The organism is Escherichia sp. MOD1-EC5189 (assembly GCF_002966045.1).
GTDB lineage: Bacteria > Pseudomonadota > Gammaproteobacteria > Enterobacterales > Enterobacteriaceae > Escherichia > Escherichia coli_F.
Window position 1 is genome coordinate 1 of sequence record NZ_PTRX01000013.1, and the last position, 115,343, is coordinate 115,343.

Annotated in this window: 105 protein-coding genes and 1 riboswitch (1 of these 106 running past the window's edge); of the genes, 52 read left to right on the plus strand and 53 right to left on the minus strand. The window is 49.9% G+C overall.

From position 1 onward, the window contains the following. Nucleotides 1-330 precede the first annotated feature (330 nt). The 7 genes from lysO (at nucleotide 331) to ATB02_RS12965 (ending at nucleotide 9,449) form a co-directional block, all read left to right on the plus strand. Nucleotides 331-1,230: an L-lysine exporter LysO gene (gene lysO, locus ATB02_RS12935; RefSeq protein WP_000491128.1), complete on the plus strand. Its 900-nt coding sequence runs from the start codon at nucleotides 331-333 to the stop codon at nucleotides 1,228-1,230. 143 nt (nucleotides 1,231-1,373) lie between these two features. Next, nucleotides 1,374-3,026, plus strand: coding sequence for a hydroxylamine reductase (gene hcp / locus ATB02_RS12940; RefSeq protein WP_105271697.1), 1,653 nt, complete (start codon nucleotides 1,374-1,376; stop codon nucleotides 3,024-3,026). 11 nt (nucleotides 3,027-3,037) lie between these two features. Continuing rightward, a complete protein-coding gene (gene hcr, locus ATB02_RS12945) occupies nucleotides 3,038-4,006 on the plus strand; it encodes an NADH oxidoreductase (RefSeq protein WP_105271698.1) in 969 nt (322 codons plus the stop codon). 132 nt (nucleotides 4,007-4,138) lie between these two features. Continuing rightward, complete coding sequence (gene poxB, locus ATB02_RS12950) at nucleotides 4,139-5,857, plus strand: ubiquinone-dependent pyruvate dehydrogenase (protein WP_000815345.1); 1,719 nt, start codon at nucleotides 4,139-4,141, stop codon at nucleotides 5,855-5,857. 37 nt (nucleotides 5,858-5,894) lie between these two features. Beyond that, a complete protein-coding gene (ltaE, locus tag ATB02_RS12955) occupies nucleotides 5,895-6,896 on the plus strand; it encodes a low-specificity L-threonine aldolase (RefSeq protein WP_000566406.1) in 1,002 nt (333 codons plus the stop codon). Nucleotides 6,897-6,906: 10 nt separating this feature from the next. Then, nucleotides 6,907-8,337, plus strand: coding sequence for an SDR family oxidoreductase (locus ATB02_RS12960; protein ID WP_105271699.1), 1,431 nt, complete (start codon nucleotides 6,907-6,909; stop codon nucleotides 8,335-8,337). Between the two features lie 98 nt (nucleotides 8,338-8,435). Further along, nucleotides 8,436-9,449 carry an NAD-dependent epimerase/dehydratase family protein gene (locus tag ATB02_RS12965; RefSeq protein ID WP_032183969.1) on the plus strand — a complete coding sequence of 338 codons (1,014 nt, stop codon included), beginning with the start codon at nucleotides 8,436-8,438 and terminating at the stop codon, nucleotides 9,447-9,449. Here the strand turns inward: ATB02_RS12965 and amiD are convergent. From amiD to ATB02_RS26455, 3 genes are all read right to left on the minus strand, one after another. Next, the gene (gene amiD / locus ATB02_RS12970; protein ID WP_105271700.1) at nucleotides 9,446-10,276 is read right to left on the minus strand and encodes an N-acetylmuramoyl-L-alanine amidase AmiD; all 831 of its coding nucleotides are present in this window, start codon (nucleotides 10,274-10,276) and stop codon (nucleotides 9,446-9,448) included. The genes ATB02_RS12965 and amiD overlap by 4 nt on opposite strands. Then, complete coding sequence (locus ATB02_RS12975) at nucleotides 10,273-10,596, minus strand: heavy metal-binding domain-containing protein (protein WP_105271701.1); 324 nt, start codon at nucleotides 10,594-10,596, stop codon at nucleotides 10,273-10,275. The genes amiD and ATB02_RS12975 overlap by 4 nt, the downstream gene beginning before the upstream one ends. A gap of 209 nt (nucleotides 10,597-10,805) precedes the next feature. Beyond that, nucleotides 10,806-12,575 carry a hypothetical protein gene (locus tag ATB02_RS26455; RefSeq protein WP_105271743.1) on the minus strand — a complete coding sequence of 590 codons (1,770 nt, stop codon included), beginning with the start codon at nucleotides 12,573-12,575 and terminating at the stop codon, nucleotides 10,806-10,808. Between the two features lie 653 nt (nucleotides 12,576-13,228). Here ATB02_RS26455 and ATB02_RS12995 point away from each other — a divergent pair. The 6 genes from ATB02_RS12995 (at nucleotide 13,229) to artJ (ending at nucleotide 17,852) form a co-directional block, all read left to right on the plus strand. After that, on the plus strand, nucleotides 13,229-13,744 hold the full coding sequence (locus ATB02_RS12995; protein ID WP_032183831.1) for a lipoprotein: 516 nt from the start codon (nucleotides 13,229-13,231) through the stop codon (nucleotides 13,742-13,744). Between the two features lie 217 nt (nucleotides 13,745-13,961). Continuing rightward, on the plus strand, nucleotides 13,962-14,690 hold the full coding sequence (gene artP / locus ATB02_RS13000) for an arginine ABC transporter ATP-binding protein ArtP (RefSeq protein WP_000027204.1): 729 nt from the start codon (nucleotides 13,962-13,964) through the stop codon (nucleotides 14,688-14,690). A 17-nt stretch (nucleotides 14,691-14,707) separates the two neighbouring features. Continuing rightward, a complete protein-coding gene (gene artI / locus ATB02_RS13005; RefSeq protein WP_000756580.1) occupies nucleotides 14,708-15,439 on the plus strand; it encodes an arginine ABC transporter substrate-binding protein ArtI in 732 nt (243 codons plus the stop codon). A gap of 6 nt (nucleotides 15,440-15,445) precedes the next feature. Beyond that, nucleotides 15,446-16,162 carry an arginine ABC transporter permease ArtQ gene (gene artQ, locus ATB02_RS13010; protein WP_105271703.1) on the plus strand — a complete coding sequence of 239 codons (717 nt, stop codon included), beginning with the start codon at nucleotides 15,446-15,448 and terminating at the stop codon, nucleotides 16,160-16,162. Continuing rightward, the gene (artM, locus tag ATB02_RS13015) at nucleotides 16,162-16,830 is read left to right on the plus strand and encodes an arginine ABC transporter permease ArtM (protein WP_000895400.1); all 669 of its coding nucleotides are present in this window, start codon (nucleotides 16,162-16,164) and stop codon (nucleotides 16,828-16,830) included. Before artQ ends, artM begins: the two co-directional genes overlap by 1 nt. Before the next feature lie 290 nt (nucleotides 16,831-17,120). Further along, nucleotides 17,121-17,852, plus strand: a complete 732-nt coding sequence (artJ, locus tag ATB02_RS13020; protein WP_001354873.1) for an arginine ABC transporter substrate-binding protein ArtJ — start codon at nucleotides 17,121-17,123, stop codon at nucleotides 17,850-17,852. Between the two features lie 174 nt (nucleotides 17,853-18,026). Here artJ and rlmC read toward each other — a convergent pair whose 3' ends face one another. The 10 genes from rlmC to ATB02_RS13075 form a co-directional block, all read right to left on the minus strand. Beyond that, nucleotides 18,027-19,154 carry a 23S rRNA (uracil(747)-C(5))-methyltransferase RlmC gene (gene rlmC, locus ATB02_RS13025; protein ID WP_001149690.1) on the minus strand — a complete coding sequence of 376 codons (1,128 nt, stop codon included), beginning with the start codon at nucleotides 19,152-19,154 and terminating at the stop codon, nucleotides 18,027-18,029. Nucleotides 19,155-19,194: 40 nt separating this feature from the next. Then, complete coding sequence (locus ATB02_RS13030; protein WP_000389258.1) at nucleotides 19,195-19,683, minus strand: YbjO family protein; 489 nt, start codon at nucleotides 19,681-19,683, stop codon at nucleotides 19,195-19,197. 59 nt (nucleotides 19,684-19,742) lie between these two features. Continuing rightward, complete coding sequence (gene potI, locus ATB02_RS13035; protein WP_001061668.1) at nucleotides 19,743-20,588, minus strand: putrescine ABC transporter permease PotI; 846 nt, start codon at nucleotides 20,586-20,588, stop codon at nucleotides 19,743-19,745. Further along, nucleotides 20,585-21,538, minus strand: a complete 954-nt coding sequence (gene potH, locus ATB02_RS13040; RefSeq protein WP_000105436.1) for a putrescine ABC transporter permease PotH — start codon at nucleotides 21,536-21,538, stop codon at nucleotides 20,585-20,587. Before potH ends, potI begins: the two co-directional genes overlap by 4 nt. Nucleotides 21,539-21,547: 9 nt before the next feature. Beyond that, on the minus strand, nucleotides 21,548-22,681 hold the full coding sequence (potG, locus tag ATB02_RS13045; protein ID WP_105271704.1) for a putrescine ABC transporter ATP-binding subunit PotG: 1,134 nt from the start codon (nucleotides 22,679-22,681) through the stop codon (nucleotides 21,548-21,550). A gap of 94 nt (nucleotides 22,682-22,775) precedes the next feature. Then, a complete protein-coding gene (gene potF / locus ATB02_RS13050) occupies nucleotides 22,776-23,888 on the minus strand; it encodes a spermidine/putrescine ABC transporter substrate-binding protein PotF (RefSeq protein ID WP_105271705.1) in 1,113 nt (370 codons plus the stop codon). Nucleotides 23,889-24,238: 350 nt separating this feature from the next. Next, a complete protein-coding gene (locus tag ATB02_RS13060) occupies nucleotides 24,239-24,715 on the minus strand; it encodes a YbjN domain-containing protein (protein ID WP_000203025.1) in 477 nt (158 codons plus the stop codon). An 87-nt stretch (nucleotides 24,716-24,802) separates the two neighbouring features. Further along, entirely contained in the window at nucleotides 24,803-25,705 is a 903-nt protein-coding gene (rimK, locus tag ATB02_RS13065) for a 30S ribosomal protein S6--L-glutamate ligase (RefSeq protein WP_000684326.1), read from the minus strand. 60 nt (nucleotides 25,706-25,765) lie between these two features. Next, on the minus strand, nucleotides 25,766-26,488 hold the full coding sequence (gene nfsA / locus ATB02_RS13070) for a nitroreductase NfsA (RefSeq protein ID WP_105271706.1): 723 nt from the start codon (nucleotides 26,486-26,488) through the stop codon (nucleotides 25,766-25,768). Continuing rightward, nucleotides 26,472-26,759, minus strand: coding sequence for a DUF1418 family protein (locus ATB02_RS13075; protein WP_001201580.1), 288 nt, complete (start codon nucleotides 26,757-26,759; stop codon nucleotides 26,472-26,474). Before ATB02_RS13075 ends, nfsA begins: the two co-directional genes overlap by 17 nt. 159 nt (nucleotides 26,760-26,918) lie before the next feature. On the opposite strand from ATB02_RS13075, the gene grxA reads away from it, so the two are divergent. Then, nucleotides 26,919-27,176: a glutaredoxin 1 gene (grxA, locus tag ATB02_RS13080; protein WP_001195231.1), complete on the plus strand. Its 258-nt coding sequence runs from the start codon at nucleotides 26,919-26,921 to the stop codon at nucleotides 27,174-27,176. Between the two features lie 29 nt (nucleotides 27,177-27,205). Here grxA and ATB02_RS13085 read toward each other — a convergent pair whose 3' ends face one another. After that, nucleotides 27,206-27,583, minus strand: a complete 378-nt coding sequence (locus ATB02_RS13085) for an inner membrane protein YbjM (protein WP_000681110.1) — start codon at nucleotides 27,581-27,583, stop codon at nucleotides 27,206-27,208. Between the two features lie 269 nt (nucleotides 27,584-27,852). Between ATB02_RS13085 and ATB02_RS13090 the strand changes: the two genes are divergently transcribed. Beyond that, entirely contained in the window at nucleotides 27,853-29,538 is a 1,686-nt protein-coding gene (locus ATB02_RS13090) for an aspartate:alanine antiporter (protein WP_001024876.1), read from the plus strand. Between the two features lie 174 nt (nucleotides 29,539-29,712). Here ATB02_RS13090 and rcdA read toward each other — a convergent pair whose 3' ends face one another. Further along, nucleotides 29,713-30,249, minus strand: a complete 537-nt coding sequence (gene rcdA, locus ATB02_RS13095) for a DNA-binding transcriptional regulator RcdA (RefSeq protein ID WP_001295289.1) — start codon at nucleotides 30,247-30,249, stop codon at nucleotides 29,713-29,715. Between the two features lie 83 nt (nucleotides 30,250-30,332). On the opposite strand from rcdA, the gene ATB02_RS13100 reads away from it, so the two are divergent. From ATB02_RS13100 to ybjH, 3 genes are all read left to right on the plus strand, one after another. After that, a complete protein-coding gene (locus tag ATB02_RS13100) occupies nucleotides 30,333-31,541 on the plus strand; it encodes an MFS transporter (RefSeq protein ID WP_000217860.1) in 1,209 nt (402 codons plus the stop codon). After that, entirely contained in the window at nucleotides 31,541-32,356 is an 816-nt protein-coding gene (gene ybjI, locus ATB02_RS13105; protein ID WP_001353328.1) for a 5-amino-6-(5-phospho-D-ribitylamino)uracil phosphatase, read from the plus strand. The genes ATB02_RS13100 and ybjI overlap by 1 nt, the downstream gene beginning before the upstream one ends. 85 nt (nucleotides 32,357-32,441) lie before the next feature. Beyond that, nucleotides 32,442-32,726: a protein YbjH gene (gene ybjH, locus ATB02_RS13110; protein ID WP_000605918.1), complete on the plus strand. Its 285-nt coding sequence runs from the start codon at nucleotides 32,442-32,444 to the stop codon at nucleotides 32,724-32,726. A gap of 40 nt (nucleotides 32,727-32,766) precedes the next feature. On the opposite strand, the gene mdfA is transcribed toward ybjH, so the two are convergent. Next, the gene (mdfA, locus tag ATB02_RS13115) at nucleotides 32,767-33,999 is read right to left on the minus strand and encodes a multidrug efflux MFS transporter MdfA (RefSeq protein WP_001353329.1); all 1,233 of its coding nucleotides are present in this window, start codon (nucleotides 33,997-33,999) and stop codon (nucleotides 32,767-32,769) included. Between the two features lie 285 nt (nucleotides 34,000-34,284). On the opposite strand from mdfA, the gene ybjG reads away from it, so the two are divergent. After that, on the plus strand, nucleotides 34,285-34,881 hold the full coding sequence (gene ybjG / locus ATB02_RS13120) for an undecaprenyl-diphosphate phosphatase (protein ID WP_105271707.1): 597 nt from the start codon (nucleotides 34,285-34,287) through the stop codon (nucleotides 34,879-34,881). A 57-nt stretch (nucleotides 34,882-34,938) separates the two neighbouring features. Next, nucleotides 34,939-35,697, plus strand: a complete 759-nt coding sequence (deoR, locus tag ATB02_RS13125) for a DNA-binding transcriptional repressor DeoR (protein WP_000450117.1) — start codon at nucleotides 34,939-34,941, stop codon at nucleotides 35,695-35,697. 46 nt (nucleotides 35,698-35,743) lie between these two features. Here the strand turns inward: deoR and dacC are convergent, their stop codons facing one another. After that, complete coding sequence (dacC, locus tag ATB02_RS13130; RefSeq protein WP_097714544.1) at nucleotides 35,744-36,946, minus strand: serine-type D-Ala-D-Ala carboxypeptidase; 1,203 nt, start codon at nucleotides 36,944-36,946, stop codon at nucleotides 35,744-35,746. Nucleotides 36,947-37,192: 246 nt separating this feature from the next. On the opposite strand from dacC, the gene gstB reads away from it, so the two are divergent. After that, nucleotides 37,193-37,819, plus strand: a complete 627-nt coding sequence (gene gstB, locus ATB02_RS13135) for a glutathione S-transferase GstB (RefSeq protein WP_000631897.1) — start codon at nucleotides 37,193-37,195, stop codon at nucleotides 37,817-37,819. On the opposite strand, the gene yliI is transcribed toward gstB, so the two are convergent. Next, nucleotides 37,816-38,931, minus strand: coding sequence for an aldose sugar dehydrogenase YliI (yliI, locus tag ATB02_RS13140; protein ID WP_105271708.1), 1,116 nt, complete (start codon nucleotides 38,929-38,931; stop codon nucleotides 37,816-37,818). The genes gstB and yliI overlap by 4 nt on opposite strands. A 110-nt stretch (nucleotides 38,932-39,041) precedes the next feature. Then, nucleotides 39,042-39,425 carry a biofilm formation regulator BssR gene (gene bssR / locus ATB02_RS13145; protein ID WP_000497137.1) on the minus strand — a complete coding sequence of 128 codons (384 nt, stop codon included), beginning with the start codon at nucleotides 39,423-39,425 and terminating at the stop codon, nucleotides 39,042-39,044. 212 nt (nucleotides 39,426-39,637) lie between these two features. Here bssR and rimO point away from each other — a divergent pair, with 212 nt between their 5' ends. Beyond that, nucleotides 39,638-40,963, plus strand: a complete 1,326-nt coding sequence (gene rimO, locus ATB02_RS13150; RefSeq protein WP_000049367.1) for a 30S ribosomal protein S12 methylthiotransferase RimO — start codon at nucleotides 39,638-39,640, stop codon at nucleotides 40,961-40,963. Between the two features lie 46 nt (nucleotides 40,964-41,009). Here the strand turns inward: rimO and ATB02_RS13155 are convergent, their stop codons facing one another. From ATB02_RS13155 to iaaA, 7 genes are all read right to left on the minus strand, one after another. After that, nucleotides 41,010-42,338 (minus strand): GGDEF domain-containing protein, encoded by a 1,329-nt coding sequence (locus ATB02_RS13155; RefSeq protein ID WP_105271709.1) that lies wholly within the window; start codon nucleotides 42,336-42,338, stop codon nucleotides 41,010-41,012. A gap of 7 nt (nucleotides 42,339-42,345) precedes the next feature. After that, nucleotides 42,346-44,694, minus strand: coding sequence for a sensor domain-containing phosphodiesterase (locus tag ATB02_RS13160; RefSeq protein WP_105267122.1), 2,349 nt, complete (start codon nucleotides 44,692-44,694; stop codon nucleotides 42,346-42,348). Between the two features lie 177 nt (nucleotides 44,695-44,871). After that, nucleotides 44,872-45,783 carry a glutathione ABC transporter permease GsiD gene (gene gsiD / locus ATB02_RS13165; protein WP_001218007.1) on the minus strand — a complete coding sequence of 304 codons (912 nt, stop codon included), beginning with the start codon at nucleotides 45,781-45,783 and terminating at the stop codon, nucleotides 44,872-44,874. 2 nt (nucleotides 45,784-45,785) lie between these two features. After that, the gene (gene gsiC, locus ATB02_RS13170; RefSeq protein WP_032183818.1) at nucleotides 45,786-46,706 is read right to left on the minus strand and encodes a glutathione ABC transporter permease GsiC; all 921 of its coding nucleotides are present in this window, start codon (nucleotides 46,704-46,706) and stop codon (nucleotides 45,786-45,788) included. Nucleotides 46,707-46,723: 17 nt separating this feature from the next. Further along, nucleotides 46,724-48,262, minus strand: a complete 1,539-nt coding sequence (gene gsiB, locus ATB02_RS13175; protein ID WP_105271710.1) for a glutathione ABC transporter substrate-binding protein GsiB — start codon at nucleotides 48,260-48,262, stop codon at nucleotides 46,724-46,726. Between the two features lie 19 nt (nucleotides 48,263-48,281). Continuing rightward, the gene (gene gsiA / locus ATB02_RS13180; RefSeq protein ID WP_105271711.1) at nucleotides 48,282-50,153 is read right to left on the minus strand and encodes a glutathione ABC transporter ATP-binding protein GsiA; all 1,872 of its coding nucleotides are present in this window, start codon (nucleotides 50,151-50,153) and stop codon (nucleotides 48,282-48,284) included. Beyond that, nucleotides 50,140-51,105, minus strand: coding sequence for a beta-aspartyl-peptidase (gene iaaA / locus ATB02_RS13185; RefSeq protein WP_000513758.1), 966 nt, complete (start codon nucleotides 51,103-51,105; stop codon nucleotides 50,140-50,142). Before iaaA ends, gsiA begins: the two co-directional genes overlap by 14 nt. A 203-nt stretch (nucleotides 51,106-51,308) precedes the next feature. Between iaaA and moeA the strand changes: the two genes are divergently transcribed. Continuing rightward, entirely contained in the window at nucleotides 51,309-52,544 is a 1,236-nt protein-coding gene (gene moeA, locus ATB02_RS13190) for a molybdopterin molybdotransferase MoeA (protein WP_001550883.1), read from the plus strand. Beyond that, nucleotides 52,544-53,293, plus strand: a complete 750-nt coding sequence (gene moeB, locus ATB02_RS13195; protein WP_105271712.1) for a molybdopterin-synthase adenylyltransferase MoeB — start codon at nucleotides 52,544-52,546, stop codon at nucleotides 53,291-53,293. Before moeA ends, moeB begins: the two co-directional genes overlap by 1 nt. Nucleotides 53,294-53,471: 178 nt before the next feature. Here the strand turns inward: moeB and fsa are convergent, their stop codons facing one another. After that, the gene (gene fsa / locus ATB02_RS13200; RefSeq protein WP_105271713.1) at nucleotides 53,472-54,134 is read right to left on the minus strand and encodes a fructose-6-phosphate aldolase; all 663 of its coding nucleotides are present in this window, start codon (nucleotides 54,132-54,134) and stop codon (nucleotides 53,472-53,474) included. 129 nt (nucleotides 54,135-54,263) lie between these two features. Between fsa and ATB02_RS13205 the strand changes: the two genes are divergently transcribed. The 4 genes from ATB02_RS13205 (at nucleotide 54,264) to ATB02_RS13220 (ending at nucleotide 59,987) form a co-directional block, all read left to right on the plus strand. Next, the gene (locus tag ATB02_RS13205) at nucleotides 54,264-55,163 is read left to right on the plus strand and encodes a glycyl-radical enzyme activating protein (RefSeq protein WP_105271714.1); all 900 of its coding nucleotides are present in this window, start codon (nucleotides 54,264-54,266) and stop codon (nucleotides 55,161-55,163) included. 5 nt (nucleotides 55,164-55,168) lie between these two features. Then, nucleotides 55,169-57,601 (plus strand): glycyl radical protein, encoded by a 2,433-nt coding sequence (locus tag ATB02_RS13210; RefSeq protein ID WP_103253279.1) that lies wholly within the window; start codon nucleotides 55,169-55,171, stop codon nucleotides 57,599-57,601. 144 nt (nucleotides 57,602-57,745) lie between these two features. Next, on the plus strand, nucleotides 57,746-58,561 hold the full coding sequence (gene ybiV, locus ATB02_RS13215) for a sugar-phosphatase YbiV (RefSeq protein ID WP_105271715.1): 816 nt from the start codon (nucleotides 57,746-57,748) through the stop codon (nucleotides 58,559-58,561). A gap of 151 nt (nucleotides 58,562-58,712) precedes the next feature. After that, nucleotides 58,713-59,987 (plus strand): DUF1479 domain-containing protein, encoded by a 1,275-nt coding sequence (locus ATB02_RS13220; RefSeq protein WP_105271716.1) that lies wholly within the window; start codon nucleotides 58,713-58,715, stop codon nucleotides 59,985-59,987. A gap of 234 nt (nucleotides 59,988-60,221) precedes the next feature. Here the strand turns inward: ATB02_RS13220 and ATB02_RS13225 are convergent, their stop codons facing one another. Beyond that, nucleotides 60,222-61,814 carry an ABC-F family ATPase gene (locus ATB02_RS13225; protein WP_000961458.1) on the minus strand — a complete coding sequence of 531 codons (1,593 nt, stop codon included), beginning with the start codon at nucleotides 61,812-61,814 and terminating at the stop codon, nucleotides 60,222-60,224. A 218-nt stretch (nucleotides 61,815-62,032) separates the two neighbouring features. Here ATB02_RS13225 and ldtB point away from each other — a divergent pair, with 218 nt between their 5' ends. After that, nucleotides 62,033-62,953 (plus strand): L,D-transpeptidase, encoded by a 921-nt coding sequence (ldtB, locus tag ATB02_RS13230; RefSeq protein WP_001056376.1) that lies wholly within the window; start codon nucleotides 62,033-62,035, stop codon nucleotides 62,951-62,953. 58 nt (nucleotides 62,954-63,011) lie between these two features. Here the strand turns inward: ldtB and ATB02_RS13235 are convergent, their stop codons facing one another. Both ATB02_RS13235 and mntR read right to left on the minus strand, forming a co-directional pair. After that, nucleotides 63,012-64,130, minus strand: coding sequence for an anion transporter (locus ATB02_RS13235; RefSeq protein ID WP_105271717.1), 1,119 nt, complete (start codon nucleotides 64,128-64,130; stop codon nucleotides 63,012-63,014). Next, complete coding sequence (gene mntR, locus ATB02_RS13240) at nucleotides 64,127-64,594, minus strand: manganese-binding transcriptional regulator MntR (RefSeq protein ID WP_097470657.1); 468 nt, start codon at nucleotides 64,592-64,594, stop codon at nucleotides 64,127-64,129. The genes ATB02_RS13235 and mntR overlap by 4 nt, the downstream gene beginning before the upstream one ends. 185 nt (nucleotides 64,595-64,779) lie before the next feature. On the opposite strand from mntR, the gene mntS reads away from it, so the two are divergent. Both mntS and opgE read left to right on the plus strand, forming a co-directional pair. Then, entirely contained in the window at nucleotides 64,780-64,908 is a 129-nt protein-coding gene (gene mntS, locus ATB02_RS13245; protein WP_001001761.1) for a manganase accumulation protein MntS, read from the plus strand. Nucleotides 64,909-65,179: 271 nt separating this feature from the next. Further along, nucleotides 65,180-66,763, plus strand: coding sequence for a phosphoethanolamine transferase (opgE, locus tag ATB02_RS13250; RefSeq protein ID WP_001054694.1), 1,584 nt, complete (start codon nucleotides 65,180-65,182; stop codon nucleotides 66,761-66,763). 48 nt (nucleotides 66,764-66,811) lie between these two features. Here the strand turns inward: opgE and ompX are convergent, their stop codons facing one another. Both ompX and ATB02_RS26130 read right to left on the minus strand, forming a co-directional pair. Further along, complete coding sequence (ompX, locus tag ATB02_RS13255; RefSeq protein ID WP_001295296.1) at nucleotides 66,812-67,327, minus strand: outer membrane protein OmpX; 516 nt, start codon at nucleotides 67,325-67,327, stop codon at nucleotides 66,812-66,814. Between the two features lie 52 nt (nucleotides 67,328-67,379). Then, nucleotides 67,380-67,445 carry a protein YliM gene (locus ATB02_RS26130; RefSeq protein WP_120795379.1) on the minus strand — a complete coding sequence of 22 codons (66 nt, stop codon included), beginning with the start codon at nucleotides 67,443-67,445 and terminating at the stop codon, nucleotides 67,380-67,382. A gap of 234 nt (nucleotides 67,446-67,679) precedes the next feature. Here ATB02_RS26130 and rhtA point away from each other — a divergent pair, with 234 nt between their 5' ends. The 6 genes from rhtA (at nucleotide 67,680) to ybiO (ending at nucleotide 74,378) form a co-directional block, all read left to right on the plus strand. Next, nucleotides 67,680-68,567: a threonine/homoserine exporter RhtA gene (rhtA, locus tag ATB02_RS13260; RefSeq protein ID WP_001295297.1), complete on the plus strand. Its 888-nt coding sequence runs from the start codon at nucleotides 67,680-67,682 to the stop codon at nucleotides 68,565-68,567. A 298-nt stretch (nucleotides 68,568-68,865) separates the two neighbouring features. Next, the gene (dps, locus tag ATB02_RS13270; RefSeq protein WP_000100800.1) at nucleotides 68,866-69,369 is read left to right on the plus strand and encodes a DNA starvation/stationary phase protection protein Dps; all 504 of its coding nucleotides are present in this window, start codon (nucleotides 68,866-68,868) and stop codon (nucleotides 69,367-69,369) included. A gap of 403 nt (nucleotides 69,370-69,772) precedes the next feature. Beyond that, nucleotides 69,773-70,519 (plus strand): glutamine ABC transporter substrate-binding protein GlnH, encoded by a 747-nt coding sequence (gene glnH / locus ATB02_RS13280; RefSeq protein WP_000843866.1) that lies wholly within the window; start codon nucleotides 69,773-69,775, stop codon nucleotides 70,517-70,519. Between the two features lie 138 nt (nucleotides 70,520-70,657). Further along, nucleotides 70,658-71,317: a glutamine ABC transporter permease GlnP gene (gene glnP, locus ATB02_RS13285; protein WP_001159065.1), complete on the plus strand. Its 660-nt coding sequence runs from the start codon at nucleotides 70,658-70,660 to the stop codon at nucleotides 71,315-71,317. After that, entirely contained in the window at nucleotides 71,314-72,036 is a 723-nt protein-coding gene (gene glnQ, locus ATB02_RS13290; RefSeq protein WP_000569080.1) for a glutamine ABC transporter ATP-binding protein GlnQ, read from the plus strand. Before glnP ends, glnQ begins: the two co-directional genes overlap by 4 nt. A 116-nt stretch (nucleotides 72,037-72,152) precedes the next feature. Next, nucleotides 72,153-74,378, plus strand: coding sequence for a mechanosensitive channel protein (gene ybiO, locus ATB02_RS13295; protein ID WP_105271718.1), 2,226 nt, complete (start codon nucleotides 72,153-72,155; stop codon nucleotides 74,376-74,378). On the opposite strand, the gene rlmF is transcribed toward ybiO, so the two are convergent. Next, nucleotides 74,375-75,301, minus strand: a complete 927-nt coding sequence (gene rlmF / locus ATB02_RS13300; RefSeq protein ID WP_157945208.1) for a 23S rRNA (adenine(1618)-N(6))-methyltransferase RlmF — start codon at nucleotides 75,299-75,301, stop codon at nucleotides 74,375-74,377. The genes ybiO and rlmF overlap by 4 nt on opposite strands. Nucleotides 75,302-75,576: 275 nt before the next feature. Here rlmF and mcbA point away from each other — a divergent pair, with 275 nt between their 5' ends. The 5 genes from mcbA (at nucleotide 75,577) to ybiJ (ending at nucleotide 79,968) form a co-directional block, all read left to right on the plus strand. Further along, nucleotides 75,577-75,837: a DUF1471 family periplasmic protein McbA gene (gene mcbA / locus ATB02_RS26135; protein WP_000710619.1), complete on the plus strand. Its 261-nt coding sequence runs from the start codon at nucleotides 75,577-75,579 to the stop codon at nucleotides 75,835-75,837. Nucleotides 75,838-76,101: 264 nt separating this feature from the next. Continuing rightward, nucleotides 76,102-78,384 (plus strand): catecholate siderophore receptor Fiu, encoded by a 2,283-nt coding sequence (locus ATB02_RS13310; RefSeq protein ID WP_105271720.1) that lies wholly within the window; start codon nucleotides 76,102-76,104, stop codon nucleotides 78,382-78,384. Nucleotides 78,385-78,425: 41 nt separating this feature from the next. Next, nucleotides 78,426-79,103 carry a PKHD-type hydroxylase YbiX gene (ybiX, locus tag ATB02_RS13315; RefSeq protein ID WP_105271721.1) on the plus strand — a complete coding sequence of 226 codons (678 nt, stop codon included), beginning with the start codon at nucleotides 78,426-78,428 and terminating at the stop codon, nucleotides 79,101-79,103. Nucleotides 79,104-79,176: 73 nt separating this feature from the next. After that, nucleotides 79,177-79,443, plus strand: a complete 267-nt coding sequence (gene ybiI, locus ATB02_RS13320; RefSeq protein WP_000146357.1) for a C4-type zinc finger protein YbiI — start codon at nucleotides 79,177-79,179, stop codon at nucleotides 79,441-79,443. A 264-nt stretch (nucleotides 79,444-79,707) separates the two neighbouring features. Continuing rightward, the gene (ybiJ, locus tag ATB02_RS13325; protein WP_000849301.1) at nucleotides 79,708-79,968 is read left to right on the plus strand and encodes a DUF1471 family protein YbiJ; all 261 of its coding nucleotides are present in this window, start codon (nucleotides 79,708-79,710) and stop codon (nucleotides 79,966-79,968) included. Between the two features lie 139 nt (nucleotides 79,969-80,107). Here the strand turns inward: ybiJ and hcxB are convergent, their stop codons facing one another. The 5 genes from hcxB to rhlE all read right to left on the minus strand — a co-directional run bounded on the left by hcxB (nucleotide 80,108) and on the right by rhlE (nucleotide 88,742). Next, the gene (hcxB, locus tag ATB02_RS13330; protein WP_105271722.1) at nucleotides 80,108-81,193 is read right to left on the minus strand and encodes a hydroxycarboxylate dehydrogenase HcXB; all 1,086 of its coding nucleotides are present in this window, start codon (nucleotides 81,191-81,193) and stop codon (nucleotides 80,108-80,110) included. A gap of 140 nt (nucleotides 81,194-81,333) precedes the next feature. Next, the gene (gene ybiB, locus ATB02_RS13335; protein WP_105271723.1) at nucleotides 81,334-82,296 is read right to left on the minus strand and encodes a DNA-binding protein YbiB; all 963 of its coding nucleotides are present in this window, start codon (nucleotides 82,294-82,296) and stop codon (nucleotides 81,334-81,336) included. 27 nt (nucleotides 82,297-82,323) lie between these two features. After that, nucleotides 82,324-84,474, minus strand: a complete 2,151-nt coding sequence (gene dinG, locus ATB02_RS13340; RefSeq protein WP_032183796.1) for an ATP-dependent DNA helicase DinG — start codon at nucleotides 84,472-84,474, stop codon at nucleotides 82,324-82,326. Between the two features lie 283 nt (nucleotides 84,475-84,757). Continuing rightward, the gene (locus ATB02_RS13350) at nucleotides 84,758-86,770 is read right to left on the minus strand and encodes a type III effector (protein WP_105271724.1); all 2,013 of its coding nucleotides are present in this window, start codon (nucleotides 86,768-86,770) and stop codon (nucleotides 84,758-84,760) included. A gap of 607 nt (nucleotides 86,771-87,377) precedes the next feature. Further along, nucleotides 87,378-88,742 carry an ATP-dependent RNA helicase RhlE gene (gene rhlE / locus ATB02_RS13355; protein ID WP_088541626.1) on the minus strand — a complete coding sequence of 455 codons (1,365 nt, stop codon included), beginning with the start codon at nucleotides 88,740-88,742 and terminating at the stop codon, nucleotides 87,378-87,380. 228 nt (nucleotides 88,743-88,970) lie between these two features. Between rhlE and cecR the strand changes: the two genes are divergently transcribed. From cecR to ATB02_RS13380, 5 genes are read left to right on the plus strand one after another with little or no spacing between them, the layout of a single operon-like run. Next, nucleotides 88,971-89,642, plus strand: a complete 672-nt coding sequence (cecR, locus tag ATB02_RS13360) for a DNA-binding transcriptional regulator CecR (protein WP_001296991.1) — start codon at nucleotides 88,971-88,973, stop codon at nucleotides 89,640-89,642. A gap of 2 nt (nucleotides 89,643-89,644) precedes the next feature. Then, on the plus strand, nucleotides 89,645-90,640 hold the full coding sequence (hlyD, locus tag ATB02_RS13365; RefSeq protein ID WP_001296990.1) for a secretion protein HlyD: 996 nt from the start codon (nucleotides 89,645-89,647) through the stop codon (nucleotides 90,638-90,640). Beyond that, nucleotides 90,633-92,369, plus strand: coding sequence for an ATP-binding cassette domain-containing protein (locus ATB02_RS13370; RefSeq protein WP_105271725.1), 1,737 nt, complete (start codon nucleotides 90,633-90,635; stop codon nucleotides 92,367-92,369). The genes hlyD and ATB02_RS13370 overlap by 8 nt, the downstream gene beginning before the upstream one ends. Further along, the gene (locus ATB02_RS13375; RefSeq protein WP_000070108.1) at nucleotides 92,362-93,495 is read left to right on the plus strand and encodes an ABC transporter permease; all 1,134 of its coding nucleotides are present in this window, start codon (nucleotides 92,362-92,364) and stop codon (nucleotides 93,493-93,495) included. Before ATB02_RS13370 ends, ATB02_RS13375 begins: the two co-directional genes overlap by 8 nt. 10 nt (nucleotides 93,496-93,505) lie before the next feature. Then, complete coding sequence (locus ATB02_RS13380) at nucleotides 93,506-94,612, plus strand: ABC transporter permease (protein ID WP_000469031.1); 1,107 nt, start codon at nucleotides 93,506-93,508, stop codon at nucleotides 94,610-94,612. Here ATB02_RS13380 and ATB02_RS13385 read toward each other — a convergent pair. Further along, on the minus strand, nucleotides 94,574-94,984 hold the full coding sequence (locus tag ATB02_RS13385) for a YbhQ family protein (protein ID WP_000871982.1): 411 nt from the start codon (nucleotides 94,982-94,984) through the stop codon (nucleotides 94,574-94,576). The two genes, ATB02_RS13380 and ATB02_RS13385, sit on opposite strands and share 39 nt — an antisense overlap. Before the next feature lie 132 nt (nucleotides 94,985-95,116). On the opposite strand from ATB02_RS13385, the gene ATB02_RS13390 reads away from it, so the two are divergent. From ATB02_RS13390 to ATB02_RS13400, 3 genes are read left to right on the plus strand one after another with little or no spacing between them, the layout of a single operon-like run. Then, complete coding sequence (locus ATB02_RS13390) at nucleotides 95,117-95,878, plus strand: endonuclease/exonuclease/phosphatase family protein (RefSeq protein ID WP_105271726.1); 762 nt, start codon at nucleotides 95,117-95,119, stop codon at nucleotides 95,876-95,878. After that, entirely contained in the window at nucleotides 95,875-97,116 is a 1,242-nt protein-coding gene (clsB, locus tag ATB02_RS13395) for a cardiolipin synthase ClsB (RefSeq protein WP_105271727.1), read from the plus strand. Before ATB02_RS13390 ends, clsB begins: the two co-directional genes overlap by 4 nt. Further along, on the plus strand, nucleotides 97,116-98,072 hold the full coding sequence (locus ATB02_RS13400; protein WP_105271728.1) for a lysylphosphatidylglycerol synthase domain-containing protein: 957 nt from the start codon (nucleotides 97,116-97,118) through the stop codon (nucleotides 98,070-98,072). The genes clsB and ATB02_RS13400 overlap by 1 nt, the downstream gene beginning before the upstream one ends. A 247-nt stretch (nucleotides 98,073-98,319) precedes the next feature. On the opposite strand, the gene ATB02_RS13405 is transcribed toward ATB02_RS13400, so the two are convergent. The 8 genes from ATB02_RS13405 to moaA all read right to left on the minus strand — a co-directional run bounded on the left by ATB02_RS13405 (nucleotide 98,320) and on the right by moaA (nucleotide 103,495). Next, the gene (locus tag ATB02_RS13405) at nucleotides 98,320-99,033 is read right to left on the minus strand and encodes a Bax inhibitor-1/YccA family protein (RefSeq protein ID WP_105271729.1); all 714 of its coding nucleotides are present in this window, start codon (nucleotides 99,031-99,033) and stop codon (nucleotides 98,320-98,322) included. A 68-nt stretch (nucleotides 99,034-99,101) separates the two neighbouring features. Next, nucleotides 99,102-99,842 carry a Bax inhibitor-1 family protein gene (locus ATB02_RS13410; protein ID WP_241957637.1) on the minus strand — a complete coding sequence of 247 codons (741 nt, stop codon included), beginning with the start codon at nucleotides 99,840-99,842 and terminating at the stop codon, nucleotides 99,102-99,104. A 108-nt stretch (nucleotides 99,843-99,950) separates the two neighbouring features. Continuing rightward, nucleotides 99,951-100,655, minus strand: coding sequence for a Bax inhibitor-1/YccA family protein (locus ATB02_RS13415; RefSeq protein ID WP_000373624.1), 705 nt, complete (start codon nucleotides 100,653-100,655; stop codon nucleotides 99,951-99,953). A gap of 136 nt (nucleotides 100,656-100,791) precedes the next feature. Next, nucleotides 100,792-101,244, minus strand: coding sequence for a molybdopterin synthase catalytic subunit MoaE (gene moaE / locus ATB02_RS13420; protein ID WP_000852287.1), 453 nt, complete (start codon nucleotides 101,242-101,244; stop codon nucleotides 100,792-100,794). Nucleotide 101,245: 1 nt separating this feature from the next. Beyond that, nucleotides 101,246-101,491 carry a molybdopterin synthase sulfur carrier subunit gene (gene moaD / locus ATB02_RS13425; RefSeq protein WP_000598604.1) on the minus strand — a complete coding sequence of 82 codons (246 nt, stop codon included), beginning with the start codon at nucleotides 101,489-101,491 and terminating at the stop codon, nucleotides 101,246-101,248. After that, complete coding sequence (gene moaC / locus ATB02_RS13430) at nucleotides 101,484-101,969, minus strand: cyclic pyranopterin monophosphate synthase MoaC (RefSeq protein ID WP_000080885.1); 486 nt, start codon at nucleotides 101,967-101,969, stop codon at nucleotides 101,484-101,486. Before moaC ends, moaD begins: the two co-directional genes overlap by 8 nt. Nucleotides 101,970-101,971: 2 nt before the next feature. Then, complete coding sequence (gene moaB / locus ATB02_RS13435) at nucleotides 101,972-102,484, minus strand: molybdenum cofactor biosynthesis protein B (RefSeq protein WP_000084639.1); 513 nt, start codon at nucleotides 102,482-102,484, stop codon at nucleotides 101,972-101,974. A 21-nt stretch (nucleotides 102,485-102,505) separates the two neighbouring features. Continuing rightward, nucleotides 102,506-103,495, minus strand: coding sequence for a GTP 3',8-cyclase MoaA (gene moaA, locus ATB02_RS13440; RefSeq protein ID WP_002432387.1), 990 nt, complete (start codon nucleotides 103,493-103,495; stop codon nucleotides 102,506-102,508). Then, a riboswitch (molybdenum cofactor riboswitch) is annotated at nucleotides 103,483-103,627 on the minus strand. Its footprint overlaps the gene before it by 13 nt. Before the next feature lie 265 nt (nucleotides 103,628-103,892). On the opposite strand from moaA, the gene yvcK reads away from it, so the two are divergent. After that, the gene (yvcK, locus tag ATB02_RS13445) at nucleotides 103,893-104,801 is read left to right on the plus strand and encodes a uridine diphosphate-N-acetylglucosamine-binding protein YvcK (RefSeq protein ID WP_001246025.1); all 909 of its coding nucleotides are present in this window, start codon (nucleotides 103,893-103,895) and stop codon (nucleotides 104,799-104,801) included. A gap of 175 nt (nucleotides 104,802-104,976) precedes the next feature. On the opposite strand, the gene ATB02_RS13450 is transcribed toward yvcK, so the two are convergent. Further along, nucleotides 104,977-107,274 carry a pentapeptide repeat-containing protein gene (locus ATB02_RS13450; protein WP_105268528.1) on the minus strand — a complete coding sequence of 766 codons (2,298 nt, stop codon included), beginning with the start codon at nucleotides 107,272-107,274 and terminating at the stop codon, nucleotides 104,977-104,979. A 483-nt stretch (nucleotides 107,275-107,757) separates the two neighbouring features. Between ATB02_RS13450 and ATB02_RS13455 the strand changes: the two genes are divergently transcribed. Next, a complete protein-coding gene (locus ATB02_RS13455) occupies nucleotides 107,758-109,410 on the plus strand; it encodes a hypothetical protein (protein WP_105271730.1) in 1,653 nt (550 codons plus the stop codon). Nucleotides 109,411-109,568: 158 nt separating this feature from the next. Here ATB02_RS13455 and uvrB read toward each other — a convergent pair whose 3' ends face one another. From uvrB to bioB, 5 genes are all read right to left on the minus strand, one after another. Next, entirely contained in the window at nucleotides 109,569-111,590 is a 2,022-nt protein-coding gene (uvrB, locus tag ATB02_RS13460; protein WP_105271731.1) for an excinuclease ABC subunit UvrB, read from the minus strand. Nucleotides 111,591-112,168: 578 nt separating this feature from the next. Next, a complete protein-coding gene (gene bioD / locus ATB02_RS13465; protein ID WP_000044827.1) occupies nucleotides 112,169-112,846 on the minus strand; it encodes a dethiobiotin synthase in 678 nt (225 codons plus the stop codon). After that, a complete protein-coding gene (gene bioC, locus ATB02_RS13470; RefSeq protein WP_000246780.1) occupies nucleotides 112,839-113,594 on the minus strand; it encodes a malonyl-ACP O-methyltransferase BioC in 756 nt (251 codons plus the stop codon). The genes bioD and bioC overlap by 8 nt, the downstream gene beginning before the upstream one ends. Next, on the minus strand, nucleotides 113,581-114,735 hold the full coding sequence (gene bioF / locus ATB02_RS13475; RefSeq protein ID WP_105271732.1) for an 8-amino-7-oxononanoate synthase: 1,155 nt from the start codon (nucleotides 114,733-114,735) through the stop codon (nucleotides 113,581-113,583). Before bioF ends, bioC begins: the two co-directional genes overlap by 14 nt. Then, a protein-coding gene (bioB, locus tag ATB02_RS13480; protein ID WP_000951213.1) for a biotin synthase BioB crosses the window boundary here: on the minus strand, nucleotides 114,732-115,343 show its 3' portion. 429 nt of this gene lie beyond the right edge of the window; 612 of the gene's 1,041 nt are visible here — the last part of the coding sequence; its start codon lies off the right edge, out of view; it ends in the stop codon at nucleotides 114,732-114,734. Before bioB ends, bioF begins: the two co-directional genes overlap by 4 nt.

Here is a 115,343-nt window from a genome sequence, read left to right on the forward strand (position 1 = left end):
CTAATTTTTCAGGACGTATTGCAACGATCCAGTCTGGTACTTTGATACCGTAAAATCTGGAGCGTCCATCTCATTATCCCGGTAAAACGCGCCCTCAGCCCACATCCATGTGGGCTGCCCCGGCCTTCAGGGAACGCCTCGGCGATTTTGACGCCACCAACACCGGTGCGGTTTGTAATTAAAGCGCAAGAATATCTTTAAATGAAAATGAATACCCTACCGATCCTTATGCATAACATTTCCTTTTAATTGCAACTTTACTCGTCCTTCCGCTTTCAGTAGTGTGTCATCGCGCATTTCGACTTCTTTCTTTGCAAGGACTGGTTTTTCATGTTTTCTGGGCTGTTAATCATTCTGGTTCCCCTGATTGTGGGTTACCTCATTCCGCTTCGCCAAAAAGCTGCATTAAAGGTTATTAATCAGCTATTAAGCTGGATGGTTTACCTTATTCTCTTTTTTATGGGTATCAGTCTGGCGTTTCTCGATAACCTCGCCAGTAACCTGTTGGCGATTCTGCATTATTCCGCCGTCAGTATTACCGTTATTTTACTGTGTAATATTGCCGCCCTGATGTGGCTGGAGCGAGGCCTACCGTGGCGCAACCACCATCAGCAAGAAAAACTCCCGTCACGTATTGCGATGGCGCTGGAGTCCCTCAAGCTCTGCGGTGTGGTGGTGATTGGCTTTGCTATTGGCCTTAGCGGATTAGGTTTCTTACAACACGCTACGGAAGCCAGCGAATACACGTTAATTCTGCTACTTTTCCTCGTCGGTATTCAGTTGCGCAATAATGGCATGACCTTAAAGCAGATTGTCCTTAATCGCCGGGGAATGATTGTCGCTGTGGTGGTGGTGGCCAGTTCTTTAATTGGTGGTTTAATTAACGCCTTTATTCTTGATCTTCCCATCAATACCGCGCTGGCAATGGCTTCCGGTTTCGGCTGGTATTCTCTTTCCGGTATTTTATTGACCGAATCTTTTGGTCCGGTAATCGGGAGCGCGGCGTTTTTTAATGATTTGGCCCGTGAGCTGATTGCTATTATGTTGATCCCTGGGCTGATTCGCCGTAGCCGCTCGACTGCACTGGGCTTATGCGGTGCGACGTCGATGGATTTCACCCTGCCCGTTCTTCAACGTACTGGCGGGCTGGATATGGTCCCGGCGGCGATTGTTCACGGTTTTATTCTTAGCCTGTTAGTGCCGATCCTCATCGCCTTTTTCTCCGCGTAATACCTCTCTGGCGGTAGATCCCTGCCGCCAAAATTGCGCTAAATCAATCTCCCTTAAAGTTGCATGAAAAATCCCTTTTATCCCCGTGTTAAGCGTCTTAATCTTAAACATGTATATTAAATATAACTTTAAAAGGTGTGATCATGTTTTGTGTGCAATGTGAACAAACTATCCGTACTCCGGCAGGAAACGGCTGCTCATACGCGCAGGGGATGTGTGGTAAAACGGCGGAAACCTCTGACCTTCAGGATTTACTCATTGCGGCGCTGCAAGGGCTTTCGGCCTGGGCGGTAAAAGCGCGTGAATACGGCATCATCAACCACGATGTAGACAGCTTCGCGCCGCGCGCATTTTTCTCAACCCTGACTAACGTTAACTTCGATTCTCCGCGTATTGTCGGCTACGCTCGTGAAGCAATTGCCCTGCGCGAGGCACTGAAAGCACAGTGCCTGGCTGTAGATGCCAACGCCCGCGTCGATAACCCGATGGCTGACCTGCAACTGGTGAGTGACGATCTCGGCGAGCTGCAACGTCAGGCGGCGGAATTTACTCCCAATAAAGATAAAGCTTCGATTGGCGAAAACATTCTCGGCCTGCGTCTGCTCTGCCTGTATGGCCTGAAAGGGGCGGCGGCCTATATGGAACACGCGCACGTTCTCGGTCAATACGACAACGATATTTACGCCCAGTACCATAAAATCATGGCATGGCTGGGTACCTGGCCTGCCGATATGAACGCACTTCTCGAGTGCTCCATGGAAATCGGCCAGATGAACTTCAAAGTGATGAGCATTCTGGACGCAGGCGAAACCGGTAAATACGGTCACCCGACGCCAACTCAGGTCAACGTCAAAGCAACAGCGGGTAAATGCATTCTGATTTCCGGTCACGATCTCAAAGATCTCTACAACTTGCTGGAACAGACCGAAGGCACGGGCGTTAATGTCTACACTCACGGCGAAATGCTGCCTGCCCACGGCTACCCGGAGCTGCGTAAATTCAAGCATCTGGTCGGTAACTACGGCAGCGGCTGGCAGAATCAGCAAGTAGAATTCGCTCGTTTCCCTGGCCCCATCGTGATGACCTCGAACTGTATCATCGATCCAACCGTAGGGGCTTATGACGATCGTATCTGGACCCGCAGCATCGTTGGCTGGCCGGGTGTGCGTCATCTGGACAGTGATGACTTCTCGGCAGTCATCGCCCAGGCACAACAAATGGCGGGCTTCCCGTACAGCGAAATTCCGCACCTGATCACCGTGGGCTTTGGTCGTCAGACGCTGCTTGGCGCGGCGGATACGCTGATTGATCTGGTGAGCCGTGAAAAACTGCGTCATATCTTTCTGCTTGGTGGCTGTGACGGCGCACGCGGCGAGCGCCACTACTTCACCGATTTCGCCACCAGCGTACCAGATGACTGCCTAATCCTGACTCTCGCCTGCGGTAAATATCGCTTTAACAAACTTGAGTTCGGCGATATCGAAGGTCTGCCGCGTCTGGTAGATGCTGGTCAATGTAACGATGCTTACTCAGCGATTATTCTGGCTGTCACTTTGGCAGAAAAACTGGGCTGCGGTGTCAACGATCTGCCGTTGTCGCTGGTACTCTCCTGGTTCGAACAAAAAGCGATTGTTATTCTGCTGACGCTGCTTTCTTTGGGCGTGAAAAATATCGTTACCGGCCCGACTGCACCTGGCTTCCTGACGCCAGACCTGCTGGCGGTACTGAACGAGAAATTCGGCCTGCGTTCTATCACCACTGTTGAAGAAGATATGAAGCAACTGTTGAGCGCGTAAGGAGTTTGTCGATGACGATGCCAACCAATCAATGCCCGTGGCGGATGCAGGTTCATCACATTACGCAAGAAACGCCGGATGTGTGGACGATTTCCCTGATTTGCCACGATTACTACCCATATCGCGCCGGGCAATATGCACTGGTCAGCGTGCGAAACTCAGCGGAAACGCTGCGTGCTTACACCATTTCCTCCACGCCAGGCGTGAGTGAATACATCACTCTGACCGTGCGGCGGATTGATGACGGTGTCGGTTCCCAGTGGCTGACCCGCGATGTAAAACGCGGTGACTACCTCTGGCTTTCGGACGCGATGGGGGAATTTACCTGCGACGATAAAGCAGAAGATAAATTCCTGTTGCTGGCGGCCGGCTGCGGTGTCACACCGATTATGTCGATGCGTCGCTGGCTGGCGAAAAATCGCCCGCAGGCGGATGTGCAGGTGATCTACAACGTGCGTACGCCGCAGGATGTTATTTTCGCCGATGAATGGCGTGACTATCCGGTGACACTGGTGGCGGAAAATAACGTTACCGAGGGTTTCGTTGCCGGACGTCTGACACGTGAACTGCTGACAAGCGTTCCTGATTTAGTCTCTCGTACTGTGATGACCTGTGGCCCGGCTCCGTATATGGATTGGGTAGAGCAGGAAGTGAAAGCGCTCGGCGTGACGCGTTTCTTTAAAGAGAAGTTCTTTACGCCAGTGGCGGAAGCAGCAACCAGCGGTCTGAAATTCACCAAACTGCAACCGGCGCAAGAATTTTACGCACCTGTTGGCACGACACTGCTGGAGGCGCTGGAAAGCAATAAAGTTCCGGTTGTCGCCGCCTGCCGTGCGGGTGTTTGCGGCTGCTGTAAAACGAAGGTGGTTTCCGGTGAATATACGGTGAGCAGCACGATGACGCTGACCGACGCCGAAATCGCAGAAGGTTATGTACTGGCCTGCTCCTGCCATCCGCAGGGGGATTTGGTTCTCGCGTAATCGTATTATGCCCGATGATATACCTGTCATCGGGCAGTTTAACCGTTAGTGCCTCATTTTTCTCCCATCTCTTCCCCCTCCGTCAGATGAACTAAACTTGTTACCGTTATCACATTCAGGAGATGGAGAACCATGAAACAAACGGTTGCAGCTTATATCGCCAAAACACTCGAATCAGCAGGGGTAAAACGCATTTGGGGAGTCACGGGCGACTCTCTGAACGGTCTTAGCGACAGTCTTAATCGCATGGGCACCATCGAGTGGATGTCCACCCGTCATGAAGAAGTGGCGGCCTTTGCCGCTGGCGCTGAAGCCCAACTTAGCGGGGAACTGGCGGTCTGCGCCGGATCATGCGGACCTGGCAACCTGCACTTAATCAACGGTTTGTTCGATTGTCACCGTAATCACGTTCCGGTACTGGCAATTGCCGCTCATATCCCTTCCAGCGAAATTGGCAGCGGCTATTTCCAGGAAACCCACCCGCAAGAGTTATTCCGCGAATGTAGCCATTATTGCGAGCTGGTTTCCAGCCCGGAGCAGATCCCACAAGTGTTGGCGATTGCTATGCGTAAAGCGGTGCTAAACCGTGGCGTTTCCGTTGTCGTGTTACCGGGCGACGTGGCGCTAAAACCTGCACCGGAAGGGGCAACTACCCACTGGTATCACGCCCCCTTACCCGTTGTCACACCTGAAGAAGAAGAGTTACGCAAACTGGCGCAACTGCTGCGTTACTCAAGCAATATCGCCCTGATGTGCGGTAGCGGCTGCGCGGGGGCGCATAAAGAGCTCGTCGAGTTTGCCGGAAAAATTAAAGCGCCTATTGTTCATGCCCTGCGCGGTAAAGAACATGTCGAATACGATAATCCGTATGATGTCGGAATGACGGGATTAATCGGCTTCTCGTCAGGTTTTCATACCATGATGAACGCCGACACGTTAGTGCTGCTCGGCACCCAATTCCCCTACCGTGCGTTCTACCCGACCGATGCCAAAATTATTCAGATTGATATCAACCCAGCCAGCATCGGCGCACACAGTAAGGTGGATATGGCACTGGTCGGTGATATCAAATCGACTCTGCGTGCATTGCTGCCTTTAGTGGAAGAAAAAACCGATCGCAAATTTCTGGATAAAGCGCTGGAAGATTACCGCGATGCCCGCAAAGGGCTGGACGATTTAGCCAAACCGAGTGAGAAAGCCATTCACCCGCAATATCTGGCGCAGCAAATTAGCCATTTTGCTGCCGATGACGCCATTTTCACCTGTGATGTCGGCACACCAACGGTATGGGCGGCGCGTTATCTGAAAATGAACGGCAAGCGCCGCCTGTTAGGTTCGTTTAACCACGGTTCAATGGCCAACGCCATGCCTCAGGCGCTGGGTGCTCAGGCGACAGAGCCAGAACGTCAGGTGGTCGCCATGTGCGGTGATGGTGGTTTCAGTATGTTGATGGGCGATTTTCTCTCAGTGGTACAAATGAAGCTGCCAGTGAAAATTATCGTCTTTAACAACAGCGTGCTGGGCTTTGTAGCGATGGAGATGAAAGCCGGAGGCTACCTGACTGACGGCACCGAACTGCACGACACCAACTTTGCCCGCATTGCTGAAGCGTGCGGTATTACGGGCATCCGCGTAGAAAAAGCCGCTGAAGTCGATGAAGCCTTGCAACGCGCCTTTTCCATCGACGGCCCGGTGCTGGTGGATGTGGTAGTCGCGAAAGAAGAGTTAGCCATTCCGCCGCAGATCAAACTCGAACAGGCCAAAGGATTTAGCCTGTATATGTTGCGCGCAATCATCAGCGGACGCGGTGACGAAGTGATCGAACTGGCGAAAACGAACTGGCTAAGGTAAAAAGGGTGGCATTTCCTGTCATAAATAAGGACATGCCATGATTGATTTACGCAGTGATACCGTTACCCGACCGAGCCGCGCCATGCTCGAAGCAATGATGGCCGCCCCGGTTGGGGACGACGTTTACGGAGACGACCCTACCGTTAATGCTCTGCAGGACTATGCGGCAGAGCTTTCCGGGAAAGAAGCCGCCATTTTTCTGCCTACCGGCACTCAGGCCAACCTGGTCGCTCTGCTCAGTCACTGCGAACGCGGCGAAGAGTATATTGTCGGTCAGGCCGCGCATAACTATCTGTTTGAAGCCGGTGGCGCAGCGGTGCTGGGCAGTATTCAGCCGCAACCCATCGATGCTGACGCCGACGGTACGCTACCGCTGGATAAAGTCGCCATGAAAATCAAACCCGACGATATCCATTTCGCCCGCACCAAATTACTCAGTCTGGAAAACACCCACAATGGAAAAGTGCTGCCGCGGGAATACCTGAAAGAAGCATGGGAATTTACTCGCGAGCGCAATCTGGCACTGCATGTTGACGGTGCGCGCATCTTTAATGCCGTGGTGGCTTACGGCTGCGAACTGAAAGAGATCACGCAATATTGTGATTCGTTCACCATTTGTCTGTCGAAAGGTCTTGGTACGCCAGTCGGTTCATTACTGGTCGGCAATCGTGATTACATTAAACGCGCCATCCGCTGGCGGAAAATGACTGGCGGCGGGATGCGTCAATCCGGCATTCTGGCTGCCGCAGGGATGTATGCGCTGAAAAATAACGTCGCACGCTTGCAGGAAGACCACGACAACGCAGCCTGGATGGCGGAGCAGTTGCGTGAAGCAGGCGCGGATGTGATGCGTCAGGACACCAATATGCTGTTTGTTCGCGTCGGACAAGAAAATGCTGCCGCGTTAGGCGAATACATGAAAGCGAGAAACGTACTGATTAACGCCTCGCCGATTGTCCGCCTGGTAACCCATCTTGATGTCTCGCGTGAACAACTGGCAGAAGTCGCAGCCCACTGGCGCGCTTTCCTGGCGCGTTAAGGAGAGAGACGTGCCGCAACGCATTTTAGTTCTCGGTGCCAGTGGCTATATTGGTCAGCATCTGGTGCACGCGCTCAGCCAACAAGGGCATCAGATCCTGGCGGCAGCACGTCACGTCGACAGGCTTGCAAAACTGCAACTGGCAAACGTCAGTTGCCATAAAGTCGATCTCAGCTGGCCGGATAACCTTCCGGCCCTGTTGCAGAATATCAATACCGTCTATTTTCTGGTGCACAGCATGGGCGAAGGCGGTGATTTTATCGCTCAGGAACGCCAGGTAGCTCTTAACGTCCGCGATGCGCTGCGCGAAGCACCGGTTAAACAATTAATCTTTCTCAGTTCATTGCAGGCCCCGCCTCACGAGCAGTCGGACCATCTGCGCGCCCGTCAGGCTACGGCGGATATTCTTCGTGAAGCGGGTGTCCCGGTGACCGAATTGCGCGCCGGAATTATCGTTGGTGCAGGTTCAGCAGCGTTCGAAGTCATGCGCGATATGGTCTACAACCTGCCAGTGTTAACACCGCCACGCTGGGTTCGTTCACGCACCACGCCCATCGCGCTGGAAAACTTGCTGCACTATCTGGTGGCGCTGTTAGATCATCCGGCCAGCAAACACCGCATCTTCGAAGCCGCCGGACCAGAGGTGCTCAGTTATCAGCAACAGTTTGAACATTTTATGGCGGTGAGCGGTAAGCGCCGCTGGTTAATCCCCATCCCCTTTCCCACCCGCTGGATTTCGGTGTGGTTTCTCAATGTGATTACTTCCGTACCGCCAACCACCGCCAAAGCGTTGATTCAGGGGCTGAAACATGATCTGCTGGCGGATGACACCGCGCTACGTGCACTCATCCCACAACGGCTGATCGCTTTCGATGACGCGGTACGTCGCACCCTGAAAGAAGAAGAAAAGCTGGTCAACTCCAGCGACTGGGGATACGACGCTCAGGCCTTTGCCCGCTGGCGACCGGAGTACGGTTATTTCGCCAAACAGGCGGGGTTTACCGTTAAAACGTCCGCCAGCCTTGCGGCTTTATGGCAGGTGGTGAATCAAATCGGCGGTAAAGAGCGTTATTTCTTTGGCAATATTTTGTGGCAAACCCGGGCGTTGATGGACCGCGCGATCGGTCATAAGCTGGCGAAAGGCCGCCCGGAGCGTGAATATTTGCAGACCGGAGATGCGGTGGATAGCTGGAAAGTGATTGTCGTTGAACCGGAAAAACAACTTACGCTGTTATTTGGCATGAAAGCGCCGGGGCTGGGACGACTGTGTTTTACCCTGGAAGATAAAGGTGACTATCGTACTATCGATGTTCGCGCATTCTGGCATCCGCACGGTATGCCGGGGCTGTTTTACTGGTTACTGATGATCCCCGCGCATCTGTTTATTTTTTGCGGAATGGCAAAACGAATCGCCAGACTGGCAGAACAAAGCACAGATTAATCGACAAAACCTGCGTTATTCTTTCATGTTTCCCATTGCATCAAGGGGGAAATCACGGAAGAATGCGCACGTCATTTTCTCAACAACAGTGGATTGATATGAAGGTACTGGTTACCGGCGCCACCAGCGGCTTAGGTCGAAACGCGGTAGAGTTTTTATGCCAGAAAGGCATCAGCGTGCGAGCGACCGGTCGCAACGAGGCAATGGGTAAATTGCTGGAAAAAATGGGCGCAGAGTTTGTTCCAGCGGATCTGACCGAGCTGGTCTCATCACAAGCTAAAGTGATGCTCGCAGGCATTGATACGCTGTGGCACTGCTCCAGCTTTACCTCGCCCTGGGGGACACAACAGGCTTTCGATCTGGCTAACGTTCGCGCCACTCGCCGTCTGGGTGAATGGGCTGTCGCCTGGGGAGTACGTAACTTTATTCATATCTCTTCCCCCTCCCTGTACTTCGATTATCACCACCATCGCGATATTAAAGAAGATTTTCGCCCCCACCGCTTCGCTAACGAGTTTGCCCGTAGCAAAGCAGCCAGCGAAGAAGTGATCAATATGCTTTCGCAGGCGAATCCACAAACGCGCTTTACTATTCTGCGCCCACAAAGTCTGTTCGGGCCACACGATAAAGTCTTTATTCCCCGTCTGGCGCATATGATGCACCACTACGGCAGCATTCTGTTACCACACGGCGGCAGTGCGCTGGTCGATATGACGTACTATGAAAATGCCGTGCACGCCATGTGGCTGGCAAGTCAGGAAGCCTGCGATAAGCTGCCTTCCGGGCGAGCATATAACATTACCAACGGCGAGCATCGCACTCTACGCAGCATCGTGCAGAAACTTATCGACGAGTTGAATATTGACTGTCGTATTCGTTCCGTCCCCTACCCGATGCTGGATATGATCGCCCGCAGCATGGAGCGTTTAGGCCGCAAGTCAGCAAAAGAGCCGCCGCTGACCCACTACGGCGTCTCCAAGTTGAATTTTGACTTTACGCTGGATATTACGCGTGCGCAGGAAGAGTTAGGTTATCAACCAGTCCTCACCCTGGATGAAGGTATCGAGAAAACTGCTGCCTGGCTGCGCGATCACGGGAAACTGCCCCGCTAATCCTGACCGTATTTCTCCAGCAACGCTTCGGCAATCGCCTGAGTTTCTGCATCCGCTTCGCCGTTGTATAACGTCGGGCGGAAATGCATCTGGAACGCCATAATCACGCGCCGCTGCTCGCGCGGTGTCATATCAGGTTTAACGTCATAACCGTAGCGCGCCAAAAGCTTCAGCAATGATGCGGTATCTACCGGTGTGTGCGGCGCGCGCCCGGCAAGGTAAAAGTTCACCCGTTGCGCATCCGGCCAGGCACCAATCCCCTGCTGCGCCAGTTGTTGCCAGGGGAATAACGGCCCCGGATCGTCTTTGCGCTGCGGCGCAATATCCGCATGCGCCACTACGTTTTCCGGCTTGATGTGATAACGGGCAATAATATCTTTCGCCAGCGGAATAAGCGCCTGAATCTGTGCCTGTTCAAACGGGGCAAAATATTTCACTCCGGATAATTTTTGCCAGCCACGGTTTTCCAGCTCAATGCCAATAGAGGTGTCGTTAAGGCGTGTTGCCCCGCGCCAGGCGCTAATCCCCGCATGCCAGGCCAGTTCCTGTTCCGGCACCAGTTGCCAGATGCGCGGTTTACCGTTGTATCGCGGTGGCACAGCAGGAACCAGATAATGCGAGCTGACCTGTTTATCGGTCAGTGTCGCCAGCGAGCTATCAAAATCATCTGCGGTGTAGTGGATCACCAGCACTTTAATGCGCGGATACGCCGCCTGCGCCTGGCGTCGGGTATCAAGCTGATATCCCTCTTTCTCAACAATGCCTTTTTCGCCTGCACACCCTGCCAGTAACAGAGCGGCGGCGACCAGCCAGAAGACTCTTCTCATCGACGTGTTTTCACCGCCGTTCCGCTGACGCTAACCATCAGCATACTGCCATTTTGCCCGACCGTTTCGTAGTCGATATCAATACCGACTATGACATCGGCCCTCAACGCCCGCGCCTGCTCACCAAGTTCCTCAAAGGCAATCTCCCGCGCTTTTCGCAATTCTTTTTCATAAGCCCCGGAGCGTCCGCCAACGATATCGCGGATACCGGCAAAGAAATCACGGAAAATATTGGCACCTAAAATCGCTTCGCCTGTCACCACACCGCAATATTCAACGATGGTCTGGCCTTCCAGAGTTGGGGTTGTAGAAAATTGCATGATCGATCTCCTTGTTTGCTAATCCTTCGATCTCAAAGCATTATCGGGCTGATATGCCATGTTGGGAAGAAGGTTTTGATCAGTTTAGGAAATCATCTCATTGTGTCAAAAACAAGCGCATATGCCTTTACGATTACCCGTCTCCTAACCCGATATTGGTTTCATTATGGGATAGCGCTGACCTGCTATATTATGTTGTACCTGCAACATTAATGAATGGGAAGAGTCACCTTATATTGTAAATTATTCCAAAATTTTTCCGCATCTTGAGGCTGAGGAATATACCTCTGAATTCTTGTTTGATCGATCTCCGCAAAACATGAAAGTAATTTAACCTCAAGACTTCTATCATTAATATAAGCAAAGATCATTTTTGCAAATTCGTAAATAAATGCTCGATCCTGAGCGCTTAATAGCTTAATACAATATTTATTCTTTAGAGAGTAAAGGATTTCAATGAAAGCATCCGCTGCAACCTTTACGTTATTCCCAACGGTCATATTAAATATATCCCTTACACAGATAGAGTACAGTGATAGTAAACAACCATACAAATAATCATTTATTAATTCTTTTGTCCATTTTACTGGTAACCATGGTTTTATCTTGACATCATGCATACTACACTCATGAAAAAGACATTTATAGAGATTAACTCTTATCATATCAACACTGTAAAAATGGCAATGGACAAATTTTGAAGAATGAGCATTTACATTATTAATTTTAGTCGCTCTAAACGTAAAGTTACTGAATACGTTTTTCGTTAAATTACTATTTGTTATCTTAACATCACCTAAACTGCCGTTCTCAAAACAACATCCCTTCAATATACTTTCATTTACAAGAGAATGTGATAAATACAGATGATTTAAGTTTTTCTTCATTAAACCCACAGCATCAAAATGACTATATTTAATAAAACAACCATCATTGAGTAGCGTTTTTAGATTGACTAAATTACTATCATGTTCACGTGCCATAGTTGTGATAGGGGTTGGAAGAGACATGAAAACCTCTTCATTGACCATCAAGTGAATCATGCATTGCTTGCCTTTTGTCATATCCACACTTACACTACAAATATCGTTGTAATGCGATGAATGCATTGCCGGACACAGATTAAATACAATATTTTGAAAGGCGTAAAATCGTGTTAATACTTCCGAATAAGTAATTGGATTAAACTTAAGATCGTCATTAGCAAAACCAAGCGTTATTGTATGTTCTACATTTAGGTCAGGTTCAGATGAGTCTTCAAGAGCAATATCATCACTGAAAATTTCACCTGATGTATTATCACTGTTACAAAAGGTGCTCATCAATGCAATGGTATTTATAACGGACTCTTTGTCGATATCCTCACTCATTGTATATCGCCTGCTATAATCATAGAAATGAATAAATGCGTCTTTTATAATTGTTATGTATTGTTCCTTATTAAATACAATTCGATTGTATACTTTTTCAAAGATCGCATTCGCAATCTTACAACCAAGGGTATACCTATATAACAATGGATAAGAATCAATAGTAAAATTCTTCTCCAATTCACATTTCAGTTTAATTTCGTAATGCAGAGGAAAAATAAATTCTTGTCTTTCCATTTTTCCGCTGACTTTATTTCGCACCCCAATGGTGATTCTTTCATTACCAATTTTTATTTCAACTTCATTGTTTTGTGATGTACCAAGGTATGTTTTAGTACCAGTTTCGAAAGCACTACTAAAAAAAGAATTTAAATAATTATTTGCTGAATAAATAATGTTACCGAGCGACATATCATTTTTAATAGTTTCACTATCAGCATTTATTGCTAATACTAGATTCAAGTAGATGGTGTCCCATGTAGATAACTCATCCTTATGACTGGATTTTAATATGGTAAAAAATTCCCTCAGCGAGGCCATGAGATTATCACTTTGATTCGGTTGTGTGCTTAGAAATGATGACGATTGTTCAGAGACATTATTTATCATATAAAAATCACCCAAAAAAACGATAACCCACTGTACTCCCTGTGCTTTATAAACATAAAGTCACAACACATTCTATATTCATATTAATTAATGGCGCATTGAAAAAAATTATATTATTCTTAACTCAAATCCATTAGCTAAATAAGCTTATATTCTTCACTCACAACCGTAACAAAAATAATATTATCGAAAGTTAAAGTTGGGACTATCAAATTTCGCTCATTTCAAACATACATTGTGATTTTTGCAATCATCTTAATCTTAGGGCCTATCATCATATGTTAAAATTTTGTCAATCATAGAAAAGAATCTTGGTCACCTATCATGCGTTATAAATGTGCAACTGGCTTCCTGCAGATACTCTTAACTTCTACAGCAGGATTTATACCAGCGTTTCAGAACTATCATATTTACCTTAAATGATCATTTCAGTCTTATAACACGCTCAGCCTCACAAATGGTTTACACTGTCTATTGTTTGGGTAATTTAAGTAAGTCAGCTACGATCAACCTTGAGTGGGTAGCCAGCAATGGACTCAAACCCAATCAGGTGTTCAGATTGTTTCAGAATTGTACTAAAAACAATGTATTAAATAATCTGATAGTGTTTGGTCGTAGTGTGACACAGACAGCAAGCTAATAAGGAAATGATTATGCGCTACCGTTCACTATCTCTACTTATTCCATGTGCACTGCTGCTGAGTGCCTGTACCACCGTCACGCCAGCTTATAAAGATAACGGCCCCCGCACCGGTTCCTGTGTCCAGGGTGGACCTGACAGCGTGGCTCAACAATTCTATGACTACCGCATTCAACATCGCAGCAATGACATTACCGCTCTGCGCCCCTATTTGAGTGACAAACTGGCAACCCTACTTAGCGATGCCAGCCGCGATAATAGTCATCGTGAATTGTTAAGCAGCGATCCGTTCTCCAGTCGAACCACCTTGCCAGACAGCGCCCACGTTGCCAGTGCATCGACTATCCCGAATCGTGATGCCCGTAATATTCCATTGCGTGTGGAACTCAAACAGGGGGATCAGAGCTGGCAGGATGAAGTGCTAATGATTCAGGAAGGCCAGTGTTGGGTGATTGACGATGTGCGCTACTTAGGCGGCAGCGTTCATGCCACAGCAGGTACACTCCGTCAGTCAATCGAGAATCGCTAACGCCTTGATCAACCAATAACCCCCGTAAATTGTCCGGCATTTCGTGAGGAATGCCGACATTTATGCTCGCCGCCCACCGCCCCCGTTATTTTGTGCTATGTTTAGTGAATAATGCGCTTTGCTTTTAACTTTTAAAGCAGAAATATTGCATAATTATTCTGTCAAAGGTACTATCTTCGACCTCAATAGCTATCAGACTGCCAGTATACGAGTGTCAATGAGTATTCAATTAAACGGCATTAATTGCTTTTACGGCGCGCATCAGGCGCTGTTCGATATCACGCTGGATTGCCCACAGGGCGAAACGCTGGTGTTACTTGGCCCCAGTGGCGCGGGTAAAAGCTCGCTGCTGCGTGTACTCAATCTGCTTGAGATGCCGCGCTCCGGTACGCTCAACATTGCAGGCAACCATTTCGATTTCACCAAAACGCCCTCAGACAAAGCGATTCGCGATCTGCGTCGTAACGTCGGTATGGTGTTTCAACAATACAACCTGTGGCCGCACCTCACCGTGCAGCAAAACCTGATTGAAGCGCCCTGTCGTGTACTGGGATTGAGTAAAGATCAGGCGCTGGCCCGTGCAGAAAAATTGCTGGAACGTTTGCGTCTAAAACCTTATAGCGATCGTTATCCGCTGCATCTTTCTGGTGGTCAGCAGCAGCGTGTTGCTATTGCGCGTGCGTTGATGATGGAACCGCAGGTACTGCTGTTCGATGAACCGACCGCCGCGCTGGACCCGGAAATTACGGCACAAATCGTCAGCATCATTCGTGAGCTGGCAGAAACCAATATTACCCAGGTGATCGTCACCCACGAAGTGGAAGTGGCGCGTAAAACCGCCAGCCGTGTGGTGTATATGGAAAATGGTCATATCGTAGAACAAGGCGACGCGCGCTGCTTTACCGAGCCGCAAACCGAAGCATTTAAAAACTATCTCTCTCACTAAGATTCGGGATAACAACAATGAAAAAAGTTCTGATTGCCGCGTTAATTGCAGGTTTTAGTCTTTCCGCCACAGCTGCCGAAACTATTCGTTTTGCCACCGAAGCCTCCTATCCTCCGTTTGAATCAATGGATGCAAACAACCAGATCGTTGGTTTTGACGTCGACCTGGCGCAGGCATTGTGTAAAGAGATTGATGCGACCTGCACTTTCTCTAACCAGGCGTTTGACAGCCTGATCCCAAGCCTGAAATTCCGTCGCGTAGACGCAGTGATGGCTGGCATGGATATCACCCCGGAGCGTGAAAAGCAGGTGCTGTTTACCACGCCGTACTATGACAACTCTGCCCTGTTTGTGGGTCAACAAGGTAAATACACCAGCGTTGATCAGCTGAAAGGCAAAAAAGTCGGCGTTCAGAACGGGACGACGCACCAGAAATTCATTATGGATAAACATCCGGAAATCACCACGGTTCCTTATGATAGCTACCAGAACGCGAAACTCGATCTGCAAAACGGTCGTATCGACGGCGTTTTTGGTGACACCGCAGTGGTAACCGAATGGCTGAAAGATAACCCGAAACTGGCGGCTGTCGGCGACAAAGTGACCGATAAAGATTACTTCGGTACTGGCCTCGGCATCGCGGTACGTCAGGGCAACACTGAACTGCAGCAGAAATTCAACACTGCGCTGGAAAAAGTGAAGAAAGATGGCACTTACGAAACCATCTACAACAAATGGTTCCAGAAGTAATACCTGATGAATGAATTTTTTCCTTTAGCAAGCGCCGCCGGGATGACCGTCGGCCTTGCCGTTTGTGCATTGATTGTCGGACTGGCGCTGGCGATGTTCTTTGCGGTGTGGGAGTCAGCAAAATGGCGTCCTGTCGCGTGGGTAGGTTCAGCACTGGTGACGATTCTGCGCGGTCTGCCAGAAATTCTGGTGGTGCTGTTTATCTATTTTGGCTCCTCGCAGTTACTGCTGACGCTTTCGGATGGCTTCACCATCAATCTTGGGATCGTACAGATCCCGGTGCAGATGGACATTGAGAACTTCGACGTTAGCCCGTTCCTGTGTGGGGTTATCGCCCTGTCGCTACTGTATGCCGCCTATGCCTCGCAAACCCTGCGCGGCGCACTGAAAGCGGTGCCACTTGGTCAGTGGGAATCCGGTCAGGCGCTGGGGCTGTCGAAATCGGCTATCTTTTTCCGCCTGGTGATGCCACAGATGTGGCGTCATGCGTTGCCTGGCCTCGGTAACCAGTGGCTGGTACTGCTAAAAGATACCGCATTGGTCAGTTTGATAAGTGTGAATGACTTAATGCTGCAAACCAAAAGCATCGCCACTCGTACCCAGGAGCCATTTACCTGGTACATTGTGGCGGCGGCGATTTACCTGGTGATTACCCTGCTCAGTCAGTACATTCTCAAACGCATTGACCTGCGCGCGACACGTTTTGAGCGGAGGCCTGGCTGATGCTTGAGTATTTACCCGAACTGATGAAAGGGCTGCACACCAGCCTGACGCTGACGATTGCCTCGCTGATTGTGGCGCTAATTCTGGCGTTGATTTTTACCATCATCCTGACGCTGAAAACGCCGGTACTGGTGTGGCTGGTGCGGGGCTATATCACGCTGTTTACCGGTACGCCGCTGTTGGTGCAGATCTTCCTGATTTACTACGGTCCAGGCCAGTTCCCGACGTTGCAGGAGTATCCGGCACTGTGGCATCTGTTGTCAGAACCGTGGTTGTGCGCGCTGATTGCGTTGTCGCTGAACAGTGCGGCGTATACCACGCAGCTATTTTACGGTGCAATTCGTGCAATCCCGGAAGGTCAGTGGCAGTCCTGTAGCGCCCTAGGGATGAGCAAAAAAGATACGCTGGCGATCCTGCTGCCGTATGCCTTTAAACGCTCACTCTCTTCTTATTCCAACGAAGTTGTGCTGGTATTTAAAAGTACCTCTCTGGCTTACACCATTACTCTAATGGAAGTAATGGGTTACAGCCAGTTGTTGTACGGACGCACTTACGATGTCATGGTGTTCGGTGCGGCGGGGATTATTTACCTGGTCGTCAACGGCCTGCTGACACTGATGATGCGTTTGATCGAGCGCAAAGCGCTGGCGTTCGAGCGACGGAATTGACATGGCTGCATGCTGATGCCGGATGATTTGTAGGTCTGATAAGACGCGCCAGCGTCGCATCAGACACCAGCACGGTGCCTATGCCGGATGCGGCGTGTACGCCTTATCCGGCCTACATAGTGCATAGATTAATATAATAAAGACGGGCAACCTACTAAGTTGTCCGTCTTTTTTTATTCATTACGAATTATTTAATCATATTTATTGCATATAAATTCACTTGATGGCATTGTTAATCCATGCCGCAGACACGGCCAAAAATCATAAGATTGACAGACGGGAGTTCCATCATGAAAAAGTTAGTTCTTGCCGCTTTACTTTCATCCTGTGCATTCGGCGCTTCTGCCGCAGAGAAAATCAATTTCGGCGTATCAGCGACCTATCCTCCCTTTGAATCTATAGGTGCTAATAATGAGATTGTCGGCTTTGATATCGACCTGGCAAAAGCGTTATGCAAACAGATGCAGGCAGAATGTACTTTTACCAATCACGCTTTCGACAGCCTCATCCCGTCACTGAAATTCAGAAAATATGACGCCGTTATCTCCGGTATGGATATCACGCCGGAGCGTAGCAAGCAGGTATCATTTACCACGCCCTACTACGAAAACTCAGCTGTTGTGATTGCCAAAAAAGATACCTACAAAACGTTTGCTGACCTGAAAGGCAAACGCATTGGGATGGAAAACGGTACAACGCACCAGAAATATATTCAGGATCAGCACCCGGAAGTAAAAACTGTCTCCTATGACAGTTATCAAAATGCCTTTATCGACCTGAAAAATGGTCGTATTGATGGGGTATTTGGTGACACAGCGGTGGTTAATGAATGGCTGAAAACCAATCCACAACTGGGCGTTGCTACTGAGAAAGTGACCGACCCGCAGTACTTCGGCACCGGTCTGGGCATCGCTGTACGTCCGGATAATAAAGCCCTGCTGGAAAAACTGAATAACGCACTGGCAGCGATTAAAGCAGATGGTACGTATCAGAAAATCAATGACCAGTGGTTCCCGCAGTAATCGGGACTGATGACAAAAGTAAGATTGCCTGATGCGCTACGCTTATCAGGCCTACATTTACCCTGCAATGCATTGATTTAGCACGATTTTGTAGGCCGAACAAGGCGCTCACGCCGCATCCGACATGAACAACGCGCACCTTATCAGCAATCTGAAGCCGCAGCCGCGGCTTTTTTATTGCTTCACCAACAGTGTCAGCACTTCATAGTGCGCGGTGTGCGGGAACATATCAAAAAGCTGTACCCGTTCAATACGATAACCTGACAGTTCGCGGATATCTTTGGCCATCGTTTGGGCGTTACAGCTGGAGTAGATGATAAAACGCGGAGCCATCGTTGAAAGATAATCACACAGCGGTTTACCAATGCCGCGGCGCGGCGGGTTAACCAGCACCAGCTCCGGCACCTCCCCCTGAGCGGTGGCAAACTGAGTGGAGTCCAGCGCCTGAAATTGCAAACGCGTTAAGCCCAGTTCAGCGGCTGACTGCTTCGCACAGGCAATGGCTTCTGGCGCAATTTCGATCCCGGTTAACTGCATGTCAGGCGTCGCGCAGTGTAAACCAAAGCCGCCCACGCCACAGAACAGATCCCACATATGTTTAACCGGCAACTGTCGTACCCAGTCGCGCGCAGTAGCGTACAGCTGGCTGGCGACCACCGGATTAGTCTGGAAGAAACTTTGTGGACGGATCCACAGCGGCACATCGTTAAAACGCTCAGCCAGCGCCTGTTGTTCGCTCAGATAAATCTCCGTCTCCCCTTCCATAATCGCCATATGTACCGGCTGAATGTTGACGGTAATAACTTTCAGCTGCGGCAGTTGTGCCTGTAACCACGGCAGCGCCTTACGCAGTTGTGCCAGCTTAGTGTCAGAACGCAGTACAAAGCGCAGCATCATACCGCCATCACTTTGGCTTTCAGTCAGCAGAATGTATTTCAGTTCGCCTCGCTTACGCGCCACGTTGTAGGGTGTTAACCCCGCACGGGCGATAAACGGTTTTAACGCCGCAAAAACGGGCGCAAATGAGGAGGGATAAAGCGGACAATCGCAAAGGTCTTCTGGTGTGCCGTCGCGATGCAGCATACCGAGCAGTGGTTTTTCAACGCTACCACTCACCACCATTTTGGCTTTATTACGAAACCCTTGCTCCGGGCCTGACACCGGCTCGCACCATTCCTCAACCGAAAAGTCGGCGAGCAGATTTTTAAGATCGGCGGTTTTAGCGGAGAGTTGCTCTGGAATCAGCTGCGTTATCCACTGACAGGAACGACAGCGACCCGCGTCGTAAAGTGCGCACTGCATACATTAACCTTCACATCATCAGGGGCGACGATTATACACATTATTGCAACTGGAAGAACCGCCGACTGGTTGAGGGAACGAACAGTAGCAACAGGATGAGCATATCCGGCAACTTCTGCAGCATCAGGCTATGGAAGATTTCACGTTTTGATTCACCGGGAATGCTGAACAGCTCCGGATAACCATAACCCAGCGAAGCCGCCCACAAATAACTGGCGGCCGTGATTTGTGTCAACAGATACAGCCAGCGCGCCCAGCGACGCCCTTTCACCAGTGAAAACGCACACCAGATCTCAATGAAAACCAGCACAAGGCTGCTTAAAAAGACCAGTGTTAAACTCCAGGTTTGTACGCTGCGATGAATGAACTCGCCAATACCGCGCACGCCCAGCGTATTGAAAATCATCAGCACGTCGAGGCCACGGATCATAATAATGGCGAGCGCCGCCACCTGCACCAGCGCAGGCACATTCAGGCGAGCATGAGATGAAGATGTTTTCTTAAAAAATCCCAACGTTTCGTCTTCCATGAAAACAATGCCGCGACATGCGCGGCATTATGTAGCCAGGTTGGCAAATTTTAGTGTCTTCAGCCACGTCTTGCACGCTGGATGTCGCGTATCCGCTGTTTTTCTGCGCGCGCCATCAGATACCAGGCGATAAATCCGACAATTCCGACCGCACCGAGGATCAATGTTGCCAGGGCGTTGATTTCCGGATTCACTCCCATCCGCACGCTGGAAAAGACCAGCATCGGTAACGTGGTGGCTCCCGGCCCGGAAACAAAGCTGGCGATAACCAGATCGTCGAGCGACAAAGTAAAAGCCAGTAACCAGCCAGAAATGATCGCGGGCATGATCATCGGTAGCGTAATGACGAAAAACACTTTCAGCGGTGTCGCACCGAGATCCATCGCCGCTTCTTCAATGGAACGGTCCAGCTCCCGCAGACGCGAAGAAATCACGACTGCCACATAAGCCGTACAGAAAGTGACATGCGCCAGCCAGATGGTGAGCATGCCTCGCTCCGCAGGCCAGCCGATGGCATGTGCAAGTGCGACGAATAACAACAACAGCGACAAGCCCGTGATCACATCCGGCATTACCAATGGCGCAGTGATCATAAAGGCAAAGCCATTTGATCCGCGAAACCGACCAAAGCGTACCAGTACCACTGCCGCAATCGTCCCGAGGATCGCCGCCGCCGTTGCCGCACAGGCAGCTATTGTCAGGCTTAAACCAACCGCACTCATCATCGCGTCATCGCGCAATAATTCGCCATACCAGCGCGTTGACCAGCCGGCCCACACCGTCACCAGCTTCGAGCTGTTGAATGAATAGATCACCAGCATCAGCATTGGCGCGTAGAGAAAGGTGAAGCCCAGCAGCAAAATCACAATCCGCCAGGGCGAACGAACCACCGGTAAATTATTCATCCGTGTTCTCCCACGCTTTTTTGCTGATGCTTGTGGAACCACATTATCGGCACAATTAGCAGCAGCAACATGATGATCGCTACCGCCGAGGCCACCGGCCAGTCGCGGTTATTGAAAAACTCCTGCCACAGCACGCGCCCGATCATGATGCTGTCCGGGCCACCGAGCAGTTCAGGGATCACAAACTCGCCCACAGCCGGGATAAACACCAGCATCGATCCGGCAATAATCCCGCCTTTGGTCAGCGGCACGATCACAGTAAAGAACGTTTTCAGCGGTCGTGCACCGAGATCCAGTGCCGCTTCCACCAGCGAATAATCAATACGAATCAACGCGGTATAAATCGGCAGCACCATAAACGGTACATAGGCATAAACAATGCCAATATAAACGGCCAGGTTTGTATGCAGAATGGTCAGCGGCTGGTCGATAACCCCCAGCCATAGCAGAAAGTTATTCAGCACGCCGTTATTTTTTAATATTCCCATCCAGGCATAAACGCGGATCAGAAACGAGGTCCACGACGGCAGGATCACCAGCAGCAATAAGATATTGCGGGTCGAAGGCTTACTGTGCGCCACCGCCCACGCCAGCGGATAGCCGATCAGTAAACAACAAATTGTCGAAATCGCCGCTACCTGTAACGACTGGAGATATGCATCGAAATAGAGCGGATCGTCAGTCAGTTGCAGGAAATTACCAAGATTGAGGGTGATGGAAAGTTGCCCGTCAGCCCACTCCATCAGTTCGGTATAAGGTGGAATAGCGCGCGCCATCTCCGCCAGGCTTATTTTAAATACAATCAGAAATGGCAGCAGAAACAGTAAGATCAACCAGATATACGGCAACGCAATGACCAGTTTGCGCCCATGCTTCATTTGCAGCTGCGACAACCACAGCTTAAATCCGCCCGGCGGTTTCGACTGGGCAGCAGGTTCAAGTGTACTCATCTTTGCTCCTTAAACCGTCAACACCACACAGCTGTCCACTTCCCAGCACAAGCGCACTTCATCGCCCCAGGTGGGTAATCCTTTACGATAGCGATGGGCGTTTTGTAGCTGGGCGCTGATCATCTGCCCGCTTTTCAGGCGAACGTGATACACCGAAAGATCGCCGAGATAGGCAATGTGCATCACCTCCCCCACCGCGAAGTTACAACCATTGGCGGGCGGTGCTTCGCAAAGCATGATTTTTTCCGGACGCAGCGCCACGTGTACCGGCACGTTATCGACCACCGAAGCGTCCGCATCGACTTTCAGTGGATGCACCAGTCCCGGCGAATAAAGCACCAGGCCATCTTCCTGACGCTCTTTAAGTACACCTTCAAAGACGTTAACTGAACCGATAAATTCAGCACTGTAGCGCGTGGTCGGATGCTCATAGATCTCTTCCGGCTCGCCAATCTGGACAAATTTCCCACGATTCATAATGGCGATGCGCCCCGCCATGGTCATCGCCTCTTCCTGATCGTGGGTGACCATTACGCAGGTCACACCGACGCGCTCCAGAATATCCACCACTTCAAGCTGCATCCGGTCACGCAGCTTTTTATCCAGCGCGTCCATCGGCTCATCGAGCAGTAATAGTTTCGGGCGCTTGGCAAGGCTTCTGGCCAGGGCCACACGCTGACGCTGACCACCGGAAAGCTGATGCGGTTTGCGTTTGGCGAACTCCTGCATATGCACCAGCCCAAGCATCTCATTGACCCGGCTGGCAATTTCCGCTTTCGGCAATTTGTCCTGTTTCAGGCCAAAAGCGATGTTCTGTTCCACGGTCATATGCGGAAACAGCGCGTAAGACTGAAACATCATATTGATAGGGCGCAGGTAAGGCGGTACCTGTGATAAATCGACGCCATCGAGCATAATCTGCCCGGCAGAAGGTTGTTCGAAACCTGCCAGCATACGCAGCAGCGTGGACTTGCCACAGCCGGATGCGCCCAGCAGCGCGAAGATTTCGCCTTTATAGATGGTCAGGCTGACATCATCGACCGCATGCTGACCATCGTAAGATTTAGTCAGATTACGGATTTCTAATAGCGGCGTCAGCGCCTTACGGGTTTTCGCCTGGGGGCGAGGGATAGCGTCATTCACGGCTGCTCTCCGGCATTGAATGTGTGCAAGCGCACCATAATGGTGCGAATTGCCGGCGGGTGTGGTGCGCCCGTCCGGCATCTACGACTGCGGATTATTTTCCGCTCTTCACTTTGGTCCACGCGCGGGTGCGCACACGGTCGATTTTCGGATCCTGCACTTTCAGAGTGAACAACTTCGCACGAACGTCCGCCGGAGGATAAATCCCTGGATTATCACGCACTTCCGCGCTTACCAGCGGCGTAGCTTCTTTGTTCGCGTTGGCATAGAACACATGGTCGGAAATATGCGCCACCACATCCGGGCGCAGCAGGTAATTCAGGAACTGATAAGCTTCGTCTTTATTTTTGGCATCCGCAGGCATGGCGAAGACATCAAAGAACGCCATCGCCCCTTCTTTCGGAATCGAGAACGAGACATTAACGCCATTCTTCGCTTCCTTCGCGCGGTTTGACGCCTGCCAGACATCGCCCGCCCAGCCGATAGCGACGCAAATATCGCCGTTTGCCAGGTCGTTAATGTATTGAGATGAATGGAAATAACGAATGTTCGGGCGCAGCTTTAACAGCAGATCGGTTGCCGGTCCGGTGTAATCATCTGCTTTAGTGCTGTTGGGATCTTTACCGAGATAATTCAGCACGGTAGCAAACACTTCTTCCGGTGCATCAAGGAAAGAGACGCCGCAGCTTTTCAGTTTTTCCAGATTTTCAGGTTTGAGGATCAAGTCCCAGCTATCGACGGGCGCGTTTTCACCCAGTACCGCTTTGACTTTATCGACGTTATAGCCAATCCCGGTCGTCGCCCACATATAGGGCATAGCAAATTTATTATCCGGGTCATGTTTAGCGACCAGCTTCAGCAGTTCCGGGTCGAGATTCTTCCACTCCGGCAATTTGTTTTTATCCAGTGGCTGGAAAACTCCCGCAGTCAACTGGCGCTCCAGAAAGCTGGCAGATGGAACCACCAGGTCAAAGCCGGTGCTCCCTGCCATTAATTTGCCTTCCAGTACTTCGTTAGAGTCGAAAACATCGTAGACGACTTTAATACCGGTTTCTTTTTCAAAATTGGCCACCGTATCCGGGGCGATATAATCAGACCAGTTATAGATGTGGAGTGTTTTTTGTTCAGCCGCGAGCGTGCCGACAGAGACGACCATCAGAGCACCCGCAACCAGACCCGATAGCCATTTTTTATTTAAGGCGGTCATATCTCTTTCCTTCTGAAAGTTCGTTAACAAACGAACAAAAGTTGTCACACTGAAAGATATGCAATATTCGTGCATATTTTTTATCGGCGCGGTGTAAGAAAAGAGAACTCTCTCCCGGCCAGCACTGCTCGCTATATAAAAGCATCGCAAGAATAACTTTAGCCAGGGTTTGAGACTATAGCTCGGATTAAAAAACGGTATTTAACAAATTTTTATGCGTATTTGCTCTATGTGATAAAGCCAAATCGGCACAAGAGAAGTGAAACAATCTTTAAGAAAAGGTTAAAAACAGCAGATAATTTTGCAGCACGCAGTCACTGCGGCAGCGACTGCGTGCTCGAAAGGAGTTATCAGTGGAGGAAATAGTTTTCGGTAACGTTGTTTTGCCCTTCATCGTCAGTCGGTAACAGCAGTTGATGGGCATTAGCTTCAAGAATGACCATCGAAATCTGCTCTTCGCTCTGACGCACGAACCATGCAAACTGCTCATAGGTTACGCCCTGCATAACGGATAAAGACTGGCAAACCACCAGCTTTGGCAGATTATCATCCTGCATATCAAGAAATGCTTTCACGGTCAGCGAACTGGCATTGATGGCTGATAAATCCGCCGCCAGCGGCAATACGGCTGAAGGTCGGACTTCCGCCATGGCAGAAAACAGGATCGTGTTATCGATCAGATCGATTTTGGCATCAAAGACACCGTCGAAATTCTGCATATGGGGCAGATGCAGAGCCTGACAGTTATCACATTCAAAAAAACTCATCCCCAGGTCATCGAGCCATTGACGCAACGTATCCAGACCAGGAACGACCAGCGATGTCATAATTTTGTACAACCTCTTCCGATAAAAAGACCGGCACAGCTTACGCAAAAAGCGCAGGCAAAACCATGATCAGTAATGTGATTGCGACTAACCACCCGTTTTCAGGCAATATTCTGTCGTGGCGTTGCGTTCGATCCAACGGATCATTTTACTCGCGATGTCGATACCGGTGGTTTTTTCTATTCCTTCCAGCCCCGGTGACGCATTCACCTCCATCACCAACGGCCCGCGATTAGCACGCAGAATATCCACACCAGCAACGTCCAGCGCCATCGTTCGCGCGGCTTTTATCGCGATTTCACGCTCCTGTGGTGTGATACTGGCGACGCTTGCTGCACCGCCACGATGCAAATTGGAACGAAAATCGCCCTCTTTCGCCCGCCGTTCAATCGCAGCGACCACTTCATCGCCAACAACCAGACAGCGGATATCGCACCCTTGCGCCTCTTTGATATATTCCTGCACCAGAATATGCGCGTTCAGACCGCGAAAGGCGTCAATCACGCTTTCCGCCGCCTGACGCGTCTCCGCCAGCACGACACCAATTCCCTGCGTACCTTCAACCAGCTTAACCACCAGCGGCGCACCACCGACCATGTCGATTAAATCGCTGGTATCATCCGGCGAATGCGCAATGCCCGTGACAGGCAGGTCGATGCCCTGACGCGCCAGCAGTTGCATCGAACGCAATTTGTCACGCGCCCGGGCAATGGCGACCGACTCATTGAGCGGATAGCTCCCCAGCATCTCGAACTGGCGCAGTGCCGCCGTCCCATAAAAGGTAATGGCGGTGCCAATACGCGGGATCACAGCGTCAAAATGGGGTAACTTGCGGCCTTTGTAGTGAATAGAAGACGCCGCAGGATTTATGTTCATGTAGCAAGAAAGCGGATCAAGAATTTCAACCAGGTGACCACGCTGTATAGCGGCTTCACGCAGCCGCTTACACGAATAGAGCGTTCCATCCCGGGACAATATGGCAATTTTCACCCTGCACCTCTCTGTCAGACCTGGTCAAAAGCCCGCGTATCATACATCGGCGTGGCGGTTTTAGCGCGTAGCCCAACCCTGTTTGTGCAAATAATCCAGTATAAATGGGCGGCTTTCTTTAATGATTGTTCGGCGGATATGATCGCTCCAGGTATCCCGGCGATTATTGCTGCCACGGGTGAGGTAATATTCCGCCAGCTGCTCGTCATACTGCGCCAGTGCCTCTTTATCCAGCGGTTGATAGCTGTTTTCATGCACCAAAATGGAAGCCGGTAAACGCGGCTTAAGATCCGGATTATCCGCAGGCCAGCCAAGGCACAGCCCAAACAGCGGCAGAACATGCTGCGGTAATTTCAGCAGTTCCGTCACCGCTTCAATATTATTGCGCAGGCCGCCGATATATACCCCGCCCAATCCCAGCGATTCCGCTGCGGTTAACGCATTCTGCGCCATCATTGCCGTATCAACGACACCGAGCAACAGTTGTTCCGCCAGGCCAAGTTGTGCATCCGGACAGATCTGTAAATGGCGGTTAAAGTCGGCACAGAACACCCAAAACTCCGCCGCTTTCGCTACGTGTTTTTGCCCGCCGGTCAGCGTCACCAGTTCATCACGTAACGCTTTGTCGGTAATGCGAATAATGCTACTGCACTGCAAAAAACTGGAACTGGACGTCGCACGGGCGCTGTTAATAATCGCCTCACGCTGCGCTTCGGAAATGGGTTCATCAGTGAAATGGCGAATGGAGCGATGGCCACAAATAAGTTCAATGGTTGGCGTCATTATCTTTTTCTCTTTCTGAACGTGAATATTGCGGTGGACGGTTCATCAGCTGTGGGGCAAGACGTTTTGCCACCTGAAGAATAACCACCACCGCAGCGGGAAGCATGAGCAAAACACCGAGAAAAATCATCAGAATCTGCACTTCTGGCCGAGAAAATGGCTCAGGCAGCGACAGGGAGCCGCTTACCGACAGCAGCGCCACCGCCAGCAACATCATTCCGATAAATTCCAGTATCAACACGCTTTTAGGCAATTTACCGATCGCGCGCATACGCTTCCCTCTGCAAAGTGAGCCTTCAGTCTAAAACTTTTCACTGTATTGTGTTTAACAGTTATAGCTTTTAGCAATTAATGCAACAGGTTAAACCTACTTTCAGCGAATACATTTTGGCGTGATCATTACCGGCATAAACCGATGAGGAGAGAAACAATGCAAACCGTTATTTTTGGTCGTCCGGGTTGCCCTTACTGTGTGCGCGCAAAAGATCTGGCTGAGAAGTTGAGCAATGAACGCGATGATTTTCAGTATCAGTATGTAGATATTCGTGCGGAAGGGATCACTAAAGAAGATCTACAACAAAAGGCAGGTAAACCCGTAGAAACCGTGCCGCAGATTTTTGTCGATCAGCAACATATCGGCGGCTATACCGATTTTGCTGCATGGGTGAAAGAGAATCTGGACGCCTGATCGTCTGATAAGCCCTCGCGTTGAGGGCTTCATTGATTTTTTCTGTGCTGTGATTTAAACAAACTGCTGATAAATAAGAAACACAATGCCCCCAACGCACACCAGAACACCGCACTTAATAACCATGCCAGCTCTTGCCAGAATGAGCGCGTTGGTGAAAAAAACAGCCGCATTATGAGCATCGAACAGGGTGCCGCCAGCATTGCGCCAAATAGAGGTTTCAGTACTTCTCTACGCTGTGAAAAGAAGCTGGCAACCGCTCCAGGAAGAATGAAAAACAGCAAGCCAATTTCAGGATGCCCGGCAGCCCGAAAAGCGCCTTTCATGTGCGTCGCCAGAAAAAGGCACACCACAATGAAGAGGACAAAACAGCAGATTGCCCCCGCCCAACGTTGTTTATGTTTCACTCGTTCCTCCTGACACTGCGTCTATCGAACACATTTTTCGCCAGTGTGGCGTTCAGTAAGATAAAGCCGCTTCGCATTCCATGCTAATATAGGCCAACGCAATTCATATAGCCGTTGATACCTAATGTGATTACACTAGTAAAATATATTGTTACTTTACTATCGTTTAGGTGCGCTGAATGAATCTGCGCCCTGAATTCTGGTAAAAAACATTATCGTAAATTACCATTTCTTTCAACAGCTTACTAGTAAACAAGAAGTTAGCCTCCGTGAATATAAACGTCGCCGAATTGTTAAATGGGAATTACATTCTGTTATTATTTGTGGTCCTCGCGCTTGGGCTATGTCTCGGAAAATTACGACTTGGTTCGATCCAACTGGGTAATTCCATTGGCGTTTTAGTCGTATCGCTGTTATTAGGCCAACAACATTTCAGCATTAACACCGACGCGCTTAATCTTGGCTTTATGCTGTTTATTTTCTGCGTCGGGGTCGAAGCCGGACCGAACTTTTTTTCCATTTTTTTTCGCGATGGGAAAAATTACCTAATGTTAGCACTGGTGATGGTTGGCAGTGCGCTGGTGATCGCCTTAGGGTTAGGTAAGCTGTTTGGCTGGGATATTGGCCTGACGGCCGGTATGTTAGCAGGCTCTATGACGTCAACACCGGTTTTGGTCGGTGCTGGCGATACACTGCGTCATTCCGGCATGGAAAGCAGGCAGCTCTCACTGGCACTGGATAATCTGAGCCTCGGGTATGCCTTAACCTATTTAATCGGTCTGGTGAGTTTGATTGTTGGTGCGCGTTACTTGCCGAAATTGCAGCATCAGGACTTACAGACCAGCGCCCAGCAAATCGCCCGCGAACGTGGCCTGGACACAGATGCCAACCGTAAGGTTTATTTGCCGGTGATCCGCGCCTACCGCGTCGGCCCGGAGCTGGTAGCCTGGACCGACGGCAAAAATCTGCGTGAACTGGGTATTTATCGACAAACTGGCTGTTACATTGAACGTATTCGGCGTAACGGGATTCTGGCAAATCCAGATGGTGATGCCGTGCTGCAAATGGGCGATGAAATAGCGTTGGTAGGCTATCCCGACGCCCACGCCCGACTCGATCCCAGCTTCCGTAACGGCAAAGAAGTTTTTGATCGCGACCTCCTCGACATGCGTATCGTCACTGAAGAAGTGGTCGTTAAAAACCATAACGCTGTTGGCAAACGTCTCGCACAACTGAAGTTGACCGATCACGGTTGCTTCCTTAACCGCGTCATTCGTAGCCAGATTGAGATGCCGATTGATGACAACGTCGTGCTTAACAAAGGTGACGTTTTACAAGTCAGCGGCGATGCCCGTCGCGTAAAAACCATCGCCGATCGCATCGGCTTTATCTCGATTCACAGCCAGGTCACTGACTTGCTGGCATTCTGCGCCTTCTTTGTTATTGGGCTGATGATCGGAATGATCACCTTCCAGTTCAGCACATTCAGTTTCGGCATGGGGAACGCTGCCGGGTTGTTATTCGCCGGAATTATGCTGGGCTTTATGCGCGCTAACCACCCGACCTTCGGTTACATTCCGCAGGGTGCATTAAGCATGGTGAAGGAGTTCGGCTTGATGGTGTTTATGGCAGGCGTTGGTCTGAGCGCTGGTAGCGGTATTAATAACGGCCTGGGCGCGATTGGCGGTCAGATGTTGATTGCCGGATTGATTGTCAGTCTGGTGCCAGTGGTTATCTGCTTCTTGTTCGGTGCTTATGTATTGCGAATGAACCGCGCACTGTTGTTCGGCGCAATGATGGGCGCACGCACCTGCGCACCGGCAATGGAGATCATCAGCGATACAGCCCGCAGTAACATCCCGGCGCTGGGCTATGCGGGCACCTACGCAATCGCCAACGTTCTGCTAACGCTGGCTGGGACAATCATCGTCATGGTATGGCCAGGGTTAGGATAAAACTGAAGTTGCCCTGAAAATGAAATTTTTTTGCACAACCGCAGAACTTTTCCGCAGGGCATCAGTCTTAATTAGTGCCACTGCTTTTCTTTGATGTCCCCATTTTGTGGAGCCCATCAACCCCGCCATTTTGGTTCAAGGTTGGTGGGTTTTTTGTTATCTAAAATTTATCTACTACCCTGCAACCCTCTCAACCATCCTCAAAATCTCCTCGCGCGATAGCGGCTTACGGTCGGTGACAAAATGCAGCGTCATCCCCTCAATAAACGCATCAAGCGCGCGGGCGGTTCCGGGTTCAAACCATTGTTCGAGCGTTTGCTGACTGCGCTGCATCCAGTTTTGCATTACCGTTTTTAATAGCGGTTTTCGGCTAGCCAGCGCGTAGAGCTGGTACATCAGCTCCATGTTATCCGGCGTTGCAACCTGTGAGCTGTAGATCATATCGGTGATAGCCTGGCATGCGCCCGGAGCATCACTAACATCGCTAAAAAATGCCTGATATTGCCGGGACATGATCTCAGTAAAACTGCTGAACGCCTCCAGCAACAACTCATCAATTCCTGAAAAATAGTAGGTCATCGACCCCAACGGTACCCCGGCAAGGGTAGCAATTTTGCGGTGCGTAACGGCATGTATTCCGTAAAGTTTCACCGCCTCCAGCGTGGCCTGGATGATTTTTTCTCGCCGTTGCGGATCGTTAGCGCGACGCATGTCATTTCCTCTCTCTGCAATTGTGTACAAATGTACACAACCTTGCTAATGTTGTCTTCCCTCTTCTTATTTTGACGTGATCTATGACCGTAAATTCTTCACGTAATGCATTGAAACGCCGAACCTGGGCGCTGTTTATGTTCTTCTTTTTGCCGGGCCTGTTAATGGCGTCCTGGGCAACTCGTACACCTGCTATCCGCGATATTCTTTCTGTTTCGATCGCTGAAATGGGCGGAGTCCTCTTTGGTCTGTCGATCGGTTCAATGAGCGGTATTCTCTGCTCGGCGTGGTTAGTGAAACGCTTTGGGACGCGTAATGTCATCCTGGTCACGATGTCCTGCGCATTGATCGGGATGATGATATTAAGTCTGGCACTCTGGCTGACATCGCCCCTGCTCTTTGCCGTTGGTCTCGGCGTCTTTGGGGCAAGTTTTGGTTCTGCAGAAGTGGCGATAAACGTTGAAGGTGCCGCCGTTGAGCGAGAAATGAATAAGACGGTTTTGCCGATGATGCACGGTTTTTATAGCCTGGGCACGCTGGCAGGCGCTGGTGTCGGGATGGCACTGACGGCCTTTGGCGTTCCGGCAACGGTGCACATTTTATTGGCGGCGCTGGTAGGCATCGCGCCTATTTATATCGCCATTCAGGCAATCCCTGACGGTACGGGCAAAAATGCTGCCGATGGCACCCAGCATGGTGAAAAAGGCGTACCTTTTTATCGCGATATCCAGTTGCTGCTGATTGGTGTCGTGGTTCTGGCGATGGCCTTTGCCGAAGGTTCTGCCAACGACTGGTTACCCTTATTAATGGTTGACGGTCACGGTTTTAGCCCTACTTCCGGCTCGCTGATTTATGCCGGTTTTACCCTGGGGATGACTGTTGGACGCTTTACCGGCGGTTGGTTCATCGACCGTTATAGTCGCGTTGCCGTGGTTCGGGCCAGTGCACTGATGGGAGCGTTGGGTATTGGGCTGATTATTTTTGTCGATAGCGCCTGGGTCGCTGGGGTGTCTGTTGTACTTTGGGGACTGGGTGCCTCGCTGGGCTTCCCGCTGACCATTTCTGCCGCCAGCGATACCGGCCCCGATGCACCGACCCGCGTCAGCGTGGTAGCAACGACCGGTTATCTGGCTTTCCTCGTCGGGCCGCCGCTGCTGGGCTATCTCGGCGAACATTATGGATTACGTAGTGCAATGCTGGTTGTACTGGCGCTGGTTATTCTTGCGGCTATTGTCGCGAAAGCCGTCGCCAAACCCAATACCAAAACGCAGACGGCGATGGAGAATAGTTGATGAGCATTAAATTAATTGCGGTAGACATGGATGGTACTTTCTTAAGCGATCAAAAAACCTATAACCGTGAGCGGTTTATGGCTCAGTATCAGCAGATGAAAGCACAAGGCATTCGCTTTGTGGTCGCCAGCGGGAATCAATATTATCAGTTGATCTCTTTCTTCCCTGAAATTGCTAATGAAATTGCCTTTGTGGCTGAAAACGGCGGTTGGGTTGTAAGCGAAGGCAAAGATGTTTTTAATGGCGAGCTGTCGAAGGATGCGTTTGCTACTGTGGTGGAACATTTACTGACGCGCCCAGAAGTGGAAATTATTGCCTGCGGAAAAAATAGCGCCTATACCCTCAAAAAATATGACGATGCCATGAAAACGGTGGCGGAAATGTATTATCACCGTCTGGAATACGTCGATAACTTTGATAATTTAGAAGATATCTTCTTTAAGTTTGGCCTGAATCTTTCCGATGAACTGATTCCACAAGTGCAAAAAGCATTACATGAGACCATCGGCGATATTATGGTGCCGGTCCACACCGGCAACGGCAGCATCGATCTGATTATCCCCGGCGTACATAAAGCGAATGGCCTGCGCCAACTTCAGAAATTATGGGGAATAGACGACAGCGAAGTGGTGGTCTTCGGCGATGGTGGTAACGATATTGAGATGCTGCGTCAGGCAGGCTTTAGTTTTGCGATGGAAAATGCCGGCAGCGCGGTCGTCGCAGCGGCAAAATACCGGGCAGGCTCCAATAATCATGAAGGTGTACTGGATGTGATCGATAAAGTTCTTAAACACGAAGCGCCTTTTGATCAATAAAAACGGTAGCACGCCCGGCAACACAAAGCCTGAATGAAGGCTGCATAATTCGCAGAAATTAACCCGCTGCATTATTTCAGGCGAAATGATTATGAGAAATTGTCTACTGTTGGGCGCGCTTTTAATGGGCTTTACTGGTGTGGCGATGGCGCAAAGTGTCACCGTCGATGTGCCGAGTGGATACAAAGTGGTTGTGGTCCCTGATTCAGTCAGCGTTCCACAAGCAGTCAGCGTCGCGACTGTGCCGCAAACCGTCTATGTGGCTCCTGCGCCAGCTCCGGCTTACCGCCCGCATCCGTATGTTCGCCATCTTGCCAGCGTAGGTGAAGGGATGGTTATCGAACACCAGATTGATGACCATCACCATTAATTTGAAAATGCCTGATTGCTTTGCGCAACCAGGCATTTTTTTACCCTTCGTGCGAATTACCCATCTGTTTATCTTTTAAAAAGATAACCATCAGCAGCAGCCACAAAATCCCGTTGGCAAGGTTGAAGAGATTAAACAGGCCGTTGCCCCCATTCAGCCAGGCATGTTTGCTGATTTCAATACCGACGGTAAAAATAAGCATTTGCAACATTCCCATCGCCGCAGAAACCGTACCTTTACTCATATCGCTGGCAAACAGGGTCAATCGCACCAATCCCGCATTCGCCAGGCCAATACCGAAAGCATAAATACTTAACCCGGCGGTCATCCACAAATACGCGTGCGATGAGATAACCGTTGCCGCAGCAGCGACCAACAGGCCAATCATAATCGGCCAGCCGCCCATAATAATCAACGAACGTACGGTGCGGCGCGAGGTCAGACGCGCTAGCAGCAAGTTACCCGCAATTAATGCCCCGAAAATAGGCACTTGCAGCAAGCCATATTCATAGCTACTCAACTGCTCGCCGGTAATGATGATAATCGGCGACTGGGCGATCCACGCCAGCAACGGCAGGCTAACAAAACCCAGCGCCAGTGCCCCTGCCACAAAGCGACCGTTCTTCAGCACCAGCTTATAGTCACGACCGAGTTCTTTCAGCGACAGTTTCTCGCCAATCCGCGTGGCGGTTTCAGGCATGGCTCGTTGCAGACCGAAAAAGGAGATCGCTGCCAATGAGGCAAACAAAACAAACATCCCTTCCCAGGGCAGCACATGGATCCACGCCGCGCCCACCAGCGGACCAAGTAGCGGAGCAATCAGCGCCACGTTCGCCATCAGCGCGGTGATCTTGATACAAACCGCCTCTTCGAAGGACTCCTGAATTGCGGCGTAACCCACAGCGCCAATGAAACAGAGGCTTATGCCCTGCAAGAAGCGCAACAGCGTGAATTGTTCAATGTTTTGCGCCAGTAATATCGCCAGACAAGTGATGATAAACCACACTACTCCCGCCAGCATCACCGGACGGCGACCAATACGATCTGACAGTGGTCCCAGCAGCCACTGTAAAAACATCCCGCCCGCCAGATACGCGGTCATCGAAGTAGGAACCCAATCAATGCCCGCCTGATATTGTTCCACCACGGCCAACATGCCGGGTTGAATCATATCGTTGCCGATATAGGTTGAAAATTCGTAAAGCACCAGACAGAGAGGGAAAAGTAACGCCTGACGTCCAAGCCTGGCACCGGAAGCTAATCTATTTTGCATGCAATTTCTTCGCCAATAATAATCGCGCAAAGTTTAATAAAAGCGCAGCTAACGAGAAAGCGAATTTTGTAGCTGAAACTACGGTTAAGCACATTCTTACATTATTGCGAGTATAGCTACGCTTTCTTTAAGTTTTATTTAACCTATGCTCGTTACAATCAGCCACCGTAAACAGGGCCGCTTGAGGGAAATAAGACGATGCCGCTTTACCCAGTTTAACCTGCACTTTATTCTCAACGACTTGCCTGTATTGGCTCCCTTTTAATCACTTTGCGTCGGGAAGTTATGCTGGAAAATTTGAATCTCTCTCTATTCTCTCTTATTAACGCGACGCCAGACTCGGCTCCGTGGATGATCTCGTTGGCGATTTATATTGCTAAAGATTTGATTACCGTGGTGCCGCTGCTGGCCGCAGTACTTTGGTTGTGGGGGCTTACAGCACAACGGCAACTGGTGATAAAAATCGCTATCGCGCTGGCGGTCAGCCTGTTTGTGTCCTGGACGATGGGGCATCTTTTTCCGCACGACCGACCCTTTGTCGAGAATATCGGCTATAACTTCCTGCATCATGCGGCGGATGACTCATTCCCGAGCGATCATGGTACGGTAATTTTCACCTTTGCACTGGCATTTTTATGCTGGCATCGCCTGTGGTCCGGTTCCCTTTTAATGGTACTGGCTGTTGTCATTGCCTGGTCGCGCGTTTATCTTGGCGTGCACTGGCCGCTGGATATGCTCGGTGGATTGCTGGCAGGTATGATTGGCTGCCTTAGCGCTCAGATTATCTGGCAAGCGATAGGGCATAAACTCTATCAACGTCTGCAATCGTGGTATCGCTTCTGTTTTGCATTACCGATCCGCAAAGGCTGGGTGCGTGACTGATCTCTGCTAAAAAGTGTAGTATTGAGCGGCTCGCTTCAATAACTATTCAGAGGGATTATGGAAACACGTCGCGAAGAGCGTATCGGGCAACTGCTGCAAGAATTAAAACGCAGCGATAAGTTACATCTTAAAGACGCCGCCGCCCTGCTTGGGGTTTCGGAGATGACGATTCGTCGCGATCTGAACAACCACAGTGCGCCCGTCGTTTTGCTCGGCGGCTATATTGTTCTGGAACCGCGCAGCGCCAGCCATTACCTGTTAAGCGATCAAAAATCCCGCCTGGTGGAAGAAAAACGCCGGGCGGCAAAACTGGCTGCGACGCTGGTAGAACCCGATCAGACCCTCTTTTTTGACTGTGGCACCACCACACCGTGGATTATTGAAGCGATTGATAATGAAATTCCTTTCACCGCCATTTGTTATTCGCTAAATACCTTTCTGGCACTGAAAGAGAAACCTCATTGCCGCGCGTTTCTTTGCGGTGGTGAATTTCACGCCAGCAACGCCATTTTCAAACCCATCGATTTTCAGCAAACGCTGAATAATTTTTGCCCGGATATCGCTTTTTATTCCGCGGCGGGGGTGCATGTCAGTAAGGGCGCTACCTGTTTTAATCTTGAAGAGTTGCCGGTAAAACACTGGGCCATGTCGATGGCGCAAAAGCATGTGCTGGTTGTCGACCACAGTAAATTTGGCAAGGTGCGTCCGGCACGCATGGGTGACCTGAAACGCTTTGATATTGTAGTGAGCGATTGTTGCCCGGAAGATGAGTATGTGAAGTACGCGCAGACGCAGCGTATTAAGTTGATGTATTAACAACGAATAACCGGATGACGTTTCGCGCCATCCGGTTATCAGAAGATTAAGAGAACCAGCTGCCGAACCACTGATGGAATTTCATCATCACGAAATCCCACATCCGACCAAAGAATCCGCCCTCTTCCACATTTTCCATCACGATCAGCGGACGCTGCTCAATGGATTTACCGTTAAGCTGGAAATCAATGGTGCCGACAACCTGACCTTTTTTCAGCGGTGCGGTGAGCTGTGGTTCCGTTAACGTGTAGCTCGCCTTCAGGTTTTTCAACTGCCCTCGCGGTATGGTCACTGATCCCGCTTCGCCTGCCCCGAGATTCACTTCGCTCTTATCACCAAACCAGACGCGCTGAGTCACAAAGGTGGCATCAGGTTTAATTGGCGTCACGGTTTCAAAGAAGCGGAAACCCCAGGTCAATAATTTCTCAGACTCATTAAAACGGATACGGTCAGTTTTCGCACCCAGTACTACGGAGATCAAACGCATATCGCCCTGGGTAGCCGAAGCAACCAGATTATATCCCGCGCCTGCCGTGGTTCCTGTCTTCATGCCATCAACATTCAGATTGCTGCTCCATAGCAGACGGTTACGGTTAGGCTGACGAATTTTGTTGAAGGTGAACTCTTTCTCTTTATGAATGGCGTACTCTTCTGGCACATCGTGGATCAATGCTTTACCCAGCAATGCCATATCGCGCGCGGTACTGAACTGCCCCGGCGCATCCAGACCGTGCACCGTCTGGAAGGTCGTGTTGGTCAGCCCCAGTTTTTTGGCATAACCATTCATCAAACCAATAAATGACTCCTGGCTCCCGGCAACGTAATCAGCCAGCGCAATACAGGCGTCATTACCGGACTGGATAATCACGCCTTTGTTCAAGTCTGCCACCGAAACCTGATCGCCTGGTTTGAGGAACATTACCGACGAACCACGCAGTGCCGGGTTTCCCGTCGCCCAGGCATCTTTACCGACCGTCACCATATCGGTGAGTTTAATCTTATCGGCCTTAAGCGCCTGCCCAACCACATAGCTGGTCATGATTTTAGTCAGGCTCGCGGGGTCCAGTTTCTCATCCGCATTGCCTTCTGCCAGCACTTTACCGCTGGCGTAATCCATTAAAATCCATGCACGCGCATCCACGCTCGGCGCTTCAACGGTTTGTTCCGCCGCGAATGCCGTTGGGGCAAAAAGGAATAAAAATGCAGAACCCACTGCAAGACCACGAAGGAGAGAGGAGTATTGCGTCATAAATGCCACCCGAGTATCCATTCAAAAAAAATACGTTATATCGCCGTATGATAAGTTCGGTGATTAATAACGCACACACAAACTTAAAGAAACCGTAAGTTGGTAAAGTTTTTAAAGTTTATGCAATATCCTGCCGCTTCGCTGCTTCTGCCGTCATTTTTTTGCCAGCTGTTGCTTAAAAGTTAACTTTACTTCACCATCAAAGTCCTGTTCAGCCTGTGGCTGCCTGTCGGAAAAGGGGTAAGTATGATTACGCTGTGGGGTCGGAATAATTCAACCAACGTAAAAAAAGTATTGCTGACGCTCGAAGAACTGGAACTACCTTATGAGCAAATTCTCGCGGGCCGTGAGTTTGGGGTAAACCACGATGCTGATTTTCTGGCGATGAACCCTAACGGGCTGGTGCCGTTGTTGCGTGACGACGAAAGTGATCTCATCCTTTGGGAATCAAACGCCATTGTCCGCTATCTGGCGGCACAGTATGGGCAAAACCGCCTGTGGATCGACTCACCGGCACGCCGCGCAGAAGCGGAAAAATGGATGGACTGGGCAAACCAGACGCTCAGCAATGCCCATCGCGGGATCCTGATGGGATTAGTCAGAACACCACCGGAAGAGCGCGATCAGGCCGCCATTGATGCCAGTTGTAAAGAGTGCGACGCCCTGTTTGCCCTGCTCGATGCGGAACTGGCAAAAGTAAAATGGTTCTCCGGCGACGAGTTTGGTGTGGGCGATATCGCTATCGCACCGTTCATCTACAATTTGTTTAACGTTGGCCTGACCTGGACACCGCGTCCAAATCTGCAACGCTGGTATCAGCAACTCACTGAACGCCCCGCAGTGCGCAAAGTGGTGATGATTCCCGTTAGCTAATTGCGTGGGCTAACTTTAAGTAATTCCCCACTGGACTCGTCGGTGAGAACGTATAAATAACCGTCTGGTCCAGTGCGAACATCACGAATTCGCTGCCCTCTGTCCGTTAAAATACGGCCATCTTCTGTCACTTTGTCGCCGTTGACGCTCATCACAATGACATCTTTATCTTTCAGCGCGCCAATAAATAATTTTTGCTGCCACTGGGGGAATTTATCGCTGTTATAGAAGGCCATGCCGCTCACGGCGGGCGAATCTTTCCAGTAAAAAACAGGTTGCTCGGTCCCGGCGACGATCTCCCCTTTCGCTTCCGGTATTTTAAAGCCTGAATAATTGATTCCCCAGGTTGCCAGCGGCCAGCCGTAGTTTTTGCCTTTTTGCGGGATATTAATTTCATCACCACCGCGTGGGCCATGTTCATTTAGCCACAGTGCATTACTCCACGGATTCATCGCCATTCCTTGCGGATTACGAATGCCATAAGACCAGATCTCGGCGCGCTCACCGGATCTCCTGGCAAAAGGATTATCATCCGGGATCTCGCCCTGGTCAGTAAGACGCACCAGTTTGCCCTGTAATTTGTCCAGATCCTGCGCCGTCGGGCGCTGATTGTTTTCGCCCAGAGCAATAAAAAGATAACCTTTACCGTCGAATACCAGCCGCCCGCCAAAATGGTTGCCGGTAGACAATTTTGGCATCTGGCGAAAAATGGTGCGGAAGTCGGTCACTTTTGAGAGATCATCACTTAAACGACCATACCCCACGGCAGTTCCGGCTTTGCCATCATCGCCAACTTCGGAATAGCTTAACCAGATGCGGCGCGACTGGGCAAAATCAGGTGCTAAAGCCACATCCATTAAGCCGCCCTGCCCGTGCGCCCAAACTTCCGGCACTCCGGAAAGCGGCGCAGATAATCCTTTTCCTGCTTGCCAGCGACGTAACTCACCGCCGCGCAGGGTGATTAACATGCCGTGATTATCGGGTAAAAAGGCCAGCGCCCAGGGGTGATCGAGTTTGTCTTGCAGTACTTCGACATTTACCGTTGCAGGAGCTGCCCAGAGAGCAGAAGAAAGACAGATAAGGGGCACAAGGAAAAAGGATTGTCTCTGCATAACGCCTCCGGATTGACTCTGGCTTAAAGCGTAGTCAGTGGAGGAGATAACAAATTCATTTTTACAAAAACTTAAACATGAAGGGGGAGACGCTTTCTCCCCCTTAGTTTTCAGGCCTTCTCAAGCATGGCGTGCTTCTGCAGGCTCTGGATACTCAGCGTTAAGCTCATCAGACAATTTTCAAGCTTATCGGCGTTGACGGTAATAACAGTCGGGCAATCATGGTGCCCACTCATCAAACATACTGCGGCTGTCGCTAATGCTTCTTCAGCATGATGAAGAGCACTCCACTCTTCCTGATCCAGATGAAGATTCAACCGCAGCGATTTATCGTGCAGTTCGCGATTCAGTTTAAAAAAGTTATCTCGTAGATGATTGCTTTCGCTGACGGACATGTATCCTTTTGCCTTCCTCAGTTGCACGTATGCAGCGAGGTCAACGCGTGCGTCGATCAACCGGTTCAGCAGATCGATTCGCTGTCTGTCAACGAACATACTTCGATCCTCCTCTTTCCAGCCTTGTTGCAATTAAATAGTATGGCTATTTTTTGAGCAAAATGCTGTCCAGGATCAATTCTTCACGCCGAATTAACAAAATTTACATTTCCTTCGCCTCCGCCAGCGAATGAGATTGCGATACAAATTTTATCCAGAACTCTGTAGAATCCCTGCCCTGACCTTTCCTGTAACTGAATATTTTTTAAGCTATGAGCAAAGTAACTCCCCAGCCGAAAATCGGCTTTGTTTCCCTTGGCTGTCCGAAAAACCTTGTCGATTCAGAGCGTATTCTCACCGAACTACGCACCGAAGGTTATGACGTGGTACCGAGCTATGACGATGCGGACATGGTGATCGTCAATACCTGCGGCTTTATTGACAGCGCGGTACAAGAATCACTGGAAGCCATTGGCGAAGCGTTGAATGAAAACGGCAAGGTAATTGTGACCGGTTGTCTGGGGGCGAAAGAAGATCAGATCCGCGAAGTCCACCCGAAAGTGCTGGAAATCACCGGGCCTCATAGCTATGAGCAGGTTCTGGAGCACGTTCATCACTACGTGCCAAAACCGAAACACAACCCGTTCCTGAGCCTGGTGCCAGAACAAGGTGTGAAACTGACGCCGCGTCATTATGCCTATCTGAAAATTTCTGAAGGCTGTAACCACCGCTGCACCTTCTGCATTATTCCGTCTATGCGCGGCGATCTGGTGAGCCGTCCGATTGGCGAAGTGTTAAGTGAAGCGAAACGACTGGTTGATGCGGGCGTTAAAGAGATTCTGGTGATCTCGCAGGATACTTCCGCCTATGGCGTCGATGTTAAACATCGTACTGGCTTCCACAACGGCGAGCCGGTAAAAACCAGCATGGTCAGCCTGTGTGAACAGTTATCGAAACTGGGGATCTGGACACGTCTGCACTACGTTTACCCTTATCCACACGTGGACGACGTCATCCCACTGATGGCGGAAGGCAAAATCCTGCCGTATCTGGATATCCCGTTGCAACACGCCAGCCCGCGCATTCTCAAACTGATGAAGCGTCCGGGTTCTGTAGATCGCCAACTGGCGCGCATCAAACAGTGGCGCGAAATCTGCCCGGAACTGACCCTGCGCTCAACCTTTATTGTCGGCTTCCCTGGCGAGACGGAAGAAGATTTCCAGATGCTACTCGATTTCCTGAAAGAAGCACGTCTGGATCGCGTTGGCTGCTTTAAATACAGCCCGGTTGAAGGCGCAGACGCCAATGCCCTGCCTGACCAGGTTCCGGAAGAAGTGAAAGAAGAACGCTGGAACCGTTTCATGCAGCTGCAGCAGCAGATTTCCGCCGAGCGCCTGCAAGAGAAAGTGGGCCGTGAAATTCTGGTGATTATCGACGAAGTGGACGAAGAAGGCGCGATTGGTCGCAGCATGGCAGATGCACCAGAAATCGACGGCGCGGTTTATCTCAATGGTGAAACTAACGTTAAGCCGGGTGATATCCTGCGAGTGAAAGTCGAGCACGCCGATGAGTACGATTTGTGGGGTAGCCGGGTTTAATTAATTCAGGCAGGGCAACATCATTTGCCCTGCCTGCTAATAATGATTACTGCCAGCTAATCTGCGCCCTGCCGTTTTTCTTACTCTTATACAGCCGCTCATCCGCCAGCATTTTCAAGCGTTCGACGGTAGTACATTCATTTGAATGCGCTACACCGATACTGGTGCTTAAATTAATGCTTCCCACCTGGAAATGAACGATTTCTTTTAGAATCGATAGCAACTCTTCCAGCGTGCCGCCAGTATAAATCACCGCAAATTCGTCACCTCCGAAGCGGTAGACTTTACCTTTATCTACCGGGATCTGTGATTTAAGGATTTTCACCACTTTCATCAACACTTCATCGCCCAGCAAATGACCGAAGGTGTCGTTAATGTTTTTGAATTTATCGACATCAAAAAGACACAGATAGCCGCCTTTTTCCGGGAGGGCTTTTAAATCTTCATCAAAGGATTTTCTGCCCATTGCTTTGGTCAGGTCGTCCAGAAACGCCGAGTTATACATACTGTAGAGTTTTTTGACATCGGCAGCCGAGAAGAAAAGCCCACCGTCCAGGACGCGTTCAAAATGGTTATTAATAATGGCTTCTTTCTCCACAATGCCACGATTAATCACTCTGCGTACCAGATAAAGGCAGCTAGCACCCGATATCACTGCCACCAATGCAGCAAAGAAAATAATCAACGTACATACCTGAAAATAAACGTCTTTTTTATACGAAAATACGTACAATCCGGTCGGCAAATAGGCGAAGTGCTCCATTGCTTCCGAAACGGTGAAGATGGCGTTTTTAGCGTTATATTCATCACCGGTCACCGATTTACCGTTCTTGAACAGGGAGAACATCAGGTTCTCGCTATCCATCGCCAGCGATTTTGACAGTAACGAAAAACGCTCCAGACCAAGCAAAAATATCAGACTGCGATTGTAAGTTACCGGATAGAGGTAATAGACGAAGGTTTTACCGTCAAAAGAGATAAACCCTGTATTTTTGACATGTCGATACTTAACAACCTGCATAATATCTGCACAATAATTTTTCTCGAACTCCTTTACCTGAATACATTCGTCACTGGAAATCAGATAAGGACCGACATCGTACAAATAAGAGGGTGAAACCGAGTCGGCGTAAGCTGTGCGCAAGCCAACCAACAGCTGTTCCTCCGTGGGATTTAGCGTGTTGATGAGATCAATTGCCACGCTACGCCGATATTCAGCAATATTTGCCACCGCAAAAGCAGTATCAATAACGGACTGTTTCAGGCCATACACCCGTTCCTTTACCATTTGAGTGTAGATCCCGCAGGCAACTGCTGAAATCATGATAAAAATCAGCAGACTGACTGTAAGTACGAACTTATTGATTCTGGACATACGTAAACTACTCTTTTACTAATTTTCCACTTTTATCCCAGGCGGAGAACGGCATGGGTTTCTGGTACAGATACCCCTGAGCCTGAACACATCCTAATTTGATTAATTCGCGCGCAACGTCTTCGCTCTCTACGCCTTCCGCAATCACCGGGATCCGGTTATAGCGTGCCAGATCGAAAATAATGCGCACAATTTTCCCCGCAGTACCGAAAATATCGCCGGTAAATTGCGAGTCCACTTTTATACTGTCTGGATTAATTTCATAAAAACGTTTCAGGTTTGACAAACCGGTGCCAAAGTCATCAATCGATATCCGTACCCCTTGTTTACGCAGTTGTTCAATATTGAGATAAAAATGTTCATTAATTCGCTCGATCACAGTTTCAGTGATCTCAACACAGAGGCTGTTCGCCTTCAGGCCATTTTCTTTCATGATGGTGGTAAAACGCTCATGAAAGTGTGGTTCGTTTAACTGCCAGGGCGAAACATTAATATGCAGTAAGAAACCGTCCTTCAGCGACGCACGCTGACTAAAATGTCTGAATTCACCCATCGCGGTTTTAATAATTTGATAACCCAGCTCATTGATAAACCCGATATCTTCAGCAATGGTAATGAACTTCAGCGGTGAAATGATCCCCCGCTCCGCAGACACCCAACGGCACAACGCCTCCGCGCCCAGAATGGCGCGGGTGTTAATATCAACAATCGGTTGATAGACCAGGAATAGTTCGCCAATTTCCATGGCATGGCGAATATTACGCGCAATCCAGATATTCTCTTCTATTTCGTTGAGTTTCGCGTCATCACAGAAAATAAACTCTGAGAACATATGGTCACGGATACTGGAAATCGCCAGTTTCAGTTTTTCTGCGTAACTCCAGGCGTTTTCTCCCTTCAACGGTTCACAAATGGCAGACTTATGGATGCGCAGATTGCGGTAGCCAAAGCTGCTGTCAAAATCGTTTATCATCGCTATTTTACGGGTAAATGTCTGTACATTTTCCCGGCACAGAAGTAAATAGAGATCGGCATTGAATGTCACGATATCGCAGCATTGCGCATATTTCTCGGCAATTCGCTGACACAATTTCCTGACGATTTTATTGCGTTCATCAACACCAAACACCGCTTCCACGGCTTCCAGACCACACAGTTTGATGATCCCCACAGCCAGATACTGATTATTGTTTGACTCAATAATCGCCATATTTTTAATAAAACCGCTTTCCTGATCGTAAGAGATCAGTGAGAGCAATTTATTTGACCGTTCAATTTCGGCATCTTTCATTTCCGCGATCGAATTTTTGATGCTGATAATCTCTTTCGCATCGCCTTCGCGAATTTTCAGAGCCTCGATTTGATCCGTTGAGTCGGGCAAAAATGCCAGCGTATTAACCAGCTCGGTCATTTCAGAAAATTGCCGACGGAACACACGAGTGGTCATTAAATAAACCACCAGCAATACGATAATAATGAAAGCAAACGGCAGATAAAAAAGTTTATCTGATGCGTTCAATAAATTACCGCCAGGATAATAAAAATAGATTTCGAATAATGCGTTGTTTGGCACCGCTGATGTTTTTTCGATATATTCAGTATCGACAGAATCAATAATATTATAATTGCCTTCGCTATTATAAATAATCAGTTTTTCACGAGCGAGTTGATTCTTGGCAATGATCTCATGGCCTTGTTTCAAAAATAGAACTTCATCATTAGCGCTGATTTGATCAAGATACTCGTTCAGATATCGCCAGTTTAAATCGACATGAATTTTATCCACCACTAACAAATCGTGATCTTTGCCGTTGATGCGTAGCGTAAAAGAGATACATTTTTTACCCGGACGATCAAAGCAATTGTATGCCGGATTCCAGCTGTTGTTAGAGTCATCTGAAGCCACAGACCACGGTCGTTTCGATGGGTTAAAATCGGCAAAAATAACCCGCCCTGACTCGTCGACAAGCGGTCCATTTACTTGTTCCTGATGATAAACAGCGATTTTATCATTTGCCCTCCGCGAAAAGAGATAATATTTATTATCATCAAGTACCAGTCCCACCGAGTCTAAAAATGGCATCATTTCCATTTTAAGGATCACAGCGCGTTGAATCTCCTCTGTATTTTTTAATAAATACAGTGAGTCCTTTAATGTCAGGGCCGAACGTTCAATATCTTTAAAGAAATAGCCAACGTTTTTCTGAATAAGTTCAAAGCGGCTATCGGCACGTTTTACCGCGCGTTCCGATACCAGTTGATAGTTAATGATGAAAAAAAGACCAATAAATGACAGCGCTGCCAATAAAAATAAAATTATCAACCTTATTTTTATCTTTTCGTATAAACTCAGCATGTTAATACATTTAACAAAATAACTATCTGAACGCCGTGCCGCTGCAAAAACAGTCCCTTGCTGCGGCTTTTTAACCAAATTACCCGATTCTACAAAATCAGCAGAAAGTTACAACACTTGCTTAGGGCAATAATTTCCTGTGAGGTGATTACCCTTTCAAGCAATATTCAAACGTAACTATCCTTTAATTTTCGGATCCAGCGCATCGCGTAAACCATCACCCAACAAATTGAACGCCAGTACGGTCAGAAAAATAGCCAGGGCCGGAAAAACAGCGACATGCGGCGCGATAACCATATCCGCTCGTGCCTCATTGAGCATTGCTCCCCACTCTGGTGTCGGCGGCTGCGCACCGAGGCCGAGAAATGACAGGCTGGCGGCAGAGATAATCGAGGTGCCGATGCGCATGGTGAAAAACACCACGATAGAAGAGACGGTCCCAGGCAGAATATGACGCAATAAAATGGTCATATCGCTGGCACCAATACTGCGTGCTGACTCAATAAAGGTTTGCTGTTTCAACACCAGCGTATTGCCGCGCACCAGTCGGGCAAACGCGGGGATGGAAAAAATGGCAACGGCGATAATCACGTTAGCGATGCCGCTTCCCAACACCGCAACAACAGCGATGGCCAGCAAAATACCCGGGAAGGCAAACAGCACATCGCAAATGCGCATGATCAGCCGATCCCACCAGCCTTCATAATATCCCGCCAGCAAGCCCAGCAACGTCCCGATCGCCGCACCGATAAACACGGCAAACACGCCCGCCGCCAGCGAGATTTGCGCACCAACCAGGACACGGCTGAAAATGTCGCGTCCCAGTGAATCGACGCCAAACCAGTGCTGCAAAGAAGGTCCGTTATTCAGATTGTCATAATCGAAAAAATTTTCGGCGTCATAGGGGGCGATCCAGCGTGCAAAAATGGCCACCACAATCAATAAAATGACGAATAATGCGGCGGCCATCGCCATATGCTGATGGCGAAATCGTCGCCAGAATTCATGCCACGGTGTGCGTACCTGGTCAGGTTTAACCAATGGCATGGCGTTTAACACCGCCTGACGTCGCCAGTTAAATATTCGCATCCTTACTTGTACCTGATAGCCGGGTTAATGGCGGCATAAAGCACATCCACCACTAAGTTGATAAGAATAAATTCCAGCGAGAAAAGCAGAATTTCCGCCTGAATCACCGGGTAATCGCGCATTTCTACGGAGTCGACGAGTAAGCGTCCAAGTCCGGGCCAGTTGAAGACTTTCTCCACCACAATGGAACCACCGAGTAAAAAGCCAAACTGTAAGCCCATCATGGTCACTACCGGGATCATCGCATTGCGTAACCCGTGTTTGAGGATGACCCAGGTTTCGCTCACCCCTTTCGCCCTCGCGGTACGCATATAATCTTCGCTTAAAACGTCGACAAACGATGCGCGGGTAAAGCGCGCCATCACGGCTGCCACTGCCGCGCCGAGCGTCAGGGAGGGTAAAATGTAGTGCTGCCAACTGTCTGCACCTACGGTGGGTAACCAGCCAAGTTCAACTGAGAAAACCTGAATCAACAGTATTCCTAACGCAAATGCCGGGAATGAAATCCCTGATACCGCGATAGTCATACTTAATCGATCCGGCCAACGGTTACGCCAGACAGCGGCGATAATACCAGCCCCCATGCCGAACAGCACCGCCCAGGTCATACTGGTAATAGTCAACCATAGAGTAGGCATGAAGCGGCTGGCAATCTCATCGGCAACGGGACGACGCGACACCATCGACAGGCCAAAATCCCCCTGCACAGCATTGCTGATATAGTGCCAGAACTGGTGATACATCGGCTGATCCAACCCCAGCTGCTGACGCACCAGTTCTATAACCTGCGCATCAGCTTCGGGCCCGGCAATCAATCGCGCCGGATCGCCGGGCAGCATATGGACAAATAAAAACACCAGCACCGAGACGATAAACAGCGTCGGAATCAACCCCAGTAAGCGTTTGATAACGTAATTAAGCATTCCACTCCCTGCGTTGCTTATTGCAAATCCGCGTCTTCAAAGCTGAAACCGGTGTCTGGCATGATCCAAAAACCGGTCAGGTTTTTACTGTGTGCCGACACCAGTTTTTCTACCACCAGCGGGATCCACGGCGACTCTTGCCAGATGATATCCTGCACCGCCTTATATAAACGGGTCTTTTCTGCCGGATCATTAGTTTTCAGTGCCTGAGCCAGGAAGTCATCCACCTGTTTATTGCTGTAAAACGCGGTATTAAACAGCGTCGGTGGCCAGTTCTGCGAGGCAAACAGCGGCGATAGTGCCCAGTCAGCTTCGCCGGTTGAAGCCGACCAGCCAGTGTAGAACATCCGCACGCCGCTCTCTTTTTGCCCTTTACCTTCAACTTCTGCCGCCCGCTGTCCGGCATCCATCGCAGTCACCTGGGCTTTAATCCCGACCTGCGCTAACTGCTGCTGGGTAAATTGCAGCACTTTCTGCGCGGTGCTGTGGTTATGTGACGACCACAGCGTGGTGCTGAAACCGTTGGGATATCCCGCCTCTTTCAGTAATTCGCGCGCTTTCACTGGATCGTAAGGCCACGGTTGATAACTTTGCGCGTAGGCGATACTCGGCGGTACCACACCAGTAGCTGGCGTTGCATAGCCCGCGAAGGCTACTTTCACCAGCGCCGGGCGGTTAATGGCGTAATTCAGCGCCTCACGGACCTTCGGGTTATCGAACGGCTTTTGCGTCACGTTCATACTGATATAACGCTGCATAATTGACGGACTGGCCATCAACTCGATATTTTTGTTTTTCTCCAGCAGTGCGGCCTGCTCGTAGGGAATGGGGAAAGCAAACTGCGCTTCACCGGTTTGCAGCATTGCCGCGCGGGTGTTGTTATCCGCCACCGGACGCCAGGTTATGCTGTCCAGTTTGGGCAATCCTGGCTGCCAGTAACCCGCGAATTTTTTCACTTTCACAAAATCGGTCTGATTCCAGGTATCCAGTTCATACGGCCCGGTTCCCACCGGATGAAAACCAATCTCCTTGCCATATTTTTCCAGCGCTGCCGGTGAAATCATCGCGGTCGCCGGATGGGCAAGAATATTAATAAACGCTGAAAACGGCTGTTTGAGGGTAATCTTTACCGTTGTCGGATCGATCGCTTCCGTTTTGGCAATATTCTTATACAGGTTATAGCGTTTAAGATGATTCGCCGGATCGCTGGCCCGGTCCAGATTCGCTTTTACCGCCGCTGCGTTGAAATCGGTGCCATCCTGGAATTTAATTCCTTCCCGCAGTTTCACGGTGTAAGTAAGGCCGTCATCGGAAACGGTATAACTCTCCGCCAGCACATTTTTCAGTTTCATCTCTTTATCGAGACCGAACAGCCCCTGGTAAAACGATTTCGCTACGGCCTGAGATAACGTGTCATTCGCGTCATATGGATCGAGCGTGGTGAAGTTCGATCCTACCGCCACCACCACATCTTTGGCAGCGAATGCACAAGATGCCATCAACGCTGTCGCAATGCCCAGCGCCACTAACCCACTACGGTGTACAGCTCTTGCCATTTTATTCTCCGCCTGAATGTTATCTACGCATGAATGCGTATTCTGATGTTGGTTGTGCGACGTAATGCCCCGGCCCGACGCATTGCAACGAGACGGCTGCAACCTCTTCGCCACGCAGATGAATATTGCTGGGAAGATCGTCCGACAGCAGTACACGCTGCGGTCGTTGTCGGGACGGTTCAGCGACCGGAACTGCCGCCAGTAATTTACGCGTATAAGGATGCTGCGGGTTTTCAAAGACCGCGCGCCGTGGACCAATTTCAACAATTTGTCCGAGATACATCACCGCCACACGATGACTAATCCGCTCTACCACGGCCATATCGTGGGAGATAAACAGATACGCAATGCCGAAATCACGCTGGAGATCGAGCAACAAGTTGATAATCTGCCCGCGAATAGATACATCCAGCGCCGAGACGGCTTCGTCGGCAATGATCACTTTTGGATTCAATGCCAACGCGCGAGCAATGCAGATGCGCTGGCGCTGACCGCCGGAAAACTCATGCGGGTAACGCCAGGCATGTTCAGGTAACAGGCCCACGCGCTCTAGCAACCACGCAACGCGTGCAGCCGCTTCTTTACCTGGCAATAAACCGTGTACGCGCAGCGGTTCGATAATCGAATCACCGATGGTCTGACGTGGGTCCAGCGAAGCGTAAGGGTCCTGAAAAATAAACTGAATATCGCGACGCAATGCCTGAAGTTTGCCGGGTGACAAAGTATCGATTCGCTGACCGTTAAAGATAATTTCGCCGCCCTGCGATTCGACCAGGCGCAGCAACGCCCGCCCGGTAGTGGATTTACCGCTGCCAGACTCGCCCACCAGCGATAGCGTTTCGCCAGGCCAGAGATCAAAACTGACTTTCTCAACGGCATGCACTTCCCGCGTTACGCGATTCAACAAACCACTGCGCAAAGGGAAACGGGTAACCAGATTACGCACCCGTAAAACAGGTTCGCCATCCACCACCGTCTTCTGCTCGAGGGGTGGTTCCTGTTTCACTGGATGTTCAAGCGATATGAGCGGGAAACGTCGGGGATAATCTCCCCCTTTCATCGCACCAAGCTGCGGGACAGCAGCTAACAGCGCACGGGTGTAAGGATGTTGTGGTGCATGAAAAATCTGTTTGACGCTACCCGTTTCCACCGCCTCGCCCTGATACATCACCAGTACCCGATCGGCAATCTCTGCCACCACACCCATATCGTGAGTGATAAAGATAACGCCCATCGACATCTCTTTTTGCAATACTTTGATTAATTGCAGGATCTGCGCCTGAATAGTGACATCCAGCGCGGTGGTTGGCTCATCGGCAATCAGCACCGCCGGGCGGCATGACAGTGCCATCGCAATCATCACTCGCTGGCGCATCCCGCCAGAGAGTTGATGCGGATAACGTGAAAGAATGGTTTGTGCCTCCGGAATGCGTACCTGATCCAGCATCCGCTTCGCCTCGACCATTGCTTCTTCACGACTGGCGTTTTGATGCAGACGAATTGATTCGGCAATCTGTTCACCCACAGTAAATACCGGGTTCAGCGATGTCATCGGCTCCTGAAATATCATTGCCATATCCGCACCGCGCACATGGCGCATTTGTGCAGCGCTCTGCTCGCTAAGTTCAATCACTTCGCGAGTGCGCCGCCGCAACAGCATTTGATCGCACTGCACTAAACCGCCCGCCTGTTCCAACAGGCGCATCAGTGCCAGCGCAGTCACTGACTTACCAGAGCCGGATTCGCCAACAATTGCCAGCGTCTCACCGCGTTGCAGGCTAAAAGAGAGATTGCGGACCGCAGCTATTTTCTGCTGCTCCTGCATAAAGGCAATATTCAGATTTTCAACCGCCAGCACATCACCGGCATCAAGTTCATCACTGTGTGGCAACGGTGTCCCCTTTTTCACGGTAGATACCGGTGGTTGGCGTATCGCCTGCGTAGCCCCAGGCGCGATACATTCCTTCGGTGTTAAACGGTAGCGCGACGTTACCTTCATGGTCGATAGCGATTAAGCCACCGCTACCGCCAAGCGCAGGGAGTTTTTCCATTACTACCCGCTCGCAGGCTTCCGCGAGACTTAATCCGCCGTAATCCATTAACGCGGCGATGTCATATGCCGCCAGCGCGCGGATGAAGACTTCGCCCGTGCCGGTACATGAAACCGCCACACTGGCGTTATTGGCGTAGCATCCGGCACCCACTAAGGGACTATCGCCAACTCGTCCGGGTAATTTATTGGTCATTCCGCCCGTGGACGTGGCTGCCGCCAGATTGCCGTCTAAATCCAACGCCACGGCCCCCACGGTGCCCATTTTCTGTTTTTCATCCAGTGGCGCACCGCTATGGTCGAGGACCATTGCCCCTTCCTCGCGCGCTGCCAGGAGTTGTTCATAGCGCAAAGGCGTGGAGAAAATCTCCGGCGAGACGCGCTCCATGCCATGAGCAAATGCAAAATTTTCTGCCCCTTCGCCAATCATCATCACATGCGGGCTTTGCTCCATCACCAGCCGGGCGGCAAGAACCGGATTACGCAGATGACTCACGCCCGCCACCGCACCGGCTTTCAGGGTGTTACCATCCATCACACAGGCGTCGAGTTCATGCGTTTCATCTCGCGTAAAGACTGCGCCAATTCCGGCGTTAAACAGTGGACACTCTTCCAGCAGACGCACCGCTTCCGTCACCACATCCAGCGCACTTTCGCCCGCTTCCAGCATTTTCTGCCCGGTTTCAACAATGGCAGACAGCGCCTCGATGTAGCGTAATTCCTGTTGCAGACTCATCTGCGCGCGGCTAATTGCACCTGCGCCGCCATGAATTGCAATGACTGCTTTGCCCATAGTATTCGTCCATTAAGGGTGGCTCGCCACTTTTGCTATAAATATCAGAATTTTTATGAATTACTCATTCAATTTTTGAATATAGAAAGATGGATATGGCATGTAAAGGCAGGAGCCAGCGCTACGCCCGAGGTGGCATACAGTCTGTGGCGTTTTTCTGACATAATAGGCAAATTCGATTTTGCCTCCGCAGGAGTGTTTTCATGGAATTTACCACCGGATTGATGTCGCTCGACACCGCGCTTAATGAGATGCTTTCTCGCGTTACCCCACTGACCGCCCAGGAAACGCTGCCACTGGTACAGTGTTTTGGTCGTATTCTGGCGAGCGATGTCGTTTCGCCACTGGATGTCCCGGGGTTTGATAACTCCGCTATGGACGGCTACGCGGTGCGTTTAGCCGATATTGCCTCCGGTCAACCGCTGCCCGTTGCCGGTAAATCCTTTGCCGGTCAGCCGTATCATGGTGAATGGCCTGCGGGCACCTGCATTCGTATTATGACCGGCGCACCGGTACCGGAAGGCTGTGAAGCTGTGGTCATGCAGGAACAGACCGAACAGACTGACGCTGGCGTGCGTTTTACTGCTGAAGTGCGTAGCGGGCAAAATATTCGCCGTCGCGGTGAAGATATCTCTGCGGGTGCGGTTGTTTTCCCAGCGGGAACACGCCTGACTACCGCAGAGCTGCCAGTAATTGCTTCACTGGGGATTGCCGAAGTTCCGGTGATTCGTAAAGTGCGTGTAGCGCTGTTTTCTACCGGTGATGAACTCCAGTTGCCAGGCCAGCCGCTGGGCGACGGCCAAATCTACGATACCAACCGTCTCGCCGTGCACCTGATGTTAGAACAGCTGGGTTGCGAGGTAATCAACTTAGGGATTATCCGCGACGATCCACACGCCCTGCGCGCCGCATTTATTGAAGCTGATAGCCAGGCAGATGTGGTGATCAGTTCCGGCGGTGTATCGGTTGGTGAAGCGGATTACACCAAAACCATTCTCGAAGAGCTGGGTGAAATCGCCTTCTGGAAGCTGGCGATTAAACCGGGTAAACCGTTCGCGTTCGGTAAACTCAGCAATAGCTGGTTCTGCGGCCTGCCGGGTAATCCGGTTTCAGCAACGCTGACCTTCTATCAACTGGTACAGCCGTTACTGGCAAAATTGAGCGGCAACACCGCCAGCGGCCTGCCAGCGCGTCAGCGCGTACGCACGGCTTCTCGCCTCAAGAAAACGCCTGGTCGCCTTGATTTCCAACGTGGTGTGCTGCAACGCAATGCTGACGGTGAACTGGAAGTCACCACCACCGGGCATCAGGGCTCACATATATTTAGCTCTTTTAGCCTCGGCAACTGCTTTATCGTACTGGAACGCGAGCGCGGCAATGTAGAAGCGGGCGAATGGGTGGAAGTAGAACCGTTTAACGCGTTATTCGGAGGCCTGTAATGGCGGAACTCAGCGATCAGGAGATGCTGCGCTACAACCGGCAAATCATTCTGCGCGGTTTTGATTTTGACGGTCAGGAGGCGCTAAAAGATTCTCGTGTGCTGATCGTCGGCCTCGGTGGACTCGGCTGTGCAGCTTCGCAGTATCTGGCAAGCTCCGGTGTCGGCAACCTGACGCTGCTCGACTTCGACACGGTTTCGCTCTCGAATCTGCAACGCCAGACTCTGCACAGTGATGCCACGGTCGGGCAACCGAAGGTGGAATCCGCCCGAGACGCACTGGCGCGGATCAATCCACATATCGCGATTACGCCGGTAAATGCGTTGCTTGATGACGTGGAGCTTGCTGCATTGATCGCTGAACACAATCTGGTGCTCGACTGCACGGATAACGTTGCGGTACGTAATCAATTGAACGCTGGCTGTTTTGCCGCAAAGGTGCCGCTGGTTTCCGGGGCGGCAATTCGTATGGAAGGGCAAATCACGGTCTTCACTTATCAGGACGGCGAACCTTGCTACCGCTGCCTTAGCCGTTTGTTTGGTGAGAACGCGCTAACCTGCGTGGAAGCGGGCGTAATGGCGCCGTTGATTGGGGTGATTGGTTCGTTGCAGGCAATGGAAGCGATCAAACTGCTGGCAGGTTATGGCAAGCCTGCCAGCGGCAAAATCGTCATGTACGATGCGATGACCTGTCAGTTCCGTGAAATGAAACTGATGCGTAATCCGGGGTGTGAGGTGTGCGGGCAGTAATTGCCAGCCCCAGGCCTGATAAGTCGCGACAAGCGTCGCATCAGGCATTTGCTCCAGACGCCAGATGCGGCGTGAACGCCTTATCTGGCCTACGGTTCGGGCGCAGATTTCCAGGCGCGGCAAGCATCGGTGCACTCCGCCACGTCATCAGCAATTTATGAGGATGCAGAACGTCCTGTTAAATCGACGTTCTGCCAAAAGCCCCCTGCCAGTCCTGCTCAAACTTCGCCACGGCGGCATCAACTGCCGGATAGCTAATCATCTGCTGCGCCACATCCAGTGGCAGAGTAATTGATTCACATCCTGCCAGTAAGCAGTCCAGCGCCTGACGCGGGGTTTTGAAACTTGCGGCTAACACTTTCGCCTGCGGCGCATGCATTTTCAATAACTGGTGCAAATCGGTCACAGTTTGAATACCACTACCGCCCTGAGCATCAATTCGGTTGACGTAAGGCGCAACGTACTCCGCACCTGCCAGCGCCGACAGCAGCCCTTGTGCCGCGCCATATACCGCGGTTCCCAGCGTCGGAATCCCTTCCGCTTTTAACATTTTAATGGCTGCCAGGCCCTCAGCGGTCACCGGGATTTTCACCACGATATCCGCAATGATAGAACGCAGTTTACATGCATCATTCACCATCCCTTCGGCAGTGGTAGCCATTACCTGGGCAAACAGACGCCCCTGACCGCCCATCGCTTCGTGAAGCTCCGGAAGTACCACCTCCAGCGGTTTTTTACCCGCGGCGATAATACTTGGGTTAGTGGTCACACCCGCCAGCGGAAAAATACGTGACAGCGCCTTCACCGCAACAACGTCTGAAGTATCCAGATACAGTTCCATACCATCCTCAAAATGTACTTTTTGTCTGAATGTAGACTATCACGGGAAAACTCTCTGAACAGTTGACGCACATCAATCAAACTTTCATTCGAAAGTATTTTAATGTTTGAACGAAACAGAGAGGCAACTATGATTTTCAATATTCAGCGCTACTCGACCCATGACGGCCCCGGTATCCGCACGGTCGTTTTTCTTAAAGGCTGTTCACTGGGCTGCCGCTGGTGTCAGAACCCAGAAAGCCGCGCCCGCACGCAGGATCTGCTGTATGACGCACGTCTGTGTCTGGAAGGCTGCGAGCTGTGCGCTAAGACCGCGCCGGAAGCGATTGAGCGCGCGCTGAATGGTTTGCTTATTCATCGGGAAAAGTTAACCCCGGAGCATCTGACGGCGTTAACCGACTGCTGCCCGACACAGGCGTTAACCGTGTGTGGTGAAGTGAAAAGCGTTGAGGAGATCATGGCGACCGTTCTGCGCGACAAACCGTTTTACGATCGCAGCGGCGGCGGCTTAACGCTTTCCGGTGGTGAGCCGTTTATGCAGCCGGAAATGGCGATGGGGCTACTGCAAACCAGCCAGGAAGCCGGTATTCATACTGCGGTAGAAACCTGTCTGCATGTGCCGTGGAAATACATCGCCCCTTCTCTGCCGTATATCGATCTGTTTCTTGCCGATTTAAAACACGTTGCCGACGTGCCGTTTAAACAGTGGACCGACGGTAACGCCGCCAGAGTGCTGGATAACCTGAAAAAACTCGCAGCGGCGGGGAAAAAAATCATCATCCGCGTGCCGTTGATTCAGGGCTTTAATGCCGATGAAACCTCTGTGAAAGCCATTACCGATTTTGCCGCCGACGAGCTGCACGTCGGCGAAATTCATTTCCTGCCCTACCACACGCTGGGCATTAACAAATATCACTTACTTAATCTGCCCTATGACGCCCCGGAAAAACCGCTTGATGCGCCAGAACTGCTCGACTTTGCCCTGCAGTATGCCTGCCAGAAAGGGTTAACCGCGACCTTACGAGGATAACAACCATGACCACACTGAAACTGGACACGCTCAGCGACCGCATTAAAGCGCACAAAAATGCGCTGGTGAATATTGTGAAACCGCCGGTCTGTACCGAGCGCGCGCAGCACTATACCGAGATGTATCAACAACATCTCGATAAGCCGATCCCGGTACGTCGCGCTCTGGCGCTGGCCCATCACCTGGCGAATCGCACTATTTGGATCAAGCACGATGAGTTGATCATCGGCAACCAGGCAAGCGAAGTTCGCGCCGCGCCGATCTTCCCGGAATATACCGTCTCCTGGATCGAAAAAGAGATTGATGATCTGGCGGATCGTCCGGGTGCAGGTTTTGCGGTGAGCGAAGAGAACAAACGCGTTCTGCATGAAGTGTGCCCTTGGTGGCGCGGTCAGACGGTACAGGATCGCTGCTATGGCATGTTTACCGATGAGCAAAAAGGCCTGCTGGCGACCGGTATCATTAAAGCGGAAGGTAATATGACCTCCGGCGATGCGCACCTGGCGGTCAATTTCCCACTGTTGCTGGAAAAAGGGCTTGATGGTCTGCGCGAGAAAGTGGCGGAGCGCCGCATGCGTATTAACCTGACCGTGCTGGAAGATCTGCACGGCGAGCAATTCCTGAAAGCGATTGATATCGTGTTGGTGGCGGTCAGTGAACATATTGAACGTTTCGCTGCCCTGGCGCGTGAAATGGCCGCTACCGAACCCCGCGAAAGCCGTCGCGATGAACTGCTGGCGATGGCCGAAAACTGCGACCTTATCGCCCACCAGCCGCCGCAGACTTTCTGGCAGGCGCTGCAACTGTGCTACTTCATCCAGTTGATTTTGCAGATCGAATCTAACGGTCACTCAGTATCGTTTGGTCGTATGGACCAGTATCTCTACCCGTACTATCGCCGCGACGTTGAACTGAACCAGACACTGGATCGTGAACACGCCATCGAGATGCTACATAGCTGCTGGCTGAAACTGCTGGAAGTGAACAAGATCCGCTCCGGCTCGCACTCAAAAGCCTCTGCGGGAAGTCCGCTGTATCAGAACGTCACCATTGGCGGGCAAAATCTGGTTGATGGTCAGCCGATGGACGCGGTGAATCCACTCTCTTACGCGATCCTTGAATCCTGCGGTCGCCTGCGTTCGACGCAGCCTAACCTCAGCGTGCGCTACCACGCGGGAATGAGTAACGATTTCCTCGATGCCTGCGTACAGGTGATTCGCTGCGGCTTCGGGATGCCGGCGTTCAACAACGACGAAATTGTCATCCCGGAATTTATTAAACTCGGTATTGAACCGCAGGACGCTTACGACTACGCAGCAATTGGTTGTATCGAAACCGCTGTCGGCGGTAAATGGGGCTATCGCTGCACCGGGATGAGCTTTATCAACTTCGCCCGCGTGATGCTGGCGGCGCTGGAAGGCGGTCGTGATGCCACCAGCGGCAAAGTGTTCCTGCCACAAGAAAAAGCGTTGTCAGCGGGTAACTTCAACAACTTCGATGAAGTGATGGACGCGTGGGACACGCAAATCCGTTATTACACCCGTAAATCAATCGAAATCGAATATGTCGTCGACACCATGCTGGAAGAGAACGTGCACGATATTCTCTGCTCGGCGCTGGTGGATGACTGCATTGAGCGAGCGAAAAGTATCAAGCAAGGCGGCGCGAAATATGACTGGGTATCGGGCCTGCAGGTCGGCATTGCTAACCTCGGCAACAGCCTGGCGGCAGTGAAGAAACTGGTGTTTGAACAGGGCGCGATTGGTCAGCAACAACTGGCTGCCGCACTGGCGGATGACTTCGACGGCCTGACGCACGAGCAGCTGCGTCAGCGGCTGATTAACGGCGCGCCGAAGTACGGCAACGACGATGATACTGTCGATACGCTGCTGGCTCGCGCTTATCAGACCTATATCGACGAACTGAAGCAGTACCATAATCCGCGCTACGGTCGTGGTCCGATTGGCGGCAACTATTACGCGGGTACGTCGTCTATCTCCGCTAACGTACCGTTTGGCGCGCAAACTATGGCAACGCCGGACGGGCGTAAAGCCCACACCCCGCTGGCAGAAGGCGCAAGCCCGGCTTCCGGTACTGATCATCTTGGCCCTACTGCGGTCATTGGCTCGGTGGGTAAACTGCCTACGGCAGCGATTCTCGGCGGCGTGTTGCTCAACCAGAAACTGAATCCGGCAACGCTGGAGAACGAATCTGACAAGCAGAAACTGATGATCCTGCTACGTACCTTCTTTGAGGTGCATAAAGGCTGGCATATTCAGTACAACATTGTTTCCCGCGAAACATTGCTGGAGGCGAAGAAACATCCGGATCAATACCGCGATCTGGTGGTACGCGTAGCGGGTTATTCCGCCTTCTTCACCGCACTCTCTCCAGACGCACAAGACGATATCATCGCCCGTACCGAACACATGCTGTAATCCCTCAGCCCGGCGGCGTCGTCGCCGGGCCAAATCATTCACATCATCAATTCCGCTCTCACTTTCATTCGAAATATAATTTGTGCTCTGCGTCACATTGTTATTACACTGTTACGGTTTCATTTTCGAGCCAGGAGCACACCTATGAGCGTAAAAGTTATCGTCACAGACATGGACGGTACTTTTCTTAACGACGCCAAAACGTACAACCAACCACGTTTTATGGCGCAGTATCAGGAACTTAAAAAGCGCGGCATTGAGTTCGTTGTCGCCAGCGGTAATCAGTATTACCAGCTTATTTCCTTCTTTCCTGAGCTAAAAGATGAGATCTCTTTTGTCGCGGAAAACGGCGCACTGGTTTACGAACATGGCAAGCAACTGTTCCACGGCGAACTGACCCGACATGAATCAAGAGTTGTCATTGGTGAACTGCTGAAAGACAAGCAGCTCAATTTTGTTGCCTGCGGTTTGCAAAGCGCGTATGTCAGTGAGAATGCGCCAGAAGCATTCGTCGCGCTAATGGCAAAACACTACCATCGTCTGAAACCTGTGAAAGATTACCAGGATATTGATGATGTACTGTTCAAGTTTTCGCTCAACCTGCCTGACGAACAAATCCCGTTAGTGATCGACAAACTGCATATTACGCTCGATGGCATTATGAAGCCCGTCACCAGCGGTTTTGGCTTTATCGACCTGATTATTCCCGGGCTGCATAAAGCAAACGGTATTTCGCGATTACTGAAACGCTGGGCTCTGTCGCCGCAAAATGTGGTAGCGATTGGCGACAGCGGTAACGATGCGGAGATGCTGAAAATGGCGCGTTATTCCTTTGCGATGGGCAATGCTGCGGAAAATATTAAACAAATCGCCCGTTATGCTACCGATGATAATAATCATGAAGGCGCACTGAATGTGATTCAGGCGGTGCTGGATAACACCGCTCCTTTCAATAAGTAACCTTTTCCCGGCCGGAGCAATCGTTCCGGCATCTCTCTTTTTTGCTCACTTTGTGCACTTACTCAAAATTTTCATCTTGCGTTAACTTATTTTTAACTTAAAGTATCAATCATAACTATTTTTACTTTCGAACGAAAGTTGTGAGGTTGATATGACTTTTACCTATGAGACACTGCCAACAGATGCGAAAACGGCTATCCGTAAGATGAAAGCGGAGCTGCGACAACAGATCGGCGATGTACAACAGGTCTTCGATAAACTCTCTGCAAAAATCGATGCACGTGTAGCAGAAATAGACGCCCTCAAAGGGCAAGGATTACCGGTTTGGCCGGAAGTCCCATATAGCGACGTTGCAGCAGGTACAGTGAGTGAAGCCACGCGCAATGAAATTAAACGTCGCGGCTGTGCAGTAATTAAAGGCCATTTCCCCCGCGAACGGGCACTGGCATGGGATCGCGCAATGCTTGACTATCTTGATGCCAATCATTTTGATGATGTTTATAAAGGTCCCGGCGACAGCTTCTTTGGATCGCTGGAGGCATCTCGTCCTGAAATCTACCCTATTTACTGGTCGCAGGCACAAATGCAGGCGCGACAAAGTGACAATATGGCGGCGGTGCAATCTTTCCTTAACCGCCTGTGGAAGTCTGAAAGCAACGGCAAGCAGTGGTTTGATCCCGATATTAGCGTGATCTATCCGGACAGGATCCGCCGCCGCCCACCAGGCACGACGTCTAAAGGTCTGGGTGCACACACTGATTCTGGGGCGCTGGAACGTTGGTTATTACCCGCTTATCAGCGTGTTTTTGCCCATGTTTTCAACGGTAATGTCGACGATTACGATCCGTGGGATGCTGCATACCGTACTGATGTTGAAGAGTACACGGTGGATAACACCACAAAATGTTCGGTGTTCCGCACTTTTCAAGGCTGGACGGCGCTTTCCGATATGTTACCAGGACAGGGATTATTGCATGTGGTGCCAATCCCGGAAGCGATGGCGTATGTTTTATTGCGCCCACTGCTGGATGACGTACCGGACGATGAGTTCTGTGGGGTCGCTCCTGGCAAAGTTCTGCCCATTTCAGAGAAATGGCATCCACTACTGATTAAAGCACTCACTTCCATTCCAGCTATTACAGCGGGGGATTCCGTCTGGTGGCACTGCGACGTGATCCACTCCGTCGCATCGGTAAATAATCAACAAGGCTGGGGGAATGTGATGTATATCCCTGCTGCGCCAATGTGCGAGAAAAATCGGGCTTATGCACACAAAGTCAAAATGGCGCTGGAAAAAGGCGCATCACCTGGCGACTTCCCGCGGGAAGATTATGAAGCAAACTGGGAAGGCCGCTTTACACTGGAGGATCTGAACATTCACGGTAATCGCGCGCTGGGCATGGATGTTGGAGTGGTGATGGATTAGTAGAAGTGAATTGATGTGAGGTTAAGAAAGCAGGTTCGGTGTTGCTCAGATTGCTGACAAAGTGCGCTTTGTTCATGCCGGATGCGGCGTGACCGTCTTATCCGACCTACAAAATCATGCAAATTCAATATATTGCGATACACTGTCAGGCCTGATAAGCGTAGCGCATCAGGCAATTTTGCATTTGTCATCAGTTTCAGTAGCCCTGGCCATATCAGGGCTACTGATAATAACTTACTCGATCCCTTTACTACGCAGGTAATCTTCGTAATTACCGCTAAAGTCGATCACGCGTTCCGGGGTGATTTCCAGAATTCGGGTCGCCAGGGAGCTTACAAACTCACGGTCGTGAGAAACAAAGATCAGCGTACCCTGATACAGTTCCAGCGCCATGTTCAGCGACTCAATGGATTCCATATCAAGGTGGTTGGTCGGTTCGTCCATGATCAGAATATTCGGCTTCTGCATCATTAACTTACCAAACAGCATCCGCCCTTTTTCTCCACCGGAAAGCACTTTCGCTGGCTTTTTGATGTCGTCCTGGCTGAACAGCAAACGACCGAGAATGCTGCGTACCGCCTGCTCGTCATCGCCTTCCTGCTTCCACTGACTCATCCATTCGAATACGGTCAGATCATTTTCGAACTCATATTCGTGGTCCTGGGCGTAGTAACCAATGCGCGCGTTTTCAGACCATTTTACGGTGCCGCTGTCCGGTTGCAGATCGCCCACCAGCGTTTTCAGCAGCGTTGATTTACCGACGCCGTTGGTACCCAATACCGCCAGTTTTTCACCCACTTCCAGCAGCAGGTTGAGATTTTTAAACAGGGGACCGTTATCAAACCCTTTGGTCAGACCTTCCACTTCCAGCGCGTTACGGAACAGTTTCTTATCCTGTTCAAAACGGATGAACGGGTTCTGACGGCTGGAGGCTTTCACCTCTTCAAGTTTGATTTTATCAATCTGGCGTGCGCGCGAAGTTGCCTGGCGAGATTTCGAGGCGTTGGCACTAAAGCGGCTAACGAAAGATTGCAACTCAGCAATCTGCGCTTTCTTCTTGGCGTTATCAGCCAGCAGACGTTCACGCGCCTGAGTCGCCGCCGTCATGTACTCATCGTAGTTGCCCGGATAAACGCGCAGTTCACCGTAATCCAGATCCGCCATGTGGGTACAAACCATGTTAAGGAAGTGACGGTCGTGCGAGATGATGATCATGGTGCTGTCACGCTCGTTCAGCACCTGTTCCAGCCAACGAATGGTGTCGATGTCGAGGTTGTTGGTCGGTTCGTCGAGCAGGAGAATGTCCGGATCAGCAAACAGCGCCTGCGCCAGCAGCACACGCAGCTTCCAGCCAGGAGCAACTTCACTCATCGGGCCGTAGTGCTGTTCCACTGGGATTCCCACGCCAAGCAACAGTTCACCGGCGCGAGCTTCCGCAGAGTAACCGTCCATTTCGCCGTATTTCACTTCCAGATCGGCCACTTTATAGCCGTCTTCTTCACTCATTTCCGGCAAAGCATAGATGCGGTCGCGCTCCTGCTTCACTTCCCACAACTCTTTATGCCCCATGATCACCGTATCCAGCACGGTGAACTCTTCAAAGGCAAACTGATCCTGACGCAATTTACCAATGCGCTCGTTGGGATCGAGGGAAACGTTACCCAGCGTCGGCTCTAAGTCGCCGCCAAGGATCTTCATAAAGGTGGATTTACCACTACCGTTCGCGCCAATCAGGCCGTAACGGTTGCCGCCGCCAAACTTGACGGAAATGTTTTCAAACAACGGCTTACTGCCGAACTGCATGGTGACGTTACTGGAAACTAACACAGGCGTATCCTGAAAAGAGATATGACAAACCGCGTATTATGCCATAAGTCTGAAAGAAGATCCCGTCCCCCGCTTAAGGTCTACACTCTTCCCAAAGGCAAAAAATGTGATTTCGTACACATCTGATTTCACTGTGAGCAGGAATGAACTTATAATGCGCTTCCAATACTCTAATATTCTCAACCCAATGGCCTGCCAGGCACAAAATCTCGCTTAACATGAATATGAAATTGAAAACATTATTCGCAGCGGCCTTCGCTGTTGTCGGCTTTTGCAGTACCGCCTCTGCGGTAACTTATCCTCTGCCAACCGACGGGAGTCGCCTGGTTGGTCAGAATCAGGTGATCACCATTCCTGAAGGTAACACTCAGCCGCTGGAGTATTTTGCCGCCGAGTACCAGATGGGTCTTTCCAACATGATGGAAGCTAACCCGGGTGTGGATACCTTCCTGCCGAAAGGCGGTACTGTACTGAACATTCCGCAGCAGCTGATCCTGCCGGATACCGTTCATGAAGGCATTGTCATTAACAGCGCAGAGATGCGTCTCTATTACTATCCGAAAGGCAGCAACACCGTTATCGTGCTGCCCATCGGCATTGGTCAGTTAGGCAAAGACACGCCTATCAACTGGACCACCAAAGTTGAGCGTAAGAAAGCAGGCCCGACCTGGACGCCGACCGCTAAAATGCACGCAGAGTACCGCGCTGCGGGCGAACCGCTTCCGGCTGTCGTTCCGGCAGGTCCGGATAACCCGATGGGATTGTACGCACTGTATATCGGTCGCCTGTACGCTATCCATGGCACCAACGCCAACTTCGGTATCGGTCTGCGTGTAAGTCATGGCTGTGTGCGTCTGCGTAACGAAGACATCAAATTCCTGTTCGAGAAAGTGCCGGTCGGTACTCGCGTACAGTTTATTGATGAGCCGGTAAAAGCGACCACCGAGCCAGACGGCAGCCGTTATATTGAAGTCCATAACCCGCTGTCTACCACCGAAGCCCAGTTTGAAGGTCAGGAAATTGTGCCAATTACCCTGACCAAGAGCGTGCAGACAGTAACTGGTCAGCCTGATGTGGATCAGGTCGTGCTGGATGAAGCGATCAAAAATCGTTCCGGGATGCCGGTTCGTCTGAATTAATCTTCAAAACTTAAATTAAAAGGCGGACTCATAATCCGCCTTTTTTATTTGCCAGCACCTAGCTGGCCGGGAACATAACTAACAAAACGTATCCCACCAGCGCCGCCCACAACAGCATCGGTATTGAATAGAGATGGAAACGCCACCAGATACGGCGATCGTTTGCCATCCGTAACGCAATCAAATTTGCCAGCGATCCGGGTAATAAACCAAAGCCACCCACGTTTACCGCCCATGCCAGTAATAAAGACGGTGGCACATAATTGAGCAGCAAAATCGTGCTCGGCACGTTACTGATCACCTGCGATAAACCAATCGCCGTTAACCATAATCCGGGTTCGGATAAATGACTCACGTTACTTAACACCCCCTGCAAAGCTGGCAGTTGGGTTAGTAAATGGACGTCGATAAACATCGCCATAAATACCAGCAGCAGAGTCCAGTCCACGCTGATCACCACGCGACGAGCCAGCAGCGCAAAGCCCGCCGCTACAATCACCAGTCCCCACAGCTCTTGTTTTAACTCCAGCGCCGTCAGAAAGACGATATACAGCCCCAGACAACTCCACACCAGCCGCGGTTTCCACTCAGGTGTTTGCGCCCCCGTATGATATTGCAGCGCCTTTCCAGGGAAACAACACCAGCACAGTAGGAGGAGTGTCAGCATCATTGCGCCAGCCAGCGGTGCCATTTGGGCAATAAACCCGGCAAACGAAAGACCAGAACGACCCCAGATAAGAATATTTTGCGGGTTGCCAATCGGCGTCAGTAGCGAACCCGCATTGACTGCCAGCGCCTCAAAAATAATCAGTCGATTAATCGGGATCTCACACAGTCTTTTTAGTGTGATTGTCAGCGGAACAACAATAAACAGCGCGACATCGTTGGTCAGAAATGTTGAAAGCAACGCCGCCGCCAGCACCATAAACATTGCCAGCCGACGCTCAGTAGCAAAGCGGCGCACCATTTTGCGCCCCAGCACATCAAAATAACCGCTTAACTCCACACCTTTGGTCAGCAGCATCAGGCCACTGAGGGTGATGATAGTGTGCCAGTCGATAGCAGCAAGCCAGGATTTCGGTACAAAGGGAACGAAAAAACTTAATCCGATGCCAACAAGAATTAATAACTGAAAAAAGCGATCGCCTTGTAGCGTGCGTAAAAAAGGCAGGCTCATTTGGCACCGTGTTTCTGGGTAAACAAACGAAAGGCATCCAGCGTCTCTTCACTGACATGGTGCTCCATGCCTTCCGCGTCGCGACGAGCGATTTCCGGGCTGACGCCCAACACCAACAAGAAATTTTCGACTATCTGATGTCGCTCGCGGCTTTCCTGCGCCAGTTTCTCTCCTTCTGCCGTTAAAAACACGCCACGCCAGGGGATCATTTCAATCAGCTCCATGGTTGCCAGTCGTTTGAGCATTTTAGCCACCGTCGGTTGCGAAACGCCCAGACGAGCAGCCATGTCCACCTGACGAGCTTCCCCCACTTCCCTGATCAAGTCAGAAATCAGCTCAACGTAATCATCAATAAGCTCGCGCCGGTGTGCCTCTCTGACCTGGCGGAACCCTTCAACGTGCTCTTCCACATTCACTAACTGCGTCACTTTTTTTGCTGTTGGCGTACCTGCGCGACGACTCATTGTGCTTCCTCATTATGGTGACGCATACATAGCGTTCTCATTTCGTGCGCACATTGTAAACCAGAGTTGCGAAGGTACAAAAAATTAACGTTTTAGCAATAGCTATATAATATAGCCTGTGCTATATCTGTATGTAATGCAATCATCTCTCAAGGATCGACGGGATTAGCAAGTCAGGAGGTCTTATGAATGAGTTCAAGAGGTGTATGCGCGTGTTTAGTCATTCTCCCTTTAAAGTACGGTTAATGCTGCTCTCTATGTTGTGCGATATGGTCAACAACAAACCGCAGCAAGATAAACCTTCCGATAAATAGCGGCGTCGCGGTACGCCGCTTCACTCCTGCTTTTATGCAGGCACAACGCGTTTTGCTCTGAAAAACCCCACTTTTTGTCGGATTTGCAATCCCCTTCGCAAAAGATTTGTTCGTCAGTAGTTGACCTGAACGGCAGCTCGCTCTATCTTCTTGCAGCCCTGCGTATATTGCGGCTCGCGGATGCGGACCCTTTTCCCCTCTTCACGCACTCTTGCAGGTATTGACCCTTGACGCCAGGGTAAGCACATGGCGTTTGTTACGATAGTGGCATATGAATTTAACCCTCAAAGAATCGCTTGTTACCCGTAGCCGGGTATTTAGCCCGTGGACTGCGTTCTACTTTTTACAGTCGCTATTAATTAACCTCGGCTTAGGTTACCCCTTCAGTTTGCTATACACCGCCGCATTTACGGCTATTTTGCTTTTGCTATGGCGAACATTGCCTCGCGTACAAAAAGTTCTGGTCGGTGTCAGTTCGCTGGTGGCAGCTTGTTATTTCCCTTTTGCTCAGGCCTACGGCGCGCCTAACTTCAATACCTTGCTGGCATTGCACTCCACCAATATGGAAGAGTCGACCGAAATCCTGACGATTTTTCCGTGGTATAGCTACCTGGTCGGCTTATTTATTTTTGCACTCGGCGTAATAGCAATCAGGCGGAAAAAAGAGAGCGAAAAAGCGCGCTGGAATACCTTCGACAGTCTGTGTCTGGTATTCAGTGTGGCGACATTTTTTGTTGCTCCCGTGCAAAATCTGGCCTGGGGCGGCGTATTTAAACTGAAAGATACTGGCTATCCGGTATTTCGTTTTGCTAAGGATGTCATCGTCAATAATAACGAGGTGATTGAAGAGCAAGAACGGATGGCAAAACTTTCCGGAATGAAAGATACCTGGACGGTCACTGCCGTTAAGCCGAAGTATCAGACCTATGTGGTGGTGATCGGTGAAAGTGCGCGTCGCGATGCCCTCGGTGCCTTTGGCGGTCACTGGGATAATACCCCGTTTGCCAGCAGCGTTAACGGTTTGCTTTTTGCTGACTACATTGCTGCCAGTGGCTCCACGCAGAAATCGCTTGGCTTAACACTCAATCGCGTAGTCGATGGCAAACCACAGTTTCAGGATAACTTTGTCACCCTGGCAAATCGCGCGGGCTTTCAGACGTGGTGGTTTTCCAATCAGGGCCAAATCGGCGAATACGATACCGCCATCGCCAGCATCGCCAAACGGGCAGATGAAGTGTATTTCCTGAAAGACGGTAATTTTGAAGCAGATAAAAACACTAAAGACGAAGCGTTACTGGATATGACCGCGCAGGTGCTGGCGCAAGAACACTCGCAACCGCAACTGATTGTTTTACATCTGATGGGCTCACATCCACAGGCCTGCGACCGGACACAAGGCAAATACGCAACCTTTGTGCAATCGAAAGAAACGTCATGCTATCTCTATACCATGACGCAAACGGACGATTTACTGCGTAAGCTGTACGATCAGTTACGCAATAGCGGCAGCAGCTTCTCGCTGGTTTACTTTGCGGACCACGGTCTGGCCTTTAAAGAACGCGGCAAAGATGTGCAATACCTTGCCCATGATGATAAGTATCAGCAAAATTTCCAGGTGCCTTTTATGGTCATTTCGAGCGACGATAAAGCGCATCGGGTGATTAAAGCCCGCCGTTCAGCCAATGACTTTTTAGGCTTTTTCTCGCAGTGGACGGGAATTAAAGCGAAGGAAATTAACATCAAATACCCGTTTATATCTGAGAAGAAAGCCGGGCCGATATACATCACCAACTTCCAGTTACAGAAGGTAGATTACAACCATCTCGGAACCGATATTTTCGACCCGAAACCTTAAAACAAAAAATCCGCCCCGAGAGGCGGATTTTTTATATCACCGAAGTGATTAGAAGCGGTAACCAACACCGGCAATCCAGGTGCCTACGTCAACGCTACGAATACGGCTCTGCTCGTAAGAGAAGTCCAGAGCAACGTTTTCCATCGGGTTGAACTGCAGACCAGCACCGTAGGAGAAACCGTAGTCGCTGGTGTCGTGTTTGTAGGTCGGGTATTCAGTGGTCTGGAATTTACCATAACCCACACCCACTACACCGTAGATGCTTGCCCAGTCGTTAATGCGGTAAGCCGGACCAGCAGTGATGCCGTAGTACTGGTTTTTGTTGTAGTCACCAGAGCTTGCAGTACGGCTTTTCTCGGTGTAAGTGAAAGAACCGATCACACCCAGCGGGCTGTTGTCTTCTTCATAGCGGTATTTCAGGTTGAAACCGCCCATTTTGTTCATTTGGCCCTGAGCGTCGCTCTGTGCGTAACCGCCAGTTACGGTAGAAGTCGCAGCTACGGAAGTACCTGCGGTGAAAGCCAGAACTGCGGCCAGTGCTGAAAGACATGCAATTTTTTTCATAACCACCTCAAATGTGATTCAAATAAGTCCTAAGTTTTAAATATATCAAAAATTAATGGGAAACTCTTCGCGATTTATGATGTCTAACGGGCCATTTCATGTAACAGAACGTTTCCATACACCGCTATCCATCTAAATTTAAATCACTTTTTCAGAGAACTGCGTAAGTATTACGCATGTATTCCCTGTCATTCATCCAGATTATTCCTAATCACCAGACTAATGATTCCATCAATCCTGACGCATTTTAGTCAAAACGGGGGAAATTTTTTTCAACAAATGCTCAACCAGCATTGGGTATATCCAGTACACTCCACGCTTTACTTAGGTTTAGATATTTGTGGGAGAAAGGATGCCTGGTTCATTACGTAAAATGCCGGTCTGGTTACCAATAGTCATATTGCTCGTTGCCATGGCGTCTATTCAGGGTGGAGCCTCGTTAGCTAAGTCACTTTTTCCTCTGGTGGGCGCACCGGGTGTCACTGCGCTGCGTCTGGCATTAGGAACGCTGATCCTCATCGCGTTCTTTAAGCCATGGCGACTGCGCTTTGCCAAAGAGCAGCGGTTACCGCTGTTGTTTTACGGCGTTTCGCTGGGTGGGATGAATTATCTTTTTTATCTTTCTATTCAGACAGTACCGCTGGGTATTGCGGTGGCGCTGGAGTTCACCGGACCACTGGCGGTGGCGCTGTTCTCTTCTCGTCGCCCGGTAGATTTCGTCTGGGTTGTGCTGGCGGTTCTTGGTCTGTGGTTCCTGCTACCGCTGGGGCAAGACGTTTCCCATGTCGATTTAACCGGCTGTGCGCTGGCACTGGGGGCCGGGGCTTGTTGGGCTATTTACATTTTAAGTGGGCAACGCGCAGGAGCGGAACATGGCCCTGCGACGGTGGCAATTGGTTCGTTGATTGCAGCGTTAATTTTCGTGCCAATTGGAGCGCTTCAGGCTGGTGAAGCACTCTGGCACTGGTCGGTTATTCCATTAGGTCTGGCTGTCGCTATTCTCTCTACCGCTCTGCCTTATTCGCTGGAAATGATTGCCCTCACCCGTTTGCCAACGCGGACATTTGGTACGCTGATGAGCATGGAACCGGCGCTGGCTGCCGTTTCCGGGATGATTTTCCTCGGAGAAACACTGACACCCATACAGCTGCTGGCGCTCGGCGCTATCATCGCCGCTTCAATGGGTTCTACGCTGACAGTACGCAAAGAGAGCAAAATAAAAGAATTAGACATTAATTAAATTTACATTTCTGCATGGTTATGCATAACCATGCAGAATTTCTCGCTACTTTTCCTCCACACCGTCTTTATATATCGAATTATGCAAAAGCATATTTATTCCGAAAATTCCTGGCGAGCCAATAAATAAGAATTGTTCTTATCAATATATCTAACTCATTGAATTTTTATTAGTTTTGTTTTTCACGCTTGTTACCACTATTAGTGTGATAGGAACAGCCAGAATAGCGGAACACATAGCCGGTGCTATACTTAGTCTCGTTAATTACTGGGACATAACATCAAGAGGATATGAAATTATGAGTACCGCTAAATTAGTTAAATCAAAAGCGACCAATCTGCTTTATACCCGCAACGATGTCTCTGACAGCGAGAAAAAAGCAACAGTAGAGTTGCTGAATCGCCAGGTTATCCAGTTTATTGATCTTTCTTTGATTACCAAACAAGCGCACTGGAACATGCGCGGCGCTAACTTCATTGCCGTACATGAAATGCTGGATGGCTTCCGCACCGCACTGATCGATCATCTGGATACCATGGCAGAACGTGCAGTGCAGCTGGGCGGTGTAGCTCTGGGGACCACTCAAGTTATCAACAGCAAAACCCCGCTGAAAAGCTACCCGCTGGACATCCACAACGTTCAGGATCACCTGAAAGAACTGGCTGACCGTTACGCAATCGTCGCTAATGATGTACGTAAAGCGATTGGCGAAGCGAAAGATGACGACACCGCAGATATCCTGACCGCCGCGTCTCGCGATCTGGATAAATTCCTGTGGTTTATCGAGTCTAACATCGAATAAATCCATCGCTGATGGTGGAGAACTTTAGTACCCGATAAAAGCGGCTTCCTGACAGGAGGCCGTTTTGTTTTGCAGCCCACCTCAACGCACTTATTTAGTGCATCCATCTGCTATCTCCAGCTGATTAAGTAAATTTTTTGTATCCACATCATCACACAATCGTTACATAAAGATTGTTTTTTCATCAGGTTTTACGCTAAATAATCACTGTGTTGAGTGCACAATTTTAGCGCACCAGTTTGGTGCCCCAGAATGGTGCATCTTCAGGGTATTGCCCTATAAATCGTGCATCACGTTTTTACCGCATCTCGATAAATCAATGAGTTGCAAAACTGGCACGATTTTTTCATATATGTGAATGTCACGCAGGGGATCGTCCCGTGGATAGAAAAAAGGAAATGCTATGAAGTCTGTATTAAAAGTTTCACTGGCTGCACTGACCCTGGCTTTTGCGGTTTCTTCTCATGCCGCGGATAAAAAATTAGTTGTCGCGACGGATACCGCCTTCGTTCCGTTTGAATTTAAACAGGGCGATAAATACGTGGGCTTTGACGTTGATCTGTGGGCTGCCATCGCTAAAGAGCTGAAGCTGGATTACGAACTGAAGCCGATGGATTTCAGTGGGATCATTCCGGCACTGCAAACCAAAAACGTCGATCTGGCGCTGGCGGGCATCACCATTACCGACGAGCGTAAAAAAGCGATCGATTTTTCTGACGGCTACTACAAAAGCGGCCTGTTAGTGATGGTGAAAGCTAACAATAACGATGTGAAAAGCGTGAAAGATCTCGACGGGAAAGTGGTTGCTGTGAAGAGCGGCACTGGCTCCGTTGATTACGCGAAAGCAAACATCAAAACTAAAGATCTGCGTCAGTTCCCGAACATTGATAACGCCTATATGGAACTGGGCACTAACCGCGCAGACGCCGTTCTGCACGATACGCCAAACATTCTTTACTTCATCAAAACTGCCGGTAACGGTCAGTTCAAAGCGGTAGGTGACTCTCTGGAAGCACAGCAATACGGTATCGCGTTCCCGAAAGGTAGCGATGAGCTGCGTGACAAAGTCAACGGCGCATTGAAAACCCTGCGCGAGAACGGAACTTACAACGAAATCTACAAAAAATGGTTCGGTACTGAACCGAAATAATAATGCTACGCCTGTAAAGCGCACTGGCAGTTCCCTCTCCCCTCTGGGGAGAGGATTAGGGTGAGGGGCGCAAACCCGCTCCGGGGCCGTTAATTACCCTGAATTTGATTATTTACACCACGGTAACAGGAACAACATATGCAGTTTGACTGGAGTGCCATCTGGCCTGCCATTCCGCTTCTGATTGAAGGTGCCAAAATGACCCTGTGGATTTCGGTCCTCGGTCTGGCTGGCGGCCTGGTGATCGGATTGCTGGCAGGTTTTGCACGCACCTTCGGTGGTTGGATAGCCAACCACGTCGCGCTGGTCTTTATTGAAGTGATCCGCGGCACACCTATCGTCGTCCAGGTGATGTTTATCTACTTCGCCCTGCCGATGGCGTTTAACGACTTACGCATCGACCCATTTACTGCGGCGGTGGTCACCATCATGATCAACTCCGGCGCATACATTGCGGAAATCACACGTGGTGCGGTGCTGTCTATCCACAAAGGTTTCCGTGAAGCAGGACTGGCTCTCGGCCTTTCACGTTGGGAAACCATTCGCTACGTCATTTTACCGCTGGCACTGCGTCGTATGCTGCCGCCGCTGGGTAACCAGTGGATCATCAGCATTAAAGACACCTCGCTGTTTATTGTTATCGGCGTGGCGGAACTGACCCGTCAGGGGCAAGAAATTATTGCCGGTAACTTCCGCGCCCTTGAGATCTGGAGCGCCGTGGCGGTGTTCTATCTGATTATTACCCTGGTGCTGAGCTTTATTCTGCGTCGTCTGGAAAGAAGGATGAAAATCCTGTGATTGAATTTAAAAACGTCTCCAAGCATTTTGGTCCAACCCAGGTGCTGCACAATATCGATTTGAACATTGCCCAGGGCGAAGTCGTGGTGATTATCGGGCCGTCCGGTTCCGGTAAATCGACCCTGCTGCGCTGCATCAACAAACTGGAAGAAATCACTTCCGGCGATCTGATTGTCGATGGCCTGAAGGTTAACGATCCGAAAGTTGACGAGCGCCTGATTCGCCAGGAAGCGGGTATGGTGTTCCAGCAGTTTTACCTCTTCCCGCATCTGACGGCGCTGGAAAACGTGATGTTTGGTCCGCTACGCGTGCGTGGCGCGAACAAAGAAGAGGCGGAAAAACTGGCGCGTGAGCTGCTGGCGAAAGTCGGTCTGGCAGAACGTGCACATCACTACCCTTCCGAACTTTCTGGTGGTCAACAGCAGCGTGTGGCGATCGCCCGCGCGCTGGCGGTGAAGCCGAAAATGATGCTGTTTGATGAACCGACTTCCGCTCTTGACCCGGAACTGCGCCATGAAGTGCTGAAGGTTATGCAGGATCTGGCTGAAGAAGGGATGACGATGGTGATCGTGACACACGAAATCGGTTTTGCCGAGAAAGTCGCTTCGCGCCTGATCTTTATCGACAAAGGCCGGATTGCGGAAGATGGCGATCCGCAGGTGTTGATCAAGAACCCACCGAGCCAGCGCTTGCAGGAATTTTTGCAGCACGTCTCTTAACTTCTCAGCCTCCCTTTCCCCCGAAAGGGAGGCACACCAGATTCCTCTCATTTAAAATCGCCCCTCCCCCAGCATCTATACTTATCTTTTTGCTCTGTTTTCTCACTGGAGGAGTCATGCGGTGGATCCTGTTCATCCTCTTCTGCCTGCTGGGCGCACCTGCCCACGCGGTATCCATACCCGGCGTTACAACCACAACGACAACGGACTCAACGACTGAACCGGCCCCGGAACCGGATATCGAACAAAAAAAAGCGGCCTATGGCGCACTGGCGGATGTGCTGGATAATGACACCTCGCGTAAAGAGTTGATCGACCAGTTGCGCACCGTCGCCGCTACGCCTCCTGCGGAACCCGTACCGAAGATCGTACCGCCGACGCTGGTTGAAGAGCAAACCGTGCTGCAAAAAGTCACCGAAGTCAGCCGCCATTATGGTGAAGCCCTTTCCGCCCGCTTCGGACAACTTTATCGCAATATCACCGGCTCCCCGCATAAGCCGTTTAATCCACAAACCTTCAGCAATGCGTTGACCCATTTTTCAATGTTAGCGGTATTAGTGTTTGGTTTTTACTGGCTGATTCGCCTGTGCGCGCTGCCGCTGTATCGCAAAATGGGCCAGTGGGCACGGCAAAAAAATCGTGAGCGCAGTAACTGGTTGCAGCTTCCGGCGATGATTATCGGGGCGTTTATTATCGACCTGCTGTTACTGGCACTGACATTATTTGTCGGCCAGGTCTTAAGCGACAACCTGAATGCGGGCAGTCGCACCATCGCTTTCCAACAAAGTTTGTTTCTCAACGCCTTTGCCCTGATTGAATTTTTCAAAGCCGTACTACGCCTGATTTTTTGCCCCAACGTGGCGGAGCTGCGCCCGTTCACGATTCAGGACGAAAGCGCCCGTTACTGGAGTCGTCGCCTGAGCTGGTTAAGCAGCCTGATTGGCTATGGTCTGATTGTGGCTGTGCCGATTATCTCTAATCAGGTGAATGTGCAAATCGGTGCGCTAGCGAACGTCATCATTATGCTGTGCATGACGGTCTGGGCGTTGTACCTGATCTTTCGTAATAAAAAAGAGATTACCCAGCATTTGCTCAACTTCGCGGAGCATTCGCTGGCCTTTTTCAGCCTGTTTATCCGCGCCTTTGCGCTGGTGTGGCACTGGCTGGCAAGCGCCTATTTTATCGTGCTGTTTTTCTTTTCGTTGTTCGATCCGGGCAACAGCCTGAAATTTATGATGGGTGCAACGGTGCGCAGCCTGGCGATTATTGGTATCGCCGCGTTTGTTTCCGGTATGTTTTCCCGCTGGCTGGCGAAAACCATCACTCTCTCGCCACATACTCAGCGTAATTATCCGGAACTGCAAAAACGGCTGAACGGCTGGCTTTCGGCGGCACTGAAAACGGCGCGTATTCTGACAGTCTGCGTGGCGGTAATGCTGCTGTTGAGCGCATGGGGATTGTTCGATTTCTGGAACTGGCTGCAAAACGGTGCGGGGCAGAAAACCGTAGATATCCTGATCCGTATCGCACTCATTCTTTTCTTCTCGGCGGTTGGCTGGACGGTGCTCGCCAGTTTGATCGAAAACCGGCTGGCTTCGGATATTCATGGCCGCCCGCTACCGAGCGCCCGCACGCGTACTCTGCTGACGCTGTTTCGCAACGCGCTGGCGGTGATTATCAGTACCATCACCATCATGATTGTGTTGTCAGAAATCGGCGTCAATATCGCGCCATTGCTGGCAGGTGCCGGGGCATTAGGTCTGGCTATCTCTTTTGGTTCGCAAACGCTGGTGAAAGATATCATCACCGGCGTGTTTATACAGTTTGAAAACGGCATGAACACTGGAGATTTGGTGACTATCGGGCCGCTGACCGGCACTGTGGAACGGATGTCGATTCGCTCCGTGGGCGTACGCCAGGATACCGGGGCGTATCACATCATTCCGTGGTCTTCGATTACCACCTTTGCTAACTTTGTCCGCGGCATTGGTTCGGTAGTGGCAAATTATGATGTTGATCGCCATGAAGATGCTGATAAAGCCAATCAGGCACTGAAAGATGCGGTAGCGGAATTACTGGAAAACGAAGAAATTCGCGGGCTGATTATTGGTGAACCGAATTTTGCCGGGATTGTCGGCTTAAGCAATACCGCGTTTACACTGCGTGTTTCGTTCACCACGCTGCCACTCAAACAGTGGACGGTACGCTTTGCCCTCGACAGCCAGGTGAAAAAACATTTCGACCTGGCGGGCGTTCGCGCGCCAGTGCAGACTTATCAGGTGCTGCCTGCTCCGGGCGCGACCCCGGCTGAACCGTTGCCGCCGGGGGAACCAACGCTTTAACGCTGGCGATTGACAAAACGGCGGCGCTGCTCGTCGTTCATAAAGGTCCAGGCAATAAAGCGACTCTGCTTTTGCCCCTGGGCCATCTCTTTTTTAACCACTTTCACCGCGCCCACGTCCGTCAGAGCACGATACAACGGCGGCAAGTTTTCGCCACGAGATACCAGCGAGGTAAACCACATCACCTGCTTCGCGAAGCCTTTGCTCTCTTCAATCATCTTTTTGATAAAAGCCACTTCACCGCCGTCACACCACAGCTCCTGTTGCTGACCACCAAAGTTCAGTGCATCGTCTTTGTTCAGCCCCAGGTTACGCCGTTTACGCTCACTACCCGCCCGTGCCGCAGCGGCGGAATCGTGGAATGGCGGGTTACACAAGGTCGCGTCGTATTGCTCGTTTTTGTGGATAATACCGTTAAAAATCGCCCCGCTCTCTTTCTGCCGACGCAGACGAATGGCGCGGTTAAGCCCCGGATTAGCGCTGATGATCGCCTGCGCGCTGCTTAACGCCTGGCTGCTGGTTTCACTACCGGTAAAACGCCAGCCGTATTCATGTACGCCAATCAGCGGATAAATACAGTTCGCACCAACGCCGATATCCAGAATGCTGGCCCTGGCTGGAATTGTTCCTGTTGCTTCTGCCAGTAAATCGGCAAGGTGATGAATGTAATCTGCCCGACCTGGCACTGGCGGGCAGAGAAAACCGTCCGGGATATCCCAGTTCGCTACGGCGTAAAAATGGGCCAGCAACGCCTTATTGAGCGCCTTCACCGCCAGCGGATTGGCAAAGTCTACACTTTGCTCCCCGGCAGGTGTAAGCGTGAGGAATTGCCTGAGTTCAGGATTGACCTGACAAAGCGTGGCGAGATCGTAGCGGCTGTGATGACGGTTGCGCGGATGCAACCCCGGTTTCTGGGCGGACATAGCATTCTCCTTTAAGCAGCGGCGTAAGATACCCGCATAACGCGACAGGGTAAATATCTGGCGTCGTGTATCATGCGCAAAATATGCCACTTATCTTGTTACCCCATCAATTCACCATAAAAATCAGCATCATGCATGTCATTGATTTGTCTTATTTTGTAAAAATATATCGTTCAAAAAACAAGCACATCTCTGTCAATTTTTTGCGTCATTTTCATCGTCCAGGCGACCTACACTTATCAGGCACTACCCGTTGTATTTATGAGGATGTCATTATGAAAAAGTGCCTCACACTACTGATTGCCACCGTCCTGAGCGGAATCTCTCTCACGGCTTATGCCGCGCAACCGATGAGTAACCTGGACAGCGGTCAGCTACGGCCCGCCGGTACCGTTTCGGCAACTGGCGCATCAAACCTAAGCGATCTGGAGGATAAACTGGCAGAAAAAGCGCGCGAACAAGGCGCGAAAGGTTATGTCATTAATTCCGCAGGCGGAAATGACCAGATGTTCGGTACTGCAACCATCTACAAATAACCCCACCAACGTAACTGCATTCGCCTCTGGATGCAGTTTTCGCCTGTTTTGTAATCAAAAAACATCAAATATGAACGCAATGTAAATAAATGTATTTCTTTTTCGCGCAATGGGTGATAGAAAATCGCGCCAAGTGATAATGCTTATCAAAATTATTATCACTTGCACGAACACTATCACGGGATTAACAGTGGCATCGCATCCGCAGAGAGGATTTCTCGTGACAGTGAAAATTTCAACATAAAAGAAAAAGTCACCTGCAAAATGGAAAACAATCGCAATTTCCCTGCCAGACAATTTCATTCGCTCACGTTCTTTGCCGGTCTTTGTATTGGCATCACGCCTGTGGCTCAGGCACTCGCCGCCGAAGGGCAAGCAAACGCGGATGACACGCTGGTTGTCGAAGCATCAACGCCTTCGCTTTATGCGCCACAACAATCTGCCGATCCGAAATTCTCGCGTCCGGTAGCGGATACTACCCGCACGATGACGGTGATTTCTGAACAAGTGATTAAAGATCAGGGCGCAACCAACCTTACCGACGCGCTCAAAAACGTCCCCGGCGTGGGTGCGTTTTTTGCGGGTGAGAACGGTAACTCCACCACTGGCGACGCCATTTATATGCGTGGTGCCGATACCTCTAACAGTATTTATATTGATGGCATTCGCGATATCGGCAGCGTCTCGCGCGACACCTTCAATACCGAGCAGGTCGAAGTGATTAAAGGGCCGTCCGGCACCGACTACGGGCGCAGCGCGCCGACGGGCTCGATCAATATGATCAGCAAGCAGCCGCGCAATGATTCAGGCATTGACGCTTCCGCCAGTATTGGCAGCGCCTGGTTCCGCCGCGGCACGCTGGACGTCAATCAGGTCATTGGTGATACCACCGCGGTGCGCCTGAATGTGATGGGCGAAAAAACGCACGATGCCGGACGCGACAAAGTCAAAAATGAGCGATACGGCGTCGCCCCTTCTGTCGCTTTTGGCCTCGGTACAGCGAATCGTTTGTATCTTAATTATCTGCATGTCACCCAACACAACACGCCAGACGGCGGCATTCCGACCATCGGTTTGCCGGGCTATTCTGCCCCATCTGCGGGAACGGCGGCCCTGAATCATTCCGGAAAAGTTGATACGCATAATTTTTATGGCACGGATTCCGATTACGATGATTCGACCACCGACACCGCTACCATGCGTTTTGAGCACGACATTAGCGAGAACACCACTATTCGCAACACTACGCGTTGGTCGCGCGTGAAGCAGGATTACCTGATGACGGCGATTATGGGCGGGGCATCAAATATTACCCAGCCCACCAGCAATGTGGATAGCTGGACCTGGTCCCGTATTGCGAATACTAAAGATGTGAGTAATAAAATTCTCACCAACCAGACCAACCTGACCTCGACGTTCTATACCGGCTCTATCGGTCATGATGTCAGTACCGGCGTGGAATTTACCCGTGAAACACAAACCAACTACGGCGTTAATCCGCTGACGTTACCCGCGGTGAATATTTATCATCCTGACAGCAGCATTCATCCTGGCGGCCTGACGCGCAACGGCGCAAACGCCAATGGTCAGACGGATACCTTCGCAATTTACGCCTTCGATACGCTGCAAATCACCCGTGATTTTGAGTTGAACGGCGGGATCCGTCTGGATAATTATCATACTGAATATGACAGTGCCACCGCCTGCGGCGGCAGTGGCCGAGGTGCCGTTACCTGCCCAGCTGGCGTGGCGAAAGGTTCTCCGGTCACCACTGTTGACACCGCCAAGTCTGGCAATCTGGTGAACTGGAAAGCCGGGGCGCTGTATCACCTGACGGAAAACGGCAATGTCTATATTAACTATGCCGTTTCCCAGCAGCCGCCGGGTGGCAACAACTTCGCCCTTGCGCAGTCTGGCAGCGGTAACAGTGCCAACCGCACCGATTTTAAACCGCAAAAAGCCAACACCAGCGAGATTGGCACCAAATGGCAGGTTCTGGATAAACGCCTGTTGCTTACCGCCGCGCTGTTCCGTACTGATATCGAAAATGAAGTTGAGCAAAATGACGACGGAACTTACTCGCAATACGGTAAGAAACGCGTCGAAGGCTATGAGATATCCGTGGCCGGGAATATCACTCCCGCGTGGCAGGTGATTGGCGGCTATACCCAGCAAAAAGCAACCATCAAAAACGGCAAAGATGTTGCCCAGGATGGTTCCTCATCGCTGCCCTATACGCCTGAGCACGCCTTCACGTTATGGAGCCAGTATCAGGCAACCGATGATATTTCCGTTGGTGCGGGCGCACGCTATATCGGCAGTATGCATAAAGGTTCTGACGGCGCGGTGGGAACGCCAGCGTTTACCGAAGGTTATTGGGTCGCCGACGCTAAACTGGGGTATCGGGTTAATCGCAATCTCGACTTCCAGCTAAACGTCTACAACCTGTTTGATACCGATTACGTCGCCTCAATCAACAAGAGCGGCTACCGTTATCACCCGGGCGAGCCAAGAACCTTCCTGCTCACGGCCAATATGCATTTCTGATTCAGATGTGGGGCGCAGGCCCCACTTTTTGGAGAACTTGTATGATGTACCACATTCCCGGCATGCTATCGCCAAAGGACGTCGCCCGGTTTCGCGAACAACTGGAACAAGCCGAATGGGTGGATGGACGCGTCACCACCGGCGCACAAGGCGCGCAAGTTAAGAACAATCAACAGGTCGACACCCGCAGTGCGTTATACGCCGCCCTGCAAAATGAGGTGCTGAACGCGGTTAACCAACATGCATTGTTCTTTGCCGCTGCCTTGCCGCGTACCCTTTCCACGCCGCTGTTTAATCGTTATCAGAACAATGAAACTTACGGTTTTCATGTGGATGGCGCGGTACGCAGTCACCCACAAAACGGCTGGATGCGCACTGACCTTTCTGCCACGCTGTTTTTAAGCGATCCACAAAGCTACGACGGCGGCGAACTGGTCGTTAATGACACCTTCGGACAACATCGGGTAAAACTCCCGGCAGGCGATCTGGTGTTGTACCCTTCCAGCAGCCTGCACTGCGTGACCCCCGTAACCCGTGGCGTACGGGTGGCATCATTTATGTGGATCCAGTCGATGATCCGCGATGATAAAAAGCGCGCCATGCTGTTCGATCTGGACAACAATATTCAGTCGCTGAAAAGCCGCTATGGTGAAAGTGAAGAGATCCTGTCGCTGCTCAATCTTTATCATAATCTGCTGAGGGAATGGTCGGAGATCTGACGCTTGAACTGCCCGAGTTCGTCCCTATATTAGCTACACTTAACTGTACAAGTATTGATATGGGGAGGACGATATGGCATCCGGTTGGGCTAACGATGACGCCGTCAACGAACAGATCAACAGTACAATTGAAGATGCGATTGCCCGCGCTCGGGGTGAAATTCCGCGTGGCGAAAGCCTGTATGAATGTGAAGAGTGCGGAGCCCCCATCCCGCAAGCCCGTCGGGAAGCCATTCCTGGTGTACGCTTATGCATTCATTGTCAGCAGGAGAAAGATTTACAAAAACCAGCTTATACAGGATATAATCGCAGAGGTTCGAAAGACAGCCAGTTACGTTAACTACAACTGGCGGGATGTATAGCGAGTATAATTTGTATTTTGCGTGGCATTCCGTGCCTTTAACGCTGTCGTGACTGCCACGCTGCATAAAACAAGTCCATAAGTTCAACAAATAAATGGATTATCAGTATGTTAGATATCAATCAATTTATTTGAACAAGGCGGTCAATTCTCTTCGATTTTATCTCTCGTAAAAAAACGTGATACTCATCACATCGACGAAACAACGTCACTTATACAAAAATCACCTGCGAGAGATTAATTATGAAAACTATCAATACTGTTGTTGCTGCTATGGCTCTTTCAACTTTGTCATTTGGCGTGTTCGCGGCGGAACCGGTAACGGCATCCCAGGCACAGAACATGAATAAAATCGGCGTGGTTTCTGCCGATGGCGCATCCACCCTCGATGCCCTGGAAGCGAAACTGGCTGAGAAAGCTGCGGCTGCTGGTGCCAGCGGATACAGCATCACTTCTGCCACCAACAACAATAAATTAAGCGGAACTGCGGTTATCTATAAGTAATTCGTAGGCTGGATATGGCGTTTGCGCTACGTCCAGCAAAAGTATTTCCCTGTCTGTTTGCCGACAGACGCATATGCTCTAACCCTCATTGATCCTATGTTACCCTTGTTTGCCCGTCCGTCACTGGACGGGCTTTTTTTTAGCTGGCTAACTGCTGACAGAAAGCCTGCAACGTCTCTTCCGGCATACCAATCTGCCGCGCCGCATCGCAAATGGCCTGCCAGCTTCCCGCGTCCAGTGGAATCCCCAACTCCTGCCGTTCGCAACGCGTGTTCACCTCCCACTCGCCCGGAAGCAAAATCGGTTTTTCGTCATCATGCGGCGAGGCTTTCACCCACTCGGCAAAGGCTTCGGTCTGCGCGCTACAATCCGGCGCGCCGAACAGTTCCGGGTTGATGATGATAGTGGTCATGCAGTTAAGAATGGCATCGGGACTGGTTTGTAACGTTTCCTGATGCGTCGTTTTACCGCCGGAAAGCGCCCCACCAAGAATTTCACACATCGCTGCAAGGGCGTAGCCTTTATGTTCGGCAAAGGTCAACAGCGAACCCAACGGCGACTCCTGCATTACCGCCGGATTGGTCGTCGGCATGCCGTTAACGTCAATCAGGCAACCTGGCGGCACGGGGACGCCTTTATGCCAGGCGACGCGAGTTTTCCCAAATGCGATGGCGCTGGTGGCGTAATCGAGCAACAGCGGGAAATTATCTTTACGTGGGAAAACCACACAGAACGGGTTGGTGCCAAAGCGGCTGTCGCGGCCGTGGAACGGCGCGACCATTGGAATACCCACCACGCTAACAAAGTGGATAGAGACAAACCCCGCCGCTGCACACTGCTCCGCCCAGTAACCGATACGGCCGATATGATGCGAGTTATGTAGCGCCACGGCAGCAATACCGTGCTGATGCGCTTTCTCAATCCCCAGCGCCATCGCTTCGTGTGCCGCTACCTGACCAAATGCGCGATCACCATCGAGCGTGACCGCCGCCCCCGCCTCTTTAACGATTTTGGCATGGTGGTTAATTTGCAGATGCCCCTGACTCCAGGAACGCACATAGCTTGGGATCATGCCAATACCATGTGAATCATGCCCTGCCAGGTTTGCCGCGATTAAATGATCGGCAACTAATTTCGCTTCTTGTTCCTCGCTACCCATCTGACGAAATACAGCCTGAATAAAACTGTGCAACGTCTGAGCATCAAAGCGATGACCACTTTCCATGGTTAACTCCTGTTTATGTTATGTGTTTGTTGTTTTTTTATGCTGCACGCCGGGCGCGGGAAGGTCAATAAAGATGCAGGAATTTCATATTGCGGTGGGGTAAAAGCCGGATGACGTGGCTCATCCGGCTGAGATAAAAATTAAAATGCCTGATTAACGCGCGCCAGGCCATCGCTGATAGTTGCCGCTTCCCCCGTAGCCACCAGGCAGCAAGCCATCTGGATTTTCAGCGATTCGGGAATCGGTTCGCTGCCAGCCAGGCAACGCTCAATCCACTGCGCCGTGGTTTCCGGATCTTTTGCTTGTGGCAGTAACTCGCTACCAGCAGGGTCCTGTTTTTCATACAGCACCCGCATTCCTTCGCGGTCAATGAGATTGATCTGCGGGCAGCGCTGCGGATTAGCATACACTTCACCTTCAGTACCATGCATTAGTAGCGCCCGCCCGCCGATATCGCTAAAGAACTTCGCGACGCGTCCAATGTATTCCGGATGCGAAACGCTGGAAAGACGCAGCGCCTCACCTTCGGCAAATGGTGTCGCCAGTTTCGCCAGGGTATGTGCACTGTTACGCACGCCCATCCGCCAGCGCATCGCCAGTTGTTTTTCCAGCGGCGGGCAAAACGCGCCGACTGGCATAAACACCGGTTGATGTTCGTCGAGCTTCGCCTGCGCCTGCCCGCCGTGCAACGTTGGCGTAATACCCATCAGTTCGAAAATGGTTTCTGTCAGCACGCGAGTTGGATCTTCGCTAACCCCGTGAACCACCACAGGAAAACCGAGTTTGTGCAGCAGAATCGCCAACAACGGCGTCAGGTTGGCCTGTTTACGCGCGCCGTTGTAACTGGGGATGACTATCGGCATCGGCTTGCTAACAGGCGGCGTCAGTTTGATGGTGTGATTTTGCATGGCTTCGTAAAAGCCGAGCATCTCTGCTTCCCCTTCCCCTTTGATACGCAGCGCAATCAATACGCCGCCCAACTCAAGGTCAGGGACTTCACCATTGAGCATATGGGCATACAGACCGCGCGCAGTATCCCGGTCTAAATCGCGCGCGTGGTTTTTCCCGCGCCCGATCTCTTTAATGATTTTGCGATAGTCCATTTACGACTCCTTACCTGACTCACATCATTAACGCCGCCGACGGCGTGGGGATTTCGTTTTTTCTTTCTTTTTAACTATACCTTCAGGGACTTCCGGTTGCTCTATCGGAAATACCGGTAATGCATCCAGTAGTCGCTTGCCATAATTTTTGGTCAGCAAGCGTTTGTCGTAAATCACCACTTCGCCCCAGCAACCGTGGCTTCGAATCAGTCGCCCAACCTGCTGAATCAGGTTAAACGAGGCGCTCGGCAGGCTTTGTACTTCAAACGGATAGCGGTTGAGGCTTTTCAGCCATTCACCTTCGGTGATCACCACCGGGCTGTCGATGGGCGGAAAAGCGATTTTGTGGATATGCACCTGGCTGAGCAGATCACCTTTCAAATCAAGCCCTTCGGCAAATGACTGTAAACCCACCAGCACGCTACGCTCACCGTTGGCGACGCGTTTGCGGTGCAGTTCAACTAAACGGTAACGCGGCTGATCGCCCTGCACCAGCAACATCAGGCGTAAATCCGTCACATAGTCGAGAAATCGCTGCATTGCCCGTCCGCTGGCAAACAGCACCAACATACCGAGATGTTTTTTGCTCTCCACCTGTTCACGGAAAAAGGCCGCCATTTCAGCAATGTGCTGTTCTTCGTTGTCGATGGAAGGCTCAAAGCGCATCCGGGGAATAACAATTTTGCCCTGTTCGCAGTGGTTAAAGGGCGAATCCAGCGCCACAAAGCGGTCACCCGCTTTCTCTTTCAGCCCGCTCATCTCCTGCAAACGCGAAAAACTGTTCAGCGAACGCAAGGTTGCGGAGGTAACAATAATGTGCGGAATACTACGCCACAACAGCCTTTCCAGCTGATCGCTGACACGTATTCCCACGCAGTGAAACCAAAGGTGTAACTGCCCGTCGCGCTCTTCCCGCGTCGCCCATTTAGTGACGGGTGCACCGGAAGATTGCGCCAGAGACGCCAGCCGCCAGAGTTTGCTTTGCGCCTCGAACATCCCCAACGCGCGGTTCATCTGCAAAATCAACCGATGCAGACGCACAATGTCGTGGCTGCCGGTTTTCTCACTTAAATCGTTAAGAAATAACTCCGCCAGACCACGCAGCATCTCGGTGAGTTTTGCCAGCCGCTGGCAGATCTCCAGCACTTCATCAGGCAGTTCGCCCATCGCAAAACGGTGCTCTGCCTCCTGCCCGGCAGGCATGTAGAGATTGAGAATGTTGTTTAACGAGGCGATAAGCTCATACAGCTCTTCACAATGCGCATTCAAACGTTCAGGGATTGCCAGCGGTGGGATCGTCTTCGGGCGAAACTGCTCCATACAGGTAGCAACAAGCTTCGTAAACAAGTCCAGCTGCAGCCGATACCACGGCGCGGTAATTTCGGCGCTCATCTCCAGCGCATCCCGTGCCACATCAGGCAAGTGATGACCTTCATCCAGCACCAGCAGTAAATTTTTCGGGTCAGGCAATACGGCTTCGCTTTCCATCGCCGCCATCACCAGCGCATGGTTTGCCACCACCACTTCGGCTTCCTGAATTTCCCGACGAGCGACAAAAAACGGGCATTCGCGATAGTAATAACAGTTGCGGTTGAGGCAGCTGGCTTTGTCGGTACTCAAACGACGCCAGAGATCGTCATCAATGGCGATATCCGTATGATCGCGCAGACCATCCCATTTATAAGTGTCGAGATCGCCCTTCAACTTCGCACAACGTTTTTGCTCTTCCTGATTGTTCGGCGTCAGTTCGTCGTCAAGAAACGCCAGCAGATCCTGTTGCGTGGGTTCAGTGCTGGCGAGCGCCGTCAGATTACGCGGGCAAACGTAGCGCCCACGCCCGAAAGCGGCGGTAAATTTAAGATCGGGAATGATCTTTTTCAGCAACGGTAAATCTTTGCTGTAGATCTGATCCTGCAAGGCCACGTTAGCGGTACTCACCACCAGCGTTTTTTGCTCTTCGCGAGCAATGGCTATGCCGGGGATTAAATAGGAGAGCGTTTTCCCAACGCCGGTGGGTGCTTCAATCGCCAGATGCCGCCCTTCTTCTCCGGCCAGCGTTTTGGCGACGTCCGCAATCATCTGCCGCTGCGGCGCACGGGGAATAAAGTCGGGGATCTGTTCCTGAAGCGCCTTATACCAGGCGGCAATTTGCGCTTTAAGCGCGGCGGTTAATGCCATGAGAAAACCTGAAATACTGTATAAACAGCCAATATTGTGGCATTTTTCGGTTTTCAGGGGTAATGGTTTTTCTGTTTCTGGAAAGCTGCTCGCAATAACGCCCTCTCGCAATATATTTGATTGAAAGTTCGACGGCACGGTGAGCGCCAGTCTTCAGGGCAGAAAACAGCAAGTGATACCGCATTTCGTGGTTACACTTGCCGCCGTCATCGCTTCGCAGGAACCGGTATTGCCCGCCCTGGCCTGAGCCAGGGCCATCAATGCCATTATCCTGTTGGGATCTTTACAGCCATGCGTCTGGCGTCCACTCGGATAAAACTTTAGAAAAACGATATTGTGCGTAGCGGACCATATCACGATATAACGAACTTATACGCAGCTGGTTGGCCTCTTCATTAGACAGATTATTGAAATCAAGCAATACCGCTTTGTATGTATTAAAAGTTTGACTGCTTATCATATTTTCATCTAAAGAGTGAGCTTTAGCCAATAAAGCAAATGCATAACGTTTTAAAATTTTTGACGCATCAGGAATACCGTAAAAGACATTACTGTGAGAAATATTTGCAAATACGGCAGACAGACAGAAAAATATTTTAGACTTATCACTTTCACTGGCCTCTTTGAGATCCAGCATCGTTAATAGATTAGTGTAATGTTTTTCTTTCAAAGTATGCTGTTGCCATTGGTCTGAATCGGTCATCAAAGAGGAAAATAATGATTTAAATTCTGTCGGTTGATTATCCGATTCTGGCACAAAGTCTGTTTTTCGCATTATTGCTGACATAAATACATCACGAATATAACCTTTCAATCCAAGAGCATTGAGAATCAATTGGTGTTTCTTATTTTTCTGCGCATATTCCCATCCTTTTGCAAATAAAGGAAATGCACGCGTACAAATCGTTTCTGGATCATCTCTGACAACTTCATGGGTATCCTGCAAAGATGGATAAATAGAGTAACTATTCCAGATGGTCTTTTTCTGAACATTTGGCTCGAGCATTGAGATTAACGCCTGGTGCGATAAACGCATTACTCGCCCGGAGTTATCGGATGATAACAGGATATAACATTTATTATTTTTATCTAACAATCCTTGCTGCTCATTGAAATTCAATTTTATTTCTGCAGTAACGAATTGTTTTATTTCAGGTAATACCTGATAATTGTGATAAAGGTCAAATGCTAAGTTTTTCTCTTCAACACTTCTGTTTTCAAAAAGCAAATCAACAAATTGAATAAATCTATAATTTTCAGAAACCATCAACTCTGGTCTCTTTAAAAAGAGAGCATAGAAAAAGTTTATTATTTCCGCATCGTTACTCAGATTTTTATTTCTGAAGTAGCACAGATACGTATCCAGTACGCGCATAACAAGTTCATGATCGCTATTAAGTGGGGATTTTAATAGTTTTGCTATTATAGACGATGGGAATGCTACCATGTCCCGCAGCGTGAAGAGTTCCATGCCATCAGTTAATTGCGATAGCAAATCTTTTACTGTTTTTATGTTATAAGTATTATCATTGAATGATTCGTCTGCCAGAGACTCTAGTTTTTCTATCATCCCCCCGATTACAAATATATCTTTTTCGCTCTCCACGTCATGATTAGACATATCATCGACGATATCTTTAACTTTACTATCACTTTCATATAGTTTTTCTCTCACAATATTATTAGCGTTTACTGCAGAAGTCGCATCATAATAGGATGGCGGAATAATAACAGAGAATTCGTTAGTGAATATAGAATGATATGCAAGATTATCATCATTCAATTTCTCACCAACGTTAAGCGAATTAATATCCCTCAGAATATGCGTCTCAATCTGACTGTCAAAAAGACTTTTAGAAAAACCACTACCTTCAGTCAGTTCAATTTTCATCCTGAGTATTTTATTTTTGAGGTCAGAAAATGTATTTACATAAGGAATAAAAACATCTGATGAATTAGAGTTATTTTTCTTTCCATTAATATTATCTATTCTGACGGTGATCCCTTTCTCATCACGATGAATTGCATTATTCATATTTATAGAGATCACATTTTCATGTCTGGATTGCCCGGTTTTAATCGTCATATTGATATCATTTGCGCTGATCTCCGAAATCTCACTGACGAATTTTTTAAATGCATTATAGCGCTGGTGGCCAGCATTAAATTTGCCAAATGAAACATAATATGCGAAGTGTTCAAGGAAACCATGTAATTCCAGTAAATTAACCGGGTCAGAACCCTGCACCATATTTAATAACATCGTCGCATAACCATTGCATTTTGAACAATCCATACACCGCTCCTTTGCACATGAATGATCTGCGGATCATAAGCCTGGCAAAATAGGGAATCTTACAGAAATCGCTCATTTTTAACTTTTCGTACTGCAAACTCAGGATCAACCGGGTTATGAAAGTCTGCTGCTGTACGGATCTAAACAGGCTGACAATCAATCTTTCTATCAATAAGCAGAAATGAGCGATTTTTGATAGTTTATTGGAAATGCTAAAGATATACGGTAATGAAACGACTGCACACTTTATTTTGCTTAGGGAGATAGTCGGATACACTATAGACAATGAAAATAATAAAATCAGGGACAGAATCAAGCTAATACTAAATCACATATCTCATAATAATTTTCCAGATGATGAACAAACACTTTATGCAATAGCATGTTTATTCCAGACTTTCCCAGAATTTGTTTATGAATATCAACCAATGTTATTAACAATAATTCAAATTGCAAGAAGAAATAATTTCATTGCCATTTTATATACACAAGATAGATCATAAAGCAAATTTATTAAAACAATAAAATCAGACATGTCATGCATGTCTGACCGTGTTACCTGAATAATGGGCAAAAGCCTGTGATACTCTTTTGCCCTTACATGGTATTACTGCGCAGCGGCAGGTTTACGCGGACGGCGACGGCGTTGTTGCTCACCTGCTGGTTTGGCATCGCCGAGACGACGAGATGGTTTTTCTGCAGGTTTCGCGCTTGCAGATTTTGCGCCACCTTCCCCACGGCGTGGTTGCTGTTGACCGCGACCACCACCTTGCCCACGACCGCCGCCGCCACGTTGCTGGCGACCGTTCTGGATCGGTTCGGCTTTGATTGACGGGTCCGGCTCATAGCCCGGAATCGCAATGCGTGGAATCTCTTTTTTCAGCAGTTTTTCGATATCACGCAGAAGTTTGTGTTCATCCACACACACCAGCGATAACGCTTCACCAGTTGCCGCTGCACGACCGGTACGCCCGATACGGTGGACGTAATCTTCCGGTACGTTTGGCAGTTCATAGTTGACGACGTGCGGCAACTCTTCGATATCCAGACCGCGTGCAGCGATGTCAGTTGCCACCAGAACACGAATATCGCCCGATTTAAAATCGGCCAGTGCACGAGTACGCGCACCTTGCGATTTATTACCGTGGATCGCCGCACTGCGGATACCATCTTTATTGAGCTGTTCAGCCAGATGGTTAGCACCGTGTTTGGTACGGGTAAACACCAGCACCTGCTGCCAGTTCCCTTTACCAATCATGTGCGACAGTAATTCGCGTTTACGTTTCTTATCGACAAAGTGAACGTGCTGGGTCACCTGATCAGACGCGGTATTGCGGCGTGCCACTTCGATTTCCAGCGGGTTGTGCAGCAGTTTTTCCGCCAGGTTTTTAATATCGTCTGAGAAAGTGGCGGAGAACAACAGGTTCTGGCGCTTCGCTGGAAGCTTAGTCAACACACGACGGATATCGTGGATAAAGCCCATGTCGAGCATGCGGTCAGCTTCATCGAGGACGAGAATTTCAACCTGATCCAGCTTCACTGCATTCTGATGTTCCAGGTCCAGCAAACGCCCCGGCGTTGCCACCAGCACATCAACGCCACCGCGCAGCTTCATCATCTGCGGGTTGATGCTGACGCCGCCAAATACGACCAGCGAACGAATGTTCAGGTATTTGCTGTAATCACGGACGTTTTCGCCAATCTGTGCAGCCAGTTCACGGGTTGGGGTAAGAATGAGCGCACGGACCGGACGACGCCCTTTGGCGTGCGGCTGGCGAGTAATCAAATGTTGCAACAGGGGCAGCGTAAAGCCCGCTGTTTTGCCAGTGCCGGTCTGGGCGCTAGCCATAAGGTCGCGGCCTTCCAGCACCGCAGGGATCGCCTGCTGCTGAATAGGGGTGGGTTCACGGTAACCCTGCTCGGCAACGGCGCGCAGGATATCAGGGCTTAAACCCAAAGAATCGAAAGACATAACTACTCCGAACCGCCCCGACCGTTACCGGTGTAGTTTTCAGGGAGATACTGAAAAGGAAAATGACAAAAACCACAATGTCATGAGGGAGCGGAGTGTAGCAGTTTTTGTGACGCAGCGCATAAATTATCCCTGTGACTGGCGTTGCTAAAATTCCTGGTCATACTGGACAACTCCCATATGGAGTCATAATCTTAATCAATCATTTGATTAAGAATGGACTGTGCGATGAATAATCCTGCCATGACAATCAAGGGTGAACAGGCTAAAAAACAGCTGATTGCTGCCGCACTGGCGCAGTTTGGCGAATATGGAATGAACGCCACCACCCGCGAGATAGCCGCCCAGGCCGGGCAGAATATCGCTGCCATCACCTATTACTTCGGTTCGAAAGAAGATTTATATCTCGCCTGCGCCCAATGGATTGCCGATTTCATTGGCGAGCAGTTCCGTCCGCACGCTGAAGAAGCCGAACGCTTGTTCGCACAACCACAGCCGGATCGCGCAGCTATTCGTGAACTGATCCTTCGTGCCTGCAGGAACATGATTAAGCTGCTCACCCAGGATGACACCGTCAACCTCAGCAAGTTTATCTCCCGTGAGCAACTCTCTCCTACGGCAGCCTACCACCTGGTGCATGAACAGGTGATTAGCCCGCTACACAGCCACCTTACACGCCTGATTGCCGCCTGGACCGGCTGCGACGCCAACGACACCCGCATGATCCTTCATACCCATGCGTTGATTGGTGAGATTCTGGCGTTTCGTCTTGGCAAAGAAACTATTTTGTTACGTACCGGCTGGACCGCGTTCGATGAAGAAAAGACCGAACTGATTAACCAGACGGTAACCTGTCATATCGACCTGATTTTGCAAGGATTATCGCAAAGGAGTTTGTAGTGATGAAAAAACCTGTCGTGATCGGACTGGCGGTAGTGGTACTTGCCGCCGTGGTTGCCGGAGGCTACTGGTGGTATCAAAGCCGCCAGGATAACGGCCTGACGCTGTATGGCAACGTGGATATTCGCACCGTGAATCTTAGCTTCCGTGTCGGTGGTCGCGTTGAATCGCTGGCCGTAGACGAAGGTGATGCGATTAAAGCGGGCCAGGTGCTGGGCGAACTGGATCATAAGCCGTATGAAATTGCCCTGATGCAGGCAAAAGCGGGTGTTTCGGTGGCACAGGCGCAGTATGACCTGATGCTTGCCGGGTATCGCGATGAAGAAATCGCTCAGGCCGCCGCCGCCGTAAAACAGGCGCAGGCCGCATATGACTATGCGCAGAACTTCTACAACCGCCAGCAAGGGTTGTGGAAAAGTCGCACTATTTCGGCAAACGACCTGGAAAATGCCCGCTCCTCGCGCGACCAGGCGCAGGCAACGCTGAAATCAGCACAGGATAAATTGCGTCAGTATCGCTCCGGTAATCGTGAACAGGACATCGCCCAGGCGAAAGCCAGTCTCGAACAGGCGCAGGCGCAACTGGCGCAGGCGGAGCTGAATTTACAGGACTCAACGTTAATAGCACCGTCTGATGGCACGCTGTTAACCCGCGCGGTAGAGCCTGGCACGGTGCTCAATGAAGGTGGCACAGTCTTTACCGTCTCACTGACACGTCCGGTGTGGGTGCGCGCTTATGTTGATGAACGTAATCTCGACCAGGCCCAGCCGGGGCGCAAAGTGCTGCTCTATACCGATGGTCGCCCGGACAAACCGTATCACGGGCAGATTGGTTTCGTTTCGCCTACCGCTGAATTTACCCCGAAAACTGTCGAAACGCCGGATCTGCGTACTGACCTCGTCTATCGCCTGCGTATTGTGGTGACCGACGCCGATGATGCCTTACGCCAGGGAATGCCGGTGACGGTGCAATTCGGTAACGAGGCAGGACATGAATGATGCCGTTATTACGCTGAACGGTCTGGAAAAACGCTTTCCGGGCATGGACAAGCCCGCCGTCGCGCCGCTCGACTGTACCATTCATGCTGGTTATGTAACGGGGCTGGTGGGGCCGGATGGCGCAGGTAAAACCACACTGATGCGCATGCTGGCGGGATTACTGAAACCCGATAGCGGCAGCGCCACGGTGATTGGCTTTGATCCGATCAAAAACGACGGCGCGCTGCACGCCGTTCTCGGCTATATGCCGCAGAAATTCGGCCTGTATGAAGATCTCACGGTGATGGAGAACCTCAATCTGTACGCGGATTTGCGCAGCGTCACCGGTGAAGCGCGGAAGCAGACTTTTGCTCGCCTGCTGGAGTTTACATCTCTTGGCCCGTTTACCGGACGTCTGGCGGGCAAGCTCTCCGGCGGGATGAAGCAAAAACTCGGCCTGGCCTGTACGCTGGTGGGCGAACCGAAAGTGTTGCTGCTCGATGAACCTGGCGTCGGCGTTGACCCTATCTCACGCCGCGAATTGTGGCAGATGGTGCATGAGCTGGCAGGCGAAGGGATGTTAATCCTCTGGAGTACCTCGTATCTCGACGAAGCCGAACAGTGCCGTGACGTGTTACTGATGAACGAAGGCGAGTTGCTGTATCAGGGAGAACCGACGGCCCTGACGCAAACCATGGCCGGACGTAGCTTTCTGATGACCAGCCCACACGAGGGCAACCGCAAATTGTTGCAACGCGCCTTGAAACTGCCACAGGTGAGCGACGGCATGATTCAGGGGAAATCGGTACGTCTGATCCTCAAAAAAGAGGCCACACCAGACGATATTCGCCACGCCGACGAGATGCCAGAAATCGACATCAGCCAAACCACGCCCCGCTTTGAAGATGCGTTTATTGATTTGCTGGGCGGTGCCGGAACCTCAGAATCACCGCTGGGCGCAATATTGCATACGGTGGAAGGTACACCTGGCGAGACGGTGATCGAAGCGAAAGAGCTGACCAAAAAGTTTGGCGATTTTGCCGCCACCGATCACGTCAACTTTGCCGTCAAACGCGGTGAAATCTTTGGTTTGCTCGGGCCAAACGGCGCAGGGAAATCGACCACCTTTAAGATGATGTGCGGCTTGTTGGTACCGACCTCTGGCCAGGCGCTGGTGCTGGGGATGGATCTGAAAGAGAGTTCTGGCAAAGCGCGCCAGCATCTCGGCTATATGGCGCAAAAGTTTTCGCTCTATGGCAACCTGACGGTCGAACAGAATTTACGCTTTTTTTCTGGTGTGTATGGCTTACGCGGGCGGGCGCAGAACGAAAAAATCGCCCGTATGAGCGAAGCGTTTGGCCTGAAAAGTATCGCCTCCCACGCGACCGATGAACTGCCATTAGGTTTTAAACAGCGGCTGGCGCTGGCTTGTTCGCTGATGCATGAACCGGACATTCTGTTTCTCGACGAACCGACTTCCGGCGTTGATCCCCTCACCCGCCGCGAATTTTGGCTGCATATCAACAGCATGGTAGAGAAAGGCGTCACGGTAATGGTCACCACCCACTTTATGGATGAAGCAGAATATTGTGACCGCATCGGCCTGGTGTACCGTGGGAAATTAATCGCCAGCGGCACGCCAGATGATTTGAAAGCGCAGTCGGCCAACGACGAGCAACCCGATCCCACAATGGAGCAGGCCTTTATTCAGTTGATCCACGACTGGGATAAGGAGCATAGCCATGAGTAATCCGATCCTGTCCTGGCGTCGCGTGCAGGCGCTGTGCGTCAAAGAGACGCGGCAGATCGTTCGCGATCCGAGTAGCTGGCTGATTGCAGTGGTGATCCCACTGTTGCTGCTGTTTATATTTGGCTACGGCATTAACCTCGACTCCAGCAAGCTGCGGGTTGGGATTTTGCTGGAACAGCGTAGCGAAGCGGCGCTGGATTTCACCCATACCATGACCGGTTCGCCCTACATCGACGCCACCATCAGCGATAACCGTCAGGAATTAATCGCCAAAATGCAGGCGGGAAAAATTCGTGGCCTGGTGGTGATTCCGGTGGATTTCGCCGAACAGATGGAGCGCGCCAACGCTACCGCGCCGATTCAGGTGATCACCGACGGCAGTGAGCCAAATACCGCTAACTTTGTGCAAGGTTATGTCGAAGGGATCTGGCAGATCTGGCAAATGCAGCGGGCAGAGGACAACGGGCAGACTTTTGAACCGCTTATCGACGTCCAGACTCGCTACTGGTTTAACCCGGCGGCGATTAGCCAGCACTTTATTATCCCCGGTGCGGTAACCATCATCATGACGGTTATCGGCGCGATTCTCACCTCGCTGGTGGTGGCGCGAGAATGGGAACGCGGCACCATGGAGGCGTTACTCTCTACGGAGATAACCCGCACGGAACTGTTGCTGTGTAAGCTGATCCCTTATTACTTCCTTGGGATGCTGGCGATGTTGCTGTGTATGCTGGTGTCAGTGTTTATTCTCGGCGTGCCGTATCGCGGGTCGCTGCTGATTCTGTTTTTTATCTCCAGCCTGTTTTTGCTCAGTACTCTGGGAATGGGACTGCTGATTTCCACAATTACCCGCAACCAGTTCAACGCCGCACAAGTTGCCCTGAACGCCGCTTTTCTGCCGTCGATTATGCTTTCCGGCTTTATTTTTCAGATAGACAGTATGCCCGCGGTGATCCGCGCGGTGACGTACATTATTCCCGCACGTTATTTCGTCAGCACCCTGCAAAGCCTGTTCCTCGCCGGGAATATTCCGGTGGTGCTGGTGGTGAACGTGCTGTTTTTGATCGCTTCGGCGGTGATGTTTATCGGCCTGACGTGGCTGAAAACCAAACGTCGGCTGGATTAGGGAGAAGAGCATGTTTCATCGCTTATGGACGTTAATCCGCAAAGAGTTGCAGTCGTTGCTGCGTGAACCGCAAACCCGCGCGATTCTGATTTTACCCGTGCTGATTCAGGTGATCCTGTTCCCGTTCGCCGCCACACTGGAAGTGACCAACGCCACCATCGCCATCTACGATGAAGATAACGGCGAGCATTCGGTGGAGCTGACCCAGCGTTTTGCCCGTGCCAGCGCCTTTACCCATGTGTTGCTGCTGAAAAGCCCGCAGGAGATCCGCCCAACCATCGACACGCAAAAGGCGTTATTGTTGGTACGTTTCCCGGCTGATTTCTCACGCAAATTGGATACCTTCCAGACCGCGCCATTGCAGTTGATCCTCGACGGACGCAACTCCAACAGTGCGCAAATTGCCGCCAACTACCTGCAACAGATCGTCAAAAATTATCAGCAGGAGCTGCTGGAAGGAAAACCGAAACCCAACAACAGCGAGCTGGTGGTACGCAACTGGTATAACCCGAATCTCGACTACAAATGGTTTGTGGTGCCGTCGCTGATCGCCATGATCACCACTATCGGCGTAATGATCGTCACGTCACTTTCCGTCGCCCGCGAACGTGAACAGGGTACGCTCGATCAGTTACTGGTTTCTCCCCTCACCACCTGGCAGATATTCATCGGCAAAGCCGTACCGGCATTAATTGTCGCCACCTTCCAGGCCACCATTGTGCTGGCGATTGGTATCTGGGCGTATCAAATCCCCTTCGCCGGATCGCTGGCGCTGTTCTACTTTACGATGGTGATTTACGGTTTATCGCTGGTGGGATTCGGTCTGTTGATTTCGTCACTCTGTTCAACGCAACAGCAGGCGTTTATCGGCGTGTTTGTCTTTATGATGCCCGCCATTCTCCTTTCCGGTTACGTTTCGCCAGTGGAGAACATGCCAGTGTGGCTGCAAAACCTGACGTGGATTAACCCTATCCGCCACTTTACGGACATTACCAAGCAGATTTATTTGAAGGATGCGAGTCTGGATATTGTGTGGAATAGTTTGTGGCCGCTACTGGTGATAACGGCCACGACAGGGTCAGCGGCGTACGCGATGTTTAGACGTAAGGTGATGTAACTTCTTATCTTTCGCCAGTAAAGACACTACTGCCGGGCCAGCAAGGATCGCCAGCCCTGCAATCGCCAGCAAAAAGTTGTTTTCCAGTACGCGGGACAACAGCCACAGCACAATCAGCGCTGCGCCAAAATACCAGGTTGTGGTCAGTTCTTCCAGCACATCTGCCACCTCACGCCAGCGTTGCTCGGGGTGGCGCTGAAACACCAGCATCATCACTACCGTGACACAATACAGTGCGCATAATCCTACGCCGACGTGAACCAGAGTTTTACTCATCCAGCCCACCACCAGCAGCGCCACTACCAGTAAATGCAACATAATCTGCCAGCAACTTAGACCCGTTGCGACACGAACACGTTGTTGCCACTTCATGGCTTCTCTCCTGAAGAATTTATCTCTACTTACTCAGAGTACCGAACTTTACGGAAAATTCCGTAAGACCGCACCTTTTTGTGACGCCGACTACACTATTTCAATGAGATAAGAGGCAAAGACAGGAAAATTATGCCCGATCAAACACAACAATTTTCGTTCAAGGTGCTCACCATCAATATTCACAAAGGCTTTACCGCGTTTAACCGACGCTTCATTTTGCCGGAACTTCGCGACGCCGTGCGTACCGTCAGCGCCGATATTGTTTGCCTGCAGGAAGTGATGGGCGCGCACGAAGTTCATCCGCTGCATGTGGAAAACTGGCCCGATACCTCGCACTACGAGTTTCTCGCTGACACTATGTGGAGCGATTTTGCCTACGGTCGCAATGCGGTGTACCCGGAAGGGCATCATGGAAACGCCGTACTATCGCGCTATCCCATTGAACATTATGAGAATCGTGATGTTTCGATCGATGGTGCAGAAAAGCGCGGCGTGCTCTACTGCCGTATTGTGCCGCCGATGACCGGAAAAGCGATTCATGTGATGTGCGTACATCTGGGCCTGCGTGAAGCGCACCGTCAGGCGCAGCTTGCGATGCTCGCTGAATGGGTGAATGAGCTGCCGGACGGCGAACCGGTATTAGTGGCAGGTGATTTCAACGACTGGCGGCAAAAAGCCAATCATCCCTTAAAAGTGCAGGCCGGGCTGGATGAGATTTTTACCCGCGCCCACGGACGCCCGGCGCGCACGTTTCCGGTGCAATTTCCTCTACTACGACTGGACAGGATCTATGTCAAAAATGCCAGCGCCAGCGCGCCAACCGCGTTGCCGCTGCGGACATGGCGACACCTTTCTGATCATGCCCCTTTAAGTGCGGAGATTCATTTATGAAATGTAGCTGGCGCGAAGGCAATAAGATCCAGTTGCTGGAAAACGGCGAGCAATATTATCCCGCGGTGTTTAAGGCGATTGGCGAGGCGCAAGAACGCATCATTCTTGAAACGTTTATCTGGTTTGAGGATGACGTCGGCAAACAGCTGCATGCGGCGCTACTGGCAGCAGCGCAACGCGGGGTGAAAGCGGAAGTCTTGCTGGATGGCTACGGTTCGCCGGATCTCAGCGATGAGTTTGTCAATGAACTGACGGCAGCTGGCGTGGTATTTCGCTACTACGATCCCCGCCCTCGCCTTTTTGGTATGCGCACCAATGTGTTTCGCCGGATGCATCGCAAAATTGTGGTGATCGACGCGCGTATCGCCTTTATTGGCGGGCTGAATTACTCCGCCGAGCATATGTCCAGTTATGGTCCAGAGGCTAAACAGGATTACGCGGTACGTCTGGAAGGGCCGATTGTCGAAGATATTCTCCAGTTTGAACTGGAAAACCTGCCAGGACACAGCGCAGCACGGCGCTGGTGGCGACGTCATCACAAAGCGGAAGAAAACCGCCAGCCGGGAGAATCGCAGGTATTATTGGTTTGGCGCGATAACGAAGAACATCGCGATGATATCGAACGCCACTATCTGAAAATGCTCACTCAGGCGCGTCGGGAAGTGATTATCGCCAACGCGTACTTCTTTCCTGGCTATCGATTTTTGCACGCCTTACGTAAAGCGGCACGGCGCGGGGTGCGGATCAAGCTGATCATTCAGGGCGAACCGGATATGCCCATTGTCAGAGTCGGCGCGCGTTTACTGTACAACTATCTGGTTAAAGGCGGCGTTCAGGTATTTGAGTACCGCCGCCGCCCGCTCCACGGTAAAGTGGCATTGATGGACGATCACTGGGCGACGGTAGGGTCCAGTAATCTCGATCCGCTCAGTTTGTCGCTAAATCTCGAAGCAAACGTCATCATTCACGATCGTAATTTTAACCAGACGCTACGCGATAATCTGAACGGCATCATCGCCGCCGACTGTCAACAAGTGGATGAATCCATGCTGCCGAAACGCACCTGGTGGAACCTGACCAAAAGCGTGCTGGCATTCCATTTTTTGCGCCACTTCCCGGCGCTGGTGGGCTGGCTTCCGGCGCACACGCCGCGTCTGGCGCAAGTTGATCCCCCCGCACAACCGACAATGGAAACTCAGGATCGGATAGAAACTGAAAATACGGGGGTGAAACCCTGATGAGTAAATCACGCCCGCGCTGGCGCTTAGCAAAGAAGATCCTCACCTGGCTGTTTTTTATCGCAGTGATTGTGTTGCTGGTGATCTACGCCAAAAAGGTAGACTGGGAAGAGGTCTGGAAGGTCATCCGCGACTACAATCGCGTTGCGTTGCTCAGTGCGATTGGGCTGGTGGTCGTCAGCTATCTGATATATGGCTGCTACGACCTGCTCGCCCGTTTCTACTGCGGTCACAAACTGGCGAAGCGCCAGGTGATGCTGGTGTCGTTTATCTGTTACGCCTTCAACCTGACGCTCAGTACCTGGGTCGGCGGCATAGGTATGCGCTATCGTTTGTACTCCCGGCTAGGGTTACCGGGCAGCACTATTACGCGGATTTTCTCGCTCAGTATTACCACCAACTGGCTGGGCTATATTTTGCTGGCCGGGATTATCTTTACCGCAGGCGTGGTGGAGCTGCCGGATCACTGGTATGTCGATCAAACTACGCTGCGTATTCTCGGCATTGGCTTACTGCTGATTATCGCGGTTTATTTGTGGTTTTGCGCTTTCGCGAAGCACCGCCATATGACCATCAAAGGGCAAAAGCTGGTGCTGCCTTCATGGAAATTCGCCCTCGCCCAGATGCTGATTTCCAGCGTTAACTGGATGGTAATGGGAGCGATTATCTGGCTGTTGCTGGGTCAAAACGTGAACTATTTCTTTGTACTGGGCGTATTACTGGTAAGCAGTATTGCCGGGGTAATTGTGCATATTCCGGCGGGAATTGGTGTACTGGAAGCGGTGTTTATCGCGCTACTGGCTGGGGAGCATACCTCCAAAGGCACAATTATCGCCGCCCTGCTCGCTTACCGTGTGCTGTATTACTTTATCCCGCTGCTGCTGGCGCTGATCTGTTACCTGTTGCTGGAAAGCCAGGCGAAGAAGCTACGAGCGAAAAATGAAGCGGTAATGTGAAGTTCAGTTAAATTCTTTTGGTTTGTGCAGATTGTTAGCAAAGTGCTATTTATTCATGGCGGATGCGGCGTGAACGCCTTATCCGCCCTACAAAACCGGACTAAGTTAATAGTTTACAATTCCAGTCAGTATCAGCTAAGCATAATGGATCAGCCTCATTACATTTCTTCAGGATTTTATTCATGAGGTTATATAAAAACGATTAACACGCATTTTCCAAAAAGAGAAACTTATCTATTTTTTACGGCTAATGAAAAAACCGCGTATGCCTTTGCCAGACAAGTGTTATCGCTATTGCTGCAAGTATCCCAAAGAAGCCGATAAAATAGTAATAGAGTGTTAATGCACCTGTAAAAGCGCAACGAACCGGACTCCACAACTCTTCGCTATGGCATTTCCCCGCCAGTTCCAGGAGTTTATTTCGTCCATGCGAGATAATGCCTGACCATAAGACAATCATTAAGCAACTTATTACCCAAACAGGCCGTTCACTCATTAATGCGGTATTTACACTGATCACCAGAGTCAACCCTGTCAACGTCATCATAATGATGAAACGGTGAGAACCAGGATCAACATTAAATAATAAACTGGCCAGCATACTGATTAAAAACATCGCGCCCGCAGTGCTGAACACAAGGATAATGGCAGATACAGGAACTAAACTTGCAACCACAATCGCCACCAAAGAGAGTAAAAACAGATATATAACGCCTGAGATGGCAGCATTTATCTTGTTGATATCCTTACTTAAACCATACATACAAAGTAATAATAATCCTATGGCGACATACATTTGCGGTGAATCATATTTTGTTGCCGTAATTTCGAGATGCTTAGCTCCCCAGGCCAGTCCTGCGGTTGCCGCCAAACCGACAGCGGTAATGAGCCATATGGCATTTAATATCCTGGCCTCGTACTGAAAATCATTAGTTATGTTTTTTGATGAGTACGATTTCATTATTTTTATATCCTTAAGTTGAATATCAATATCTATTGCAATTAACGCAAAAAACTCATCAATTCACGCTACCACACTAAACCATTAATAAAGTCAAGAACCGTTACAGCAAGTCTAAAAAGGACGCTTAGGATACTGAAATAGAGTGTTATTGCCCCTGCAACAATACAGCGAAGAACACCTGAAAATTCAGAGTTGTCGGCAACACGGATCAAATCTTCCAGTGTTGTTGCTTCACAGGCAGCCGTAACGCCCCAGATAACGACAGTCAAAATACTCGCTAACCATACGGAAAAACTGCTGGTAAGAATCAGGTTAACAACAAAAGCAATACTCAAACCACAGAAGATATATAAACATAACTGTCTAACTGGTGGGATAACCCTATTAATACAACAGCATATTAGCGCCATAGCGGCAAACATCCCTCCCGTAATTCCCATTACCCTCACTATGCTCGAAAAGGTAAAAAGTCTGGAGAAGAGAAAGCCATTAAGCAGGATTATTAGCAGATAGACCAGACATGCGCCTGATGCCTCGAGCCTTTTCAGGGCATCGTTTAACCAGAGACCAATTATTATCAGCGCAGATAAAGCGAAGACAAACGCGCCTGGAGATTCTAGTGAAGCAACCCAATGCAAGTGCTGAAATATCCAGGCACAGCCTGCCGTAGCCCATACTCCAGCAGCTGTTAACCACCAAATGAGGAACAGCATTTTGCTGAGCGAAGCGCTTTTTTGCTGTAATTGAGTAGCAGTGGATCGTCTGTTCAAATGCGTTATCTGCCCCTGAAATTGCGTAGTGGACATAGTCTGGCATTTGCGGCGATTCAGTTCTCATGTAAATGAGCGGAATAGTCTTTATAAAATCCGAAAAAAATCCCGACACATGGCCGGGATATTGATGGTGAAAAAGAATTAACGGCGGTTGCCGAAGATCCGCAACAACATCAGGAACAAGTTGATGAAGTCCAGATACAAGGTTAACGCGCCAAGAATGGAATATTTGCGCAGGTTCGACGTATCGCGGGTATCAATCTGCTCACCCATATTTTTCAGTTTCTGCGTGTCATACGCCGTCAATCCGACAAAGACAATCACGCCGATGTAGGTAACCGCCCACATCAACGCTTCGCTTTTCAGCCAGAAGTTAACCAGCGATGCCAGCACAATGCCGATTAACGCCATAAACAGCATATTGCCAAAGCCGCTTAGATCACGTTTGGTGGTGTAACCGTACAGGCTCATTGCGCCGAACATCCCGGCAGTAACGACGAAAGTACTGGCAATCGAGGCGGCGGTATAGACAATGAAAATACTGGAAAGCGTAAGACCCGTCAGCGCCGAATAAAGCATAAAGAGCATCGTCGTTACACCTGCGCTCAGCTTTTGAATCATCGCTGATAACACAATAACCAATGCTAATTGCGCGATGATCAGACCGATTAAAAAGACACGGTTAGTGAACAACAGCTCCATCACGGCCGCGGAATTAGCCGCATACCAGGCAACAAATGCTGTCAGCAACAAGCCAACGGTCATCCAGCCATAGACTTGCGCCATATAAGTTTGCAAGCCAGCCCGGGGTTGTACGATTGAATCAGAACGTGGGAATCTGTCCATGACGATCTCCTGAAGATATAAGGAATATCTTAAGGATACTGCAAAATGATGAGGCTGTGCATCGACGCAGCGTAAACGCATATACTGAGCGGTGAAATTGCCGGACGCAGCGGTGCCTTATCCGGCTAACAAAAAACTACCAGCGTTTTGCCGCCTGCTGATCGCTCTCCCGGGCTTCAACCCAGCGGTCGCCTTCCGGCGTGGCTTCGCGCTTCCAGAACGGTGCGCGGGTTTTGAGATAATCCATAATAAACTGCCCGGCTTCAAACGCACTGCTGCGATGCGCACTGGTGACACCGACAAAAACGATTTCATCGCCCGGCCATAATTCCCCGATGCGGTGAATCACAGTGACGCGCCCCAGCGGCCAGCGGTTACGCGCTTCATCGACAATTTCTGCCAGTGCTTTTTCAGTCATCCCCGGATAGTGTTCGAGGGTTAATGCTTTGACGCTGTCGCCAAGGTTATGGTTGCGCACCTTACCGGTAAAGGTGACTACCGCACCGTCTTCGTCACGCTCAGCCAGCCACGGATACTCTTCTCCTACGCTGAACGGCTGCGGGCCGACAACAATTTTGGTTTCTGCCATCTTAACCTCCGGTTACCGGCGGGAAGAAAGCCACTTCGTCGCCGTCAGTCAGCGGATGGTCAAAACTCACCAGCGTCTGGTTGACGGCAGCCAGCAATTTGCCATCTTCCAGCGCCAGCGCCCAGCGATCGCTCTGCGCAGCCAGATGCTGGCGTAACGCTTCAACGGTTGGGAAATCCGCAGCCACTTCGCTTGCATCTGTTCCCACCAACTCGCGCACCTGGGCGAAAAAAAGAACTTTAATCATCCGCTTCCACCTTAAAGTCACCTGACTTGCCGCCGCTCTTCGCCAGCAAACGTACCGGACCAATCACCATATCTTTTTGCACCGCTTTACACATGTCATAAATGGTCAGCGCCGCCACGGAGGCCGCGGTTAACGCTTCCATTTCAACGCCGGTTTTCCCAGTCAGGCGGCATAAGGTTTCTATACGTACCCGATTGTGCTCCGGCTCGGCCTGCAAATTGACTTCAACTTTGCTGAGCATCAGCGGGTGACACAGCGGGATCAGATCCCATGTGCGTTTTGCCGCCTGAATACCGGCGATACGCGCAGTGGCAAATACGTCGCCTTTGTGGTGGCGACCATCAATGATCATCGCCAGCGTCTCGCTGCGCATGGTGACAAAGGCTTCGGCGCGCGCTTCACGCACGGTTTCTGCTTTGGCGGAGACATCCACCATGTGCGCTTCGCCAGCGGCGTTGATATGGGTCAGTTGCGACATACTTATTTCTTCAAATGTGGATGGAAATTACACGGACGCGTACGGGCATCCAGCTGCGGTGCGATGATATTTTCCCAGGCGGTACGGCACGCTTTGGTTGAACCGGGCATGGCGAAAATTAGCGTTTTGTTAGCGACGCCCGCTACCGCACGAGATTGCAACGTTGAGGTGCCAATCTCTTCGAACGACAACATCCGGAACACTTCACCAAAACCTTCAACTTCACGGTCGAACAACGGCAGCAGTGCTTCGGGAGCCTGATCACCTTCCGTCAGGCCAGTACCCCCCGTAATCAACACCACTTGTACATCGTCGCTGGCGATCCACGCAGATACCTGAGCGCGAATAGCGTAGCGGTTTTCTTTCACAATGGCTTTATCGACAACGTGATGGCCCGCTTCTTGCGCCGAATCGCGCAGATAGTGACCGGAGGTATCGTCTTCTTCACCGCGACGATTAGAAACCGTAAGAATAGCTATACGGGTCGGGATAAATTCAGTGCTTACCTGACTCATCTGATCTCTCCTTTTGACGTTTTAGCCGCCAATGTACGATAAGTTTTGCGTAATACCGGTGTTGTTTTGATGCAGGAAATGGGTCTGTTTCTTCTCCCGCAGCGCCGCTGAAATACGCGCTTCCAGCGCCTGTTGCTGGGTATCGTCTTCCAGCAGATCGCGCAGGTTAACGCCACCTTCACCAAACAGGCAGAGATGGAGTTTACCAATGGAGGAAACGCGCAGGCGGTTGCAAGTGGCGCAGAAGTCTTTTTCATACGGCATGATAAGGCCAATCTCTCCGGCGTAATCCGGATGACAAAAGACTTGCGCGGGACCGTCGCTGCGTTGACGTAATTGGTGGATCCAGCCGCGACGCAGTAACTCGTCACGCAGAACCTGACCAGAGATGTGATGCTTACGGAAGAGCTCGCTGCCCTCGCCCGTTTCCATCAGTTCGATGAAACGCAGCTGGATAGGGCGATGCTGGATCCAGTTCAGAAAGGTGTCGAGCTGATGATGATTAACATCACGCATCAGCACGGTATTGACTTTGACCTTCTCAAAACCGGCCTCAAATGCAGCATCGATCCCTGCCATGACCTGGTTGAATTTATCCTGTCCGGTAATAGCCTGAAACTGGCGAGCGTCGAGGCTATCGACACTAACGTTGATACCAGTAAGACCAGCATCACGCCAGTTCGCCACGTCGCGTTCCAGACGGTAACCATTGGTGGTGACCGCTATCTGGCGAATAGCGTCGTTTTCTCGCACAGCGGCGATGATATCGGTAAAGTCGCGACGCAAAGACGGCTCTCCGCCCGTCAGACGGACTTTTTCGGTGCCCAGACTGGCGAAGGCGCGCGTAACCCGGCGAATTTCATCGACGGTAAGAAAGCCTTTATTGGTGACGCCGCTCGGTTTGTAGCCATCCGGCAGGCAGTAGGTGCAACGGAAGTTACACACATCGGTAATCGACAGGCGCAAGTAGTAAAACTTACGCGCAAATGCATCAGTCAGTTGTGAAGCCATGTACACCTTTCCAGATACGGGAGGCGAAGTCATTTCTTCCTTCGCCCTGGTGGCAATCTTTGTAAGCATTGTCACGGCCAAAGCACCATATCAGTTGACCCAGGTGCAGAGGCTAGAGTGTTTAGTGGTTAAGCCGATACTAGCGTGTAAATGTGATTTTTACCATCCACACTTTCGCTATGTAATCATGTATATAGCGTCATGATCGTGCTATTTCGCTACAGAATAAGGGAAAATGGCGGTTTTACTTTGATATACATCATCAGGGAGGCATAGCGTGCATCGTCCTTTAGAGGTAGAAGAAAATAGTTTGTATCCTCAATATTGGCAGGTTAATTGCTGTTTCCCCGCAATTTGCGCTACTGTAGCGCGGAAAATCTGACTCCAGGAAACTATAATGCGCAATCGTACGTTGGCTGACCTTGATCGTGTCGTTGCTCTCGGCGGAGGGCATGGACTGGGACGCGTTCTCTCATCACTTTCGTCTTTGGGTTCTCGTTTAACGGGTATCGTGACCACCACGGATAACGGTGGTTCAACGGGGCGTATTCGCCGCTCAGAAGGTGGAATTGCCTGGGGCGATATGCGCAATTGCCTTAACCAGTTGATAACGGAACCCAGCGTCGCTTCCGCAATGTTTGAATATCGTTTCGGCGGTAATGGCGAACTTTCCGGGCACAACCTTGGAAACCTGATGTTGAAGGCACTGGATCACCTTAGCGTGCGGCCTCTTGAAGCGATTAATCTGATTCGCAATCTGTTGAAAGTGGACGCACATTTGATTCCGATGTCGGAGCATCCTGTTGATTTAATGGCGATTGACGATCAGGGGCATGAAGTATACGGCGAGGTCAATATTGACCAGCTCACTGCGCCGATACAGGAGCTACTCTTAACCCCCAACGTACCTGCCACACGTGAAGCGGTGCTGGCGATTAATGAGGCGGATCTGATCATTATTGGGCCAGGGAGTTTTTATACTAGTCTTATGCCCATTCTGCTGCTCAAGGAAATGGCTCAGGCATTACGCCGAACGCCTGCCCCGATGGTGTATATCGGTAATTTGGGGCGAGAATTAAGCCTGCCTGCTGCAAATCTCAAGCTGGAAAATAAGCTGGCGATTATGGAGCAGTATGTTGGTAAAAAAGTGATTGATGCGGTAGTTGTTGGACCGAAAGCTGATGTATCCGCAGTTAACAACAGAATTGTGATTCAGGAAGTACTGGAGGCCAGCGATATTCCTTATCGTCATGACCGCCAGTTGCTGCATAACGCACTGGAAAAGGCATTACAGGCACTAGGTTAAGCGCCTGTGCCGGGGGCAGAAAAATACGACTGTGACTATGGCGTTTTAAATTATAGAAGGCCATAGTCACCTTTTTTTGGCACAACCCCATTGTTAGCAGCTCATTTATCTTTCCACTTTCTGGAATTTAGTTTTGCTTCTTGATGTTTCTTGTGCCATGACTATTCTAAAAATGTTATAATCCCCATGCTTTGGGAGCCACCGAATCTAAATATTTATCAATATGATGAGAACGAGTATAATCTGCTATATTTTTTGATAAAATGGCCGTGCAATTTAAACCAGAGCCTAATCCCAGTAGTACCGTTAACCAGTTATCCAGAGCTTCAGATTCAACAATCGAGTTTTCCAGTTCATATGCTTTTAGTAAAAGAGCAGCAGAGTAAATTCTGAGGATTTGCGGAGAATTGTATTCCGTTCCTAAACTTGAAGCTGAAGAATATCTTGCGAACACGACAGCAAAACTTATCAGAAGCATTGCTTGTTCCGTTTTATTTGCATTTTCCATTCTGCAAGCCTTCATTAAATCTTTATAATGGTTTCCCTTAATATTTAAACAAGACTTATACTTCAATAGTTCGCTAACATTCTTTTTTTGTTTTATCTTTTTATTTTTACTTAACATTTCGTAACCCGCACCTTCTATAGATTGCGCCTGCAATGAGTAATTATCTATGAGTTTCATAAGAGGCGCAAAAATTTCATTTAATTTTATTTGTTCATCAATACCATCCATTTTGGTTTGAGAACAACAACTTTGTGATGCAGTGACAAATGGTTCGTATAGATCACCAAGCTGAAGGATTTTGAGATAATTTTTTAATAAAATATTATGTTGTGACCGTTTCCATGGGTAGGAAAACACTGGGAATTCGGTCATCAATACGGTATTAAGATTAATATCTGCAAGCGAGCACACTTGTTCTGGTGCTGCATATAGATAAAAATGGTCCCAGTCCTTATTTTTAATAGTGGTATCCAACATTTTATTTAAGGCATTAGATGAAAGACGCATTGCACGATTATTTTGCTGTGCTGAAAACAATACGTACCAAGCATCATCATGATCTTGTTGTTTACGCCATTCCGAGAAGTCTGGATAATCATTTCCTTCAGTATAAGGTTTAACATCCTTATGTTGTAAATATGTTTTATAAATATTATATGCTTTTTCTGCCAATATATTATTTTTACTTTTTAGTGCCAGGTCAGTCATCATTACATATGCAGTACTAAATGATAACATTAATGTCGGTTGTTCTGTAAAGCGATCTAAATAATAATTAATCCTCTCTTCACTAAGATTAAACAAAAAAGAAGAAGAGATACAGCAATCAACTGTAATTAATGACAAAATAAAGTTATCAAATATATTTATATCATCATTTTGCAATATATCATTTAATCCCTCTGGTGGTCTGTTAGACGTATAGTATTTTGCTAAGCAATTAATTTCTGATACATCCTTTTTTAATTTTGCAAGGTCATAGATACAATTTTTTGTACTCAGTTCGTTGGCGAGGATTTTTTTTATTTCAGGCATTGAATCTTCAGAGATATCTTCAAAGATTTGATAAATTTTCTGGATATGTTCTTTTGCTTTACATATATCAACCCTGATTAAATCTTGTAATGGAGGAGTATCGTCAAAGAAAAATTTCCGCATAGATCCCGTATGCATTTTTATTATTTTCGCTTCACGCAACACTATATTTTTTAAAATACAAGTACTAAAGTCACCTCTCTCTATAGTTGCGTATTCAAAATTTACCCCCGACATATTCGTACCAGCAACATCACAGGAAAATAAAGTGGCATTCTTGAATGAACTATTTTCAAACTGTGCGCCATTCAATATGGCATACTCCATATAACATCCTGAAAAATCTGCACAACCCTTGGCTTCTGTTAGATCTGTCCTTACAAAACTAGCACCGCTCAATTTGCAATCCATGAGTGTTGCTCTCTTCATATTAGCATCATTAAAATTAACGTTAGAAAAATTTGATTCACCGAATTCAGTATCTTCAAAATTGAGCCTCGAAAAATCAAAGCGCCCATTGGGATCCTGCAAAATAATTAGTTGTCGAGTTCTGACTGGTTTATCTCCAATAAAATAAGTTGTTGTCATCACACTGTCTGAAAATTCTATCTTGCACTTAAAAAGCTCATGCATGTGCGGAGGACAAAAATTTTTCAGGGTCAAAAACTCATTACGTTCTTTATTATATTCTTTTTTTTCATCGGTAAGGTAAGGTGATAAAAACAATCCATAGCGAGAATGGATATCATTATACATTCTACTTAAAAAATCTTTTTTCGTTTCGAAACCCAAAATGAATCGCAGCACATCAAAAAGCCGCTCCCATTTACTCATATAAAAAGTATGGTCATTGTCAGCAAGAAGCAATTGCTCTGCGCGCTTTTCATCAATTTCAAAAGATGACTGTCGATGATTAACTGATAACATCATGCTGCCTCCATCAGATAAACAATTAATTGCTGCAGTCTTCCTGAATACAGTTTATTTACTATCAAAAATCGCTCATTTCAAATAGGCTTGTTCCCGATTACACAAATAAAAGCATATTATTTATTAACTTTTAAATAATTACACCTATAATTATAACAATTAATATATATGCATTATCATTATATTAAACTTAAGATAATTGAGATAAAGAGTATTGTCGTTAATATAAATTGAGTCCATTGGATAAACTTGACTCATGTTATGTCTTGCGTAGAAGGATCTAAACACACTTAACTTCGAACTTTCATTAACACATTAATTTTGTCCGACTAAATGAGCGATTTTTGATAGAAAAATATCTTTACTTGTTTAAAAAATTACTCAATTTGATAACAAACGATTGAGTAAGTAAGTACCCTCAAAAAGCAACGATTATCTTATTATGCGGCGAATTTAGTACTTTAACATTAAAAGGAAATAATTATGCACCCTAGATTTTTTACATCATGCACTCCCCGTCTTCCGGAAAGATTTCCAGAAAAATGCCCCCCAAAAGTTTTGCATTCATGGTTTGATAATGGCGCAAAAAAATTTAATGAGGAATTTGCACGCTGGAAAGAGCTCGGGCGTGAAAATGATTTCAATAATCAGTTTATAAGTTCATATATAAATAATAATATCAGCACCTACCAGAATATATCAAATGGTTTACATAATAATATTAATACAATACATGATTTATTAATTGAAAACACATCAAGAATGCCGCTTTCGGAAAGTTTAGACACATTATTAGTTATGGGACAGTTATTTGAAAGTGAATATAACAGAATATTCGCAAATATACCTTTGTTTGCAAACCTCTTTAAAGCAGCCCTAATACAATATATAACAAACAATAACACACTACTAATTGAAATATATAAAAACGCTCTAAATAAAATTCATAATAAAGAGGCCATAAGTTTCATTATTCAGAATATTTTTACTCAATCGATAGATGATCCCTGCTTTTACGAACCGTGCAATTTACATTTTTTACTTGATATCGCTAACAATTATGTCTTTTCTTTTAAAAAAGAGATGTTATTATCAGAACCACACTTACAAAACTCATTCCTGGAAATAATCAATCATTTTAATAATGATGAAGACAAAATAAGAGGTATTATTTTATTTATTTCTTATCTTGAAAATCTAGCTATTAAAATCAAGATTAACTTAAAGGATTTCCTGGAGAAGCTAAGATTTTCTAATATAAAAATTAAGATTGAACTCTATACCCATTTATTCAAAACATTACCTGAAATAAAAGGGAGCGATATTATATCACTATATTTTACTATTGAATCAGCCTATAAAGAAGATATGCCAAAACAATTAACTGAACTATTAAATTTAGTTACAAACATTCCTGACATTGAAGATAAATTTCAATTCATAACTAAATTGGGTCATGCATACTGCCTCTCCGGAATTAATCTTTCAGATTACTCAACCTTTCTTTTAAAATTATTTCAGGATACTAAAGTAAACAGATTATGTGATTATTATAAGTTAAGAGTTCCTGGTGAACCAGAGTATCAACTTAGAATACCTTTAGATGGGTTGACATTTCAAATGCTTAGTGAACTGTACAGAGTATCGCCAGAAAACGTTTTCATTTTCGATGAACTTTTTCGAGAAATGATTGATTTCAGCACATTCGAAGGACGAGTGAGTTATTACAACACCATACTTTATTTAATAAACCAGAATACCGAAAGCATCAATAAAATAAATCTATTTAGCCATTTGATTAAACGTCTTCCATTATGTAATTTCAAAACTCAAGACTTTGAAACAAGATTAATACTTGCATTGCCTGAGTTAACAATCGAGCATGTGAATAAAACCGTATTAGAATATTTAAACGAGCTTACTGATATGTACAAAAGAAAACCATATTTAATTCTCACTGACCATGATAAATATTTTAGCTTTATCAAATATGCATTTAACAATGGAAATATTAAGATATCAAATGCCTTGATTGACGTCATAGAGAAAATAAATACAGAAAATCCTACTTCCCAGAGAACAAAAAGAAATCTTTCTGTATTAACGCAACCATTCAAAACATGCCAAATTTTATGAATAACGTAAATAAGTAATGAGTTTTAGTTTAGCACATCAACGTACCAGAGTCGCTTGCAACTCTGGTACGCTTCCTTTTTCACCAGTGTAACTGCACTATGCATGTTAACTGCTTTTGAACATAACAAGCGAAACCGAGCATTTTCCCATCTCCAACATCACGAAGCCGCAATGAACAACTCACGTAGCTGATGCAACTGGTCACGAATTTGCGCCGCTTCTTCGAACTCCAGATTTTGCGCGTGTTGCATCATCAGCCCTTCCAGTTCATGGATTTTCTGCTGCAACGCCTTCGGCGACATATCCATCGGCACATTATCCGGCTCAACAATCGGTCGTGATTTTCCTCTGCCCTTCGCTTTGGTTTTGGCAATGTTCTGCCCCAGCGCCAGGATATCGACCACTTTCTTGTTTAATCCTTGTGGCGTAATGCCGTGCTCTTCGTTGTAGCGTTGCTGTTTCTCGCGGCGACGTTCGGTTTCGCCAATCGCTTTCGCCATTGATGGGGTGATCTTATCGCCGTAGAGAATCGCTTTACCGTTAACGTTACGTGCCGCACGACCAATGGTCTGGATCAACGAACGTTCAGAACGCAGGAAGCCTTCTTTGTCGGCGTCGAGGATCGCCACCAGCGAAACTTCCGGCATATCCAGACCTTCGCGCAGTAAGTTGATCCCTACCAGCACGTCGAACTCACCCAGACGCAAGTCGCGGATGATTTCCATGCGCTCGACGGTATCGATATCTGAGTGAAGATAACGCACACGCTCGCCGTGTTCTTCGAGATATTCCGTAAGATCTTCCGCCATCCGCTTAGTCAATGTTGTGACCAGTACACGCTCGTTAATTACCGCTCGCTGGCGAATCTCCGAAAGAAGATCATCAACCTGTGTTGCCACCGGTCGCACTTCGATAATCGGGTCAAGCAATCCGGTTGGACGTACGACCTGATCCACCACATCACCACCGGATTTTTCCAGCTCGTAATTACCCGGCGTCGCCGAAACATAGATGGTTTGTGGCGCTAATGCTTCGAACTCTTCAAACTTCAGCGGACGGTTATCCAGCGCTGATGGTAGGCGGAAACCGTACTCCACCAGCGTCTCTTTACGCGCCCGGTCACCGCGATACATACCGCCAATTTGTGGAATGGTGACGTGAGATTCATCGACGACCAGTAGCCCATCGGCAGGCAGGTAATCAAACAGCGTCGGCGGTGGCTCACCTGGTCCACGGCCGGAGAGGAAGCGTGAGTAGTTTTCAATCCCCGAACAGTAGCCCAGCTCGTTCATCATCTCCAGATCAAACTGGGTACGCTGGGTCAGCCGCTGCTCTTCCAGCAGTTTATTATTCTCCAACAGCACTTTGCGTCTGGCGGCCAGTTCTTCTTTGATCTCTTCCATCGCCTGTACGATGCGCTCGCGCGGCGTGACGTAGTGCGTTTTCGGGTAGATGGTAAAACGTGGAATAGTAGAAACAATCTGCCCGGTTAGCGGGTCAAATAACGACAATCGTTCAACTTCCTCATCAAACAGCTCCACGCGAAGTGCAATGTCATCCGATTCTGCCGGGAAGATATCAATCACCTCGCCACGAACGCGGAAAGTGCCACGCTGGAAGGCTTGATCATTCCGGGTGTATTGCAGCTCCGCCAGTCGACGCAGGATCGCGCGCTGATCGATAATCATACCAACCGTAAGATGGAGCATCATCTTGAGATATAAATCAGGATCGCCCAGACCATAAATCGCGGAAACCGATGCCACCACAACCACATCACGCCGCTCCAGCATCGCTTTGGTGGCGGACAAACGCATCTGCTCGATATGTTCGTTTACCGAGGCATCTTTCTCAATGAAGGTGTCGGAACTCGGTACATAGGCTTCCGGCTGATAGTAGTCGTAGTATGAGACGAAATATTCCACCGCGTTTTCCGGGAAGAACTCTTTCATTTCGCCGTACAGTTGGGCCGCCAGCGTTTTGTTGGGCGCCAGTACCATGGTTGGGCGCTGAAGGTCAGCAATGACATTGGCGATGGTGAAGGTTTTCCCGGAGCCAGTTACACCGAGTAACGTCTGGTGCGCCAGGCCATCTTCCAGCCCCTCTTCGAGACGTCGAATCGCCTCTGGCTGATCGCCAGAAGGTTTAAAAGCGGAATTCAGTTTGAACGGTTTACTCATGAGTCGCTACCTGAAGGAGTTGGGCGGGCAGGTATGTAATTTTACTCGTCGTACTTAATTATGCCAACAAATTATACTGGATAAAAAAACAGTTCCCCACCATAATATTTCTGTTACAGCGTAAACTCTGCTGTCAATCATGAGCAAAATTTACTCTGTGGCGAGATAAAACTCCGGCCTTACGGGGTTATCCCCAAAGCAACGGCTTTTTTAACATTTGTCAAGATGAGTGATGACAGTTTTATGGCAAGAGATGCCTCTTCAGTGACTGCCATTGCAATTATCTAACCAGTTAAAAAATAAAAGATATTTCTTTGAGCCGTCTTTAACGCCAATTCGCGTGCAAGCCGCGTATTCTCTCGCTTGCCTCGTGTTTTCTAACTCTAATACACATGGTTATCCACAGGAATAGTGGATAACTGTCTGCAGCCCCTATCCCCCGCCGCCTGGGCAATTCCCACATTCACCGCATGATGCGGAAGTAAAATTTTTTTCGTGATTATTTTAGAATTTAATTGGTTAAATTGCAGTCAACCGAAGACGCGATCTCGCTCGCAATTTAACCAAATACAGGATGGCTACAACAAGGCAAGGTTTATGTACTTTCCGGTTGCCGCATTTTCTGGATTTTCTGCAAGCCAGGGAATTTCGCCCAGCAGCGGCGCGGGAATCATGCGGGTGAGCGTGGTCATATATTCAGCGTGACGTTTTCCAGGAGGCGTGACATCATTCGCCACCCAACCCGCCAGAGTGAGTCCGGCGTGTTGTATTGCCTGTGCCGTCAACATCGCGTGATTAATACAGCCGAGTTTCACACCAACTACCAGTATCACCGGCAGTTGTTCCTGTGTTACCCAATCCGCAAAAGTGAAAGTGTCAGAAAGCGGCGTAAACCAGCCGCCAGCACCTTCCACTAACACCCAGTCAGCCTGTTGTTCAAGCGCGCGTAATCCGGCGCTCATTACCAATGATTCTATCGGCCTGCCCTCTTGCGCGCTGATGATATGCGGCGAAGTGGGTTCTGCGAAGGTGTAAGGATTTACCGTTGCGTAATCCAGCTGCAGGCTGCCGTTGTGCTGTAACGCCAGCGCGTCACTATTACGTAAGCCGTCCGGGGTCTTTTCGCTGCCAGAGGCGACCGGTTTATAACCTGCCGTCCGATAACCTGCTGCCTTCGCGGCTTGTAAAAGTGCACAACTGGCGACAGTTTTCCCCACTTCGGTATCCGTTCCGGTGACAAAATAACGTTTACTCACGAGCAATCACTCCCAAAAAAAGATGATACGTCAGAGGATATCGCCCCTGTTGTTGCGGCCAGGCCAGTTGCAATCGCTGTAACTGCGAACGCGTTAATATTCGTGGGTAGCGCCCTTCATGAAGATGCGTGGCACCGATGCCTTTCAGCGAACGCATGGCACTGAGCGCATCAGCAAACCACAGCGTGATGGGCTGAATATGATGTTGATAATGCACGCTGTTCAGCGACTGTTCGATTTCATCTGGCGGTAAAAAGCGATTAGCATGCGGGCGCTCGTCCACCGCCTGCCACGCCTGATGCAATTCAGGGAGCGATCCCTGCACCAGCGTGGTAAACGCGACCACGCCTCCGGGGCGCACCACGCGATACAGCTCGCGAAGTGCCGTGGATAAATTACCGCACCACTGCACCGCGAGATTGCTCCATGCAAGATCGAAGGTTGCAGTCGCTAACGGCAGGGATTCGATATCTCCCGCCAGATAATGGTCTGCGGCATCCTTCTGGCGTGCCTGAACAAGCATTGGCGGCGAGAGATCTAACGCTGTCACCTGCGCGTGACGTTCCCGCCAGTGGCGACTCATCCAGCCAGGTCCACAACCCGCATCCAGTACGTGGGTGTATTTACGCTGTGGGAGCATTGCCAGTAAGACGTCAGCACTCTGGCGCTGTAGATCCGCATGTTGCTCATAATGTGCGGCTGCCCGACCAAATGCCGCTGCAATGGCTTGTTTATTAACCGTTGCCATGCAGCACCTCCAGCAGACGGTCGATATCCTGCATTTCATGCGCGGCGGTTAGCGTTAAGCGCAGTCGCGCAGTACCAGCGGGTACGGTTGGCGGGCGAATCGCCGTGACCCAGCAGCCTTGCTGGCGCAGTTTTTCTGCCAGTTGTAACGCACGGCTGTTATCACCGACAATCAATGGCTGGATGGCGCTGTATGAATCAGCAAGCGTAAACGGCAAATCCTGTACTCCGGCACGAAAACGCGTAATGAGTGCCGCCAGTTTTTCGCGCCGTGCATCACCCTCATCACAGCGAATGACCGCCAGCGACGCACGTAATGCCTGCGCCTGAGCGGGCGGCATACTGGTGCTGTAAATAAGATGGCGGGCAAATTGCAGTAGATAATCCGCCACCGTATCGGAGCAAAGCACCGCTGCCCCGCTGACGCCAAATCCTTTGCCAAAAGTCACCACCAGCAATTCTGGTTTTACCTTTTGCAGCCAGCAGTTGCCGCGCCCCTGTTCACCGATAACCCCCGTGCCGTGGGCATCATCGACCATCAACCAGCCATTGTGCTGTTGCGTTACCTGCTGGATTTCCGCCAGTGGCGCACTATCGCCGTCCATGCTGAACACGCCTTCTGTCACCACCAGTTGCTGCCCCGGACAGGGTGAAGCAAGCAGTCGCGCCAGATGAGCGACATCGTTATGGGTAAAACGGCGAAGCTGCGACGGGCTTAAACTGGCAGCTTCCAGCAATGAGGCGTGACTCAGCCGATCGGCAACAATACGGTCCTCTTTCGCCGTCATCGCGGTAATGACTGCCTGGTTAGCGGCAAAACCAGAGATAAACAGCAGTGCCCGCGAATAGCCCAGCCACTCGGCCAGTTCTTCTTCCAGCGCCTGATGCGCCACGCTATAACCGCTGACGTGACCGGAACCGCCGCTACCGACGCCAAATTGCTCCGCACCCTGCTTCCATGCACGAATGATGTCCGGATGATGGCTTAAACCTAAATAATCGTTACTGGAAAAGTTCAGATACTGGCATTCATCCGCCACCAGCCAGCGACCGGCCCCTTGCGCCACCGGATAACGGCGACGCAGGGCATCGGCAGCACGCCGCGCATCGAGCGCCGCGTTGATTTTCTCCTGCCAGCTCATAGTGCTGCCGCGTTGTAATATTCGTCAGTGTCCGGGGTCATCAGCGCCTGTTCAAGACGTTGCTGTTGTTCGTTATCGCCCGCCAGCACGGCGGTTTGCTGCGGATTTAACCCCAGTTTGCGGAACAGTTGCAGGTCTTTATCTTCTTCCGGATTCGGTGTGGTCAGCAATTTGCAACCGTAGAAAATCGAGTTTGCGCCAGCCATAAAGCACATCGCCTGAGTCTGTTCGTTCATCTGCTCGCGTCCGGCAGAAAGGCGCACGTAAGAGGTCGGCATCATGATCCGCGCGACTGCAATAGTGCGAATAAAATCAAAGGCATCGACATCATCGTTATCCGCCAGCGGCGTGCCTTTCACCTTCACCAGCATGTTGATTGGTACGCTTTCCGGCGGCGTCGGCAGGTTTGCCAGCTGCAGCAATAATCCGGCGCGATCTTTTACCGTTTCGCCTAAGCCTACAATGCCACCTGAACAGACTTTGATCCCGGCATCACGCACTTTTTCCAGCGTGTCGAGACGTTCCTGATAAGTGCGTGTGGTGATGATATTGCCGTAAAACTCCGGCGAGGTGTCGAGGTTGTGGTTGTAGTAATCCAGCCCGGCGTT

What these genes read in the sequence shown, in the direction of transcription:
- rhlE (WP_088541626.1), bottom strand. Translation starts at nt 88,742, where the DNA reads ATGTCTTTCGATTCTTTGGGTTTAAGCCCTGATATCCTGCGCGCCGTT.
- fsa (WP_105271713.1), bottom strand. Translation starts at nt 54,134, where the DNA reads ATGGAACTGTATCTGGATACTTCAGACGTTGTTGCGGTGAAGGCGCTG.
- moaC (WP_000080885.1), bottom strand. Translation starts at nt 101,969, where the DNA reads ATGTCGCAACTGACCCATATCAACGCCGCTGGCGAAGCGCACATGGTG.
- dinG (WP_032183796.1), bottom strand. Translation starts at nt 84,474, where the DNA reads ATGGCATTAACCGCCGCGCTTAAAGCGCAAATTGCCGCCTGGTATAAG.
- ATB02_RS13210 (WP_103253279.1), top strand. Translation starts at nt 55,169, where the DNA reads ATGACCACACTGAAACTGGACACGCTCAGCGACCGCATTAAAGCGCAC.
- ATB02_RS13390 (WP_105271726.1), top strand. Translation starts at nt 95,117, where the DNA reads ATGCCCGATCAAACACAACAATTTTCGTTCAAGGTGCTCACCATCAAT.
- hlyD (WP_001296990.1), top strand. Translation starts at nt 89,645, where the DNA reads ATGAAAAAACCTGTCGTGATCGGACTGGCGGTAGTGGTACTTGCCGCC.
- ATB02_RS13410 (WP_241957637.1), bottom strand. Translation starts at nt 99,842, where the DNA reads ATGTCCACTACGCAATTTCAGGGGCAGATAACGCATTTGAACAGACGA.
- ATB02_RS13450 (WP_105268528.1), bottom strand. Translation starts at nt 107,274, where the DNA reads ATGATGTTATCAGTTAATCATCGACAGTCATCTTTTGAAATTGATGAA.
- ATB02_RS13375 (WP_000070108.1), top strand. Translation starts at nt 92,362, where the DNA reads ATGAGTAATCCGATCCTGTCCTGGCGTCGCGTGCAGGCGCTGTGCGTC.
- rlmF (WP_157945208.1), bottom strand. Translation starts at nt 75,301, where the DNA reads ATGTCCGCCCAGAAACCGGGGTTGCATCCGCGCAACCGTCATCACAGC.
- artM (WP_000895400.1), top strand. Translation starts at nt 16,162, where the DNA reads ATGCTTGAGTATTTACCCGAACTGATGAAAGGGCTGCACACCAGCCTG.
- dps (WP_000100800.1), top strand. Translation starts at nt 68,866, where the DNA reads ATGAGTACCGCTAAATTAGTTAAATCAAAAGCGACCAATCTGCTTTAT.
- ATB02_RS13060 (WP_000203025.1), bottom strand. Translation starts at nt 24,715, where the DNA reads ATGACATCGCTGGTCGTTCCTGGTCTGGATACGTTGCGTCAATGGCTC.
- rlmC (WP_001149690.1), bottom strand. Translation starts at nt 19,154, where the DNA reads ATGCAGTGCGCACTTTACGACGCGGGTCGCTGTCGTTCCTGTCAGTGG.
- dacC (WP_097714544.1), bottom strand. Translation starts at nt 36,946, where the DNA reads ATGACGCAATACTCCTCTCTCCTTCGTGGTCTTGCAGTGGGTTCTGCA.
- gsiD (WP_001218007.1), bottom strand. Translation starts at nt 45,783, where the DNA reads ATGCGAATATTTAACTGGCGACGTCAGGCGGTGTTAAACGCCATGCCA.
- ATB02_RS13075 (WP_001201580.1), bottom strand. Translation starts at nt 26,759, where the DNA reads ATGCGCGCGATCGGTAAATTGCCTAAAAGCGTGTTGATACTGGAATTT.
- ATB02_RS12995 (WP_032183831.1), top strand. Translation starts at nt 13,229, where the DNA reads ATGCGCTACCGTTCACTATCTCTACTTATTCCATGTGCACTGCTGCTG.
- lysO (WP_000491128.1), top strand. Translation starts at nt 331, where the DNA reads ATGTTTTCTGGGCTGTTAATCATTCTGGTTCCCCTGATTGTGGGTTAC.
- bioC (WP_000246780.1), bottom strand. Translation starts at nt 113,594, where the DNA reads ATGGCAACGGTTAATAAACAAGCCATTGCAGCGGCATTTGGTCGGGCA.
- ompX (WP_001295296.1), bottom strand. Translation starts at nt 67,327, where the DNA reads ATGAAAAAAATTGCATGTCTTTCAGCACTGGCCGCAGTTCTGGCTTTC.
- hcr (WP_105271698.1), top strand. Translation starts at nt 3,038, where the DNA reads ATGACGATGCCAACCAATCAATGCCCGTGGCGGATGCAGGTTCATCAC.
- ybiB (WP_105271723.1), bottom strand. Translation starts at nt 82,296, where the DNA reads ATGGACTATCGCAAAATCATTAAAGAGATCGGGCGCGGGAAAAACCAC.
- poxB (WP_000815345.1), top strand. Translation starts at nt 4,139, where the DNA reads ATGAAACAAACGGTTGCAGCTTATATCGCCAAAACACTCGAATCAGCA.
- gsiB (WP_105271710.1), bottom strand. Translation starts at nt 48,262, where the DNA reads ATGGCAAGAGCTGTACACCGTAGTGGGTTAGTGGCGCTGGGCATTGCG.
- artJ (WP_001354873.1), top strand. Translation starts at nt 17,121, where the DNA reads ATGAAAAAGTTAGTTCTTGCCGCTTTACTTTCATCCTGTGCATTCGGC.
- yliI (WP_105271708.1), bottom strand. Translation starts at nt 38,931, where the DNA reads ATGCAGAGACAATCCTTTTTCCTTGTGCCCCTTATCTGTCTTTCTTCT.
- moeB (WP_105271712.1), top strand. Translation starts at nt 52,544, where the DNA reads ATGGCGGAACTCAGCGATCAGGAGATGCTGCGCTACAACCGGCAAATC.
- grxA (WP_001195231.1), top strand. Translation starts at nt 26,919, where the DNA reads ATGCAAACCGTTATTTTTGGTCGTCCGGGTTGCCCTTACTGTGTGCGC.
- ATB02_RS13030 (WP_000389258.1), bottom strand. Translation starts at nt 19,683, where the DNA reads ATGGAAGACGAAACGTTGGGATTTTTTAAGAAAACATCTTCATCTCAT.
- artI (WP_000756580.1), top strand. Translation starts at nt 14,708, where the DNA reads ATGAAAAAAGTTCTGATTGCCGCGTTAATTGCAGGTTTTAGTCTTTCC.
- ATB02_RS13220 (WP_105271716.1), top strand. Translation starts at nt 58,713, where the DNA reads ATGACTTTTACCTATGAGACACTGCCAACAGATGCGAAAACGGCTATC.
- cecR (WP_001296991.1), top strand. Translation starts at nt 88,971, where the DNA reads ATGAATAATCCTGCCATGACAATCAAGGGTGAACAGGCTAAAAAACAG.
- moaE (WP_000852287.1), bottom strand. Translation starts at nt 101,244, where the DNA reads ATGGCAGAAACCAAAATTGTTGTCGGCCCGCAGCCGTTCAGCGTAGGA.
- ybjH (WP_000605918.1), top strand. Translation starts at nt 32,442, where the DNA reads ATGATTATGAGAAATTGTCTACTGTTGGGCGCGCTTTTAATGGGCTTT.
- ATB02_RS12965 (WP_032183969.1), top strand. Translation starts at nt 8,436, where the DNA reads ATGAAGGTACTGGTTACCGGCGCCACCAGCGGCTTAGGTCGAAACGCG.
- gsiC (WP_032183818.1), bottom strand. Translation starts at nt 46,706, where the DNA reads ATGCTTAATTACGTTATCAAACGCTTACTGGGGTTGATTCCGACGCTG.
- ybiV (WP_105271715.1), top strand. Translation starts at nt 57,746, where the DNA reads ATGAGCGTAAAAGTTATCGTCACAGACATGGACGGTACTTTTCTTAAC.
- ATB02_RS13205 (WP_105271714.1), top strand. Translation starts at nt 54,264, where the DNA reads ATGATTTTCAATATTCAGCGCTACTCGACCCATGACGGCCCCGGTATC.
- ybjI (WP_001353328.1), top strand. Translation starts at nt 31,541, where the DNA reads ATGAGCATTAAATTAATTGCGGTAGACATGGATGGTACTTTCTTAAGC.
- rimO (WP_000049367.1), top strand. Translation starts at nt 39,638, where the DNA reads ATGAGCAAAGTAACTCCCCAGCCGAAAATCGGCTTTGTTTCCCTTGGC.
- ATB02_RS13400 (WP_105271728.1), top strand. Translation starts at nt 97,116, where the DNA reads ATGAGTAAATCACGCCCGCGCTGGCGCTTAGCAAAGAAGATCCTCACC.
- ltaE (WP_000566406.1), top strand. Translation starts at nt 5,895, where the DNA reads ATGATTGATTTACGCAGTGATACCGTTACCCGACCGAGCCGCGCCATG.
- mdfA (WP_001353329.1), bottom strand. Translation starts at nt 33,999, where the DNA reads ATGCAAAATAGATTAGCTTCCGGTGCCAGGCTTGGACGTCAGGCGTTA.
- ATB02_RS13155 (WP_105271709.1), bottom strand. Translation starts at nt 42,338, where the DNA reads ATGTCCAGAATCAATAAGTTCGTACTTACAGTCAGTCTGCTGATTTTT.
- gstB (WP_000631897.1), top strand. Translation starts at nt 37,193, where the DNA reads ATGATTACGCTGTGGGGTCGGAATAATTCAACCAACGTAAAAAAAGTA.
- ATB02_RS13405 (WP_105271729.1), bottom strand. Translation starts at nt 99,033, where the DNA reads ATGAAATCGTACTCATCAAAAAACATAACTAATGATTTTCAGTACGAG.
- bssR (WP_000497137.1), bottom strand. Translation starts at nt 39,425, where the DNA reads ATGTTCGTTGACAGACAGCGAATCGATCTGCTGAACCGGTTGATCGAC.
- ybiO (WP_105271718.1), top strand. Translation starts at nt 72,153, where the DNA reads ATGCGGTGGATCCTGTTCATCCTCTTCTGCCTGCTGGGCGCACCTGCC.
- ATB02_RS13385 (WP_000871982.1), bottom strand. Translation starts at nt 94,984, where the DNA reads ATGAAGTGGCAACAACGTGTTCGTGTCGCAACGGGTCTAAGTTGCTGG.
- ATB02_RS13415 (WP_000373624.1), bottom strand. Translation starts at nt 100,655, where the DNA reads ATGGACAGATTCCCACGTTCTGATTCAATCGTACAACCCCGGGCTGGC.
- potH (WP_000105436.1), bottom strand. Translation starts at nt 21,538, where the DNA reads ATGAGTACACTTGAACCTGCTGCCCAGTCGAAACCGCCGGGCGGATTT.
- moeA (WP_001550883.1), top strand. Translation starts at nt 51,309, where the DNA reads ATGGAATTTACCACCGGATTGATGTCGCTCGACACCGCGCTTAATGAG.
- ybiI (WP_000146357.1), top strand. Translation starts at nt 79,177, where the DNA reads ATGGCATCCGGTTGGGCTAACGATGACGCCGTCAACGAACAGATCAAC.
- amiD (WP_105271700.1), bottom strand. Translation starts at nt 10,276, where the DNA reads ATGAGAAGAGTCTTCTGGCTGGTCGCCGCCGCTCTGTTACTGGCAGGG.
- mntS (WP_001001761.1), top strand. Translation starts at nt 64,780, where the DNA reads ATGAATGAGTTCAAGAGGTGTATGCGCGTGTTTAGTCATTCTCCCTTT.
- ATB02_RS13455 (WP_105271730.1), top strand. Translation starts at nt 107,758, where the DNA reads ATGCACCCTAGATTTTTTACATCATGCACTCCCCGTCTTCCGGAAAGA.
- glnH (WP_000843866.1), top strand. Translation starts at nt 69,773, where the DNA reads ATGAAGTCTGTATTAAAAGTTTCACTGGCTGCACTGACCCTGGCTTTT.
- hcp (WP_105271697.1), top strand. Translation starts at nt 1,374, where the DNA reads ATGTTTTGTGTGCAATGTGAACAAACTATCCGTACTCCGGCAGGAAAC.
- potF (WP_105271705.1), bottom strand. Translation starts at nt 23,888, where the DNA reads ATGACCGCCTTAAATAAAAAATGGCTATCGGGTCTGGTTGCGGGTGCT.
- moaD (WP_000598604.1), bottom strand. Translation starts at nt 101,491, where the DNA reads ATGATTAAAGTTCTTTTTTTCGCCCAGGTGCGCGAGTTGGTGGGAACA.
- ATB02_RS13370 (WP_105271725.1), top strand. Translation starts at nt 90,633, where the DNA reads ATGAATGATGCCGTTATTACGCTGAACGGTCTGGAAAAACGCTTTCCG.
- nfsA (WP_105271706.1), bottom strand. Translation starts at nt 26,488, where the DNA reads ATGACGCCAACCATTGAACTTATTTGTGGCCATCGCTCCATTCGCCAT.
- ybiX (WP_105271721.1), top strand. Translation starts at nt 78,426, where the DNA reads ATGATGTACCACATTCCCGGCATGCTATCGCCAAAGGACGTCGCCCGG.
- artP (WP_000027204.1), top strand. Translation starts at nt 13,962, where the DNA reads ATGAGTATTCAATTAAACGGCATTAATTGCTTTTACGGCGCGCATCAG.
- ybiJ (WP_000849301.1), top strand. Translation starts at nt 79,708, where the DNA reads ATGAAAACTATCAATACTGTTGTTGCTGCTATGGCTCTTTCAACTTTG.
- opgE (WP_001054694.1), top strand. Translation starts at nt 65,180, where the DNA reads ATGAATTTAACCCTCAAAGAATCGCTTGTTACCCGTAGCCGGGTATTT.
- yvcK (WP_001246025.1), top strand. Translation starts at nt 103,893, where the DNA reads ATGCGCAATCGTACGTTGGCTGACCTTGATCGTGTCGTTGCTCTCGGC.
- deoR (WP_000450117.1), top strand. Translation starts at nt 34,939, where the DNA reads ATGGAAACACGTCGCGAAGAGCGTATCGGGCAACTGCTGCAAGAATTA.
- ybjG (WP_105271707.1), top strand. Translation starts at nt 34,285, where the DNA reads ATGCTGGAAAATTTGAATCTCTCTCTATTCTCTCTTATTAACGCGACG.
- uvrB (WP_105271731.1), bottom strand. Translation starts at nt 111,590, where the DNA reads ATGAGTAAACCGTTCAAACTGAATTCCGCTTTTAAACCTTCTGGCGAT.
- ATB02_RS13380 (WP_000469031.1), top strand. Translation starts at nt 93,506, where the DNA reads ATGTTTCATCGCTTATGGACGTTAATCCGCAAAGAGTTGCAGTCGTTG.
- clsB (WP_105271727.1), top strand. Translation starts at nt 95,875, where the DNA reads ATGAAATGTAGCTGGCGCGAAGGCAATAAGATCCAGTTGCTGGAAAAC.
- iaaA (WP_000513758.1), bottom strand. Translation starts at nt 51,105, where the DNA reads ATGGGCAAAGCAGTCATTGCAATTCATGGCGGCGCAGGTGCAATTAGC.
- bioF (WP_105271732.1), bottom strand. Translation starts at nt 114,735, where the DNA reads ATGAGCTGGCAGGAGAAAATCAACGCGGCGCTCGATGCGCGGCGTGCT.
- rcdA (WP_001295289.1), bottom strand. Translation starts at nt 30,249, where the DNA reads ATGCGTCGCGCTAACGATCCGCAACGGCGAGAAAAAATCATCCAGGCC.
- moaA (WP_002432387.1), bottom strand. Translation starts at nt 103,495, where the DNA reads ATGGCTTCACAACTGACTGATGCATTTGCGCGTAAGTTTTACTACTTG.
- artQ (WP_105271703.1), top strand. Translation starts at nt 15,446, where the DNA reads ATGAATGAATTTTTTCCTTTAGCAAGCGCCGCCGGGATGACCGTCGGC.
- ATB02_RS13160 (WP_105267122.1), bottom strand. Translation starts at nt 44,694, where the DNA reads ATGCTGAGTTTATACGAAAAGATAAAAATAAGGTTGATAATTTTATTT.
- ATB02_RS26455 (WP_105271743.1), bottom strand. Translation starts at nt 12,575, where the DNA reads ATGATAAATAATGTCTCTGAACAATCGTCATCATTTCTAAGCACACAA.
- mntR (WP_097470657.1), bottom strand. Translation starts at nt 64,594, where the DNA reads ATGAGTCGTCGCGCAGGTACGCCAACAGCAAAAAAAGTGACGCAGTTA.
- mcbA (WP_000710619.1), top strand. Translation starts at nt 75,577, where the DNA reads ATGAAAAAGTGCCTCACACTACTGATTGCCACCGTCCTGAGCGGAATC.
- rhtA (WP_001295297.1), top strand. Translation starts at nt 67,680, where the DNA reads ATGCCTGGTTCATTACGTAAAATGCCGGTCTGGTTACCAATAGTCATA.
- ldtB (WP_001056376.1), top strand. Translation starts at nt 62,033, where the DNA reads ATGAATATGAAATTGAAAACATTATTCGCAGCGGCCTTCGCTGTTGTC.
- moaB (WP_000084639.1), bottom strand. Translation starts at nt 102,484, where the DNA reads ATGAGTCAGGTAAGCACTGAATTTATCCCGACCCGTATAGCTATTCTT.
- ATB02_RS13100 (WP_000217860.1), top strand. Translation starts at nt 30,333, where the DNA reads ATGACCGTAAATTCTTCACGTAATGCATTGAAACGCCGAACCTGGGCG.
- ATB02_RS12975 (WP_105271701.1), bottom strand. Translation starts at nt 10,596, where the DNA reads ATGCAATTTTCTACAACCCCAACTCTGGAAGGCCAGACCATCGTTGAA.
- hcxB (WP_105271722.1), bottom strand. Translation starts at nt 81,193, where the DNA reads ATGGAAAGTGGTCATCGCTTTGATGCTCAGACGTTGCACAGTTTTATT.
- potI (WP_001061668.1), bottom strand. Translation starts at nt 20,588, where the DNA reads ATGAATAATTTACCGGTGGTTCGTTCGCCCTGGCGGATTGTGATTTTG.
- glnP (WP_001159065.1), top strand. Translation starts at nt 70,658, where the DNA reads ATGCAGTTTGACTGGAGTGCCATCTGGCCTGCCATTCCGCTTCTGATT.
- ATB02_RS13350 (WP_105271724.1), bottom strand. Translation starts at nt 86,770, where the DNA reads ATGGATTGTTCAAAATGCAATGGTTATGCGACGATGTTATTAAATATG.
- ATB02_RS13235 (WP_105271717.1), bottom strand. Translation starts at nt 64,130, where the DNA reads ATGAGCCTGCCTTTTTTACGCACGCTACAAGGCGATCGCTTTTTTCAG.
- ATB02_RS13310 (WP_105271720.1), top strand. Translation starts at nt 76,102, where the DNA reads ATGGAAAACAATCGCAATTTCCCTGCCAGACAATTTCATTCGCTCACG.